General features: G+C 61.3%; 105 protein-coding genes, 1 tRNA gene and 1 pseudogene (1 of these 107 running past the window's edge). 59 read left to right on the top strand and 48 right to left on the bottom strand.

Annotation, left to right across the window (positions count from 1 at the left end):
- Positions 1 to 630 (top strand): annotated as a pseudogene (locus tag QP922_RS07695) (hypothetical protein); the annotation flags it as partial.
- Between the two features lie 211 nt (positions 631 to 841).
- Complete coding sequence (locus tag QP922_RS07690) at positions 842 to 1,780, top strand: class F sortase (protein ID WP_284808714.1); 939 nt, start codon at positions 842 to 844, stop codon at positions 1,778 to 1,780.
- Between the two features lie 30 nt (positions 1,781 to 1,810).
- Here QP922_RS07690 and QP922_RS07685 read toward each other — a convergent pair whose 3' ends face one another.
- Positions 1,811 to 2,638, bottom strand: a complete 828-nt coding sequence (locus tag QP922_RS07685) for a PRD domain-containing protein (protein WP_284808713.1) — start codon at positions 2,636 to 2,638, stop codon at positions 1,811 to 1,813.
- 127 nt (positions 2,639 to 2,765) lie between these two features.
- Positions 2,766 to 4,895: a glucose PTS transporter subunit IIA gene (locus tag QP922_RS07680; RefSeq protein WP_284808712.1), complete on the bottom strand. Its 2,130-nt coding sequence runs from the start codon at positions 4,893 to 4,895 to the stop codon at positions 2,766 to 2,768.
- A 338-nt stretch (positions 4,896 to 5,233) separates the two neighbouring features.
- Between QP922_RS07680 and pta the strand changes: the two genes are divergently transcribed.
- Both pta and QP922_RS07670 read left to right on the top strand, forming a co-directional pair.
- Complete coding sequence (gene pta, locus QP922_RS07675; protein ID WP_284808711.1) at positions 5,234 to 6,598, top strand: phosphate acetyltransferase; 1,365 nt, start codon at positions 5,234 to 5,236, stop codon at positions 6,596 to 6,598.
- A complete protein-coding gene (locus QP922_RS07670) occupies positions 6,599 to 7,819 on the top strand; it encodes an acetate kinase (protein WP_284808710.1) in 1,221 nt (406 codons plus the stop codon). It abuts the gene before it with no gap.
- A 32-nt stretch (positions 7,820 to 7,851) separates the two neighbouring features.
- On the opposite strand, the gene QP922_RS07665 is transcribed toward QP922_RS07670, so the two are convergent.
- From QP922_RS07665 to QP922_RS07655, 3 genes are read right to left on the bottom strand one after another with little or no spacing between them, the layout of a single operon-like run.
- Entirely contained in the window at positions 7,852 to 10,485 is a 2,634-nt protein-coding gene (locus tag QP922_RS07665) for a serine/threonine protein kinase (RefSeq protein ID WP_284808709.1), read from the bottom strand.
- Positions 10,482 to 11,564 carry a glutamate ABC transporter substrate-binding protein gene (locus QP922_RS07660; protein ID WP_284808708.1) on the bottom strand — a complete coding sequence of 361 codons (1,083 nt, stop codon included), beginning with the start codon at positions 11,562 to 11,564 and terminating at the stop codon, positions 10,482 to 10,484. The genes QP922_RS07665 and QP922_RS07660 overlap by 4 nt, the downstream gene beginning before the upstream one ends.
- Positions 11,564 to 12,988, bottom strand: coding sequence for a GlnX family signal transduction membrane protein (locus tag QP922_RS07655; protein ID WP_070670437.1), 1,425 nt, complete (start codon positions 12,986 to 12,988; stop codon positions 11,564 to 11,566). Before QP922_RS07655 ends, QP922_RS07660 begins: the two co-directional genes overlap by 1 nt.
- Before the next feature lie 48 nt (positions 12,989 to 13,036).
- Between QP922_RS07655 and QP922_RS07650 the strand changes: the two genes are divergently transcribed.
- The 6 genes from QP922_RS07650 (at position 13,037) to QP922_RS07625 (ending at position 18,355) form a co-directional block, all read left to right on the top strand.
- Positions 13,037 to 13,525 carry an NUDIX domain-containing protein gene (locus tag QP922_RS07650; RefSeq protein WP_284808707.1) on the top strand — a complete coding sequence of 163 codons (489 nt, stop codon included), beginning with the start codon at positions 13,037 to 13,039 and terminating at the stop codon, positions 13,523 to 13,525.
- Positions 13,526 to 13,564: 39 nt separating this feature from the next.
- Positions 13,565 to 14,503, top strand: coding sequence for an ABC transporter ATP-binding protein (locus QP922_RS07645; protein ID WP_284808706.1), 939 nt, complete (start codon positions 13,565 to 13,567; stop codon positions 14,501 to 14,503).
- On the top strand, positions 14,493 to 15,257 hold the full coding sequence (locus tag QP922_RS07640) for an ABC transporter permease (protein WP_070670444.1): 765 nt from the start codon (positions 14,493 to 14,495) through the stop codon (positions 15,255 to 15,257). Before QP922_RS07645 ends, QP922_RS07640 begins: the two co-directional genes overlap by 11 nt.
- On the top strand, positions 15,254 to 16,435 hold the full coding sequence (locus QP922_RS07635) for a multidrug effflux MFS transporter (RefSeq protein WP_284808703.1): 1,182 nt from the start codon (positions 15,254 to 15,256) through the stop codon (positions 16,433 to 16,435). The genes QP922_RS07640 and QP922_RS07635 overlap by 4 nt, the downstream gene beginning before the upstream one ends.
- A 109-nt stretch (positions 16,436 to 16,544) precedes the next feature.
- Positions 16,545 to 17,894: an AAA family ATPase gene (locus QP922_RS07630; RefSeq protein ID WP_070670613.1), complete on the top strand. Its 1,350-nt coding sequence runs from the start codon at positions 16,545 to 16,547 to the stop codon at positions 17,892 to 17,894.
- 77 nt (positions 17,895 to 17,971) lie between these two features.
- The gene (locus QP922_RS07625; protein ID WP_284808702.1) at positions 17,972 to 18,355 is read left to right on the top strand and encodes a hypothetical protein; all 384 of its coding nucleotides are present in this window, start codon (positions 17,972 to 17,974) and stop codon (positions 18,353 to 18,355) included.
- A gap of 35 nt (positions 18,356 to 18,390) precedes the next feature.
- Here the strand turns inward: QP922_RS07625 and cls are convergent, their stop codons facing one another.
- From cls to QP922_RS07605, 4 genes are read right to left on the bottom strand one after another with little or no spacing between them, the layout of a single operon-like run.
- Positions 18,391 to 19,854, bottom strand: a complete 1,464-nt coding sequence (cls, locus tag QP922_RS07620) for a cardiolipin synthase (protein WP_284808701.1) — start codon at positions 19,852 to 19,854, stop codon at positions 18,391 to 18,393.
- Between the two features lie 15 nt (positions 19,855 to 19,869).
- Positions 19,870 to 20,679 (bottom strand): exodeoxyribonuclease III, encoded by an 810-nt coding sequence (locus QP922_RS07615; RefSeq protein ID WP_284808700.1) that lies wholly within the window; start codon positions 20,677 to 20,679, stop codon positions 19,870 to 19,872.
- A 5-nt stretch (positions 20,680 to 20,684) separates the two neighbouring features.
- On the bottom strand, positions 20,685 to 21,683 hold the full coding sequence (locus QP922_RS07610) for an N-acetylglutamate synthase, CG3035 family (protein ID WP_284808698.1): 999 nt from the start codon (positions 21,681 to 21,683) through the stop codon (positions 20,685 to 20,687).
- Positions 21,683 to 22,297, bottom strand: a complete 615-nt coding sequence (locus QP922_RS07605) for a peptide deformylase (protein WP_284808696.1) — start codon at positions 22,295 to 22,297, stop codon at positions 21,683 to 21,685. The genes QP922_RS07610 and QP922_RS07605 overlap by 1 nt, the downstream gene beginning before the upstream one ends.
- Before the next feature lie 16 nt (positions 22,298 to 22,313).
- On the opposite strand from QP922_RS07605, the gene QP922_RS07600 reads away from it, so the two are divergent.
- The 3 genes from QP922_RS07600 to QP922_RS07590 are packed head-to-tail and all read left to right on the top strand — an operon-like array spanning position 22,314 to position 24,572.
- On the top strand, positions 22,314 to 22,565 hold the full coding sequence (locus QP922_RS07600; protein ID WP_070670460.1) for a DUF3263 domain-containing protein: 252 nt from the start codon (positions 22,314 to 22,316) through the stop codon (positions 22,563 to 22,565).
- A gap of 57 nt (positions 22,566 to 22,622) precedes the next feature.
- Positions 22,623 to 23,378: a LytR C-terminal domain-containing protein gene (locus QP922_RS07595; protein ID WP_141754566.1), complete on the top strand. Its 756-nt coding sequence runs from the start codon at positions 22,623 to 22,625 to the stop codon at positions 23,376 to 23,378.
- Between the two features lie 48 nt (positions 23,379 to 23,426).
- Complete coding sequence (locus QP922_RS07590) at positions 23,427 to 24,572, top strand: glutamate--cysteine ligase (protein WP_284808694.1); 1,146 nt, start codon at positions 23,427 to 23,429, stop codon at positions 24,570 to 24,572.
- Here QP922_RS07590 and QP922_RS07585 read toward each other — a convergent pair.
- From QP922_RS07585 to QP922_RS07550, 8 genes are all read right to left on the bottom strand, one after another.
- The gene (locus QP922_RS07585) at positions 24,569 to 25,807 is read right to left on the bottom strand and encodes a glycosyltransferase 87 family protein (protein WP_284808693.1); all 1,239 of its coding nucleotides are present in this window, start codon (positions 25,805 to 25,807) and stop codon (positions 24,569 to 24,571) included. The two genes, QP922_RS07590 and QP922_RS07585, sit on opposite strands and share 4 nt — an antisense overlap.
- A gap of 83 nt (positions 25,808 to 25,890) precedes the next feature.
- The gene (locus tag QP922_RS07580) at positions 25,891 to 26,271 is read right to left on the bottom strand and encodes a monovalent cation/H(+) antiporter subunit G (RefSeq protein ID WP_284808692.1); all 381 of its coding nucleotides are present in this window, start codon (positions 26,269 to 26,271) and stop codon (positions 25,891 to 25,893) included.
- Complete coding sequence (locus QP922_RS07575; protein ID WP_039676832.1) at positions 26,268 to 26,540, bottom strand: monovalent cation/H+ antiporter complex subunit F; 273 nt, start codon at positions 26,538 to 26,540, stop codon at positions 26,268 to 26,270. Before QP922_RS07575 ends, QP922_RS07580 begins: the two co-directional genes overlap by 4 nt.
- A complete protein-coding gene (locus tag QP922_RS07570) occupies positions 26,540 to 27,058 on the bottom strand; it encodes a Na+/H+ antiporter subunit E (RefSeq protein WP_070670473.1) in 519 nt (172 codons plus the stop codon). Before QP922_RS07570 ends, QP922_RS07575 begins: the two co-directional genes overlap by 1 nt.
- On the bottom strand, positions 27,055 to 28,851 hold the full coding sequence (locus QP922_RS07565; RefSeq protein WP_070670476.1) for a Na+/H+ antiporter subunit D: 1,797 nt from the start codon (positions 28,849 to 28,851) through the stop codon (positions 27,055 to 27,057). The genes QP922_RS07570 and QP922_RS07565 overlap by 4 nt, the downstream gene beginning before the upstream one ends.
- On the bottom strand, positions 28,844 to 29,344 hold the full coding sequence (locus QP922_RS07560) for a Na(+)/H(+) antiporter subunit C (RefSeq protein WP_070670479.1): 501 nt from the start codon (positions 29,342 to 29,344) through the stop codon (positions 28,844 to 28,846). The genes QP922_RS07565 and QP922_RS07560 overlap by 8 nt, the downstream gene beginning before the upstream one ends.
- Entirely contained in the window at positions 29,344 to 32,241 is a 2,898-nt protein-coding gene (locus QP922_RS07555; protein ID WP_070670482.1) for a Na+/H+ antiporter subunit A, read from the bottom strand. Before QP922_RS07555 ends, QP922_RS07560 begins: the two co-directional genes overlap by 1 nt.
- Before the next feature lie 166 nt (positions 32,242 to 32,407).
- Complete coding sequence (locus QP922_RS07550) at positions 32,408 to 33,775, bottom strand: dipeptidase (protein ID WP_070670485.1); 1,368 nt, start codon at positions 33,773 to 33,775, stop codon at positions 32,408 to 32,410.
- Positions 33,776 to 33,871: 96 nt separating this feature from the next.
- Here QP922_RS07550 and QP922_RS07545 point away from each other — a divergent pair, with 96 nt between their 5' ends.
- From QP922_RS07545 to QP922_RS07520, 6 genes are all read left to right on the top strand, one after another.
- Positions 33,872 to 35,842 carry an OPT family oligopeptide transporter gene (locus QP922_RS07545; protein WP_284808691.1) on the top strand — a complete coding sequence of 657 codons (1,971 nt, stop codon included), beginning with the start codon at positions 33,872 to 33,874 and terminating at the stop codon, positions 35,840 to 35,842.
- 257 nt (positions 35,843 to 36,099) lie between these two features.
- The gene (groL, locus tag QP922_RS07540) at positions 36,100 to 37,746 is read left to right on the top strand and encodes a chaperonin GroEL (RefSeq protein WP_039676846.1); all 1,647 of its coding nucleotides are present in this window, start codon (positions 36,100 to 36,102) and stop codon (positions 37,744 to 37,746) included.
- A gap of 494 nt (positions 37,747 to 38,240) precedes the next feature.
- The gene (locus tag QP922_RS07535; RefSeq protein WP_204099495.1) at positions 38,241 to 38,420 is read left to right on the top strand and encodes a PorH family porin; all 180 of its coding nucleotides are present in this window, start codon (positions 38,241 to 38,243) and stop codon (positions 38,418 to 38,420) included.
- 59 nt (positions 38,421 to 38,479) lie between these two features.
- Positions 38,480 to 38,584, top strand: coding sequence for a porin (locus QP922_RS07530; protein ID WP_204099496.1), 105 nt, complete (start codon positions 38,480 to 38,482; stop codon positions 38,582 to 38,584).
- A gap of 375 nt (positions 38,585 to 38,959) precedes the next feature.
- Positions 38,960 to 39,859 (top strand): polyphosphate kinase 2, encoded by a 900-nt coding sequence (gene ppk2, locus QP922_RS07525; protein WP_115023687.1) that lies wholly within the window; start codon positions 38,960 to 38,962, stop codon positions 39,857 to 39,859.
- A gap of 171 nt (positions 39,860 to 40,030) precedes the next feature.
- Complete coding sequence (locus QP922_RS07520; protein WP_284808687.1) at positions 40,031 to 41,689, top strand: metallophosphoesterase family protein; 1,659 nt, start codon at positions 40,031 to 40,033, stop codon at positions 41,687 to 41,689.
- 7 nt (positions 41,690 to 41,696) lie between these two features.
- On the opposite strand, the gene QP922_RS07515 is transcribed toward QP922_RS07520, so the two are convergent.
- From QP922_RS07515 to QP922_RS07505, 3 genes are read right to left on the bottom strand one after another with little or no spacing between them, the layout of a single operon-like run.
- A complete protein-coding gene (locus QP922_RS07515) occupies positions 41,697 to 45,632 on the bottom strand; it encodes a Pls/PosA family non-ribosomal peptide synthetase (protein WP_284808686.1) in 3,936 nt (1,311 codons plus the stop codon).
- Complete coding sequence (locus QP922_RS07510; protein WP_070670503.1) at positions 45,633 to 46,109, bottom strand: MarR family winged helix-turn-helix transcriptional regulator; 477 nt, start codon at positions 46,107 to 46,109, stop codon at positions 45,633 to 45,635. It lies immediately after the preceding gene.
- A 55-nt stretch (positions 46,110 to 46,164) separates the two neighbouring features.
- Positions 46,165 to 46,464: a rhodanese-like domain-containing protein gene (locus QP922_RS07505; protein WP_284808684.1), complete on the bottom strand. Its 300-nt coding sequence runs from the start codon at positions 46,462 to 46,464 to the stop codon at positions 46,165 to 46,167.
- A 93-nt stretch (positions 46,465 to 46,557) separates the two neighbouring features.
- Between QP922_RS07505 and QP922_RS07500 the strand changes: the two genes are divergently transcribed.
- Positions 46,558 to 47,370: an endonuclease domain-containing protein gene (locus tag QP922_RS07500; protein WP_070670513.1), complete on the top strand. Its 813-nt coding sequence runs from the start codon at positions 46,558 to 46,560 to the stop codon at positions 47,368 to 47,370.
- Positions 47,371 to 47,526: 156 nt separating this feature from the next.
- On the opposite strand, the gene QP922_RS07495 is transcribed toward QP922_RS07500, so the two are convergent.
- Positions 47,527 to 48,183, bottom strand: a complete 657-nt coding sequence (locus tag QP922_RS07495; protein WP_284808683.1) for a LuxR C-terminal-related transcriptional regulator — start codon at positions 48,181 to 48,183, stop codon at positions 47,527 to 47,529.
- A gap of 3 nt (positions 48,184 to 48,186) precedes the next feature.
- Complete coding sequence (locus QP922_RS07490; RefSeq protein WP_284808682.1) at positions 48,187 to 48,879, bottom strand: sensor histidine kinase; 693 nt, start codon at positions 48,877 to 48,879, stop codon at positions 48,187 to 48,189.
- Positions 48,880 to 48,988: 109 nt separating this feature from the next.
- Here QP922_RS07490 and QP922_RS07485 point away from each other — a divergent pair, with 109 nt between their 5' ends.
- Genes QP922_RS07485 through QP922_RS07475 form a run of 3 tightly spaced genes read left to right on the top strand, consistent with a single transcriptional unit; the run spans position 48,989 to position 52,001 of the window.
- Entirely contained in the window at positions 48,989 to 49,675 is a 687-nt protein-coding gene (locus QP922_RS07485) for an ABC transporter ATP-binding protein (protein ID WP_284808680.1), read from the top strand.
- Entirely contained in the window at positions 49,672 to 51,072 is a 1,401-nt protein-coding gene (locus tag QP922_RS07480) for an FtsX-like permease family protein (protein WP_042532379.1), read from the top strand. The genes QP922_RS07485 and QP922_RS07480 overlap by 4 nt, the downstream gene beginning before the upstream one ends.
- Entirely contained in the window at positions 51,069 to 52,001 is a 933-nt protein-coding gene (locus QP922_RS07475) for a S41 family peptidase (RefSeq protein WP_284808678.1), read from the top strand. The genes QP922_RS07480 and QP922_RS07475 overlap by 4 nt, the downstream gene beginning before the upstream one ends.
- A gap of 15 nt (positions 52,002 to 52,016) precedes the next feature.
- Here the strand turns inward: QP922_RS07475 and QP922_RS07470 are convergent, their stop codons facing one another.
- Together QP922_RS07470 and QP922_RS07465 are read right to left on the bottom strand one after the other, a co-directional pair.
- Positions 52,017 to 52,850 carry an endonuclease domain-containing protein gene (locus tag QP922_RS07470; RefSeq protein WP_070670519.1) on the bottom strand — a complete coding sequence of 278 codons (834 nt, stop codon included), beginning with the start codon at positions 52,848 to 52,850 and terminating at the stop codon, positions 52,017 to 52,019.
- A gap of 195 nt (positions 52,851 to 53,045) precedes the next feature.
- Entirely contained in the window at positions 53,046 to 53,519 is a 474-nt protein-coding gene (locus QP922_RS07465; RefSeq protein ID WP_284808675.1) for an inorganic diphosphatase, read from the bottom strand.
- 69 nt (positions 53,520 to 53,588) lie between these two features.
- Between QP922_RS07465 and dacB the strand changes: the two genes are divergently transcribed.
- From dacB to QP922_RS07400, 13 genes are read left to right on the top strand one after another with little or no spacing between them, the layout of a single operon-like run.
- Positions 53,589 to 54,875 (top strand): D-alanyl-D-alanine carboxypeptidase/D-alanyl-D-alanine endopeptidase, encoded by a 1,287-nt coding sequence (dacB, locus tag QP922_RS07460; RefSeq protein ID WP_284808674.1) that lies wholly within the window; start codon positions 53,589 to 53,591, stop codon positions 54,873 to 54,875.
- On the top strand, positions 54,865 to 55,824 hold the full coding sequence (gene tilS, locus QP922_RS07455; RefSeq protein ID WP_284808673.1) for a tRNA lysidine(34) synthetase TilS: 960 nt from the start codon (positions 54,865 to 54,867) through the stop codon (positions 55,822 to 55,824). Before dacB ends, tilS begins: the two co-directional genes overlap by 11 nt.
- Positions 55,808 to 56,395: a hypoxanthine phosphoribosyltransferase gene (gene hpt, locus QP922_RS07450; RefSeq protein WP_039676638.1), complete on the top strand. Its 588-nt coding sequence runs from the start codon at positions 55,808 to 55,810 to the stop codon at positions 56,393 to 56,395. Before tilS ends, hpt begins: the two co-directional genes overlap by 17 nt.
- 48 nt (positions 56,396 to 56,443) lie before the next feature.
- Positions 56,444 to 58,858 carry an ATP-dependent zinc metalloprotease FtsH gene (gene ftsH / locus QP922_RS07445; RefSeq protein WP_070670527.1) on the top strand — a complete coding sequence of 805 codons (2,415 nt, stop codon included), beginning with the start codon at positions 56,444 to 56,446 and terminating at the stop codon, positions 58,856 to 58,858.
- Positions 58,848 to 59,438 carry a GTP cyclohydrolase I FolE gene (gene folE, locus QP922_RS07440; protein WP_039676634.1) on the top strand — a complete coding sequence of 197 codons (591 nt, stop codon included), beginning with the start codon at positions 58,848 to 58,850 and terminating at the stop codon, positions 59,436 to 59,438. The genes ftsH and folE overlap by 11 nt, the downstream gene beginning before the upstream one ends.
- A gap of 5 nt (positions 59,439 to 59,443) precedes the next feature.
- Positions 59,444 to 60,373, top strand: a complete 930-nt coding sequence (folP, locus tag QP922_RS07435) for a dihydropteroate synthase (protein WP_284808672.1) — start codon at positions 59,444 to 59,446, stop codon at positions 60,371 to 60,373.
- 3 nt (positions 60,374 to 60,376) lie between these two features.
- Positions 60,377 to 60,748, top strand: coding sequence for a dihydroneopterin aldolase (folB, locus tag QP922_RS07430; RefSeq protein WP_284808671.1), 372 nt, complete (start codon positions 60,377 to 60,379; stop codon positions 60,746 to 60,748).
- Complete coding sequence (gene folK, locus QP922_RS07425) at positions 60,748 to 61,221, top strand: 2-amino-4-hydroxy-6-hydroxymethyldihydropteridine diphosphokinase (RefSeq protein WP_115023645.1); 474 nt, start codon at positions 60,748 to 60,750, stop codon at positions 61,219 to 61,221. The genes folB and folK overlap by 1 nt, the downstream gene beginning before the upstream one ends.
- Complete coding sequence (locus tag QP922_RS07420; RefSeq protein WP_284808669.1) at positions 61,221 to 61,694, top strand: DUF3180 domain-containing protein; 474 nt, start codon at positions 61,221 to 61,223, stop codon at positions 61,692 to 61,694. The genes folK and QP922_RS07420 overlap by 1 nt, the downstream gene beginning before the upstream one ends.
- A gap of 5 nt (positions 61,695 to 61,699) precedes the next feature.
- Positions 61,700 to 62,959 (top strand): DUF6779 domain-containing protein, encoded by a 1,260-nt coding sequence (locus tag QP922_RS07415; RefSeq protein WP_284808668.1) that lies wholly within the window; start codon positions 61,700 to 61,702, stop codon positions 62,957 to 62,959.
- The gene (locus QP922_RS07410) at positions 62,960 to 63,637 is read left to right on the top strand and encodes a Rossmann-fold NAD(P)-binding domain-containing protein (RefSeq protein ID WP_284808666.1); all 678 of its coding nucleotides are present in this window, start codon (positions 62,960 to 62,962) and stop codon (positions 63,635 to 63,637) included.
- A 23-nt stretch (positions 63,638 to 63,660) separates the two neighbouring features.
- Complete coding sequence (locus QP922_RS07405) at positions 63,661 to 64,392, top strand: pantoate--beta-alanine ligase (protein WP_284808719.1); 732 nt, start codon at positions 63,661 to 63,663, stop codon at positions 64,390 to 64,392.
- A gap of 39 nt (positions 64,393 to 64,431) precedes the next feature.
- The gene (locus QP922_RS07400; protein ID WP_284808665.1) at positions 64,432 to 65,379 is read left to right on the top strand and encodes a 2-dehydropantoate 2-reductase; all 948 of its coding nucleotides are present in this window, start codon (positions 64,432 to 64,434) and stop codon (positions 65,377 to 65,379) included.
- A 59-nt stretch (positions 65,380 to 65,438) separates the two neighbouring features.
- Here QP922_RS07400 and QP922_RS07395 read toward each other — a convergent pair whose 3' ends face one another.
- Positions 65,439 to 67,538 (bottom strand): PhoX family protein, encoded by a 2,100-nt coding sequence (locus QP922_RS07395; RefSeq protein WP_284808664.1) that lies wholly within the window; start codon positions 67,536 to 67,538, stop codon positions 65,439 to 65,441.
- A gap of 169 nt (positions 67,539 to 67,707) precedes the next feature.
- On the opposite strand from QP922_RS07395, the gene lysS reads away from it, so the two are divergent.
- A complete protein-coding gene (lysS, locus tag QP922_RS07390; RefSeq protein WP_284808663.1) occupies positions 67,708 to 69,282 on the top strand; it encodes a lysine--tRNA ligase in 1,575 nt (524 codons plus the stop codon).
- Positions 69,283 to 69,501: 219 nt separating this feature from the next.
- Entirely contained in the window at positions 69,502 to 70,437 is a 936-nt protein-coding gene (locus QP922_RS07385) for a hypothetical protein (protein WP_284808662.1), read from the top strand.
- Between the two features lie 32 nt (positions 70,438 to 70,469).
- Here the strand turns inward: QP922_RS07385 and QP922_RS07380 are convergent, their stop codons facing one another.
- Positions 70,470 to 70,811: a hypothetical protein gene (locus tag QP922_RS07380; protein ID WP_284808661.1), complete on the bottom strand. Its 342-nt coding sequence runs from the start codon at positions 70,809 to 70,811 to the stop codon at positions 70,470 to 70,472.
- A gap of 204 nt (positions 70,812 to 71,015) precedes the next feature.
- Here QP922_RS07380 and QP922_RS07375 point away from each other — a divergent pair, with 204 nt between their 5' ends.
- The gene (locus tag QP922_RS07375; protein ID WP_284808718.1) at positions 71,016 to 72,416 is read left to right on the top strand and encodes an MDR family MFS transporter; all 1,401 of its coding nucleotides are present in this window, start codon (positions 71,016 to 71,018) and stop codon (positions 72,414 to 72,416) included.
- A gap of 9 nt (positions 72,417 to 72,425) precedes the next feature.
- Here the strand turns inward: QP922_RS07375 and QP922_RS07370 are convergent, their stop codons facing one another.
- The 4 genes from QP922_RS07370 to QP922_RS07355 form a co-directional block, all read right to left on the bottom strand.
- Complete coding sequence (locus QP922_RS07370; RefSeq protein WP_284808660.1) at positions 72,426 to 73,619, bottom strand: serine/threonine-protein kinase; 1,194 nt, start codon at positions 73,617 to 73,619, stop codon at positions 72,426 to 72,428.
- A 96-nt stretch (positions 73,620 to 73,715) separates the two neighbouring features.
- The gene (locus QP922_RS07365) at positions 73,716 to 75,218 is read right to left on the bottom strand and encodes a serine/threonine-protein kinase (protein WP_284808659.1); all 1,503 of its coding nucleotides are present in this window, start codon (positions 75,216 to 75,218) and stop codon (positions 73,716 to 73,718) included.
- Positions 75,219 to 75,220: 2 nt separating this feature from the next.
- A complete protein-coding gene (locus QP922_RS07360) occupies positions 75,221 to 75,880 on the bottom strand; it encodes a hypothetical protein (RefSeq protein ID WP_284808658.1) in 660 nt (219 codons plus the stop codon).
- A gap of 104 nt (positions 75,881 to 75,984) precedes the next feature.
- Positions 75,985 to 76,671, bottom strand: coding sequence for a hypothetical protein (locus QP922_RS07355; protein ID WP_284808657.1), 687 nt, complete (start codon positions 76,669 to 76,671; stop codon positions 75,985 to 75,987).
- 519 nt (positions 76,672 to 77,190) lie between these two features.
- Between QP922_RS07355 and QP922_RS07350 the strand changes: the two genes are divergently transcribed.
- Positions 77,191 to 79,971, top strand: coding sequence for an ATP-dependent Clp protease ATP-binding subunit (locus QP922_RS07350; RefSeq protein WP_284808656.1), 2,781 nt, complete (start codon positions 77,191 to 77,193; stop codon positions 79,969 to 79,971).
- Positions 79,972 to 80,105: 134 nt separating this feature from the next.
- On the opposite strand, the gene QP922_RS07345 is transcribed toward QP922_RS07350, so the two are convergent.
- The 3 genes from QP922_RS07345 to QP922_RS07335 form a co-directional block, all read right to left on the bottom strand.
- Entirely contained in the window at positions 80,106 to 80,996 is an 891-nt protein-coding gene (locus QP922_RS07345) for a cation diffusion facilitator family transporter (RefSeq protein WP_284808654.1), read from the bottom strand.
- Between the two features lie 80 nt (positions 80,997 to 81,076).
- The gene (locus QP922_RS07340; protein ID WP_284808653.1) at positions 81,077 to 81,940 is read right to left on the bottom strand and encodes a hypothetical protein; all 864 of its coding nucleotides are present in this window, start codon (positions 81,938 to 81,940) and stop codon (positions 81,077 to 81,079) included.
- On the bottom strand, positions 81,940 to 82,500 hold the full coding sequence (locus QP922_RS07335) for a hypothetical protein (protein WP_284808652.1): 561 nt from the start codon (positions 82,498 to 82,500) through the stop codon (positions 81,940 to 81,942). Before QP922_RS07335 ends, QP922_RS07340 begins: the two co-directional genes overlap by 1 nt.
- Before the next feature lie 133 nt (positions 82,501 to 82,633).
- Here QP922_RS07335 and QP922_RS07330 point away from each other — a divergent pair, with 133 nt between their 5' ends.
- The gene (locus QP922_RS07330) at positions 82,634 to 83,467 is read left to right on the top strand and encodes a DUF1266 domain-containing protein (protein ID WP_284808651.1); all 834 of its coding nucleotides are present in this window, start codon (positions 82,634 to 82,636) and stop codon (positions 83,465 to 83,467) included.
- Positions 83,468 to 83,580: 113 nt separating this feature from the next.
- Here QP922_RS07330 and QP922_RS07325 read toward each other — a convergent pair whose 3' ends face one another.
- Positions 83,581 to 84,777, bottom strand: coding sequence for a lipase family protein (locus tag QP922_RS07325; RefSeq protein WP_284808649.1), 1,197 nt, complete (start codon positions 84,775 to 84,777; stop codon positions 83,581 to 83,583).
- A 55-nt stretch (positions 84,778 to 84,832) separates the two neighbouring features.
- On the opposite strand from QP922_RS07325, the gene QP922_RS07320 reads away from it, so the two are divergent.
- On the top strand, positions 84,833 to 85,003 hold the full coding sequence (locus QP922_RS07320) for a DUF4236 domain-containing protein (protein ID WP_080975064.1): 171 nt from the start codon (positions 84,833 to 84,835) through the stop codon (positions 85,001 to 85,003).
- Complete coding sequence (locus QP922_RS07315; protein WP_284808648.1) at positions 85,003 to 86,328, top strand: threonine/serine exporter family protein; 1,326 nt, start codon at positions 85,003 to 85,005, stop codon at positions 86,326 to 86,328. The genes QP922_RS07320 and QP922_RS07315 overlap by 1 nt, the downstream gene beginning before the upstream one ends.
- Here QP922_RS07315 and QP922_RS07310 read toward each other — a convergent pair.
- The gene (locus QP922_RS07310) at positions 86,285 to 87,145 is read right to left on the bottom strand and encodes an HhH-GPD family protein (RefSeq protein ID WP_284808647.1); all 861 of its coding nucleotides are present in this window, start codon (positions 87,143 to 87,145) and stop codon (positions 86,285 to 86,287) included. The two genes, QP922_RS07315 and QP922_RS07310, sit on opposite strands and share 44 nt — an antisense overlap.
- A 41-nt stretch (positions 87,146 to 87,186) precedes the next feature.
- On the opposite strand from QP922_RS07310, the gene QP922_RS07305 reads away from it, so the two are divergent.
- Both QP922_RS07305 and QP922_RS07300 read left to right on the top strand, forming a co-directional pair.
- A complete protein-coding gene (locus QP922_RS07305; RefSeq protein WP_284808645.1) occupies positions 87,187 to 87,810 on the top strand; it encodes a carbonic anhydrase in 624 nt (207 codons plus the stop codon).
- 91 nt (positions 87,811 to 87,901) lie between these two features.
- Positions 87,902 to 88,636, top strand: a complete 735-nt coding sequence (locus QP922_RS07300; RefSeq protein ID WP_284808643.1) for a hypothetical protein — start codon at positions 87,902 to 87,904, stop codon at positions 88,634 to 88,636.
- 32 nt (positions 88,637 to 88,668) lie between these two features.
- Here QP922_RS07300 and radA read toward each other — a convergent pair whose 3' ends face one another.
- Entirely contained in the window at positions 88,669 to 90,042 is a 1,374-nt protein-coding gene (radA, locus tag QP922_RS07295) for a DNA repair protein RadA (protein ID WP_284808642.1), read from the bottom strand.
- A gap of 215 nt (positions 90,043 to 90,257) precedes the next feature.
- On the opposite strand from radA, the gene QP922_RS07290 reads away from it, so the two are divergent.
- A complete protein-coding gene (locus QP922_RS07290) occupies positions 90,258 to 90,464 on the top strand; it encodes a hypothetical protein (RefSeq protein ID WP_070670593.1) in 207 nt (68 codons plus the stop codon).
- A gap of 45 nt (positions 90,465 to 90,509) precedes the next feature.
- A complete protein-coding gene (locus QP922_RS07285; protein WP_284808641.1) occupies positions 90,510 to 90,737 on the top strand; it encodes a hypothetical protein in 228 nt (75 codons plus the stop codon).
- A gap of 153 nt (positions 90,738 to 90,890) precedes the next feature.
- Here the strand turns inward: QP922_RS07285 and QP922_RS07280 are convergent, their stop codons facing one another.
- On the bottom strand, positions 90,891 to 91,466 hold the full coding sequence (locus QP922_RS07280) for a hypothetical protein (protein WP_284808640.1): 576 nt from the start codon (positions 91,464 to 91,466) through the stop codon (positions 90,891 to 90,893).
- Between the two features lie 281 nt (positions 91,467 to 91,747).
- Between QP922_RS07280 and QP922_RS07275 the strand changes: the two genes are divergently transcribed.
- The 10 genes from QP922_RS07275 (at position 91,748) to QP922_RS07230 (ending at position 100,064) form a co-directional block, all read left to right on the top strand.
- Positions 91,748 to 92,332, top strand: coding sequence for a CarD family transcriptional regulator (locus QP922_RS07275; protein WP_284808638.1), 585 nt, complete (start codon positions 91,748 to 91,750; stop codon positions 92,330 to 92,332).
- The gene (gene ispD / locus QP922_RS07270; protein WP_284808636.1) at positions 92,304 to 93,053 is read left to right on the top strand and encodes a 2-C-methyl-D-erythritol 4-phosphate cytidylyltransferase; all 750 of its coding nucleotides are present in this window, start codon (positions 92,304 to 92,306) and stop codon (positions 93,051 to 93,053) included. Before QP922_RS07275 ends, ispD begins: the two co-directional genes overlap by 29 nt.
- Positions 93,046 to 93,537: a 2-C-methyl-D-erythritol 2,4-cyclodiphosphate synthase gene (gene ispF / locus QP922_RS07265; protein ID WP_070670600.1), complete on the top strand. Its 492-nt coding sequence runs from the start codon at positions 93,046 to 93,048 to the stop codon at positions 93,535 to 93,537. The genes ispD and ispF overlap by 8 nt, the downstream gene beginning before the upstream one ends.
- 27 nt (positions 93,538 to 93,564) lie before the next feature.
- On the top strand, positions 93,565 to 93,765 hold the full coding sequence (locus tag QP922_RS07260) for a hypothetical protein (protein WP_141754567.1): 201 nt from the start codon (positions 93,565 to 93,567) through the stop codon (positions 93,763 to 93,765).
- 43 nt (positions 93,766 to 93,808) lie between these two features.
- Entirely contained in the window at positions 93,809 to 95,230 is a 1,422-nt protein-coding gene (gene cysS, locus QP922_RS07255; protein WP_284808634.1) for a cysteine--tRNA ligase, read from the top strand.
- Between the two features lie 41 nt (positions 95,231 to 95,271).
- A complete protein-coding gene (rlmB, locus tag QP922_RS07250) occupies positions 95,272 to 96,219 on the top strand; it encodes a 23S rRNA (guanosine(2251)-2'-O)-methyltransferase RlmB (protein WP_284808632.1) in 948 nt (315 codons plus the stop codon).
- A 303-nt stretch (positions 96,220 to 96,522) separates the two neighbouring features.
- Positions 96,523 to 96,822 carry a lactococcin 972 family bacteriocin gene (locus tag QP922_RS07245; RefSeq protein WP_309473134.1) on the top strand — a complete coding sequence of 100 codons (300 nt, stop codon included), beginning with the start codon at positions 96,523 to 96,525 and terminating at the stop codon, positions 96,820 to 96,822.
- 6 nt (positions 96,823 to 96,828) lie between these two features.
- On the top strand, positions 96,829 to 98,814 hold the full coding sequence (locus QP922_RS07240) for a bacteriocin-associated integral membrane family protein (RefSeq protein WP_070670606.1): 1,986 nt from the start codon (positions 96,829 to 96,831) through the stop codon (positions 98,812 to 98,814).
- A 3-nt stretch (positions 98,815 to 98,817) separates the two neighbouring features.
- Entirely contained in the window at positions 98,818 to 99,444 is a 627-nt protein-coding gene (gene ccmA / locus QP922_RS07235) for a heme ABC exporter ATP-binding protein CcmA (protein ID WP_042532294.1), read from the top strand.
- Positions 99,445 to 99,587: 143 nt separating this feature from the next.
- On the top strand, positions 99,588 to 100,064 hold the full coding sequence (locus QP922_RS07230; RefSeq protein WP_284808629.1) for a helix-turn-helix domain-containing protein: 477 nt from the start codon (positions 99,588 to 99,590) through the stop codon (positions 100,062 to 100,064).
- A gap of 142 nt (positions 100,065 to 100,206) precedes the next feature.
- On the opposite strand, the gene QP922_RS07225 is transcribed toward QP922_RS07230, so the two are convergent.
- Genes QP922_RS07225 through QP922_RS07210 form a run of 4 tightly spaced genes read right to left on the bottom strand, consistent with a single transcriptional unit; the run spans position 100,207 to position 103,758 of the window.
- Positions 100,207 to 101,007: a CE1 family esterase gene (locus QP922_RS07225; RefSeq protein WP_284808628.1), complete on the bottom strand. Its 801-nt coding sequence runs from the start codon at positions 101,005 to 101,007 to the stop codon at positions 100,207 to 100,209.
- A gap of 11 nt (positions 101,008 to 101,018) precedes the next feature.
- A complete protein-coding gene (locus tag QP922_RS07220; RefSeq protein ID WP_284808626.1) occupies positions 101,019 to 101,972 on the bottom strand; it encodes a metal ABC transporter permease in 954 nt (317 codons plus the stop codon).
- The gene (locus QP922_RS07215; RefSeq protein ID WP_284808624.1) at positions 101,950 to 102,651 is read right to left on the bottom strand and encodes a metal ABC transporter ATP-binding protein; all 702 of its coding nucleotides are present in this window, start codon (positions 102,649 to 102,651) and stop codon (positions 101,950 to 101,952) included. Before QP922_RS07215 ends, QP922_RS07220 begins: the two co-directional genes overlap by 23 nt.
- Complete coding sequence (locus QP922_RS07210; protein WP_284808622.1) at positions 102,652 to 103,758, bottom strand: metal ABC transporter solute-binding protein, Zn/Mn family; 1,107 nt, start codon at positions 103,756 to 103,758, stop codon at positions 102,652 to 102,654.
- Positions 103,759 to 103,831: 73 nt separating this feature from the next.
- Here QP922_RS07210 and QP922_RS07205 point away from each other — a divergent pair, with 73 nt between their 5' ends.
- Entirely contained in the window at positions 103,832 to 104,926 is a 1,095-nt protein-coding gene (locus QP922_RS07205) for a LacI family DNA-binding transcriptional regulator (RefSeq protein WP_284808621.1), read from the top strand.
- 53 nt (positions 104,927 to 104,979) lie between these two features.
- On the opposite strand, the gene otsB is transcribed toward QP922_RS07205, so the two are convergent.
- From otsB to thrE, 5 genes are read right to left on the bottom strand one after another with little or no spacing between them, the layout of a single operon-like run.
- The gene (otsB, locus tag QP922_RS07200) at positions 104,980 to 105,726 is read right to left on the bottom strand and encodes a trehalose-phosphatase (protein WP_284808619.1); all 747 of its coding nucleotides are present in this window, start codon (positions 105,724 to 105,726) and stop codon (positions 104,980 to 104,982) included.
- Positions 105,727 to 105,742: 16 nt separating this feature from the next.
- On the bottom strand, positions 105,743 to 106,246 hold the full coding sequence (locus tag QP922_RS07195) for a hypothetical protein (protein WP_284808617.1): 504 nt from the start codon (positions 106,244 to 106,246) through the stop codon (positions 105,743 to 105,745).
- The gene (locus tag QP922_RS07190; RefSeq protein WP_284808615.1) at positions 106,246 to 107,670 is read right to left on the bottom strand and encodes an alpha,alpha-trehalose-phosphate synthase (UDP-forming); all 1,425 of its coding nucleotides are present in this window, start codon (positions 107,668 to 107,670) and stop codon (positions 106,246 to 106,248) included. The genes QP922_RS07195 and QP922_RS07190 overlap by 1 nt, the downstream gene beginning before the upstream one ends.
- Before the next feature lie 2 nt (positions 107,671 to 107,672).
- A complete protein-coding gene (locus tag QP922_RS07185) occupies positions 107,673 to 108,020 on the bottom strand; it encodes a hypothetical protein (protein ID WP_284808614.1) in 348 nt (115 codons plus the stop codon).
- 50 nt (positions 108,021 to 108,070) lie between these two features.
- Positions 108,071 to 109,747 carry a threonine/serine exporter ThrE gene (thrE, locus tag QP922_RS07180; RefSeq protein ID WP_284808612.1) on the bottom strand — a complete coding sequence of 559 codons (1,677 nt, stop codon included), beginning with the start codon at positions 109,745 to 109,747 and terminating at the stop codon, positions 108,071 to 108,073.
- Positions 109,748 to 109,934: 187 nt separating this feature from the next.
- Between thrE and QP922_RS07175 the strand changes: the two genes are divergently transcribed.
- Positions 109,935 to 110,007 (top strand) — tRNA-Thr (locus QP922_RS07175).
- Positions 110,008 to 110,026: 19 nt separating this feature from the next.
- Here QP922_RS07175 and QP922_RS07170 read toward each other — a convergent pair.
- Positions 110,027 to 110,554, bottom strand: coding sequence for a TetR/AcrR family transcriptional regulator (locus tag QP922_RS07170; protein ID WP_284808610.1), 528 nt, complete (start codon positions 110,552 to 110,554; stop codon positions 110,027 to 110,029).
- Positions 110,538 to 111,828 carry the 3' portion of an MFS transporter gene (locus QP922_RS07165; protein ID WP_284808609.1) on the bottom strand. 212 nt of this gene lie beyond the right edge of the window, so 1,291 of the gene's 1,503 nt are visible here — the last part of the coding sequence; the start codon falls outside the window, past its right edge; it ends in the stop codon at positions 110,538 to 110,540. Before QP922_RS07165 ends, QP922_RS07170 begins: the two co-directional genes overlap by 17 nt.

Raw genomic sequence — 111,828 nt, 5'->3', positions numbered from 1 at the left:
CCGAATAAGCCGGGTGAGGAGACGACCCCGAATAAGCCGGGTGAGGAGACCACTCCGAATAAGCCGGGTGAGGAGACCACTCCGAATAAGCCGGGTGAGGAGACGACCCCGAATAAGCCGGGTGAGGAGACCACTCCGAACCAGCCGGGCGACGAGCCGTCTGAGCCCACGACTGATGTTCCGGATGAGGGCCATGGTCGCGGCCAGGGCGACGATGAAGATGGCAAGGACAAGTCTGACCTGCCGTGGTGGCTGCTGCTCATCCCGGGTCTGGGCCTTATCAAGCTCATCATCGATGGTGGCAGCGGTGGCAATGGTGGCGACCACGATGGTGGTAAGGACACCCCGGAGGTCACCGAGGGCAACGGCCGTGGTGGTGACCATGGTGAGTCCACTGGTGACAACACCGGTCGCGATGACCGCGAGATCACGGTTCTGGACGCTACCCCGCCGGAGGACGCTGGCATGCCGCTGCCGTCCAACGATGACCGCGAGATCACGGTTCTGGACGCTACCCCGCCGGAGGACGCTGGCATGCCGCTGCCGTCCAACGCTGAGCGTGTCGAGATCAAGCACGTACCGTCTGGTGCGACCAAGCTTGAGCCTGGCATGAAGGACTTCATCAAGTAGTCCGCCTCATCCGCCAGTCCCTAGCCCATATGGGCAGGGATTGGTAGGGGCAGAACTTGTGTAGGGCAGTCCCCTCCAGGGTTCATGGTGAACGCTGGAGGGGATTTGTCATCTATTGTTTAATTAGAAAATTTAATGCTTAAGAACGTTAGAAATCCGCGGTCAGCTGCACAGTGTGGCGGGCTGCTAGCGCTTAGAGGAGTAAGAAGTTATGGCCGATCCAGAAGAGAACAACGGTATCCCGGAGTACCCGTCGCAGGACTCCAATAGTGATTCGAACGCTGATACAGGCACTGGTACAGAATCTGCGTCCGTACCGGCATCGGCGGGAGGAAGTAGTGGTGGCGCTCATTGGAAGCCGGAGGATGGTGAGAAGAAGGGCGGCAAGAAAGCACTCATCGCTCTCCTAGCGCTCATCGCCATCATCCTGGTAGTTGTCCAGCTGGTAGTGTACTTCGGCCGTGGTGGCGACGATGATGATGCTGGCGATTCGGCGGCGTCGTCCACGGTGGCTGAGCAGTCAGACGAAGCCGCACCAACCACGAATAGTGATCCTTTCGTGGATGATTCCGGTGAACAGGACCAGGAAATTGATGCTGCGCCAGGTGAGTTCCGCGACTTCGGGGCGATGTCCTTGGGCATCAATGAAGATTTTGCAGCGGTCGATCCGATTCAGGTCACTGATACCGGAATGCTCATTCCGCCGCGTGATGTGTCGAGACTGGGCTGGTACTCGGCCTCGGCAGTACCGGGTGAGCCTGGCCCGGTGGGATCCAGCGTGATTACCGGCCACATTAACTACCAAGGCCAGGGAACTGGCTTCGCAGAGAAGTTCACCACCCTAGAGCAGGGCCAGGAATTTGCCGTCTACATCGACGGTGAAGAGCGCAAGTTCCGCGTAACTGAGGCTCCGTATCGTTTGCCTAAGGGCTCTGGTTTCCCGGACGTCATCAATGACACGGATGGCGAGAACCGTCTGGTGCTGATCACCTGTGGCGGCAAGTTTGTTGGTGGTCAGTTGGGCTACGAGGACAACATCATTACTGTTGCAGAGCCCGTAGCAGCGCCTGCCGAAGAGGGCGCTGAAGCACCGGCCGAGGCGCCGGTTGAAGCACCAGCTGAGGCACCCGCTGAAGTGCCGGCGGCTTAGCTGTCGTAGCCGTCTAAGCCGGTGAATGGCTTAGACGGAGGCCTCCTTCAAGCGCGCAATGTGCAGTGCCAAATAGGAGACCTCATCGGGGGTTAGGGTGTCGTCGAGGCGGAGCTCAATGAGGTTGGAGACAATCTGGGCGGTCTCGCCGGCATCGGGGTACCGGGCGGAAATGGCGGTGGCGACTTGGCGGTCGTCGGAATCGAGCTGTTTGTGCTCGGCCATGCGCACGAAGAGGTAGCGCAGGTGCGTGATGAAGCGCGCGACGGAGATGTCCTCGCTGTTGAGCTCAGTGCCGTTGTGGGAGCCAATGACAGCCAGGATCTGCTGAATAAGGCCCGTCATGCGGTACGTTCCCGACAAGTCGCCGACGGCGAAACCGGCGTTAACCAGATGGAGAGTAATCGCCACGGCTTCGTCGTGGTCTAGTGGCTTCTGGAGGCCATCGTTAATGGCGGATAGAAGCTGTTGCGCGAGGGTGAAGTCCTCAGCGTAGAGGTGGCGGACTTCTGCCTCTAAGGGGTAGGAAACGGTATGACCACGGGAGACTGCGCCGTGGATGTGATCCGCTAGTGCAACGACGAGTGTGAGCTTGCTGCGCAGTGCTTCCGGCATGTCGACTGAATGCATAGCGTCAATGACGAGTTGCACGTATTCGCCGGGAATACCGGCAATCATCGCGGCGAGGTGGTCCGGGTCGCGGCCAGAATCCGGAACAAAGACCTTGACCACCTTGTCCGGATCCACAGGAGTGCCGGGCTGGGCTTGGAAGCCAATGCCGCGGCCGGTGACGATGACCTCCTCCTCGCCGCGACGTGCGAGCACGACGTTGTTGTTGAACACGCGCAACAGTTGCACAAGGCACCTTTCTGGTTGAGGCCTCACCGATATCGAGTTGGGGCCACAACGACTTTTAAAACGACGAAAGCTGGCCACGATGGTGATACATCGAGCCAGCTTAGTCAGTGGGTATGCGTGGGGTGCCTTAGCGGGTGGTGGTGATGACCGTATCGCCCGCAGAGGCGTGCTTGAGACCCGCTGGGGTGACCGCAGACAGGGTCTTGGTGTTGGTTACGGCGAGGACAACGGTGGTGTCGTAGCCGGCCTCACGGATTTTGTCGAAGTCAACAGTAGCCAGCAGCTCACCCTTCTGGATGGTGTCGCCCTTCTTGACAGCTGGGGTGAAACCGTCGCCCTTCATCTTCACGGTGTTGATGCCGATGTGGACGAGGACCTCTACGCCGTCTTCGGTCTTAATGCCGTAGGCGTGGCCGGACTTCATGGCGCTCATGACGGTGCCGCTCACAGGGGAGTACACGTCGTTGTTTTCGGGGACGATGCCGACGCCATCGCCAAGGGTGCCAGCCGAGAAGACCGGGTCATCGATTTCGGCCATCGGGACAACCTCACCAGTGGACGGGGAAGCAATGTCGGTCGTGGTGCCAGCAGCAGGCTCAGCAGCTTCGGCCGGGGTGTCTGCCTTTGTGGCAGTTGCGGTGGCAGCACCTGCAGCACCAGCACCAGCACCGGCGCCGGCAGCGTGTGCGCTAGTGGTGCTTGGGGAGGCGTCGCCAAGCGCGGCGTCATCAGCGGTGTTGGCGTTGGTCTCACCGCGCTCGGCAGCCTCGCGTGCGGCCTTGGCCTCAGCGCGCTCTTCCGGGGTGCGGTAGTCGGTGAAGAAGATGAGCAGGAAGGCCACGATGAAGGCCACGGCGATGGAGATGGCGTACTTGGCCATCGGGGTAAAGACCGGGATGGTCAGGATGGAGGTGAAGACGAAGGCATCGGTAGTAATGCCGTTCGTGCCCAGGGTCAGCAGAGCCACGGTGAGACCACCGGCGAAGCAGCCTACGAGCATGCGCGGGTAAATCCGCTTGTAACGCAGGTGGATACCGTAGAGGGAAGGCTCAGACACACCGCCGAGCAGGCCGGCCAGGAGGGCTGAGCCAGAGGTCTGGCGCATCACGGTGTCGTGGTCACGGATAGATAGAGCCAGAACACCAGCGGTGGCACCGAAGCAGGCGAAGTTCCACGCGCCCATCGGGCCCTGGATGAAGTCGTAGCCCAAGGTCTGGATGTTGACCAACATGAGAGCGTTGAGAGGCCAGTGCAAACCCAGAGGGACGAGGAACGGGTAGAGCATCGGGATGGCCAGGGCGAAGACGAACGGGACGTGGTCGTTCATCCAGGACAGGCCCGCGCCAATGCCGTTACCAGCCCACACGCCGAATGGGCCGATGATGAAGGCCGTTAGCGGGATGACGAAGAGCAAGGTGAGGAAGGGGACGAAGACCATATGGACCGCGGACGGGATGATCTTCTGGAAGCCCTTGTAGAACAGTGCCGCGACGGCCGCCATGATGAGTGGCACGAAGACGTTTCCGCCGTAGTCTTGCAGCTGCAGTGGCAGGCCGAAGATATCGATGGAGCACTGCTCAGCGGACAGGGTTTCATTGGTCACACACTGTACAGCTGGGTTGTCGGTCAGGCCGGTGAACTCCGGGGTGAACATCGCCAACATGATTGCAGCCGGAACCCAGGGATCGATGCGCAGCTTCTTGCCGGCGTTGTAGGCCACCATTACCGGCAGGAAGAAGAAGACGGAGCGCCACATGGCGTCGACAAAAATCCACGAGGCGGGCTTATCCTCAGCGCGGAAGTCAACGACGCCGATGGCATCCAGCACTGCGGCGAAGGCAATAACCAGGGATGCACCCAGCAGTACGCCCAGAATCGGGCGGAAGGAATCCGAGAGGTACTCGAAGAAGGTGTCCATCCATGGCAGCTTGCCCTTGGACTTGGCACGGGCGGCGGCTTTGACATCATCGTTGGACTGGCCGCTGGACTGGCTACGGTTCTTCATTTGGGGAAGAGCCTTGATCTGGTCGTAGACCGTGGCTACGTCGCCACCAATGACCACCTGGTAATTGCGGCCACCCTGCGGCACGGCACCCATAACCTTGGGGATGGCCTCGAGTGCTTCCTTATCTGCCTTGGAGGCATCAGCCAGCTCAAAGCGCAGGCGCGTGGCGCAGTGCGTAAGAGAGGTGATGTTCTCCGCTCCGCCGATGCCATCCAGGATGGCCTCGGCTGCCGAGCGAGTTTGGGTCGACATGAGAATCCTTTCGCAAGTTAAGGGCCTGTGAAAACCACAAAAGACCTAGGCCACAATGGTTCATAGCGAACCATCCCCACGCGGCTACGAGTGGGGAGCCTAGGTCTTGCCCGAAGTAACAATCCTGTCTAGGAGACTACTCCGAGCACCTCACGGGGGACAAGTCTTTGTGTAATAGCACACTTTTTGCTAATGGGTGTGCTGTTGTACAGGGTAGATGCGTTGTGGGCGTTGGCAGGGTGCGGCGAGGATGGTCATGTTCCCGTACTGTGAAGGTGTCACTGTGTGCCCTGTGTGTGAGCGGGGGTACACGCCTTCCCTGTAGAGAAAGGTTTCATATGCCCATCACGTCCTCACGTAAATCCGCATTCATCAGCGTCATCGGGCGCGGCTTCGATGGCTTGGGCGTTGAGGCTGTGGCGCAGGAACTCGGCGCCACCTTCGCCAAAGTCGATGACTTGGGTACAGAGCTCAGCCAAGTCCTAGAAAACGCCCCGGAGGGCGACGTGGTCCTCCAGGGCACTGGCGTCATGGATTTCGACGCCAAGGCTGCTGCTGCCCTGGGCCTGCCGTTCGTACTCATTTCCGATGCCCCTGCCCGTACCGCTGAGCTGGCGCTTGATCACGCGCGCTCTGTCGGTGCGACTGTCGTGGGCGCGCTGACTGATGTGTCCTCCGTTCCTGGTGCGATTTCTTCCCTGGAAGAAATCGAGCCCTACATGTGTGCGGAGCTTTTCCAGAAACAGCTCCTGGACCAAGCCCGTGAGGTTGGCGCCCACATCGTCCTGCCGGAAGGTGAGGATGACCGCATTCTGGAAGCCGCTGGTGAGCTCATCAAGGGCAAGGTGGCGAAGCTGACGATTTTGGGTGATGGGAACGTCGAGAAGCGCGCCCAGGAACTCGGGATCGACCTGTCCGGCGTGGACATCATCAACCACCTGGAGTCCCCGCTGGCAGAGGAATTCGCCGCGGACTTTGCGGAGCTGCGTAAGAAGAAGGGCGTGACGCTGGAGCAGGCACGCGAGACCATGAAGGACGTGTCCTACTTCGCCACGATGATGGTGCACAAGGGCCTGGCTGACGGCATGGTCTCCGGTGCTGCGCACACCACCGCACACACCATCAAGCCTTCCTTCCAGATCATTAAGACCAAGCCAGAGGCCTCTGTAGTTTCCTCCATCTTCCTCATGGTCATGCCGGGACGCCTGTGGGCCTTCGGCGACTGCGCCGTGAACCCGAACCCGACGCCAGAACAGCTCGGTGAGATCGCCATCGTGTCCGCGCAGACCGCTGCGCAGTTCGGTCTTGATCCGCGCGTGGCGCTGCTGTCCTACTCCACCGGTACTTCTGGTGCTGGCCCGGACGTGGAAAAGGTGGTGCAGGCAGTCGAGGTGGCCAAGGGTATTGATTCCTCCGTGGCCGTGGACGGTCCGCTGCAGTTCGACGCTGCGTGTGACCCGGGCGTGGCTGCCAAGAAGGCACCGGAGTCCCCGGTGGCTGGTCAGGCTACGGTCTTTGTCTTCCCGGACCTGGAGGCCGGCAACATTGGTTACAAGACCGCGCAGCGCACCGGTGGTGCCCTGGCTGTGGGCCCGATTCTGCAGGGCCTCAACAAGCCGGTCAACGACCTCTCCCGTGGTGCGACCGTTCCGGACATCATCAACACGGTAGCGATCACCGCTATCCAGGCAGGGGTGAAGTAAATGGCGTACGTACTCGTTCTGAACTCCGGTTCCTCCTCCGTTAAATTCCAGTTGGTGGATCCGAATAGCTCGGCTACCGATACTCCGCTGGTCTCCGGCCTGGTTGAGCAGGTTGGTGAGCCGCAGGGAGCCGTCACCGTGAAGACCGGTGGCGAGGAGTACAAGGAAGAGCTGGAGATTCCTACCCACTCCTTCGGCCTCGACCGTGCTTTCAGCATCATGCATGAGCACGGCGTGGGCCCGACGGACGTGGAGGTCATTGCAGTTGGCCACCGTGTTGTGCACGGCGGCCGCCTGTTTAGCGAACCGCAGCTCATCGTGGACCAGATCGAGTCCATGATTGAGGACCTCATTCCGCTCGCTCCGCTGCACAACCCAGCCAACCTGGACGGCATCCGTGTGGCCCGTCAGCTGCTGCCAGATATCCCGCACGTGGCGGTCTTCGATACGGCCTTCTTCAACGGCATGCCGCCCGCGGCGGCGCTGTACGCCATCAATAATGAGGTGGCCTCGCAGTACGACATTCGCCGCTACGGCTTCCACGGCACCTCCCACGAGTTCGTGTCACAGCAGGTGCCGAAGCTGCTGGGCCGCGACCCGGAGCATACCCACCAGATCACGCTGCACTTGGGCAATGGTGCATCTGCCGCAGCTATCCGCAACGGCCGCCCGATTGATACCTCGATGGGTCTGACCCCGCTGGCTGGTTTGGCCATGGGTACCCGTTCTGGTGATATTGACCCGGGTATTATCTTCCACCTTTCGCGTCAGGCGGGTATGTCCATCGATGAGATTGACAACCTGCTCAACAAGCAGTCCGGTGTGAAGGGTATTGCGGGTGTTAATGACTTCCGCGTGCTGCGCGAGCGTATCAACAACGAGGACCAGGATGCGTGGCTGGCTTACAACATCTACATCCACCAGCTGCGCCGCTTCATCGGTTCCTACATGATTGCGCTCGGCCGCGTAGATGCTATTACCTTCACCGCTGGTGTGGGTGAGAACGACACTGAGGTCCGCCAGGATTCGCTGTACAACCTTGATATGTACGGCATTGACTTCGATAAGGAAGCCAACCTGGTGCGCTCGAAGGAGCCGCGCATGATTTCGACTGCTGAGTCGCAGGTCAAGGTTTTCGTTGTTCCAACCAACGAGGAGCTGGCGATTGCCCAGAAATCCGCGGTTATTGCGGACATGGCACGCGAGGCGGGCCTGTACTAGGCCGTATGGCAAGCGCGTAGTGGTCCTGGCCGCTAGAACATCGTGACTGGGCGGACCTTGTTGGCGAGGTCCACCAGCGCGTAGCGGTGGCGCGAGAAGGGGGCCTGACGGGCTAGGGCGCGCAGGGTGTCGGCGAGGCCATAGCGCAGGCCACGTTGAGTAAAAGGGAACTCGAAGAGATCGTTGGGGGAAGCTGCGGCATCAAGGTCGGCGTCACGCAGGAAGGTGAGGGCGGCCGAGATGACGGCGATCTTGATTTGCAGGAAGCGGGGCTCGTTCTGCGGAATCTCCTCCAAGCGGCGGGCAGCGCGGCGGATGCGAGACTCGGACAAGTCGTGGACGATGAGCTGCAAAATCGTGGTCAGGCGCGCCATGCGGTGGTGGCGAGAGGCGTTCGGCACTTTATCCAACGTGGCTACGGCCAGCTCCACTTGGTGCTCGGCGCGCAGCTGGCGGGCTAGGCCGAAGGCGGAGGAGACCGTGGTGGGGTTTGTGGCCCACACGATGCCGTAGAGGCGCATTGAGTTGAAGCGCAGGTGGGCGGGATCGTCGGTGACATGGTCCCAGATGCCGGGTTGGTCCTCAAAAGCCTCATTTGGCAGATCCGCCAACGAAGTGGTGAGGTTGGCGCAGGCGCGGGCCACGGAGGCATCGATAAGCGCTGCTTCTGAATACCCCAACTGTTGGAGAATCAGTTCATTGACTGCACCAATGGCCAACTTAGGTGCGGCTTCACCAGGCAAGATGTCGAGGACGTGAGCGAAATGAGCCTGGGCATCGCGGTACTTATCCAGCAGCAGCTCCGCCACGCCGGAGTACCAATGGAAGCGCCAATCGTTGTCGAGGCGGTCCTTGATGGAGGCCAGCCACTCGCGGGCCTGTCCGATGTAGCCTAGGTCAATCATGGCACGCACCACACCGAGGGGGATTTCCGCGGACTCCTCGTACTCGGGGGTCTGCATGGCCTGGCGGAGGGTTTCCAGGGCTTCCTGAGGCTCGGTGTAGGAAGAACCCTGGAGTAGGGAGGCGCCGACGTCGGAGCGGATGATGAGCGGGGCAGGCAGCGCAGAGACGACCTCGGGGGCGGTGATGCGGACGGTGCGATCGATGCCGTCGATAAGCTGGTCCGTGCGGAAGACCAAGTGCTTGGTGCCGAAAGTGGTACGTTGCGGGGAAAAGACCGAGTGCTGGGCCGGGTGCTGGATGCCATCGCGGAGAGCAATGACTTCACGCAGCACACCGAAGAGCTGATCACGCAGCTCAGATACGGAACGGAAACGCTTGTCCGGATCTGGGTCCGTGGCGCGCAGGAGCAGGCGATAGAAGGAAAGGTAGCGGCGCAGCAGCGGCTCCTCGGTGGGGGAGGGAAGGCCCGGTTTGTACACGCCATCCTCCACCGGCAGCTTGAGCACCAAGCAGGCGAGAGTGCGGCCGATGGTGTAAATATCGCTGGCCACGGACGGGCCTTTGGTGGCAATCTCAGGGGCCTGGAAACCTTGTGTGCCGTAGATGTGACCGAAGGCGCCGATGCCGGAGACGGCGCCCAGGTCAATGAGTTTGACTTGGTCCTCGGTGACGATGATGTTGGAAGGCTTGAGGTCGTTGTAGACCACGCCGCGGGCGTGCAGGTAATCCAGGGCGGGGAGGATTTCTAGGATGTAGGCAATCGCCGTGTCGACCGGGAAGACGCCATCCTCTTGGTGGTTGCGGCGGTTCTTGAGGGACGGGCCACCGACGTATTCCATGACGATGAAGCCGCCGGGCACGCGGGCATCATCGATGAAGTTAAAAATCTTGACGATATTCGGGTGCGTAATATCCGCGAGGAACTCGCGCTCCGATTCCGCAGTGGCGGTCTGCTCGGCGGAATTTTCTGCCTGCATGCCCTTGAGCACGACGATGCGTCCGGAGACAAAGTGGTCGTTGGCCAGGTAAATCCAGCCCAGGCCGCCGTGCGCGAGGACGCCGAGGATTTCGTACTGCTCAGCCACCATGTCCCCGGGCTTCAGTTGCGGCGGAGCAATGCGCGGCGAGTCTTCGGGGTTAATGAGGGCATCCTGCGGGTTGCCGGGCACCACGAAGGGCAGCGTGGCCATGCCATCGGCTACCTCGCGGTCGGTGCGCTTGGTGGTGCGGCGCTGGCGGAAAGTGTCAATAGCGCGCCGGCGCGATACATGCGAGGGATCCTCGTTCTTGCGGCGGTCACGCAGCTGGCCAAGTTCCTCGATGAGGGCGGCGATGTTATCGGAATCGACGAATTCGCCGTCGCCTGGTGTGGTCTTGCCTTGTTTGGGGTCGCTCGGTGTGGCGCCGCGGGATACCTGGCCTGTCGGAGTGCCGTCCGCGCCGGAGTGAGAAGGCGTGGCGAGGACAAAGTTGCTGTCATCGTCCTCGTCTTCGTCGTCAGCGAAGGGATCGTAGGGTACGGCGGCGGTGGCATCGTGAGCGTCGGTGAGGGTGCTCTGAGGGCTTGTAGTGTCGTTGACGGTGCTGAAGGCTGGGGTGTCTTTGGCGTCGTCTTCGTCTTCGTCGTCGGCGAAGGGATCGTAGGGCACGGCCTCCGTCGCGTCGTTGATGTCGCTGTGGGCAGCCTCGGGTTGAGGGTCCGGCTCGTGGTCCTCAGGGGTGAGGTGGTCGAGCTCATCCTCAGTGAAGCGGTGGCTCATGGGCGTGCCTCCTTTGCGGACGTGGACTCGTTCTCGGTCGCGGTCGTGGATGTGGATTTATCCTCGGTCGCGGGTGGGGCCTCGTTGAGGTACTTCGGCTCGGGGAGGGTTGGGCGCTCCATGTAGTTGCCCAACCAGGTATTGAAGAGTTTGAGCCACGTGCCGTCGGAGCGGATGCGCTCCAGCGTGGAATTGACCTGCCGGATGAGTGGGCGGGAATCATAGGAAGCATCGGGCTTGCGCACGGCCACGCCATAGCTTTGGGTCTCTAGGGCATCGCCGACGATTTCGGTGTAGGAGTCTTGGGCCAACATGCCGGAGAGTAGGGCGTCATCGACCACGATGCCGTCGGTCTGACCAAGCTGCAGGGACATGAGGCAATCGCCCCAGGCGCGGGTCTCCAAGATGTCGGCCGCTGGTGCGTGCTTGCGAATGGCGTTGACCATGGTCGAGCCCTTCGCCGCGCAGAGAGTAAGACCGGCGGTATCCGCCACGGAATGAATGCCGGATTTCTTCAGCACGAGCAAGCGGGCATCCGTCTTCATATAGGGGATGGAGAAGGCCACTTCGCGTTGGCGCTGCGGGCTAATCGTCATCGTGCGGATGACCATGTCCACCTGGCGGTCATTGAGGGCTTTAGCGCGGTCGGAGGCTTCCACGAAGCGGAAATCCACCTTGGAAGGATCCCCAAAAATATCGCGGGCGATTTCGCGCGCAATGTCTACTTCAAAGCCGCGGACCTCACCAGTAGCGGTGTCGCGGTAACTCAGCAGGTTATTTGAGCGGTCCACGCCCACGATGAGGCGGCCACGTTTGATGATGTCCGGCACGCGCTCCTCAGGAGTCTTGTCGTCCGGGTGGTAGGAGCCGTAGGGTTCGACCTCGCTCTCCGCGGCAGCTTCGCCCGCGCCGGCGGGTTCGATGATTGCATCCTCCGGCAGCGGTGGGCCGGGCGTGGAATGGACATTGGCGCTTGTGGACAGAACAGGTGCGGGAGCTGTGGTGTGGGTCGATTCGCAGGCGCTGAGGCTGAGGGCAAGGGCGGCCAACGGGATCGTCGTCAAGCACAGGCGTCTCATTAGAGGTACTCCTGCAGACGCGGACGAATGCCCAACCACACCGCGATGATGGCGCCGAACGTGGCCAGGGAGACGCCCGTGGACACCAAGGTCATGGCGTTCAGGCCCTGCATGAGGTACTCGCGCATGGACTCACGGGCTTCGTCGATAAGCTGGGCCAGCGAATTATCCACAGCGTTGAAGGCACTCGCGGCGGTCGGCTCACCATCTGGATCGATAGCTGTGGCCTGGTACACCGCGGCGTCGTAGTTGCCCGTGGAGAGGCTGTCCATGAAGGCCTCGTGGGTGACGGCCCAGTCTTCCACTGCGCGCTGCGCTTGCGGGATAAGGGCGGGGTTGGAATCTTCACCCAACGCTTGCTCATAATCCCGCAATGCATGGTTGACGGAATAGACCGTGGAGTTAAAGTGCACGGACATATCTTCCTGGGAGGAACGCAGGACCAGCGCGAGGGTCTCCGAGGTGCGCATCTGCTGGGCTTCAATCCGGGAGGCGGTGAGGGAATCCCAGGGGCGCGAGACCGTCTCGAACCCCTGGTGGCCCGAGGCCCACGTGGCAAAGTTGGCCGCGGAAGCCCACACGAGGGCGATGAAGAGCAGAGCGGTGGCCAGCACGAAGCCGCGGTTCAGTCGGCGACGGGTAAGCCGCCACAGCCACCATTGCGCCAAGCCCAAAAAGATGAGCGCGGCCACGAGGCCGGAGAGCGGTACCCACTGCGGGCGGGTGAGGCGCTGTTGCTGTTGGGTGACCTTTTCAGAGGTCAGGGTGAACAGCTCCGCCGCGGCGGGCAGAATACGGGTACGCATGAGCGCCGAGGCATTCGACATGTAGGAATTCGCCACCGCGTTGCCCGCGCGGTGGTTGACGCGAGCCTTCTCCACGAGGGCGGTGTAGACAGGCAGCTCACGCTGGATGAAGGTGACGAGCTCGCGCACACGTTCATCATCGGAGGAGGAGCCCACCACGGATTGAGTCGCGGCTACCGCGGCGGCGTCGATGGCCTCGTTATAGCGCTCGCGGTTGCCTACTGGTTCCACGCCGGCCTGGACGAAGCCAGTGGTGGCCACCGTATCCGCGAGGGACAGGTTGGTGTAGAGGTGGTGCGCCGCATTCGACATCGGCTCCGTGGAGGTCAGCAGGGCATCCAAGTCATCGTGGCGCGCGGCCGAGGAGGAAGACATGGAAAAACCCGCTGCGGCCAAGGCCACGGTGAGGATGAGCGTGACGCTAAACAGCTTGCCCGGGGTCGTGGCGGCGAAGCTGTAGAGACGCCGGACCAGGCGCGCCGGGCCGGCAAAAGAGCTCATGGCCAGCTGGGTGGGGCGGCTAAACGCGGGCGCGGCAGGTTCGGTGACATCATCGAGCCAATGATCGCCCCATGATTCGGGGGAGTGCTCGCGCAGTTCGGTGGCCGGGCCGGTCATTCCCTTAGGATAGCGCCCTTGTCCCGAAAGTGGGTATAGATTGGAGGCATGTGTACACACGTAAACCCAGAAATTTCCGGTGACGGATGGGCCGAAGGCCCGGGCGGGGTTCCCGTGTGGGGCAAATTCGGGGCGGCGGGACTCTTCCTGGTGGCGGGCAACGAGGTGCTGCTGCAGCATCGCGCCACGTGGACCAACAATGGCGGGACGTGGGGAATCCCGGGCGGGGCGCGCGATAAGCCGGAAACACCCGAGCAGGCAGCGCTGCGTGAGACCGAGGAAGAAACCGGTGTGGCCGCAGCGGACGTGGAGGTCCTCGAATCCATTGTCACCGCCGGGCCTTTCGCTGGTGGGTGGACCTACACCACGGTCCTGGCGCGCACAGTGACGGGCGAGCGCTTGCCGACGACTGCCAATGAAGAATCCGCCGAGCTGCGCTGGGTGCCGTTTGACCAGGTAGAATCGTTGGAACTGATTCCGCCTTTCCGGGAGGCACTACCACAGTTGGTGGCGCGCTACGGGGAATTGAGTAGCTAATTCAAGCATGTGGCAGGAAGCTGTGGCACGCTGTAGGTCATGATTGAAGTAGCCGGACTGACAAAGCAGTATAAGTCTGTCCGCGCCGTGGATGACCTCACCTTTCAAGTACAGCCGGGCCAGGTAACCGGCTTCTTGGGGCCAAACGGTGCCGGAAAGTCAACGACCATGCGGATGATCCTGGGCCTTGACCGCCCCACGGCGGGCACGGCCCTGGTGCACGGCAAGCCCTACCGTGAACTCAAGCACCCGTTGCGGGAGGTGGGCGCGCTTCTCGACGCTAAAGCGGTCCACGCCAACCGCTCTGCCGCCAATCACCTGAAGTGGATGGCGCAGTCCAACGGTATCCCGACTTCCCGTGTTGAAGAGGTGCTGGGACTCGTGGGACTTTCCGATGTCGCCGGTAAGAAAGCCGGCGGCTTTTCCCTCGGCATGGGCCAGCGCCTGGGCTTGGCTGCGGCGCTGTTGGGCGACCCAGGAGTGTTGATCCTGGATGAGCCGGTCAACGGCTTGGACCCGGAAGGTATTCGCTGGGTGCGCTCCCTCGTCCGCGCGCTTGCTGCGGAAGGCCGCACGGTGCTCATTTCTTCCCACCTTCTTTCGGAGATGGCGCAGACTGCTGACCACCTCGTGGTCATTGGGCGTGGCCGGTTGATGGCGAACCAGCGCACCTATGACTTTGTCAAGGAAAACTCGTCTGCCTCCGTCATCGTGCGCTCGGAACACCTGCGTGAATTCGGCTCCGCCTTGAAGGAGGCAGGGGTGTCGTTCTCCACGTCTATTGATGAGGAGCAGCGCCCGACGCTGGTTATCCCTAACCAGACCACTGACTTCGTGGGCCAGCTGGCCTACTCCACTGGAGTGCCGCTGACCGAGCTTACGTTGCACCGCGCGTCCCTTGAGGAAGCCTTTATGAAGATGACGACGGATGCGGTGCAGTATCAGGCCCAGAAGGAGGTCACCACCAATGTTTCTTAACACGCTGCATGCGGAGTGGACCAAGCTGCGCACAACGAAGTCCTTCTGGTGGACTTCGGGAATAATCTTCTTCATTATTACGGGCTGGACGTTGCTCAACTCGCTCAATGCGGGCGAGGCTGTGCTGGGCATTAGCCCGCTGCAGCCCAATGCTCTGGCGGCGATTCTCCTGGTGCTGATCGTGCCCATTCTCATGATTCAGGGCGCGATGGTGATTACCACTGAGTACCGTCACAAGACCCAAACCGTGACGTTCATGGCCAATCCGAATCGCTGGACGGTGGCGCTGGCGAAGCTGCTGCTTTATGGCGTGATTGCTGCCCTCATCTTGTTCTTGGGCGCGGTCTACATCTTTGTCCTGGCGGATATGACCACCAACGAATCTGCTGCGGAGGCTTTCCAGCCTTTCTCGGATGAACGCGCTCAGCGCTTGCTGTGGGCTTTGCCCGTCGCGGGCTTTGGCGCGGTCATGTTCGTTCAAGGGTTGGGGTGGTTGCTGCGCCATACTGCGGGTACCGTGGCGATTTCGCTCATCCTCTACATGGGCATTGAGAACACCGTGCGCTTCCTGCCGGTAGTGGGTGACAAGATGATTCACTTCATGCCGTTTACTGCGTTTACCAACTGGACCATGGACGTGGTGGAGGATTCCGCGCCCTGGGATAGCGTTGGCATGAGCGCGGTCATCTTCTTCGGTTGGGCCTTGGCCCTTTGGCTTCTTGGCATTCTGGCGTTGGAGCGCCGCGACGCGTGATCCCCTTTTCCCTCCTTGCAACCTTGGCGCTGTTGTCCGCAACAGCGCCTTTTGCGACGGACATGTACCTGCCGGTTATGCCGGCAATTGTGGCTGACCTCGGCACGACTCGTTCCATGGTGCAGCTGACCATTTCGGGCTTCTTCATCGGAATGGGTATCGGCCAGCTGCTCATGGGGCCACTGTCTGATGCCATCGGGCGCAAACCGCTGTTGCTGAGTGGTGCAGCGTTGGCCCTAGCTGCTTCGGTACTGGCAGCACTTGCTCCCAGCGCCATCATCCTTGTGGTCGCTCGCGTGCTCCAGGGCCTCGGTGGCGGTGCCTGCGTGGTGCTCGCGCGTGCCGTTGTTCCCGACCTTGTCCACGGCGCTGCTGCGGCGAAGGCTTACTCGCTGCTCATGGCCTTGCAAGGAATTGCCCCGGCGGTGGCCCCAGTCCTGGGCGGTGTGCTGGCGGAGCCGCTGGGCTGGCGCGGCATCTTCTGGGTTCTTGCTGGCCTTCATGCGCTGCAGCTGATTCTGGCTTGGGCAATTGTCCCTGAGACTGTACGTGGCCAGCTTCGTTCGGGCGCGGCTCGTTCAAGCCTGGCGCGCACGGTTGCCGGTAACTACTGGGCAGTGATCACCAACGTCCGGGTTTGGGCCTACCTCGTCACCATGGCCTTCGGCTTCTGCTCGATGTTCTGCTACATCTCCGCCTCGGCCTTTGTCCTCCAGGACCAATGGGGCTTTACGCCCCTTACGTATTCGCTGATTTTCGGTGTAAATGCCGTGGGGCTCTTTGCCGCCACGCTGGTGAATTCGCGCGCTATGGACTCCGTCTCCCCGGCCTTCATGCTGCGCATTGGTGTCGGCGGCATCGTGGTGTGCGCGCTGCTGTTGCTGCTCACAGTAATGGTGGGCGCGCCAGTGTGGCTGTCCCTCATCGTGCTCTTCGCCTGCATTGCGCCGACGGGTTTCATCATGGGCAACGCCACCGCATTGGCCACCGGTCTGATGCGCTCCCGCGCTGGCAGCGTGTCCGCCATTATGGGCTTTGGCCAATCCCTGCTGGCCAGCGTGGTCAGCCCCCTTATGGGTTTGGGATCTAATCCGGCGCAGACTATGGCGCTGGGCATGGTGGTGTGCAGCGTTGTCGCTTTGTGTGGGCTGCTTGCGTCCTCTCGTCTAGCTGGTTGACTTCTGGCGTGGCGAGACTGATTTTGGTGGCGGAAAGTGTCCGCGCTCCGCATTACGAGAGTCACCTTGAGGACCATGATTGCCAGCGCAAATGTGTATCATGAGCGGCATGTCCACTCCCCGCCTTGCCGAGCTGCGACTGCGCAGGTTTAAATCGTTTCACGATGCCGTACTCACACTACATCCGGTGACTTTTCTTACAGGTCTAAACAGCTCCGGCAAGTCGAACGCCTTAGATGGGCTTGAGGTTTTGTCGCGGTTATCGTCGGGCTCGGAGCTCGGCGATGCTCTTGATGGACGTATGACGCACGCAGGGCCAATCAGAGGAGGCTCCCGTGGTTGTGCACCACACGGCGAAGATAGTTTTGAACTGGGCTGCACTGTCGAAGCTGGACAAGATATCTTTCGCTATGACGTAGAAATACAGGTGCTTCCGGAACTGCGAGTGCTTAAGGAAAGCCTGGTGGGGCCAGGGTACTCCGTAAAAAATGGGGTCAGAACTGAAGAAGCAGAACTTTTTAAGACGCAACCTGCGGCAGATAAGCTCGCTGGGATTTATACGGAGATTTTCAATGGAAAGCGTGGCGCAAATCCAGCAACACTTATGCGGGACTCCCGTCTAATTCTTGGGCAGGTAAAGGCAGTTCTTGCAGGGAAAAACCGTGCGGAGAATTCGGTGCTGAAGGGCGCATCGATTGTGAGTACTGCACTTCGATCAGTGTTTCACCTCGACCCGGTGCCAAGTCTTATGCGCAACTACGTTGCGAAGAAGAACGCTCAGCTCAAACGCAGCGGCGAAAACCTGTCGGCGGTACTTTGGCAATTACGAAAGGATTCGCCTGAAACCTTCCGCGATTTAGGGCAGTTGGCTGCTCACGTTACCGGAGTGGACTCTACTTTGGATTTTATTGACACTCAGCTGGACGAAGTGATGCTTACTCTTGTCGAGCACTTTGCGGATGGAAGGCATGAAAGCACACCCGCACGTGAAATGAGCGATGGGCTTCTTCGTTTCCTGGCGATCGCGACAGCTTTAAAAACAGCTCCCAGGGATTTGGATATCGAGCAGCCTCTTTCACGCGGGGATGATGTGGAAAGCGCCGTAGCGCAAATCGTCGTCGAGGAAATGGAAAACGGTCTCCACCCGTCACAGGCGCAAAGAGTTATGCACATGCTTAACGAATCAGCACACAAGCATGACTCTCAAGTTCTTGTAACAACTCATAGCCCCGCGATTTTGGATCAGATTTCTGGTGAAACTAACGGTCAGGTTGCGGTTTGTTACCGAGATGAGAAAACCGGGAATAGTGAACTTTCACCATTGGTGGAACTACCGGATTTCGTGGACTCTATTTCGAAACACAGTCTGGGAGCTGCTGTAACTGCCGGCGAATTGGTCGATGACACCGATACGAAGGCTAGCTTTGACAACCTGAATAAGCTTTTTGGGATTGGCTGACGCGCGTTTACTTCATTGACACTTCGGTTCTGGATAATCTGCTTGAGATTCCGAAAAAGAGCCAGGATCGAGAACAAGTGAAAAACGACTTTTCGAAGCGTCAGTCCGAAAACTCTAGGTTTATCTTGCCTATCACTGCTGTCATTGAAACTGGAAATCATATTGCGCAGCTTTCGGATGGTCAGGTAAGGCGCGCTATTGCGGAAAAGTTTTCGCAGATGCTCGAGTTGACCGCGCAACGGCAAGCCCCGTGGATACTGCATGACTTTCAGTGGAACAAGGAATTTATAACTGAGTTAATTTCCCAACAACGAGCTGGCCAAACGATGGTGGAATTGATGATGCAGCAGGTCGGTGGTGGGGACCTTTGCATTTTGACAGAAAGGGAGCTGTACAGGCGCGCTACCGGAATAACCGCAGAGGTGTGGACGTATGACACCATGCTCGCCAGTAGTACCTAAGGCGAGTGTGTGAGCACTGGGCACGTGATCGCACGCTATTGTAGCGCCGAGGTCAGGCGCATGACGTTGTCGACGTAGCGGCGCAGCAGCCCGCGCTTATTCCATTCTTCGAGGGTCAGCTCGTGGCAGACCTTCTTGTAGTTGGTGGCCAACTGTGTGAAGTCATCGATGAGATCGCCCTTGGCCACGAGCATGGTGGATTCATAGTTCAGGCCAAAGGAGCGCATGTCCATGTTGGAGGAGCCGAACATACACAGCGGATCGCGCCCCGGGAGGTTGGGGTCAGCCAAGATGAATTTGGAGTGCAGCACGAAAGGTTCAGGGAATTGGAAAATCCGCACGCCTGCCTCGAGGAGGGCTTGGTAGTAGGAGGACTGTGCATGGTTGACCATGAACTGGTCGGCCTTTGCTGAAACGAGGAGCTCGACCTCCACATCGCGGTAACAGGCGGTGGTCACGGCTTCGAGCAGGGACTCATCCGGGATGAAATACGGCGAGCACAAAATCAGCTTGTCCTTGGCGTGGTGCACCACCGAGTTGAACATGCGCAGGTTGGGTTCCGTCGTGTAGCCAGGGCCCGAGGGAACAAGCTGGAGGTGGTTGGAGTCATCCGTCATGGCGTCGTCATAAGGCTGCATGTCGAGGGAGAGCTGTTCCTCAGACTCCAGATACCAGTCCACCGCAAACACTGCGGCCAGCGAGGTCACGACCGGCCCGGTGAGCTCCACCATGTAATCGATCCACGCGCGGTCTTTGGTCTTGTACTGGCGCTTAATGATGTTCATCGAGCCCAAGAATCCCGTATGGCCATCGATGACCACGATTTTGCGGTGATTGCGCAGATCGGGGCGGCGGAAGCGGCCCTTGTGCAGCTGTAGCGGCAGCATGAGGCGCCAATCCACGTCAATGGCGGTGAGGCGTTTGCCCAGCGTGCGGTAGCCCTTGTACTTGTAGCTGCCAATCTGGTCCAGCAGCAGCTTGACCTCCACGCCGCGCTCGCGGGCACGTTTCAGCGACTGGAAGAAGACGTCGGTGACCTCATCCCAGGACTGGATATAAATCTCAATGAGCACGTATTTTTCCGCACGGTCGATGGCCCGGGCCATGGCCATGATGGCCTCATCATAGGAGGCGTGGAGCCCCTTGTTGTGGCCGATGAGCGCCGGGTGGCCGGTGAGGTTGCGGTTGAGCTGAATGAGCGATTCGATTTCGGGGGACAGCCTGCCCTCCGGGTGATTGGGGGTGGAGGCGGTGACGTCACTGATGAGCTCGTTGGCCTCTTGCTGGATGCGGTGGCGCCGCCGGTTGATGTACGGCGAGCCCATAAGCAAGAAGAGCGGCAGGCCCACGAGGGGCAGCACGAGAATAGCCAGCAGCCAGGCAGTGGAGCTCGATGGGCGGCGCCCTTCAGGCACGACGCCGATGGCGATGATTTTGATGCCGTAGTCAAGGATCAGCAGCGCCAGCTGCCAGGCGGAGAGATCGATATTGAGGCTCATGAGTGTTGAGAGCGCCTAGCGCACTGAGGCGAAATCGGGGACGTCGAAGTCTGCGATGAGCGGTACGTGGTCTGAGGTCTTATCGCCAGCGCGCTCTACTAGGTCCACCTGGGCGCCCTGTACGAGGCGAGCAAGTGGCTCGCTGGCCAGCTGGAAGTCGATGCGCATACCTTCGTTCTTCTGGAAACGCAGCGACTTGTAATCAAAGTACGTCCAGCGCTCCTTCGCCGTAAAACGGCGCGTGACTTCCTCCAGGCCAGCTTCCTCGAGCATCTGGAAAGCTGCGCGTTCCGGTTCGGTGACGTGCGTCTTGCCGCGGAAGAGGCTGATGTCCCACACGTCTTCATCGCGCGGAGCGATGTTGAAGTCACCGGTGAGCAAGAGCTTCGACTGCGCGCGGGATTCCACGTATCGCGCCAGCGCATAGAGGAATTGCAGCTTGTAGTCGTAATGCGGGTCCGTAATCTCGCGCCCGTTGGGGATGTACAGCGACCAGATTTCCACTCCGCGGATGCGTGCAGACACCGCCCGAGCCTCACGTTTTTGTTCCTTCGCCGGATCCTTGTGGAACCCTGGCTGCCCGGGGAAGAAGGTCTGGACCTCTTCTGGCTCGTCCTTAGACACAATGGCCACGCCGTTCCACTGGTTTAGCCCGTGGCACGTGACGTGATAGCCGGCTTCTTCGAAAGACTCGCGCGGGAACTTCTCATCCGTCACCTTGGTCTCCTGCAAGCAGAGCACGTCAATGTCGTGCTTGGCCAGCAGGTCCACCGCGCGGTGCGCGCGGGTGCGGACGGAGTTGATGTTCCACGTAGCGATACGCATGTGATTTAGGGTACTAGAAGCTCGCGGCAGGCGTAACGGTGGCGATGCTGCTCAATAAAGCCAAGCTTTTCGTACAGTCTGATACCCGCGGTATTGTTCGCTATCACCTGCAAGTATGCCTTCTGCGCGCCGTTGTCTTTGCCCCAGGCGAGCATGTGTGCGCCCAAGGCAGTGCCCAGGCCCTTGCGCCGCCAGCCCTCAGCCACTTCGACGGCGGAATAGCCCAGCCACACCGTGTCATCGCCGGATTCGGTGAGCGTGCCGCGCGTAATCGCAATTGTCTCGCCCGTATCAGAAAGCAGCCGGCCAAAGCCCATCGTGCCCTCAATGTGGCTGCGCAGATACTCCAGCGCTAGCGGCGGGAGCTCCTGGCCGCGGAAATGGTACAGGTCGAGCCAGGCATCATCGGGCTGCTCATCGATGACAAAGTGGACGTCGGAAAGCTCCGGCAGGTCCTCGAGGTTTCTGACCATGACGAGGATCTCTGATTCCAAGGACCATCTATCCGGCTCAGCGGCAACGAGCTTCTCGGCGGACTTCCCGATGCGCTCCGGGATGGCCAAGCGCGTCGGCAGCCCGTGGCGGTCGTAGAAAGCATCGATTTCCTCGATGGGGATGGGGAGGAAACCTGCAGACGGGCCCAGTGGCACTGCCGAGTTGGAACGGCCCGTCACACCATCACCTGCGCGCATGAGCCACTGCCCATCAGAGGTCCACGCATGTTCCTTGCCAGGAAAGGCGGCTGCGGTGGCGACCTCAACGGCGCGGATATCGGAGTTGCGCACCGTGCGCGGCGAGAGGCGCTTAATAATCTTCAGCTGCTCCGGCGGAATCTCCACGGCGTCGAGCGACGAGGGGTAGCCGCCCACCTCCTGCGGGCGGATGACCAGCGGATCAAGGCTTAATACGTGGCCAATCACGTCACTGTGCACGCCGCCGAAATCGCGCCGGGCCACGACGCGCTCGCCCACGGAGACCTCATCGGAGCGGAAGATGCGAGACATTAGTCGTCGTGTCCGAAGGGATCTTCGTCTTCGCCCGGCAACCAGGTGAGGCCGGCTTCGGTCCAGCCGTTGCGCTTAATGGCTTTCTTGGCCTGGCGCTTGTAGCGGCCGGTGAGCACGTCGGTATAGACAAAACCGTCGAGGTGGCCGGTTTCGTGCTGTAGCATGCGCGCGAAGAAACCGTAGCCCTCGATGGAGATGTCCTCGCCTTTTTCGTTCTTGCCGGTCACGCGCGCCCAGTCAGCGCGGCCGGTGGGGAAGCCCTCGCCTGGAACGGAGAGGCAGCCTTCGTCGTCGGAGCCGTCATCGGCGGGCATGGTCTCCGGAATCTCGGAGGTTTCCAGTACCGGGTTGATGACGCAGCCGCGGCGCATGCCGCCCTCAGGCAGCTCGGTGCCATCAGGCCCGTCAGTGTCGGGGCAGTGGTAGACAAAGAGGCGCTTGTTCACGCCGACCTGGTTGGCGGCCAGGCCTACGCCGTGGGCGGCATCCATGGTCTCGTGCATGTCCGCGATGAGCTCCTGCAGCTCGGGGGAATCGATGGCTTCGGTCACCGGCTCGGTCGGATTGTGAAGGACCGGGTCGCCGTGGATAACGATGGGACGAATAGTCATGACATACAGTTTAAGCATGCAGTCCCTGTCAGACCTAGACGCCGCCATTTTGGAGTTCGAGTCCCACGCCCCGCGTGATATCGGCGCCAAGGAGGAGGCTATCCGCACGCAGCTGGACATCTCGCCAGTGCGCTATCACCAGCGCCTTAACGTGCTTCTCGACGTCCCCGCGGCCCACTCTTCCTACCCCCTCCTCGTTGCTCGCCTGCGCCGGCTTCGCGACGCCCGCGAGGACGTCCGCCGTGCTGCGCGCTCCACGGGCGACTAGGCGCGCCGCGCGTGGCAATGCGCCGCGCTACCACTTTTGGCTACTAGAGTTTCCTGTGTGACTAATGTGAATCCGGAAAACTCTGCTTCGCCCGCTTCCTCCGCTGCGCCTGCCTCCGCTGCGCCCGCTTCCACCGCTGCGTCTGCACCCAAGCTGCCCGTGCGCGGCCTCGCCATGGTGCTCATCGCCGTGGCCGTTATGCTCGGCATGTGGGGGCTCTACGCCATGACCTCCGATAAGTCTGAAAATGTCGCCTCCGAGGGTACTAACGACGCCGCAGTTGCCGGCCCCGCTAACGGTGGTGCCGAAGGCGAGAACCAGGGCGGCGCGGCCAGTGGCCAGCAGGATGCAGCCGAGGGCGGCAGCACCGCCGGCGGTGCTGAGGGCACGGATGGCGCCGAAGGCGCAGATAAGGCTGCGGATAATGCCAACGCAGGTAAGGACGCTGAAGCCGGCGACCGCTCCGAGGGAGGTGCCGCCGCTGACCGCCAGCAGGCAGACATCCCGGTCAACGTCTACAACAACTCCGGCCGCGCTAACTACGCCGCCGACGAGGCCGAGCGCCTCAAATCCGAGAAGTTCAACGTCTCCGAGGTGGGCAACTTGAGCGGTGACGTTCTCGTCGCACCGCAGACCACCATCTACTTCCCGGAGGGCGACGCCGCAGCGGAGAACTTGGCCAAGGAACTGGCAGCCCAATACTACGGCGGCAACGTTCCGGGCGGTGCCATCGCGCCGTACCCGGCCGAGCTGACCGGCGACTACACCAAGGGCGACGCTGTCGTCGTGGTCCTCGCAGTTCCGCAGGCCTAAGGAATAAAAACTTATTAGATTCATCCACCTGACAGATACGATAGACAGGTGAATATTCCGGAAGAGAAGTTCGCCCGCTCCCCTGAGCCCACGCTCGGTGTCGAGTGGGAGGTTGCACTCGTTGACCCAGTGACCTGGGATCTCGTACCGCGTGGTGCCGAGCTTATTGATGCCGTCCGTGCCTCCCACCCCAACGTGCATCTGGAGAAGGAATTCCTCCAGAACACCGTGGAGCTCGTCACCGGGGTATGCGCAACGGTCCCGGAGGCCATGGGGGACTTGGAGACGTCGCTTAGCGCAGTGCGTGACGCGGCCGACGCCATGGACGTGCGCCTCTGGGCTTCCGGCGGGCACCCCTTTACGGACTTCCGGAAGAACCCGGTGTCCGATAAGCCCGCTTATTCCGAAATCATCAACCGAACCCAGTATTGGGGGCAGCAGATGCTGCTGTGGGGCACGCACGTGCACGTGGGCATTTGCCACGAGGACCGCGTGTGGCCCATCATCAACGCCCTGATGACGAAGTACCCGCACTTGTTGGCGATTTCTGCCTGCTCACCGGCATGGGAAGGGCTCGACACTGGCTACGCCTCCAACCGCACCATGCTGTACCAGCAGCTACCCACCGCGGGCATGCCCTATCAGTTTGAGGACTGGGCGCAGTGGCAGTCCTACATGCGGGACCAGGCCATTTCGGGAGTCATCAACCACACCGGCTCCATGCACTTTGATATCCGCCCGGCCTCCAAGTGGGGCACGGTGGAGGTACGCATTTCCGACGCCACCTCCAACCTCCGCGAGCTCTCCGCCATCGTGGCGCTCACGCACTGTCTCGTCGTCTACTACGACCGCCTGCTTGACGCCGGTGAGCAGCTGCCGACCCTTCAGCCGTGGCACGTGGCGGAGAACAAGTGGCGCGGGGCGCGCTATGGCATGGACGCGCTGGTCATCACCTCACGTGCGACGGATGAGCGCTGGGTCAAAGACGAGCTAGCGGATCTGCTGGTGGAGCTGGCCCCGCTTTCTGAAGAGCTCGGCTGCGCCAAGGAGCTGCAGCTGGTGCAGGAAATCATCGACGGCGGGGCGGGCTATGAGCGCCAGCGCCGCCTGTATCAGGAGACCGGAAGCTGGCAGAAGGTAGTTAAGGCGACCGCGGACGAGATGGAGCAGCTGCTGCCGCTGGCTGAGGACTAAGCCTTCGACGCCGGAACCGCCGTGCCGGCCTTCGGGCGCGGGGCGATGAAGCCCCACAGGGCGTAGCCGGCAATGAAGAGGATGCAGGACAGCGTCCACAGGGACGTGGCCCACGGCTGGAAGGACGTCATCGAGTCGAGGTTGGCCGAGGACATGGAGAACCACACCGGCACCGACATGAAGGGCAGAGACACCACGAAGAGCGCAGCCAGCGCCGCAAGGGCGGCGAGCTGCTCGCCGAACTTACCGCTAACGCGCTTGCCCACCGCTTGGTTGACGGCCACGAAGACCATGATCACCAAGGGCAAGGTCCACACGAAGTGGTGGTACCAGGAGAAGGGCGAGACCAAGCAGGTGCTAATACCCGTCAGCGCGAAGGCGGCAGTACGGTTGCCGCGCTTGTAGGCAGTGCGCAGCGCCAGGCACGTGAGCACGAAGATGATCAAGACTGCCAGCAGCCACAGGATTCCGCCGTCGATGCCCCACAGGCGGAACATGAGCGAGCGTAGCGACTTTGCCCCGGGGTTGGCATGTTCGCCAACGCGCGAGGAATTGAACATCGCGTCGGTCCAGAAATTCATGGCATCCGGCACAAAGATGAAGCCGAGCACCACGGTGACCAGGAAGGTCACGACGGAGCCCACAGCGGCCCACCAGCGCTTCTCAAAGAGGAGGGCTAGCCCCATGTAGGCCGGCGTGAGCTTGATACCCGCTGCCAGGCCGATGCCAATTCCGGGCAGGCGGCGCTTCATCGGCAAGAAATCTAGAGCCACGAGGAACATGAGGAAGACATTGACCTGCCCGTAGTACAGGGAGCCATGCATCGTCTCATTTGCCGGCGTCAGCGCGGTGAGCAACACCGCGACGAGGATGGCCGCAGGAGTGAGTTTGACGCCGCGTTCGCGGAAAATCATCACCACAATGGCCAGCATCGCCAGGAACATCAACGCCGGCCAAAGGATGGTGAGAGTATCTTTGCTGAAGAACGGCAGGACCTGGAAGAGAATTCCCGCAAACGGCGGGTAGGTAAAGGGGAACTCGTAGATATAGGGGGCGTCGTACAGCAGCCCGCCCGCGTTGAGGTCCTCGCCCGCCATGCGGTAAATAGCCAGGTCGAAGGGGAGGATGAATGTGAATGCCTTGTGGCCGTCGAACTGGATGATACGGTAGACCATCACTGCGATCCCCAGCGCGAGGACAGCGCAGATCGTCGGGATGCCCTGCAGCTTCTTCACGGAAATTCTCCTCAGATGATGAAATGTGTCCTTAGGAGAATATACGAGCAGCGCATCCTTAAAGGTGAGCGAACCACCGTTAACTATTTTCGGCGCATAGAACGCGTCGCCGGATGCTCATTGCGCGTCATCGATTCGGCCGTGCCGTAGAGGCCCTCGCGGCGGGCAATACGGGTAGTTCGCTGCGCGGTGACAGGGCTGGTGATCATGGCAAAAAGCACGAGCAAGATAAGGATGCCCAGGTCCCCGCGTTCCGCCACGCTGAAGTCCTCCGAGCCCGTCACCTTGATGAGTGCGCCCAGAATGGTGAAGATAAGCCCGGTGGTTTGTGGCTTGGAAATGGCATGCACGCGCGCCATGGTGTCACTAAATCGTGCAACGCCAATGGCAGCGGCCAGAATGAGGATAGAGCCGACCAGGATGAGGATGATCGAGAGGACATCGGAAATCAGGGCGTAACTCATGAGTCCCTCTTCCTAAATCGGGTGACAGACACCGTGGAGATAAAGCCCAGCAGTGCGACGACGAGCATGGCGTTGGATACCGTCGTGTCCAGTGTCCAGCAGATATAGGTGGCCATGGCGCATTGGAACATGGCCACGAATCCGTCCATGGCAACGAGCCGGTCGAGCGAATTGGGGCCGACGACGATGCGCCACGTTGTGATGAGGAAGGCCACCACGAGGAAGCCGGCAGCCACCGTGAGCAGGATTTCATAAAGTCCCGTATCCATTAGGCGTGGCTCCTTTCAAAGATGGCTATCATGTCCGCCTCCAACTTGCGCACCGCGGCGATTTCGCGTTCGAGGTGGCCTTCGGAGTCGGCGTTGAGCAGGTGGATGGTGAGCATACGGTTGGCAATGTCGATATCAGAGACCGTTCCGCCCGGCTGCAGGTTGTACAGGCTCACGGCCAGCGAAAGTACAAACTCATTCTCCACGCGCATGGGCACTTTCACAATGGCGGTCTTGGGTACAGGCTGCGGGCGCACAGCCAGCCAGCCCACCTTGATGGAGGCCTCGAGCAGATCGACGAACCAGCCGGCGGCAAAGACAAAGAGCTTGCCCCAGCTCACCGAAATGCCCTCCACGGGCATGGCTGGCAGCGGTAGCGCCAGGAAGATGAACAGGCCCACCAGCAGGCCGCCAACGAGGTTGGCCACGGTTACCTCACCCATCAGCAGGCACCACATGACCACAATCCACACCACGAACCAGGGCCGGAAGCGGTGCTTGAAACCGGAGAGTTTCATCGTGCGACCTCCTCTTCAGCAGTGCCTACGGAGGTAGGCAGGGGAGCCGTCGCGCTTGCCGACGTCTCCCGTGTCGGCTCCGCCGGCATTCGCTCCGGCAGGGGCTCGCTGCGGTTCTGCAACGAGTCCGCGCCGCTGTCGTAGCGGTCCTTCGGATCGAGGTGGCGGGTGGGGTTCTCAAAGGAATCACCCAGTACCGCATAGCGGTAGATGGAATCATCCTGAGCCGACGTGGCTGCGCGGGTAGTCACGCCCGAAATGGGGCCTGCCAGGAAGGTCATGGACACCGAGGCGATAACCAGCAGGCTGGTGGAGGCCAGCATGCCGAAGGGCACGCGGCCGACGTCATCGCGTTCCTTCACATCGACGTACTCGGTAACCTCGCCCAGTGGGGAGGGGCGCACCATCGCCAGGTGGCCTTCCGGAGCATCAGCACGGTCACGCAGGAAGCCCTTGGCCCAGACCAGCACCATGACGTAGAGGGTCAGCAGCGACGTCAGAATCGCTCCGCCAATAAGCACCCAGGACAGCCAAGAGCCCTCGTTCGCGCCGGCCTCCAAGAGCATGATCTTGCCCAGGAAGCCGGAGAACGGCGGAATACCGCCGAGGTTGATCGCCGGAATGAAGTACAAAATGGCGATAAGCGGTGCGCTGTAGATGAGTGATCCCAATCGGCGCAGTGAGGAGGTTCCGGCCTGGCGCTCGATAAGGCCGACGACGAGGAAGAGCGTGGTTTGCACCAGAATGTGGTGCACGGCGTAGAAGATGGCGCCGGACAAGCCTTGTGCGGTGCCGAGGGCCACGCCGAAGACCATGTAGCCGATGTGGCTGACCAAGGTAAAGGACAACAAACGCTTGATATCGGATTGGGCAATGGCGCCCAAGATACCGACGAGCATGGTAGCCAGCGCGACCCACATGAGCAGGGTATCGAGCCCACCATTGGTAAAGATGGAGGTACGAGCGCGGATGATGGAGTAGACACCGACCTTGGTGAGCAGGCCCGCAAACACCGCGGTGACCAGTGAGGGCGCGGTGGGGTAGGAGTCCGGCAGCCACGCATCCAGCGGGAAGATAGCCGCTTTAATGCCGAAGGCGATGAGCAGTACCGAGAACACCGCGGTGCGCGTTCCCTCGGGGATGTCCTCCATGCGGATGCCGATCTGCGCCATGTTCATCGTTCCCACCGTGGCGTAGACATAGGCCAGGGCCAGCACGAAGATGAGCGAGGAGGCCATCGACACCATGACGTATCCCACGCCGGCGCGCACACGAGCCGCCGTTGCGCCCAGCGTGAGCAGTACATAGGAGGCCACGAGGAAAATCTCGAAGCCCACGTAGAGGTTGAACAGGTCGCCCGCCAGGAAAGACACGTTCACGCCCATGGTGAGCAGCATGTACGTCGGCAGGAAGACTGCCACCGGCTCGTCCTTCGTGCCATCGCGCACTCCCTGTGAAATGGCGTACCACATCACGGAGAAGAGCACGACGGAGGAGGTGAACAACATGACCGTGGACAAACGGTCTGCCACCAGCGTGATACCCACTGGGGCATCCCAGCCGCCCACCTGCAAGGTCTGGATACCGGCCGTATCCGCGATGAAAATCAACATGGCATTGACCGCAGCCAAGGTGAGCAGGGAGAAGAACGCAACGCGGCGTTGAGCGTTTACGCTGCGGGAGCACAAGATGGCGAGGACGGCCGCGAACGCCGGAATGATAATCGGCAGCGGAATGAGGTAGCTGACATAGGGCAGCAGTGCATGCACAGCGGAGGCGATGGACTCAGTCATCATTGGCCTCCTTTACCGGTTCCTCAAAGACCTGCGGACCAAACTTGTCGCCTTCCTTGGTGGCGCGGCCCGTGGCCGGGTCATTGGAGGCATCATGGTCCGGCGCTGCGGACGCATTGCCTGGGCGTGAGGCCATTGCCGCAATAGCGGTGTCCTCGGTGTCATCCTCAATAACGTCCGCACTGCGGTAACGGTATTGGCGGTAGGCCAAGGTCAGGATGAAACCGGTCAGCGCCATGGAAATGACGATGGCGGTGAGGATCATGCCTTGCGCCAGTGGGTCGGCGATCTGTTCGCCGTAGGGCCGGGAGGTGCGGCCGTCGATTGGCGGCGAGCCTGCCTGGCCACCGGCCATGAGCATGAAGAGGTTGGCGCCGTTGCCCAGCAACAAAATGCCGAGCAGCATCTTGGTCATCGCGCGGTCCAGCAAGAGGTAGACCCCGGCCCCGCAGAGCACGCCTGCAGCCAGCAGAAGCATCAAATTGGCATCCATTAGGCGTGTCCTTTCTCTTTCTCCTTTGAGCGGCGGGCCAAGGATCGAGCGCGGTCGCGGGCTCGCTGCTTACGCATCTCCTCTTCCTCATCGAGCTTCGCGCCTAGCGACGTCAACGTGCAGAGCGCGAGGCCCACGACGATGAGGTAGACGCCGGCGTCGAAAATCAGCGCCGAGGGTAGAGACACATCCCCAATCAGCGGGATGGGCAACTTCGTATAGGCCGTGGTCAGTGGCGGATAGCCGAAGAACATCGGGGTGACCACCGCACCGAGGGAAAGGAGCAGACCTACCGCCATGGTGCGGCCGCCGTCGAGCGGCAGCGCTTCCTCGAGCTCTGCGCGGCCACCCGCCAAGTAGCGCAGGATCAGCGCAAGTGCTGCGACAAGGCCACCGGCAAATCCACCGCCCGGGGCGTTGTGGCCGCTGAAGAAGAAGTAAAGAGACAGCACCATCATGGACGGGAAGAGCAGACGAGTGCTGACATCCACCATGAGGGAACGGTTGAGAGCTTTCTCCGATTCCACGCCCGCGGCCAGCCAGCGGCGGCCCGTAACCCGGAGGGTGGGGCGGCGGGAAGCACGCGCAAAGCTTTGAGTGCGGAAGACGAGCGAGGAAATGCCCGTCGTGGCGATGATGAGCACGGTGATTTCGCCGAAGGTATCCCACGCACGCAGGTCCACGAGCAATACGTTGACGGTATTAGCGCCGTGGCCAATCTCCTTGGCCAACTCCGGCATGTATTGCGAGATGGGTTCCTCGCGGCGCGCGTTGACAGCGAACATACCCACGACGGTCACCGTGAGACCCACGCCGACGGCGAGCCAGGCGCGCAGGCGACCAATCTTGGGGTCCTGCTTCCATTCGGTATTGGAGGGCATGCGGCGCAGAACCAGCATGAAGAGCACCATGATGATGGTCTCCACCAGCAGCTGCGTCAGCGCTAGGTCCGGTGCACCATGGAGGGCAAAAATGAAGGACAGCGCGTAGCCGGTCACGCCGACAACAATGACGCCAGAGAGGCGGTTATCCAGCACCGTTGCGCCCACCGCGGCGATGATAATGATGGCCGCGGCGATAGCCTGCCAGGGGTTTTCCGCCACGATCATGTGGACGTTGGTGAGGTCACCGCGGATCAACATAATGATGGGCAGCACCATGAGCGTGGCAAAGATGACCGTCAGGTTGAACTGCAGCGAACCGCGCTGCGTCGAGGCAGTGGTACGCAGCGAGAGCTGGCGCAGGGAGTTGATGACGGTGTCGTAGGCCTTGTCCGCCGAGCCCAGCGCCGGGTAGGTGAACTGTGCCTTGGCGAGCGCTCGGCGCTGCCAGTGCAGCACCACACCGGCGACAATGATGACCGCCGACAGCAGCAACGGGATGGTCCAGCCATGCCACAGTGCGAGGTGGGAGGCTTCGTCCGCGCCATAGGTGTTGTTGAGGTGCTGCGTGATGCCGTGGGAAAGCGGCGTGGGCGAAAGGCCAAAGAAGATGGTGAGCAGCGTCAGCGCGGCCGGCGGGATCCACAGGAAAGGACCCACCGGGTGCATGGCGGCAACGGCCTCAGAAGGCTCCTCCTGCCCCTTGGCGGCGAAGGCGCCCCAGAGGAAGCGCAGCGCATAGGCCATGGTTAGTGCGGAACCCGCGACGACGGCCACGAGGAGCATATTGCGTGGCATGCCGACGAGCAGGTCCTCACCCATAATCGCTTCGAGCGTGGCCTCCTTGGACACGAAGCCCAACAGGGGTGGGACACCCGCCATGGACATAGCGGGGATGATGGCGAGGATGTACAGGAATGGTTTCTTCTTGCCCAGCCCTGCAAGCTTGTCGATGTCCCTCGTTCCCGACGCATGGTCGATCGCACCAACAATCATGAAGAGCGCGGCCTTAAACAGAGAGTGCGCAAAGGTCAGCGCAAGGCCTGCCTGCATGGCTTCGCGGGAGCCGATGGCAATGATGGTGGTGATAAACCCCAGCTGGGAGACCGTACCGTAGGCCAAGATGAGCTTGAGATCGCGCTGCTTGAGCGCCATCCAGCCGCCGAGCAGCATGGTGAAAGCACCCAAGGGCAGCACCACGAGGTGCCACGTGGAAATGTCGTGCACCCAGGGAGCCAAGCGTGCCACAAGGTAGATACCGGCCTTAACCATGGCAGCGGAGTGCAGGTAGGCCGAGACCGGAGTCGGGGCGGCCATAGCGCCCGGCAGCCAGAAATGGGCCGGGGCGATAGCGGATTTCGACAGCGCGCCGCACAGAATAAGCACGATGGCCACGGTGAGGTACGGCGTGTTTGCCAGCTGTTCGGTGGATGCAATGGCGGTGAAGGACCATGCGCCAGTCTGCCGGCCCAGCAGAATAATGCCCACGAGCATGGTGAGGCCGCCGAGGGCGGTGACCATGAGGGCCTGCTGCGCGGCACGGCGCGAGGAGGCGCGCTCGCCGTAGTAGCTCACCAGGAGGAAGGAGAGCAGGGAGGTGATTTCCCAGAAGACGTAGAGCAACAGGAAGTTATCGGAAATCACCAGGCCATACATGGCCGTGGCGAAGCCCACCATTTGCCCACCGAAGAGCGCTAGCCGGCGACGCGAATGGTCGAAATACCCCCAACAATAGATGAGTACTAAGGCGCCCACGCCAAGGACGATAAGGCTGAACAGTGCGGAGAGCGCGTCCATGCGGAAGCTGATATCGAGGTGCGCGGCGGGCATCCACTCAGCGTCGAAGGCGAGCTGATGGCCGTCTCGCAACGTACCTTCGGTGAGTTGATGTAGCACCCAAAAGAACCCGACGGCGGGCACAATCGCGAGAAGACCGAAGGCTCGCCGGCCGAGGTAGAAGATGAGAAAAGGAGCGGCGATGGTGGTGAGAACCAGGGCGCTGAAGAGAGTGAGCACGGTTGTTGCGGGGGCGTCCTTTCCAGGTTTGGGACGGGGCTAAACCCACCGCAATGGCAGGCATTGACTAGTGCTCATCCTACAGATTGGGGCTTAAATTTTCACACTTTTCTTTTCACACAGTTATATAGGGGCACCCTGCAGGCAGAGGCCCCCTTACCGCGCCTTAGGCGAAGCGCTGCAGGAACAGTGCTTCGGCGATGGCAATCTTCTCAATCTCAGTCGGGTCAACCGATTCGTTGGCGGAGTGGATGGTGCACTGCGGCTCCTCGACGCCAAAGAGAGCAATCTCCGCGTTCGGGTGCTTGTCCTGCAGTTCCACGGTTAGCGGGATGGAGCCACCCATGCCCTGGGTGATGGTCTCCGCCCCGTAGGCCTCGCCGAGGCACTCGCCGAGCAGCGCGACGGCGGGCTTGGCCGGGTCGGTTTCAAAGCCCAGGTTGGCCTCGAGAATGGTGACCTCAATGTGCGCGCCCCAGGGCACGTGTTTCTTCAGGTGCTCGGCCACGGCTTCCGCGGTGGCGCGGGGATCCATGGTGGCGGGGGTGCGCAGGTTGATGTTGGCCTCTGCGGTGGCCGGCACGGCGTTGACGGCCTCGGCCACCGGGGTTGAGGTAAAGCCGGTGATGGTCACTGCTGGGCGGGCCCAAATCATGTCCGCGATGGCGGTGGCGCCGGCTGGGTCTTTCGCGCCCATGACCTCGGTACCGTCGAGCATCTGGGCATCAGCGCGGAAGTTCTCCTCGCTGTAGGCGGTGTCCTGGCCCTCGGCCAGCGGCCAGGTGCCTTCACAATCGACGCCGTCGATAGTCGTGCGGCCATACTCATCCGTGAGGGAATCCAGCGTGCGCATAAGCGCCTTGACGGCGTCGGGAGCCGCGCCGCCGAACTGGCCGGAGTGCACAGCCGAGTGGAGGGTGGAAACCTTGACGTTGATCTGGGAACCGCCGCGCAGGGAGGTCGTCAGCGTCGGCACGCCGACCTTGGCGTTGCCGGCATCAGCGATGAGGATAGCGTCGGCAGCAAAAAGCTCCGGGCGTTCCTCGATGAGTGCAGACAGGCCCTCGCCGCCGCGCTCCTCTGAGCCCTCGATGAGGACGGTGAGGTTGAGGTCCGTCCCGCCGACAGCATCCAGAGCGCGCAGGGCTGCCAGATGCATGGCAACGTTGCCCTTGCAGTCGGCAGCACCACGGCCGTACCAGCGACCATCGTGCTCAGTCAGGGTGAAAGGATCGGAGTCCCAGGCTTCCGGGTTGCCGGCAGGCACGACGTCATAGTGCGAGTACAGCAAAACGGTCTTTGCGCCGTCCTTGCCCTTGCGCTTGGCGACGATTGCCGTGGAACCATCAGCAGTGGTGATGGCTTCGGGGGTGAAGTCGACGTCGGCAAGCGCGGCGTGAACCCACTCCGCCGCCTTCGCGGTCTGGTCCTCCAGGCCTGGTTCATTGTGGACGGAATTAAAGGAGACGAGCTCGCTGAGCTGACGGAAGATGGTGTCGCGGTCAGTGGTCACAAAATCAGAAATAGTGGTCATGCTCTACAACCTACTCGCATCCCGGAATCGGTCTATCGACAAGTAGGGAGTAATATATTCCAGGTTCTAGTAACTATTCCTTAGAAAGGACCTGACATGGCGACGACCACCGCCGAAGGTTCCCAGTCCACGCTCCGCGAGCTGACACTTCGCGGCATCGTTATCGGTGGACTCATCACTCTGATTTTTACCGCCGCCAACGTGTACCTCGGTCTCAAAGTGGGTCTGACGTTCGCCACGTCTATTCCTGCCGCCGTCATTTCCATGGCGGTTCTACGCCGCTTTGCCGGGCACAATGTCAAAGAGAACAACATTGTGCAGACCATCGCCTCGGCGGCCGGTACGCTTTCTGCCATCATCTTCGTCCTGCCTGGTCTGGTCATGGTGGGCTACTGGCAGGGCTTTTCCTTCGTCGATACCGCCGCGGTCTGTGCCATCGGCGGTGTCCTCGGTGTCATGTATTCCATTCCGCTGCGCCGCGCGCTGGTGACTGGTTCCGACCTGCCGTATCCGGAAGGCGTGGCCGCGGCTGAGGTCCTCAAGGTGGGCGATAGTACCGGTGCCGAAGGTGAGGCCGCCCACGAGGAAAACACCAAAGGCCTGCACGTCATCGTCTTCGGTGGCATCCTCTCCGCTGTTATGGCGCTCCTTGCCGCAATGAAGGCCGCAGCGTCTGAGGTGACTGCTTACTTCAAGCTGGGTTCCGGTGCCACGATGTTTGGCTCCTCCCTGTCCCTCGCACTCATTGGTGTGGGCCACCTCGTGGGCCTTGCCGTGGGTATCGCCATGCTCGTTGGCGTGGTGATCTCCTATATCTTCCTGCTACCCATCTTCACCGGTGGTGAGGCACTAGGGGACCCGGCTGCCCTCATGGAGACCGTCAGCACGGTCTTCTCCGGCAAGATTCGCTTCGTTGGTGTGGGCACCATGGCCATTGCCGCTATCTGGACGCTCATTAAGATTGCTGGGCCAATTGCCAAGGGCATGGCTGAGTCTTTCGCTTCCTCCCGCAACCGCAAGGAAGGCCAGCAGGTGGCCGTGGAGGAGCAGGATATTCCGGCTCCGTATGTCGTTGGCACCATTCTTATCCTCATGGTTCCGATTGGCCTGCTGCTGTGGAACTTCGTTCGCGGTACCGATATTCATGACCACATGGGTGTCCTCATTACGGTCTCGGTTCTCTTCACCTTGCTCGTGGGCCTCATCATCGCTTCTGTCTGTGGCTACATGGCAGGCCTTATCGGTGCGTCGAACTCGCCGATTTCCTCCATCGGCATCATTGCGGTCATCGTCGCCGCCCTCATCATTGCGGCCGTGACCCGCGGAACGGATGCCCAGCCGCTCTCACTCGTGGCCTATACGTTGTTCACGGCGGCCATTGTCTTCGGTATCGCCACCATTTCGAATGACAACCTCCAGGACCTCAAGACCGGTCAGCTCGTCGGCGCTACTCCATGGAAGCAGCAGGTAGCGCTCATTATCGGTGTTCTCTTTGGTTCTTTGGTGATTCCGCCGATTCTGCAGATTATGCTTACCGGCTTCGGTTTCCAAGGCATGGAAGGTGCTGGCGAAGATGCCTTGGCTGCACCGCAGGCAGCGCTCATGTCCTCGGTGGCTTCCGGTATCTTCGATAACTCCTTGCCGTGGAATCTCATCGGGTTGGGCGCCGCTATTGGTGCGGTCGTCATCGTGATTGATGAGTGTCTGCGCCACTTCACCGACAAGTACTCGCTATCCCCGCTGGCCGTGGGTATGGGCATGTACCTGCCGGCCGCCATCACCATTGTGGTGCCGAGTGGTGCTTTCCTGGGCTTCTTCTACAACCGCTGGGCAGCGCGCCAGGCCAGCCCGGACTTTGCCAAGCGCATGGGAACCCTCCTGGCTACCGGCCTCATCGTCGGCGAGTCCCTGTTCGGCGTGGTCAACGCGGGTCTCATTGCGGCGTCGGCCGGCGAGTCCCCGCTTGAGATCTTCTCCGGCGGCACGGCCTCCAAGATCATCGGCGTCATCCTCTTTATTGGTGCTATTACGGCGGCATATAAGTGGACAGCGAAGAAGGCTTCTTAAGCTAACGGGCGATACGGAACGTCATGGGCGGTGCGACAGCACCGCCCGTTCGCTTATAGCGTTCGTGTTGAACCTTGCAGTCGATGGGGGAGAGTGCCAGAATGGTCGCTAGCACTTCCACTTCGCAAGTGCCAGAAATAAACCGAGTCATCTATGTGGTTGGGGCTGGAGAACACTCGCCAGCCGTGCCGTCGCGGGCGTCCGTCATAGATCAGACGTGAGTGTCGTCCTCAACAAAGCTTAAGGAGCACAAACACATGGCAAAGATCATTGCCTTCGATGAAGAGGCACGTCGCGGCCTCGAGCGTGGTCTCAACACGCTTGCCGACGCCGTCAAGGTCACCCTCGGCCCGAAGGGCCGCAACGTCGTCCTGGAGAAGTCCTGGGGCGCCCCGACCATTACTAACGACGGTGTCTCCATCGCGCGCGAGATCGAGCTCGAGGACCCCTACGAGAAGATCGGTGCTGAGCTGGTCAAGGAAGTAGCCAAGAAGACTGATGACGTGGCCGGTGACGGTACCACCACCGCTACCGTTCTGGCCCAGGCACTCGTCCGCGAGGGCCTGCGCAACGTGGCCGCTGGTTCCAACCCGATGGGTATCAAGCGCGGTATCGAGACCGCTACCAAGAAGGTTGTGGACTCCCTGCTGGCTTCCGCCAAGGAAGTAGAGACCCAGGAAGAGATCGCTACCACCGCTGGCATTTCCGCTGCAGACCCGGCTATCGGCGAGAAGATCGCTGAAGCCATGTACACCGTGGGCAACGGTTCCGTGAACAAGGATTCCGTTATCACCGTTGAGGAGTCCAACACCTTCGGCGTTGACCTTGAGGTCACCGAAGGTATGCGCTTCGACAAGGGCTACATCTCCGGCTACTTCGCTACCGATATGGAGCGCCAGGAGGCAGTCCTGGAAGACCCGTACATCCTGCTGGTCTCCTCCAAGATCTCCAACATCAAGGACCTCGTCCCGCTGCTGGAGAAGGTCATGCAGACCGGCAAGCCGCTGCTCATCATCGCCGAAGATGTTGAGGGCGAGGCTCTGTCCACCCTCGTGGTCAACAAGATTCGTGGCACCTTCAAGTCCGTTGCCGTGAAGGCTCCGGGCTTCGGTGACCGCCGCAAGGCCACCCTGCAGGACATGGCCATCCTTACCGGCGGCCAGGTCATCTCCGAAGAGGTCGGCCTCTCCCTCGAGACCGCTGAGATCGAGTACCTGGGTCAGGCCCGCAAGGTCGTTGTGACCAAGGATGAGACCACCATCGTTCAGGGCGCTGGTTCCCAGGAGCAGATCGACGGCCGCATCAAGCAGATCCGCGCCGAGATCGAGAACTCCGACTCCGATTACGACCGTGAGAAGCTGCAGGAGCGCCTGGCCAAGCTGGCCGGCGGCGTGGCAGTTCTCAAGGTCGGCGCTGCTACCGAGGTGGAGCTCAAGGAACGCAAGCACCGCATCGAGGATGCTGTGCGTAACGCTAAGGCTGCTGTGGAGGAGGGCATCGTTGCCGGCGGTGGCGTGGCTCTGCTGCAGGCAGCCGAGGTTCTGGATTCCCTCTCCGACCTCACCGGTGACGAGGCCACCGGCGTCAAGATCGTCCGCGAGGCACTGTCTGCTCCGCTGAAGCAGATTGCTCAGAACGCTGGCCTGGAGCCGGGCGTTGTCGCCGACAAGGTTGCGTCCCTGCCGGCAGGTCAGGGCCTCAACGCCGCTACTGGCGAGTACGTAGACCTTATGGCCGCTGGCATCAATGACCCGGTCAAGGTTACCCGCTCTGCTCTGCAGAATGCTGCGTCCATCGCTGCACTGTTCCTGACCACCGAGGCGGTTGTGGCTGATAAGCCGGAGCCGGCTGGTGCAGGCGCTGGCATGCCGGACGCTGACGCAATGGGTGGCATGGGCTTCTAAGCTATCGCTCCCCGAGTCGAGGCGCTTTGCGGCCTCGGTTAATAACAAAAAGAACGCTCCCCGCGCTTCTGCGTGGGGAGCGTTCTCTGCGTTGAGACCGTATCGTGTCCTTAGCTAACCCCGTTTAGGGGTATATTTGCTTTGTCAGATGAAAAATTTTCCGGTCAATTTCAAGGCTTCTGGCACCTATGAATCGCTCTCTGTGGAGTTGTTGTTACATGTCCGAGCAAACTTTTATCTCGGTGGACTTTAAAGAGCTGCGTTTCCGCAGCTGGTGGGGTTTGTGCAGGCAAAGTGAACAAAAGGTTAATAAATAACATTTGGCGAATGTTTGTTTGGGGCATCGATTCAGTGAGGAAAGTAACGACGTCATCCATTTGCATTGCGGGGGAGGTGTGCCAAAATAGTTTCCTGTGACGCCCGCTGAGGGTGTCTGCAAACCGCAAACCCCTCCGGGCACATTCTCTACCCGGACTTCACAAGAGGAGACCATAATGGATCTTTCTTTCATCGCTGACCAGCTCGGCCACTTCGCTGATTTCGCTGAGGGCATCAAGAAGCTCTTCGGCGGCTTCGCTAAGGTCTTTGACACCATTTCCGGTGCAGTATCTCAGGGCAGCGACTACACCATCGAGCCGGACACCTCCGCTCTCGAGGGCCTGTCCTCCAAGTAAGCTTGCTCCCCTAATGGGGCAGCACTAAACACACACTTTCAATCCCAAGGAGATTTACAATGGGTACCCTTTCTTCCACCGGCATCATCGGCGATATCCTCACCATCCTCTACAACCTGGGTGACATGGCTTCCGGCGCCAAGAAGCTGATCGGCCTGCTCTAAGCAGCACGCTGTTCACGCAGAACTAAGCGTTAAACCCCGCTCCCCACGATGGGCGAGCGGGGTTACTCATGTTTTAACCGCCGGGTACTAGAACGACGCGGTACGTTTTCGTAAATAGTGGCCCAAAATCTCGAAAATTTAGTGCTTCGGCGCGAAAACGTACCGTGTGGGGTGGCAGCTGAGTACGGATCGATCAATTAAGGCCCTGCACATTCGAGTTTCCGGGGCACTATTTGTCAGAAGCGTACTTGTTGCGGTGGGATACGCCGGGCGAGGCGAAGCTGATGGCGCTGTTGTTTCGGGAGTGGGGGTAAATGGGGTCGCCGGGAAAGGTTTACTCAGCCAGATGTCTGGTTCATAGATAGAATTATGGGCATGGCTGACATTAAAGACGACGAACTCCCCGAGATCGACCTCGCACAGACCGACGGCTACGTCGTTGATGACTCTGATGAAGACGATCCTGCGCTGATCATGCCGGATGGCTCGCCTGTTGAGACCTGGCGTGAGAACTACCCGTACGAGGAGCGCATGACGCGCGACGAGTATGAGACGATTAAGCGCGCCCTGCAGATCGAGCTGCTGAAGTGGCAGAACTGGACCAAGGAAACTGGTCAGCGCCACATCATTATCTTTGAGGGTCGCGACGCTGCCGGTAAGGGCGGCACCATCAAGCGCTTCAACGAGCACCTTAATCCGCGTGGTGCCCGCACCGTAGCACTGGAGAAGCCCTCCCCGCGTGAGTCCACCTCGTGGTACTTCCAGCGCTACATTCAGCACTTCCCGTCCGGCGGCGAAATCGTCTTCTTCGACCGCTCCTGGTACAACCGCTCCGGCGTTGAGCGCGTCATGGGCTTCTGCACCGAGTCCCAGCACGCAGAGTTCCTCCGCGAAGTTCCAATGCTGGAGAACATGCTTCTTGGTTCCGGCATCTCCTTGACCAAGCTGTGGTTCTCTGTAACCCGCAAGGAGCAGCGCACCCGTTTCGCTATTCGTCAGATTGACCCGGTACGCCAGTGGAAGCTGTCCCCAATGGACCTTGCCTCCCTAGACAAGTGGGATGACTACACCCGCGCGAAGGAAGAGCAGTTCCGCTACACGGATACTGATGAGTCCCCGTGGATCACCATCAAGTCGAATGACAAGAAGCGCGCCCGCATCAACGCTATGCGCTACGTGCTCTCCAAGTTCGAGTACACCAACAAGGATCACGAGCTGGTGGGTCAAGTCGATGACAAGATTGTGAAGCGCGGCCGCGACCAGATTGGTGACTAGTCACCGCGTATTGACCGCTCAGTAGCGCGAGTCAGGAATGAAAGAGAGGCGGCAGGAATACCTGCCGCCTCTTTGTCGATCTCGGCAGAGAAATGAGTAGGTGTGAGAATAGCTTAAAAAATTCATGTCAGTGTTACCCTGCCGTTGCTCAGGCAAGATATTCATTTCATTATGAAATATCACCTTCTTGCACCTGCTGCGCTCGCCGTCGCAGGCCTGTGCACAGTATCGCCGGTAGCGTCCGCCCAGTCATCCTTTAGCCCCCTGTCCTCGTCATCTAGCTTTTCGTCCTCACTCTTTAACTGGAATTCCTCGAGCAGCTCCAAGAAGCCGGAAGATGTCACTCCAGGGGGCTCGGAGGAGACTGAGACTCCTCTGACACCAGCGGACAACCGGGTCATCTGGCACGAGAGCTTTGATGATCTGGATAATCCCGCCCACTTTACGCACCGCATGCCGGAGGGATGGACGACTTCTGTCGACGGTGTGAACTCTGGCGAAGCTCGGTGGAAGGGATGGACTGCGTCAACGATGAGGGACTGGACGTGGGCTGCTGGGACCGACATGCGCCATTGGTTTACCCAAGCCCACGACAATCTAGTCATCATCGATAGCAAGCAGCAGCGCCTTAATGACACAGATGCCATGACCGCGCAGTTGGTCTCCCCAAGCATTCCTGTGGCGGGTCAAGGTGATATCAACCTCGAGTTTGACCATCATTACCGCCAAGGAAAAGAGGGGCAGAACGCCACAGTGCAGGTGTCCTTCGATGGAGCCGCACCGCAGACTATCGCAACGTTTGACCACGATGTCTTTTCCAAGCATGAGTCGCTGCCTATTGAGGTCCCAGCGGGCGCGCAGTCCATGCAGGTCACGTTTACCTATGCCAACGGCAACGATGATTGGTGGTGGGCGGTGGATAATGTGGGCGTCGCCAAGCGCTTGCCTGAAGTTTCCGGCAAGCCGCAGGCCGTCGTCGATGTGCTGTCCGATGTCCAAGGGGATCCTGAAGACTACAAGGACGCCATTGGGCAGCTCAACGCTATGGAAGATAAAGCCGGGGCGTTGGTCATCAACGGTGACCTTGTGGATGACGGTTCCCAAGAGCAGTGGGACACGTTCTTGCAGGCACAGAAGGAAGCGCCGCATGCTGCGGGAACGCAGCTGTGGACTATTGGCAACCACGAGATGTACGGTCCGGAAGGCTCAGAAACGTATCTGAAGCGCTTCCTTACCTATGCAGGCCAGGACAAGCCGTGGAACGAGATTGTGGTCGACGGCGTTCCACTCATTTCTGTCAACACGGAATACTATTCCGACGTTGACCGCGGCGGAAAAGAACCGTTCCAGCGGCTGGGCCAGGAACAGTTGGATTGGCTCGATGAGCGTTTGAACTATTGGGATGCGAAGGGAACTCCGGCGCTCGTCTTTAGCCACCCGCTGTTGCCTGAGACGGTGTCGATGTCCCATTCGGCGTGGTACCAGAATGACTTTGAGGACCTTGAAGCCCTGTCCAACGTAGTCAACAAGCACACCAACATCGTGTGGTTCAGCAGCCACAGCCATTCTTCCCTTCGCCAGAACAACTGGTGGGGTACGCGCCGCTACGATGGCACCGGCGAGGCCGGGCGCACCGGATTCCCTGTGGTCAACACCGGCGCAATCCTCAATGAGTACCTGCCGGATGGCGATCATGACGAAAAGATTGTCAAAGAAAAGGAAGAGGCCTCCAGCGGACTGCGGGTCAAGGTGTTCTCTGACCGCGTCCGCGTGGAGGCCTGGGATTTCAAAGCCAATGAGATTATTGATGTCGTTGACTTTGCTCGTTAACTAATCCTTATTTCTTCCACGGTTCAATCGGGTTGCCCTGCCACTCGGAGTTGCGCGGGACTTGGTCGCCGCGCATAACGAGGGAGCCAGGGCCCACCGTGGCGGTGGAGCCAATGACGGACGCCGGCAACGCCACCGAGTGGGAGGCCAACGTTGCGCCATCGCTGATGGTCACGGTATCGAGGCTCATGACGCGGTCCTGGAACAGGTGCGTCTGCACCACGGTGCCAGGGCCCACAGAGGCGCCGGTGCCGACGGAGCACAGGTCGGTCTCCGGGAACCAGTAGGAATCAATCCACGCGCCGTGGCCAATCTTGACGCCTAGGGCGCGCAAGCCCTGATTGATTTCGCCCGCACCATAAGTGTGCGTGAAGAACCATGGCGCCGCGACGGCCTCCACGAAGGTGTCCTGCAGCTCGTTGAGCCACACGAAGGCGGACCACAACGGATGATCGCCCGGGGCCTGCGTGCCCACGCAGATCCACTTCACGGCCACGGTAATCGTCATCGCGATGGCACCGGCCACCATGAGGACGAGTCCGCTAGCTGCCCAGGCGGCGGCGATTCCGAAGGTGTCGGCAAGCGCGTAGAGAGCAGACAGCGTGCCAGCCAGCAGCATGGCCGAGGTCATCGGCGCAAGCAGGCGCATCGTCTCAATCGCACCACGGGCGGCCTTGACACCGAAGCCCGGGTTGTAGGTGAGGGATTCGCCCTCCACACCGTCCACGTGGGCTTCGACGCGGCGCATACGCTCCGGCGGGGAGCCCCACCAGTTGGCACCAGATTTGGTCTTCTTCGGCGTCGAGGAGAGCACCGCAACCAGCGAATTCTTCGACAGCTTGCGGCCCGGACCCGTAATACCAGAGTTGCCCACAAAGGAGCGCTTGCCCACCTTGGTTTCACCCGTGAGCATCCAGCCGCCGCCGAGCTCGTAGCCACCAATCATGGTGTCATCCGCCAAGAACGCGCCGTCCTTGACCTCAGTGAGCTTAGGGACCATGACAGCCGTGGAAATCTCCACATCCTTGCCAATCGTGGCACCCAGGGAGCGCAGCCAGGCCGGGGTGAGCTGGGAGGCATAGATGGGGAAGAGCTGTGTGCGAGCCTCATCCATGAGACGCTCGATGGCCCACAGACGCCAGCCCTTGAAGGAACGCACTGGTGCCACACCTGGCTTGAGGCCAAGTGATAGCACGCGCACACCGAGCCAGGTTTGAAGCATGTAGGTGGCAAACGCAGCGAGGGCGCCGAGCGGTGCGAAGAAGAGGGAACCGATGAAGGGGGAGCCGTCGGTAAGCGCAATGAGGCCAACGACGACCGCCGCGCCTACGGCCAGCGCCACAATGGGCTGAAGGGCTAGCAGGATGGAGGTCGCGCCATAGATGGCGACCCACCACGGGCGGCGCTTCGGGGCATGGGACGGGAAGCGGTGCTTGGTTCGCCCCACCTTCTTGGCAGGCGAGCCGGACCAGCGCTGGCCGTCCTTGATCTTCTTGCGTCCCGTCACGGTGGAGCCAGCCTCCACGTGCGCATCCTTGCCCACGACGGTGCCCGGAAGCAGCGTCGAGCGTGCGCCCACACGAGCGCCTTCCTTCACTTCAATCGCGCCGACGCGCAGGATATCGCCGTCCAGCCAGTAGCCGGACAGATCGACCTCCGGCTCGATGGCGGCATGCTTGCCCAAGGTAAGCAAGCCCGTGACCGGCGGCAGGGAGTGCAGGTCCACGCCGCGACCAATCTTGACGCCAAGCGCGCGGGCATAGTTGTTGACCCAGGTCGCGCCCGCAATGGAACGCGAGCCGGAGGCGTTTGCCCATCGCTCCGCCGCCCAAATCCGCAGGTGTGTCGAGCCGCCGCGCGGATACTCGCCGGGCTTGATACCGGCGGTGATAAGCCGTGCACCAAAGCCGCCGATGGGGATGCGGCCCACCGGGGTGACGAAGACCACGAGGAGTACGGCAACCAGCCACCATGGCGTGGTCATGGCCCACTCCACGCCGAGCAGGTTCGCCACGTTGGAGCCCAACAGCAGCCAGGCCAGCCACGTCGTGGCAGCCAGCGTCATGACGGGGATCTGGATGAGTGTTTGCGCAATGCGCGTGCCCGCGCCCACGGGCTTGACTTCGCGGGCAGGCCCGGCGTCCTCGACGGACTCGGCACCAGCCAGCTGCTCTGCGAGCGAACCCAGACGCGGGTGGTCGTAGAGGTCGCGTACGGCCACGGTGGGGAAGCGCTCGCGAATGCGGCCCACCAGCGTGGCGGCGGCCAAAGAGGTGCCACCCAGGGAGAAGAAGTCGGCGTTGACGTCTTCCACAGATACGCCCAGGGTGTCCACCCACAGCTCCGCCAGCCACTGCTCGGTCGGGTTAAGGCCGTCAGCCTCCACGCCCACTCCCGGCAGCGGCCACGGCAGCGCCTTCTTGTCCACCTTGCCGGAGGTACGAATAGGCAGCTCATCCATGACACAAATGCGCGGGACGAGTGCTGCAGGCATGGATTCCGCCAGGCGGGCATGTGCTGCCTCGTGGTCGAAACCGGCATCTGGGTTATCCAATGAGACGTAGCCAACGAGCACCGACTCGCCGCCCGGAGTCTTCTGCACGGCCACGGCAGAGTTATACACGTTTGGCAGCGCCGCCACGTTGGCCTCGACCTCACCAAGTTCGATGCGGCGGCCACCAATCTTGACCTGGTCATCGACGCGGCCCACAAAGTACAGACCGTCCTCTTCCAGGCGCACGTGGTCACCAGTGCGGTAGGCGCGCTCCCAACCCATGGACTCCAGCGGCGCGTACTTCTCCGCGTCCTTCACCGGGTCCAGGTAGGCAGCCAGGCCCACACCACCAATGACGAGTTCACCCACCTCGCCGATGGCGACGGGGTCGCCCTGCTTATCGACGACCACCAGGTCCCAACCATTCAGTGGCAAACCAATCGATACCGGTTTGCCCGGCTGCATGTGCTGCGCGCAGGCCACGACGGTGGCCTCGGTAGGGCCGTAGGTGTTCCACATCTCGCGGTCTTCGGTGGCCAGGCGGTCTGTGAGCTCCTGGGAGCAGGCTTCGCCGCCGACGATGAGGAGGCGGATATTATCCAGGGCCTCGGCAGGCCAGAGGCCGGCCAAGGTCGGCACGGTGGACACCACCGTGATGTCGCGGCGAATGAGCCAGGGGCCCAAGTCCATACCGGAGCGCACGAGGGAACGCGGTGCCGGGACTAGGCAGGCACCATGTCCCCAGGCTAGCCACATTTCTTCACAGGAGGCGTCGAAGGCCACAGACAAACCAGCCAGCACGCGGTCATCCGGGCCGAGCGGGCCATGCGGGCTATCGGCCAAGAAGAGGGCAGCCTCAGCATCAACGAAGGCGGCCGCGGAGCGGTGGCTGACGGCTACGCCCTTCGGTTTGCCCGTCGAGCCGGAGGTAAAGATGATCCACGCGGTGTCCTCCGGGCGCGGCTCCTCGAACGGCGTACCATTTTCATCGCCGCTGCGGGAAGCATCAACCTCCCGCAGCATGCGGAAGCCCTCGTCGCTGAAGACACCGTCGATGTCGGCCTCGCCGAAGACCATCTCGGCGCGCTCGTCCGGGTCGTCGGCGTCGACTGGAACATACGCGGCACCGGCGGCCAAGGTGGCCAGGATGGCGAGGTAGAGCTCGCGCTTGCCGGAGGTCATACGGATACCGATGCGGTCGCCGCGGCGCACGCCGTTAGCGTGGAGCTCGGAGGCCCATGCGGAGACGTCGGCAAGCAGCTCGGCGTAGGTGAGGATCTCACCATCGTCGAGGGCCGCAGCATCCGGGTACTGCTCCGCAGTGGTGCGCACGATGTCCCACAAGGTGCGCTCAGGCGGGGCTAGGGAGCCCAGGAGATACTGTTCGGGGACCTTCGCGGTTTCGGTCTTGAGCGCGTGGCGACCGTGATTAGTGTCAGAGTCTGTCATTTAAGCATCACCACCTTCGGCGTCGTTGGACGCATCCGCAGCAATGATGGCCGTGGCCAGCTTGCGCAGGTGCTTGAGCTGCTTGTTGGTGGATTCGTCCAAGGCAGCGTCCTCCGCCTGGGCGACGAGCACCGCGAGCTCCTTGTGGGCCTTCGTGCCCTTCTTGGTGGAGGCAATGATCTGGCGGCGGCGGTCCTTGGCGTCGCGCTCGCGCTTGACCCAATTGCGAGACTCTAGCGAATCGAGCAGGCGCACCATATCGGAGGCATCGATAGCCAGGGTTTCCGACAGCGCGGACTGGGAAGACGCGGCCTCTTCTACGAGGCAGGTAAGAACCCAGTACTCGCGCAGGGTGGTCTGCTGAGTCTGCAGTGCAGCCTCGACGCCTTCGCGGGTGCGGCGGCGGAGGCGCTCCAGCTGGAAGGAGGGGGACTCCAGCAGCGCGGTGGGAATCGATACAGAATTTGATGAAGACATGCCGATGATTCTAGCGTGCCTACCGTAGCAAACCTAAATCATGGGTCGCGTCCCACTAGTTCGGGTAAACCATCGGGCAGCCTTGAGCTTTCCACGCGTCCGTGCCGCCGTCGACGTTGATGACATCCCAGCCCTTTGCATGTTCGAGGTACTGGCAGACTTGCATGCTGCGCCCGCCTGCATGGCAGATGACGTAGATATCGCGGTCGGGGTCAATCTCGTCGAGTCGTTCCACGAGCTCGCCCATGGGGATGTGAGTCGCACCTTGGGCGTGCTCGGTGTTCCACTCAAAGTCCTCGCGGACGTCGATAAGCTGGGCGTTGTCGGGTACTTCGGTCGGTTGTACGTTCTGCATGCGCCCCAGCTTACGTGGGTGCGGTTGCGGGGCTGGTGGGGGCACTTTACTGTGAGCAGTATGGGGGTGGGGCTTCCAATCGGAGGGGATTATATGGAGGAGATTGTCGGCCGTGCTGGCTCGGCGGCAGCGGCAAAAGGTGAGGCGATCAAAATAACGCGGGGGCTATATCTGCCACGTGAACCAACCGCATATGAGCTAGCGCAAGTGCTCAGCCGGCATTGGCCAGACAGTGCGTTGGACGGATATTCCGCGGCGATGGTGCTTCTTGAGCGGAAACCTGGGTTTCCGCTGCAGCTCATACGCGAAAAAGGCCTGGAAGACACCCGCTTTTATGTCTGTCGCCGCGCCCGCCCCAAGGGTGTATTCCCCTATGACGGGATAAACGTCTGCAATCCACTGCAGGCGGTGGAAGCCATGGAAGAACGACATGCGGTGATGTTCCTTGAAAAGTTCCTTGCGGGCAGGGACGCCGAAGGGCGGTTGAAGTTGCTCTCGATGGATTTTCGGCGGTTCTCGCAGCACACTCGGCGCGTGTTGGAGAAAGCGGTGATCGGTGCGGATAGCGTGCCTGAGCGGGCACTCACCCGTGCCTTGGAGCCCTACTTTAGGGTGCGCAACAACGCCAAAATTGGGCCCTATCGGTGGGATCTCCTTTTAGAGGAGTACAAGATTGCCATCGAAGTCGACGGCTACGCCTATCACCGAGGGGAGAACCGCCGCCAATTCGAGCTTGACCGCCAGAAGCTGAATGACGCCGTACATCGCGGTTACACGCCGCTCCACTTCACCGCGACCACGATTGAGCATCACCTAGACAAGGTGGTGGAGCAGGTGCGTGGGGTGGCACAAGGGACAAAGCGGTATTTGGACCCGCCGTGGATGTGGCACCGGTTCTTTGTGTGAGGTGTCTTGCGGCAGTTTGATGTCGTTCACGGTAGATAAGGGCGAAAAATTGCGAAAATTTGGGCCTTATTTGCCGTGAGCGTATGCAGGGCGGAGTTTTGCCATGGGCGTAGGCAGGGTGGAGTGCGCGACGGGGTGAAAGTATGCAGGCGGGCTTTAGCGGTGCGCTGAGAGGTACTCCAAAATCGCTTTGACGCGGCGGTTGTCTTCGCTGGGGTCCAAACGCAGCTTGGTGAAGATATTGGAGACGTGCTTGGCCACCGCGGCGGAAGAAAGAACCAGATCAGCGGCGATGTCCTTGTTGGATTTGCCGCGGGACATCAACTCGAGGACCTCGCGCTCGCGCGGGGTGAGCTCGCCCAGACCGCTGCGCCCGGAGCTCATTAACGCCTGCGCCACGGTGGGGTCGATGACGGTGCCGCCCTGGGCCACCACGTCCAGGCTGGAGAGGAAGTCCCGTACCTCGGAGACGCGGTCCTTCAGAAGATAGCCGGTGCCGGCATCGGGGGAGTCGAAGAGCTCCACCGCATATGCGGGGGCCACATACTGGGAGAGCACCATGACGGGTAAGCCCGGATATGCATTTCTCAAGTTCACGGCGGCTTTCAAACCATCATCGCCCATACCTGGCGGCATGCGCACGTCCGTGATGACGATGTCCGGAAGCTCATCGCGCAGCTTATCCACCACGGCCTCCAAAGCTGGAGCAGAATCCGCCTGGCCCACAATTGAATGCCCGCGGCGCTCCAGAAGGCCGGCGAGGCCCTCGCGCAGAATGGCGGAGTCATCCGCCACCACGATTCTCAAACTCATTTCTTAAACTCCTGACTGTCCGCGATCGAGAAGAAGTGGAATCGAGCATGCCAGCCTCGTGGGCCCGCCCGGGGGAGAGCTCAGCGTCATCTCCCCGCCAAAGGCGGCGAGGCGCTCGGCCATCCCCGCCAAGCCGTGACCTTGTACAACCCGCGCGCCACCCGGGCCCTCATCCACCACGGTGATCTTTAAGGAGGCATCCGCGGTCACTAAGACGGAGACTGGCGCGCCGGGCGCGTGCTTGGCCGCGTTGGTCAAAGCCTCCGTGCCGAAGAAGTAGCCGCAGGCCAGCACGGAGGCGGAAAGCTTGGGCAAAGGATGCGGGGCGAAGACGCTGACGTGGGGGCCGTGGGAGGAGGAGACGTCGGCAAGCGCGGCCACCAAACCGTGATCCTGCAGCACCTGCGGGTGGATGCCGTGCACCGTGGCGCGCAAGGACTTGAGGCCGCGGTCCACGTCCTGTTTGGCGGCGGTAAGCAGCTCGGCGAGGTCGGAAGGGGCGTCGAGAAGAGCCTCCCCCAACTTCATGCTCGCGGCGACGAGGTATTGCTGCGCGCCGTCGTGCAGGTCGCGCTCGATGCGGGCGCGCTCCACCTCATAGGCGTCCGCGATGGCGCGGCGCGAGGCCGTAAGCTGCGCAATCTTCTGCGCCTGCTGCTGCTCATGGTTGGTGGGCTGGGGCTTTCTTCGGAACACAGGCCCAGCATAGTGGCCCGCCCCTGCGGCAGGGGTAGTGCTGGCACTACCTTAAAGAGCAACGCTAGGACTGTTCTTTATGAGGGCCCGAGACGGTGAAATGAGAGACATGGCACAGACACTTTCCCTGACAGACATCACCAAGGATTTCGGCGGCGGTCCGGTGCTCGCCGGAATCTCCCTCGACATTGAACCGGGCGAGCTCGTGGCGGTCATGGGGCCGTCTGGCTCCGGCAAGTCCACGCTGCTGCACTGCATGTCCGGCGTGCTCACCCCCACGCACGGTAGCGTGCGCTACGGGGACGAGGAGCTCTCCGCGCTTGGCGACGCCCCCCGCTCCCGCACCCGCCTGCGCAACTTCGGCTTCGTCTTCCAGGATGGTCAGCTCCTGCCGGAGCTGAGCAACGTCGACAACGTGGCGCTGCCCGCAATGCTCAACGGTATGGGGCGGAGTGCCGCCCGCAAGCGAGCACTGGAGCTGTTGGACCAGCTGGGCCTGGGCGGACTGGCGGAGCGCCGCCCGGCACAGGTTTCCGGCGGCCAGGCGCAGCGCGTGACCATTGCGCGTGCGCTGGTGGCCAATCCGGGCGTGGTCTTTGCCGATGAGCCCACCGGTGCGCTGGATCAGTCCACCGGCCATGAGGTCATGCAGATGCTCACCACCATCGTGCGCCAGTCGGGTGCGAGCCTGGTCATGGTCACGCACGACCCGAAGGTGGCCGACTGGATGCAGCGCCGCGTGGAGATTCGCGATGGCATCATCCACGACGACCGCCGCCTTGGGGTGATTCGATGAACACCGCAACCTTGGTCTTTGACCTGCAGCGCGAATCGATACGCGCGCGCTCCGGTACTGGAATTGTCTCGGTGCTGGCGATTGTGAGCCTGACCATTGGTTCCGCCATCGCCTTCCTGGTTGCGGGTGGCACCTGGATGTTCTGGGAACGCGCCCAGCACGTCGAGGACGCCGCCCCGGCTCTCAAGGAGCCCTTCGGCAACGAGATTGAGTTCTTCCTGTATTCGTGGTTTGCTCTGGCCCTGTTGGCCTGCGCCTTCATTCTTCCGGCGCTGTTTAACCTCACAGCCCAAGCCGCTGTCCTCGGCGCCTCAGGCAGGGAGCAGCGCCTGGCCACCCTGCGCCTGTTGGGATTGAGCTCCCGCCAGGTGGAGCGCATGGCCATCGTGGAGACGGGCCTGCAAGCCATCATTGGCATCGTGCTCGGCGGGCTGATCAGCCAGCTCATCGCGCCGGTCTTCACCCAGCTGGACTTCCAGATGCGCTCCATTTCTTTGCCTGAGATTCTGCTGCCCTGGTGGGGTTATCTGGCCGTGGCCGGCGTGCTCTTTCTGCTGGCCATCGGTGCAGCACTCGTCGGCATGCGCCGGGTGCGGGTGAGCCCGCTGGGCGTGGCTAAGCGTCAGATGCCCGCGGCTTACCGCTGGTGGCGCGCCATCGTCTTCCTTGTCATCGTGGCGGTCGGCGGGGCTTTCCTCTTCGGCAAGGCGGGCCCGCCCACCGCTATGGTCATCGTGGTTATGTTCGGCATGCTGATGAGCATCAACCTCATCGCTCCCTTCATCCTGCAGCTCGGCGCGCACATCTTGTCCCTCTTCCCGGGTACCGCGCACTTCGTGGCCTGCCAGCGCGTGGCGGGTAATGCGCGCCCCGCGTGGAGGCGGAGTGCTGCCATCGGCTTCTTCGGCTACTTGGCGGGATTCCTCGTTACCGCGCCCTTGGGCTCCGATGCCCTGGCTCTGTCGCTCAAGGAAGACCCCGGAACGAACGTGGTGTTCAAAGACATCTCCACCGGTGTCGTGTTGACCCTCATCTTTGGCTTCACGCTGACCACCATGTCCATCATCCTGGGGCAGGTCTCCGGCATTTTTGAGGACAAGGAGCTCATCCGCTCCCTGGATCTCATGGGCGTGCCGCGTGGCTTCCAGTTCCGGTCCGGCGCGCTTGCGGTCATGGGGCCCGTCGTGGGATTGAGTTTCTTCGGCTTCCTCTTTGGCGGCGGGATTGCCTCGCTGATGTTCTTCTCCAGCGTCGAGTCAAGCGACGTCAATGTACTCGCCCGCCTGCTCATGGCCTTCGGCTTCTTGGCAGTGGGCTGGCTGGTTACGCTCCTTGCCATCGTGATTGTGGAGCCTCTCCGCGGTTACGTGTTGCGCACGGGACGGCGAAAAGAATGAAAACGGTACTGAAAATCTTCGGTGGCCTGTTCGTCGTTGCTCTCATCGCCGTGGTCGCGGCCGTGTACTTCTTCGGCCCCTCCTATGGCGGGGCGTTTGCGGGCAAACCCGTATTCCTCTTCAACGCCAGCGAAAAGCGCATCAACACCGCGATGGTGGATACCGCGGCGCTTACCGGCATCTACGGCGACAGCGATAAATTCCAGCGCGCCCGTGAGGCCTTTGAGGAGGATCCGACCAACGCGGGGCTCCTCGATGCCGCCATCGACGCCGCCGGCGGTAAGCATTCCAAGGTCTTTAGTACGGAGTCGGAGAAGGAGATTGAGAAGACCGCCCCCGTCGTCAACTACGACGACGGTGTCCTGCGCGCCACCGTCCCGTCCATCGGCCGCCACGATGACGGCCAGGCCTACGCGGACACCCTGGCAACGGGGTTGACCGCCCACCCGGAGGCCTGTGCCGCAGTGGTCGATCTACGCGGCAATGACGGTGGTGACATGGGGCCCATGTACGCGGGGCTCAGCCCGTTGCTGCCGGATGGCCCCGCGCTCTCCTTCGTCAGCCGCATGGGGACCACGGACGTTGTCATAGACGGCAACTCCGTCACCGGCGGTGGCACCCCCACCACCACGTCCGGCGGCAAGCTGAACATTCCCGTCGCCGTGCTTACTGACGACAACACCGCCTCCTCCGCCGAAGCCACCCTCCTGGCTTTCCGTGGCCTCGACAACGTGCGCACCTTCGGCGAGCCGACCGCCGGCTACGCCTCCGCCAACATGGTCATTGACTACCCGGATGGCCGCTCCCTCATGCTCACCACCGCCAAGGATAAGGCCCGCACCGGTGAGGAATTCGCCGAAGACCCCATCGCTCCCGATGCCCCGGAATCCGAGCTCGACTCTTGGCTCGCTTCCCGCTGTGGCTCCTAAGCACGCTGCGGTTTCCTAGCCGCATCGCTCGCGCTCCCAGCGCCAATAGTGGTGCCATGTCCACGGCGGGGCCACGAAACTGCCCCGCCCTTTTATTACCGCGAGAACCTGCTGGACGGCCACGTCGAGATGGTGCTCAATCGTGGCGGCGGTGAAGTGAAGGGGCTGGTAGCCGCGCTGGACGGCGTCGTTAAGCTTCTGGCGGTCGATTTCGAAGCGCTGCCGGTTCTCGCCTTTGTGATAGGCGTAACCGTCCACCTCGATGGCCACCTTGTGCTCCTCCAGCACTAGGTCCCAGCGGTAGGGGCCAATCTTTAGGTTGTTGCGCACCTTAACGTGCGGCTCAAGACCGCGCGTCAGGTCGCGCTCCGGCTTACTGTCCGCTCCCACGATGGCCTTCTCCAGCACCTCACGCGTGTGCTTGGAAAGTCGGCGAAAATCCAACTGCTCGGTCTCGATGCGCGCAGGCCCATGTGCCCCGGCGAAGAAAGCCTCGATGAAAGCCACAGCGTCTTCGTGTGCCATGGACTCAATGCACTGCAACGGACTGCATACGTTTACCCCGTTCATGCTGCCCAAGGCTTTGGGCCGCGCCCGCCGGCTACGAAAATACGTGCTTGATGCCATCGTTCCTGCGCGCAGGAACTGAAGCGGAAAAGTCAGTTCTTGGCCAAGATACTGCTGGGCGGCGGAGTAGCCGTCCAAGGCTGAGTCTGGCCAACGCCGCGAGACGACTTCAGCGAGTTGGCGCGGCGTTGGCACCGCAGACAAATACAGACCGTGACAGATCTTGATGGCTTGCCCCTTAGCCGCGCGGCGAGTGCCCCCGCGTCCCTCGAAAATCTCCATGTGCCCCCGATGAGTACGTTTCTAACAATTAAGCCCCCAGAAACCGCTGTTTTCGGCCCCCTATTTGATCGAATCGTACGTCACGAACGAGGAGTTGTCGCGGCGACAAAGAAAAAGGACGTTTCGATCAACTAAGGCCTCTCAAACCCCCGGATTTTGGGCCCTATTTGATCGAAACGTCCCCAGAAACGCGGCTTACTTGAAGCGGGCGATAGCCTCTTCGAGAATCTTCTCTGCCTCAGCCTTGTCGCCCCAGCCGGAGCCGGTAACTTCCTTGTTCGGCTCCAGGTCCTTGTAGTGGACGAAGAAGTGCTCGATCTCGTCCTTGATGTGCTGTTCCACATCGTTGATGTCCTGGTAACGCTCCCAGCGCGGGTCATCGATGACAGCGAGCAGCTTGTCGTCGCCGCCGGCCTCATCGGTCATCTTGAACACACCGAGGATGCGAGCTTCCACGACAACGCCCGGGAAGACCGGCTCCGGGAGGATGACGAGTGCGTCGAGCGGGTCGCCGTCCTCGCCGAGGGTGTGGTCGATGAAGCCGTAGTCAGCCGGGTAAGCCATCGGGGTGAACAGGTAGCGGTCCAGGTAAACCTTGCCGGACTCGTGGTCCACCTCGTACTTGTTGCGGGAGCCCTTCGGGATCTCGATGGTTACTTCAACGCTCACAGCTGATTCCTCCATAACTAATAGGTTGGCATGTGCTCCGCTTAGTCTACCGCGCTACTCTAAAGGGCGATGAAAGCGAAGCATGTCTGGTGGAGTACTGCGGCCCTCGTCACTGCGGGAGCCGTGGCGGCGACGGCCGCGTTGGGTGTAAAGATCCAGCGCACCTACGATCATCTGGACCACGGCGAGCCGTATGCGCAGGCCGCGCCCGCGACCTTAGTCCAGCCTGTTGAGCCCGGCGATATCGACGCCGCAGCACTGAAGACTAGGTTGGACGAACTGGGCAAGGACAAGGCCCTCGGAACATTTGGCGCGCAGGTCATCGATACCACGACGCACGAGGTGCTGTGGGAGCGAGAGCCAGCCAAGCCGCTGACGCCGGCCTCAGCAACCAAAGTACTGACGGTTGCGGCGGCTATCCTCGCCTTGGATGAAAATGCGCGCCTTAGCACCGAGGTCGTCCGAGGGGCACAGGACGGCGAGGTAGTCATCAAAGCCGCGGGCGACGTCTGGCTTAACGACGAGCGCCTCGATGAGCTGGCGGAACAAGTTAAGGAGCACGTGAGCACCGTCACGCGCGTAGCCATCGATACCTCAGTTTGGCAAGGCCCTGACCAAGCCCCCGGTTGGGATGATGACAACATTGATGGCGGCTTCGTCGCGCCCATTCAGCCAGCCATGCTTTATGGCGGCCGCTTGGGGGAGAAGACGGGCGATGTCCCTCGCTCCCACGAGCCGGCGCTCGACGTTGCCCGCGCACTCGCACAGCGCCTGGGCACGGACAAAGCCGACATGGCCGCCGCGCCCGAGGACGCCGAGGTCATCGCCAGCAGCGAGTCCGAGCCACTGGCCCTGCGCGCCCAGCAGGCAGTGAAGGACTCCGACAATGTCATGGCAGAAGCCATCGCCCGCGAACTCGCCGTCCATCACAATGCCGAGGCCAGCTTCGAGGGAGCGGCGGACGCAACGCTCGACGTCTTGGCAAACAACGGCATCGACGTCAACGGTGTCACCCTCAAGGACGGTTCTGGCCTATCCCGCGATAACCGCATCCCTGCCGGTGTACTTGCCCACATCTTGGACACAGCAGTCGCCAGCGAGGACCTCCGCCCGCTTCTGGGCTACCTCCCGCTCGCCGGCGGCGAAGGTACCCTCTACCAGCGCTACCCAGAGTCCCCGGCCCGCGGCTTCGTCCGCGCCAAGACCGGGACCCTGACCGAAACCTCCGCTCTCGCCGGCACCGCGCAGGGAACGTCCGGTCGGGTCTACGCCTTCGCTTTTCTGGTCAATGACGGCGAGGTCATGTCCGCCCGCAAAGCCCAAGACGCCCTGGCCGCCGCACTCCATGACTTCTAAGAAGCCCTTCTGGCCGCGGCACAGCCCCAACTTCCTGGCCTGCCGCGTGGCCGCCCGCGCCGTGGTGGGGGACACGCCGCGCGCCATCGCGGTGGGGCTGTCCGGCGGCGCGGATTCCCTCGCGCTGACGGCAGCGCTCGTCGCCGAAGGACACGACGTCACCGCCCTGTGTATCGATCATGGCTTGCAGGAGGGATCGGCCGACCAGGCGCGCCGGGCAGCCGACCAAGCTCGGGCGTGGGGAGCGGGGGCGGAGGTGATTCAGGTGGACGTCGGCAAGCAGGGCTCTGTTGAGGCCGAAGCCCGCACCGCGCGCTACCGTGCCTTCGCACCCTGGGGTGAGGTGGCCGTGGCGCATACCGCCGATGACCAGGCCGAGACACTGCTGCTGGGCGCCCTGCGCGGGAAAATCTCTGGCATGCTCGAGCGCGCCGAGGTGGAGGGCGCCCGCGTGGTGCGCCCGCTGCTGAGCGTGCGCCGTACCCAGACCGAGGCCGCCTGCGCGGAGCTGGGCGTCGACGCCTGGCACGACCCCCACAACGCTGACACCACCTTCCGCCGCGTGGCCCTGCGTCGCGACATCCTCCCGCGCCTGGCGTACATCGTGGGCGGTGACCCCGTCCCGGCCCTGGCCCAGGCAGCCCACGACGCCGCGCTTGACGACGCCTCCCTCCTCACCCCACCCACCGCCGACTGCGCCGAGCTAGCCGCGCTCCCGGAACCGAAGCGCCGCCGCGCCCTAGCCGCCTGGCTGCGCGAGCAGGGAGTGGAGGTCACGCGGGAAGCTATTCGTGGCGTGGATAAGCTGTGCACACAGTGGCACGGTCAAGGAGGTGTCGCGGTGAGGGGCGAAAAGGTGGGCACAAGGTTGGAAGTCTTGAGGGTTGGTGGCACACTGTCACTATTGCCTCGGTCAGCAAAGGAGCGCTCACGTGCACGACAATCATGATTCAGACGTCCCCGCCCACCCTTACGGCACAGACATCCAAGCCGTCCTCGTCGCCGAAGATGCCCTCCAGGAGCGCATCCAGGAGATGGCGGATCGCGTCTCGGAGAAATACCGCAACGCAGAAGACGACCTCATCCTCGTGTGCGTGCTTAAAGGTGCGGTGTTCTTCCTCACCGATTTTGCCCGCAAGCTGACTATTCCTTCCCAGCTGGAGTTCATGGCCGTGTCCTCGTATGGAAACTCCGCTTCCTCCTCGGGTGTGGTGCGCATTCTTAAGGACTTGGACCGCGACATTGAGGGCCGCGATGTGGTCATCGTGGAGGACATCATTGATTCCGGCCTGACCCTGTCGTGGCTTATCCGTAACCTGCAGGGCCGCCAGCCACGATCCCTCGAGGTAGTTACCCTGTTGCGCAAGCCAGAGGTGGTCAAGGCAGAGCTTGACCTGTTCGATGTAGGCTTCGATATTCCTAACGAGTTTGTTGTGGGCTATGGCCTGGACTTTGCCGAGCGCTACCGTGACCTGCCCTACGTAGGCACGCTGCATCCGGCGGTCTACAGCAACGATTAATCTTTATTCTTGTCCGGCGCTTCAAGCCGCAATTGTGCAAGGTAGTTAATGAAAAACAAGAACATCATCCGCTACGGCTCCATCGCGGGCCTGGTCCTCATCCTGCTGTACGCATTCACGTTCTTTACCAACGATGCCCGCAGCTTCAAGCAGGTGGACACCTCGGTGGCCATGGAGCAGCTGACCTCCAAGAACGTCGAGGAAGCGCAAATCGACGACCGTGAGCAGCAACTGCGTCTCAAGCTCAAGAAGCCAGTGACGGTGGAAGAGCAGGAGGGCATCGAGGAGGTCATTGCCAAGTACCCGGCGCGCGCCTCCGAGCAGGTCTTTAACGCGGTTAAGGACTCTGGTGCTGAGAAGTACCAGACGAAGGTCACGCAGGATTCCTTCATCGGCTCGATGATTAGCTTCCTGCTGCCGATGCTGCTGCTCTTCGCGCTGTTGTTCTGGATGATGTCGCGCATGCAGCAGGGTGCTGGCGGCATGTTTGGCATTGGCGGCTCCAAGGCCAAGGAGCTGACCAAGGATATGCCGACCAACACCTTCGCGGATGTGGCCGGTGCGGACGAGGCAGTGGATGAGCTGCAGGAAATCAAGGACTTCCTCGATGATCCGGAGCGCTACCATGCCCTCGGCGCGAAGATTCCGCGCGGCGTGCTGCTCTACGGCCCGCCGGGTACCGGTAAGACTCTTTTGGCCCGCGCGGTCGCGGGCGAGGCCGGTGTGCCCTTCTACTCCATTTCTGGCTCCGACTTCGTGGAGATGTTCGTCGGCGTTGGTGCCTCCCGCGTGCGCGACCTGTTCAAGCAGGCCAAGGAAAATAGCCCGTGCATCATCTTCGTTGATGAGATTGATGCCGTGGGCCGCCAGCGCGGCTCCGGTACCGGCGGTGGCCACGATGAGCGCGAGCAGACCCTCAACCAGCTCCTCGTGGAGATGGACGGCTTCGGTGACCGCGAGGGCGTTATCCTCATCGCCGCGACCAACCGTCCCGACATCCTGGACCCGGCGCTGCTACGCCCGGGCCGCTTCGACCGTCAAATCCCGGTCACCAACCCGGACCTGGCCGGCCGCGAGCAGATTCTGCGCGTGCATGCCAAGGACAAGCCGCTGGCCAAGGAAGTGGATGTGGCACAGCTGGCCAAGCGCACCGCCGGCATGTCCGGCGCCGACCTGGCCAACGTGCTCAACGAGGCCGCCCTGCTCACCGCCCGCATCGGCGGCAACGTCATTACCTATGACGCACTGGAAGAGGCCACTGACCGCGTCGTCGGCGGCCCGCGCCGCCAAGGCAAGATCATTTCCGAGCATGAAAAGAAGGTCACCGCCTACCACGAGGGCGGCCACACGCTGGCCGCGTGGGCGCTCAAGGACATTGAGCGCGTCTACAAGGTCACCATCCTGGCCCGCGGCCGTACCGGCGGCCACGCCATGACCGCGCAGGAAGACGACAAGGGCATGTATACCCGCGATGAACTCTTCGCACGCCTCGTCTTTGCCATGGGCGGCCGTGCCGCTGAGGAGCTGGTCTTCGGTGCACCGACCACCGGTGCGTCCTCCGATATCGAGCATGCCACCAAGATCGCGCGGTCCATGCTTACCGAGTACGGCTTCTCCCCGGATTTGGGCACCGTCAAGTACGGCAAGGAGCAGGGCGATCCCTTCAGCCAGATGGGTGGCGGCGGGAGCATCGAGTACTCCGATGCCATTGCCGCCAAGATTGATGAGCAGATGGCCTACCTCCTTAACAGCGCGCACCAGCAGGCTTATGACATCTTGTCTGAGCACCGCGATTACCTCGACACCCTGGCGGAGATGCTCCTGGAGAAGGAGACCCTGCGCCGCCCGGACCTCGAGGGCATCTTCGAGGGCATCGAGCCGCGCGAGGCCTTCGATGTTTTCCCGAATGAGGACGACCGCTTCCCACGCCAAGCCGACCGCGAGCCGGTGAAGACCCCGGTAGAACTGGCCAAGGAGCGCGGTGAGGAGCTGCCGAAGCGCATGACGCTTCTCGACGCCTCCCGGGCCGCCCGCGAGCGCCGCCTCGCCGCCCAGGAAAAGGGGCAGGCCGAGCCCACCGCTACTGAGCAAGAAATCGGCTTCAGCTTTGGACAGCATGCCGGTGACGTGGTGGACCCTGACCAGGGTAATACCTTCTTCGGTGAGTCTGAAGCTAAGCCCGTCACCGATGCGACCGGCCACGAGCAGGAGGTGCCGGAACAGGAACTGCGCAACGCCCAGGGAGACCTCAGCCACGATGAGACCCAGGAAATCCCGCGCGTAACGGATGCCCCGGATCCGCAGCGTAAGGCAGAGCGCCGTGGACGCCACGCCAAGCCGGACAGCCATGACAGTCACAGCAGTCATGACGGTCATGGAAACCACGGCTGGGGCGCACCCGGCTGGGGCGAGCAGGACCACCGCAACAACCCGTACAAGGACGGCCAAAACAATGAGCGATAACATCCCGGCGCAGCGCGAATTCGATCATGAGCGCGCAGAAGCCGCCGTGCGCGAGCTGCTCATCGCCGTGGGCGAGGACCCCGACCGCGAGGGCCTGCGCGAGACCCCAGCGCGCGTGGCTCGTGCCTATGCGGAGGTCTTCGCCGGGCTGCACGAAGACCCCACGGAGGTCCTCCACAAAACCTTCGCCGAGGAGCACCAAGAGCTCGTCCTCGTGCGCGATATCCCCATTTACTCCACGTGCGAGCACCACCTCGTGCCCTTCTATGGCACGGCGCACATCGGCTACATCCCGGGCCCTGATGGACACGTCACCGGCTTGTCCAAGCTGGCACGCCTGGCGGATATGTACGCCAAGCGTCCGCAGGTGCAGGAACGCCTGACCAGCCAGATCGCCGATGCGCTGGTGGAGGTTCTCCACGCCCAGTCCGTCATCGTGGTCATCGAGTGCGAGCACCTGTGCATGGCCATGCGCGGCATCCGCAAACCGGGCGCGACTACGACGACGTCCGCGGTGCGCGGCGGTTTCAAGAAGAACGCGGCCTCCCGTGCGGAGGTCATGAGCCTGATTAGGAGCTAACCCCTATGGCAGTCAGCAACCTCACCGTCCCCGGCCGCACGTTGGTCATGGGAATCCTCAATGTCACGGAGGATTCCTTCTCCGACGGAGGGCGCTGGATCAAGGTAGATGATGCCCTTGCACACGCCCACCACCTCGTGGACGCGGGCGCGGACATGATTGACGTCGGCGGCGAGTCCACCCGCCCCGGTGCGGTGCGCGTGGCTGCCGAGGAGGAAGAGAGCCGCGTCGTGCCCGTCATCAAGGCGCTGCACGAGGAGGGGATTAAGACCTCGGTGGATACGATGCGGGCGTCGGTAGCCGCAGCGGCAGCCGAAGCCGGCGTGGACATGATTAATGACGTTTCCGGTGGCGCTGCCGACCCGGACATGTATCGCACCATGGCTGCCACGGGGCTTCCGGTGTGCCTTATGCACTGGCGCACCGTTCAGTTCGGCAGCGCGGCCGGTGTGGCGGACCACGGCGGCGATGTAGTGCGCGATGTCCACGAGTCTCTCGCCGCGCTTGTTGACGCCGCCCTCACCGCCGGCGTCAGCCACGACAACATCGTGGTCGACCCCGGCCTAGGCTTTGCTAAGTCCCCGCAGGATAACTGGGCGCTTCTCAAGGCCCTGCCGGAGTTCCTCCAGGGCGAATTCCCACTGCTCGTGGGGGCCTCCCGCAAGCGCTTCCTCGCGGCTATTCGGGAGGACCGCGGGGCCGAGTCCAGCCCGCTGCTCGCGGATCCGGCCACCGCGGCCGTCACGGCAATCTCCGCACAGATGGGCGCGTGGGGCGTGCGCGTGCACGAAGTGGACGTCTCGCGCGATGCCGTGGATGTTGCCGCCGCTTGGAATTCAGGCGCGGCGTATACGGGCGGCGCGCATGCCTCCGGAAGTTACGCCAACGGTGCCGATGGTGGCACGGTGGTCTCGACGTCTTTGGGAAGGGCCTAAGACATGGCGGATCGTATCGAACTTACTGGCCTGGAATGCTTCGGCTACCACGGTGTCTTCGAGGAAGAGAAGAAGACGGGGCAGCCCTTCATCGTGGATGTCACCTGTTGGCTAGACACCGCGGGAATCGAGGATGACTTAAGCCGTACGGTGAATTACGCCGAGCTTGCCGACGTCACCGCAGACATCGTCGAAGGCCCGTCCCGCGATCTCATCGAGACAGTGGCCGCGGAGGTCGCCGAGACTGCAATGGAGCGCTTCGAGATTCTTCACGCCATCGAGGTGACCATCCACAAGCCGAAGGCACCCATCCCACGCACCTTCGCCGACGTGGCCGTGGTGGCTCGCCGCTCTCGGAAGAGGATGGCAGGCTAATGCGCGCAGTCCTGTCCATCGGCTCCAATATGGAAGACCGCCGCGCGCTCCTCCAGACCGTCTTCGACGAGTTTGCCGATGAGACCATCGCCGCCTCTCCGGTCTATGCCACCCCACCGTGGGGAGTGACAGACCAGGGAGATTTCCTCAATGCGGTGCTCATCGTGGACGTGGACTGCACTCCGCTGGAGCTGCTGCGCCGCGGGCAAAAGCTAGAGGAGGCTGCCGAGCGTGTCCGCGTGCGGCACTGGGGCCCGCGCACTTTGGACGTGGACATCGTGCAGATAGACGGCGTGACCTCCGATGATCCGGAGCTCACCCTCCCGCACCCTTATGCCCACCAGCGCGCCTTCGTGCTCGTGCCGTGGTTGGCCGCGGACCCAGATGCTGAGCTCAACGGCACCTCAGTGCGCGAGCTCATCGCCGGCCTCGACGAGGAGGAGGTTGCGGCGGTAAAGGAAGTGAATGAGTAATGACGAGGACGTCGATAAGCGCGCTCGTCGCAACGGCCCTGTTTGTGGCCGCCGCGGCTGCTATCCTCACCACCCGCTTTTATGGCTCGATGCTGGCTATCCCAGCAACGGTATCGATTTCCCTGTGGGCCATGGCGGTGGTGTGCGGCGTCCTTACCCTCAAGGTGCGCAGTGCTAAGGAAGATGAGCACGGAATCGGTTTGGACAACTCGCAGCTCAACCCCATGACCATCGCGCAGTTCCTGCTCGTCGGCAAAGCCTCAGCATGGACCGGCGCCATCGTGGGCGGGGCCTACGCCGGCATCGCCGTGTACGTCGTGCCGCGCGTCGGCGAGCTCGTGGCCGCCTCCGGGGACCTCGCCGGAGTGCTTGCTTCCACCCTGGGTGGGGCAGCGATGTGTGTAGCCGGCGTGGTGTTGGAGCGACACTGCGAGGTTCCACCTCCAACAGATGGGGCACAAGCGGTAAGTTAGTGGTCATGACGAGCCCGCACAATGCCCCCGAGTCCCCGCACGAGCCGGCACCTTCACAGGCCACGCCGCCGACTTCTGAGCCTGAGAGCCGGTCCGAGTCGAAGACGGACGCCGGTTCCATCGGTCTCATTATCTTGGTCATTCTGGCCGTGATTGCCAGCCTGGTCATGCTCATTTGGGGCTCGGTCAATGCGCTCAAGATTGCGCTGCTTGCCGCACTGTGGGCAGCAGTTCTCGGCTTCTTCCTCGTGGTGCGCTACCGCCGCCAGGCGCAGGAGGCCAAGGAGCTACTTGCGGTGGAGCGCGCTCATGCTGCGTCCGCGCTGACCGCCTCCGGCGCATCCACAGCGGATAACAGCGAGGTGCTCGCAGAAATCCGCTCTGAGCTGGAAGCCATCCGCTCCCAGATTGAGGAAATCTCGGGCCGCGAGTGGGTCTATGAACCCGCAGCCCTGTATGCGGAGGCTCGCCGCATTCAGGAGCTCGAGCGCAAGGCCGGCAGCGCAGGCGTGGATGAGCGCGGCGATGCCAACTCCGTGAACTTCACCCAGAAGTCTGGCGGTGCCCCGACTGCCGACGCCGTCGCGGGCCGCCTTGGCTCCCAGCCCACCCATCCCGTGAGCAACCCGCTGGATAACCTGATTGCGGAGAAGCCCGCGGCCAAGCCTGCCGGTAAGCCACAGCCGCAGCCGGCGGAGCAGCCAACTGGTCAGCAACAGCCGCAGCGCTCGCAGGAGCAGGGAACACGACCGGCACCGTTTGGCGAGCCGCGCTCCTCGCAGGGCCAGGCCCCGGCATTCCGCCCGATGGGCGAGCCGCGCCGAGAGGACCAGCCCGCGCAGCCGACGCAGACGCCGCAACCGACGCGATCTGCACAGACGCCGAAGCCAGTGCAAGCGGACCACGTCACGCAGACGCCGAAGCCTGCGCAGTCTGCTCAATCGGTTAAGCGCGCAGCAGATGGTCCGTCGTCTGAGACGACGGCGCAGCAGCAGCCGGAGTTCAAGACCGATAGCTTCCAAGCCGTGCAGTGGAACCAGGGTGCTGCAGGTGCGCAGCACGTCAAGGAGGATGCTGGCTCCGCGCAGCCGCACCACCGTCACCGCAAGCCGGAGGCAGACAGCGCGCAGCAGGCAGCGCGGGCAGAGGACACTCGCGGCCGCCGCCGCAGTGATGAGAAGCGCGAGGGCGCGGTCTCCGTGGCTGAGCTCATGGCGCGCAGCAAGCGCGGGAAGGAACAGCGGAACAAGGACGACAAGAAGTAGATGCAGGCACCACGCATGCGGGTGGCGGTGTGGGGTAACTCCCGAGCCGGCATTCACTTCGCCCTCCGTCTGGAGATGGCTGGCCACACCATTGAGAAGCTTGAGGACCCCGCCCAGCTGGACCGCTTCGATGCGCTGATTCTCGCCGCGACGGCGAGGGAGCTGGAGGCAGCTGTGGGGGATGTGGCCCCGCACGTGCGCCCGAGACAGATCGTCATCCACACCTCGTTGTTGGCCGGTGTGGAAGCGCTCGATGAGCTGGAGACGCAGGGCTGCGTGACGATTGCCGCAGCGCCAATGGGTGACTCCTACGCGGTGAGCTCACCCGATGAGGTAGCGGAGACCGTCATTAGTCTGTTGCTTTCAGAGATTCACCAGACCGCAGAAACGGTGCCTGAGGCACAACGTGCCGATCGAGCCGCGCGGCTGTTCTACGCGGAAATGCTCGCTGCACTCACCGCGTGGGCGTCGATAAAGGCGGGGATTATCGAAGATTTTATGGGCAGCTCCTTCGACCTCGACGCCGATGACATCATCGCGGCCTATCCCGCCGCGGTGGAGCTCGGCATGGCGCGCAACTACCGCGATGTTGCCCGGATGGTGGGCGAGCAGGAGAAGATTGAAGAACTGGAACTGTGGGCAGTTAGAAAGGAAGCGCCGTGGCAGAGCAACTCCTAGTGGAGGACTTCGAGCGCATCCGCATGGTCGGCAGTGCCTACCGCAAGACAGGCAAGCGCGTAGTGCTGGTGCCACTCGGCCGCGATATTCACGCCGGGCACCTGACACTCGTGCAGGCGGCACAGCGCGTGCGTGGAGGCGTGGTTGTCGTCGCCGTTGACGACGACGCTGACATCACCGCCCTCGACGGCGTCGACGTGGTGTGGCGCTATGGCACGCAGAGCCAGCGCACGCGGATCCTCGCGCCCGATCACGGCATGGAAGACGTGAGCGCGGAGTTGACCCACATTGTGGCGCTGACCTGTGCTTTGGGTCCCAGCGATGTGTTCATGGGGGAGAAGGACTACGAGCTGCTCGTGGCTACCCAACAAGCTTTTACGGACCTTCACATCGGGGTGCGTGTGCAGGGCGTGCCCTCGGTGCGCATGCCGGATGGGGTGGTGATGAGCCTACGCAACGCTGACGTGGCACCCGAAGCACGCGAGCAAGCCAGCGCCTTGTCAGCGGCACTCACCGCCGGTGCGTACGCGGCGGAATCCGGGGCTGAAGAGGTCGTCCGCGTGGCACGTGAGGTTCTCACTGCCGCAGGCGTCGAGCCGGAATACGTCGAGCTGCGCGGGCGCGACCTGGGTGAGGCCCCCGCAGAGGGTGATGCCCGCCTCTTTATCGCGGCCACCATTGGTGGCGTGCGGCTCATCGACAACGCAGGCGTGCCGTTGGGCATTGGCTTCCGCAATCTGGAGCAGCGTGGATAAAAGCCTGTGGCATGCGTTACAACCGGCTAGGTTGGAGGCATGAAGATTGGCATTTTGGGAGCCGGCGCGATCGGCGGATACTTTGGCGGAAAACTGAAAGCAGCGGGCCACGACGTCGCCTTCGTCGCTCGTGGTGAGACCTTGCGGGTGCTGGGGGAGACGGGCGTGACGCTGATCGACGCCCACGCAGAGCCCACCACCACCGAGGTCATTAAGGTCCCGGCTGCGCGTACCTTTGCCCAGGTCAAGGAGCTCCTGGGCGGGCTGGACGTGGCGATTATTGCGTCGAAGGTGCTGCCGGGAAACGAGACCTTTGGCAGCGCTGCAGACCGCGAGGCTTTGCAGGGCATCCCGGTGGTGACCACCCACAACTCAGTAGAGTTTCCGTACTTAGCGGCCGAGGAATTCGGGGAGGAAAACATCCTCGCTGGTGTTGCTCGCGTCTATGCCACCCGTCTGGGGCCGGCTCAGATCAAGCGCAATCCGGGGCCCTTATCCCTGGCTTTCGGTCCGCTGAGTGCCGATGCACCGGAGTCACTGTGTCGCACAGGCAGGGAGCTGGTGGTCGCGCTCAAGGAGGCGGGTGCCTCCAGCAAATTCCACGACGCCGCGCTTGTCGACGTCTGGTCGAAAGCCATGTTTGTTACCGCCACCGGTGCCTTAGGCGCCTTGGTGGACAAACCAATTGGTTACCTCTGCCAGGAGATTCCTGGCCAGCTACAGGCCTTCATGCAGGAAGTCGAAGCGGCTGGGCGCGGCATGGGCGTGGACCTGCCTGACAATGTGGTGGAACAGACCATGGGGTTTGCTCGCCAGCAGCACCCGGACAACACGTCCTCCATGCAGCGCGACATCAAAGAAGGTCTACCAAACGAACTTGACGCCCAGGTCGGAGCAATCCGACGCATGGGCGCCAAGGCTGGGGTCAAGACCCCATTGTGGGACTTCGCGCAGGAGGTGCTCGAAGCCCAGCTGCGCTCGTCCTAAAGCGAACGCAACAGGTGGTGGTGAGTAGCTCGGGGTGAGCTACTCACCGAGGAGGTTCTTTACTTAGAACCGATCTTGCCGTCCTTCTTCCAGACCACAACCACGGCCGGACGCGGGGTGGAGTTGCCACCGTCAGGCCAGTGGGAGGTAGCGTTCTCGAAGGTGGCGTCATCGGCCTCACCCGGGTGCTGAACGTTGACCATCACGCGGTCATCATCAACAATCGGGCCACAGGTCTCAGCGCCAGCCGGGACGGTGAGGAAGCACTTGAGCTCGCCGCGGGTTTCACCATCAACGGTCACGGCGTACAGACCGTCGTTGGAATCCAGGGCGTTGCCGTCGGTGGAAATCCACAGGTTGCCGTGGCTATCGAAGGCCAGGTTGTCCGGGCAGGAAATCGGGGAGACCTTCTCCTTGTCGAAGCCACCGAAGTAGGTGTTGGCTTCCTTCGGGTCACCACAGACCAGCAGAAGGTTCCAGGTGAACTTCTCACCAGCGTGGTCGTCCTCGATCTCCATGACGAGGCCGTTCTTGTTTTCCTTGACCGGAGCGTACTCCATCGGGTCTTCCTGGTTCTTCTTGGCGTTTTCGCCAGTAGCACCGCGGTACTTGTTGTTGGTCAGAGCAACGTAGACCTTGTCGTTGGCCGGGCTGATCTCCACGTCCTCCGGGCGGTCCATCTTGGTAGCGCCGACCTTGTCGGCAGCCTCACGGGTGAAGATGGCAACTTCCTCAGCGGACATGCCATCAACGTGGGACTCGTACTTATCGTTCTCGGTGTCAGAGGTCAGCAGCTTGACCCACTCGCCGGAACCGTCGAAAGCGCCGTCCTCCGGCAGGACACCGGAACCGTCGATTTCCTTCTCTGGGGAGTTACCTTCCATCTTGGCCACGTAGAGGGTGCCGTGGTCCAGAATGGACATGTTGTGCTTGAGGTCGCCTTCCTTGTACTTCTTGGAGGAGACGAACTTGTAGATGTACTCGAAGCGAGAGTCATCACCGGAGTAGCACACCACGGTGCCGTCCTTGGTGATGTGGATGTTGCCGGCCTCGTGCTTGTAGCGGCCCACTGCGGTGTGCTTAACCGGGGTGGATTCCGGATCGAGCGGGTTGATTTCTACGAGCCAGCCGAAGCGGTTCGGCTCGTTCGGCTCCTTGGTGACGTCGAAGCGGTCATCGTACTTCTCCCACTTACGATCGGACGGGCCCTCTTTGATGCCGAAACGCTTGAGGGACTCGGCAGCCTTCTCATCCTTGACGTCGCCACCAGCGAAGTACTGGTCGAAGTTCTCCTCGCCGGACAGCATGGTGTTCCACGGGGTCACGCCACCGGAGCAGTTGTTGAGGGTACCGAGGACCTTCTCGCCCTTCTGGTCAGCAGAAGTCTTGACAAAGTCAGAGCCCTTTGCCGGACCAACCAGGGTGAACGGGGTGGTGGCGGTGATACGGCGGTTGAGCGGACCGAACTCGCGCTTGAGCTCACCGGTGTCGCCCACCTTGGAGACCTCGAGGATGGTGTGGCCGTGGCCAGCCCAACCAATCTTGACCTGCTCTTCGGTCGGGTTCTCCGGATCGTAGTCCGGGAACATCATCGGCTCGGTGGTGTACTCGTGGGAGCACATGTAGATGAGGCGGTTCTTGTCATCCGGGTGCTCGATGAGGCCAGCGAAGTCATTGTTGAAGCCGAACTGCTTCTCAGCAGCCTCGGCAGTCTGGTTGTTGACGTCGAACTCTGGAGCGCCTTCGATGACCGGGTCGCCCCAGGCGATAAGAACGGACTGCTCGTAGCCCTTCGGGATAACAACTTCATCCTTGGTGTTCGGCTCGACCTTCTCGAAGTGCATGCCCTCAGCGGAGGTCAGCTCAATTTCCGATTCCTTGACTTCGGAGGTCTTGCCGGCGGCGCTGCTGCCAGCAGCAGAGTCTTCCTCACCCGGAGCGGCACACGCAGCCAGGGCGGAGGAGCCACCGACGGCGACTACAGCCAAGCCGCCGGCGCGCAGAGCGGTACGACGGGAGAACTGGTCACCGAAGTACGGGTTATCAGAGGTGTTCTCGCATTCGCCGAAGCAGGCGTTACCGCACTTGTAGGTGCAGGTAAGGGAGGAACGAGAAGAAGTGAACATGTTAGTCAAGAGGTTGCGGCCGTGAAGTGCCATGGGAGTGCTCCTGAGATCGTAGTAATTGAGAATCGCAGAGATGTCGTATCGGACCCTCTGAGTTAATCCTGTTAAGGTGACCAGCCGCTTGATCTCTCATATCTTTGAGGTGAACACTCTGTGAATCGGGATCGCGCCCGCGCATAGGGATCGACTACCCTAGACAACCGTGAGCGAGAAGAAGAATACTGAAGTTAACGACGTCCCTGAGCAGCTGCGCATTCGCCGCGAGAAGCGCGCACGTCTGCTGGAATCCGGCACCGATCCTTACCCGGTGACTGTTGAGCGCACGATCTCCATGAAGGATCTGCGCCAGAAGTACCAGGTGCTGGCTGAAGGCGAAGAGCCTAGTGGTGATGAGGGAGTTACCTACCTTAACGCCGGCGAGGAGACCGACGTTGAGGTTGCTATCGCTGGCCGCCTTATCTTTATGCGCAATACCGGCAAGCTGTGCTTCGCCACCTTGCAGGACGGCGACGGCACCCAGGTACAGGCCATGCTCTCCCTGGCTGAGGTCGGCGAAGAGCGCCTTGCGGCCTGGAAGTCTGACGTCGACTTGGGTGACTTCATCTCCGTGCGTGGCCGCGTTATTGCTTCGCGCCGCGGGGAGCTGTCCGTCATGGCTTCCGCATGGACCATGGCTGCTAAGTCCCTGCGCCCGCTGCCGGTCTCCTTCGCTGACATGAATGAGGAGACCCGCGTTCGCCAGCGCTACAATGACCTCATTGTGCGCGAGGAGGCTCGTAAGAACGCCATGACCCGCGTGAAGGTCATGCGTGCGCTGCGCAATTACCTGGAGGGTGAGGGCTTCGTGGAGATCGAAACCCCGATGCTCCAGACCCTGCATGGCGGTGCGGCTGCCCGCCCCTTCGTGACCCACTCCAATGCGCTGGATATCGACCTTTACCTGCGCATCGCTCCGGAGCTGTTCCTGAAGAGGGCCGTCGTTGGCGGCATTGACCGTGTCTTTGAGATCAACCGTAACTTCCGTAATGAAGGCGTGGACCGCTCTCACTCCCCAGAGTTCGCCATGCTGGAGACCTATGCCGCATGGGGCGACTACGACGACTGCGCTCGCACCACCCGTGAGTCCATCCAGGCGGTGGCCCGCGCCGTCTTCGGCTCCACCACCGTGACGTTGGCTGACGGCACGGAGTATGACTTCGGCGGCGAGGAGTGGCCGGAGATTGAGATGTACCCCTCCCTGAATGAGGCTCTGCAGCGCAAGTTCCCGGGCCAGCCGGAGGTCACCATCGATACCGACGTGGAAACACTGAAAGGCATTGCAGACGTCATTGGTCTTGATGTGCCGAAGAACGGCGGCTGGGGCCACGGCAAGCTGGTCGAGGAAATCTGGGAGGTGCTCTGTGAGGACCAGTTGGAAGGTCCGATCTTTGTAAAGAACTTCCCGGTGGAAACCTCCCCGCTAACCCGTCAGCACCGCTCCAAGCCGGGCGTCACCGAAAAGTGGGACCTCTACGTCCGCGGCTTCGAGCTTGCTACTGGCTACTCCGAGTTGGTGGACCCGGTCATCCAGCGCGAGCGCTTCGAGGACCAGGCTCGCTTGGCCGCCGGTGGCGATGAGGAAGCCATGGTGTTGGATGAGGACTTCCTGGCAGCCATGGAGCAGGGTATGCCGCCGACAGCCGGCACCGGTATGGGCGTTGACCGTCTGCTCATGGCCCTGACCGGCCTGGGTATCCGTGAGACCGTTCTCTTCCCGATTGTGAAGCCAGAAGCCTAACTCTTCACGCTTCCGCTCTGCCCGCGCACGCCATCGCCTCGGCTGCGCGGGCTTTGTCATGTCTATAACACCGTCGCAGTACATATCGATCAACGAAGCCCAAAAACAGTCACGATTTCAGGCACTATTTGTGAGATCCGTACATGTAGTCAAACTTTGTTATGGAAAAGTTTCTTCTGCGTTCCCCGCGAGCTGCCAACTCGTGGAACGATGCAAGATATGAAGAAACTTGCCCCTATCCTTTCCGTCACGCTGCTCGCCTGCGCTGCGTCCTCGTGTTCATCTAGCAATGACACCGCCAGCGACGAGCCAGAGCTCCAGCAATCCTCCGCCGCCGAAACGTCCCCCGAAGGCGCTGAGTCATCCGAAGAAAGTCCGGCGCCGATAACCTCTGGAGAAAAAGAAGAAGACGACTCTGGAATGCAGCAGAAAGACAAAGAGGCTTTTATTGCAACCAACGCACCTAGCCACGCAACTTCCACCGTGTATGGAGTGAGCAGCCCAGATGACCGCGTGGCCTGCACCGTCACAGAGGACAAAGGGTTACTCGGATGCAACGTTAACTTTGCAGACCCGCCCCTGTACCCAGCAACCGGCCTGCCAACCTGGCTGTCCAATTCCGTCAATTTTGACCAGGACAAGGGCTTCTATCCCAACCTGAAGTTGGGCGGTGAAAGCGCTCCTCCCACCACGCTTGAGGCGGGAAGCACCGTTTCCATGGCCGGAGTGACCTTCGAGGCCGCAAGCGAGGATGAGTTCACGGTGACGATTGATGGGCACCACTTCACGGTCAAGGACCAGGGCCAGTACTTCTCGGATACCTTCCCGCCGAAGCCGGATGCAGAAGGACATGCCATGATCGGTACCGTCTGTGGGGACGCGGGCAATGGCGAGTACGTCTACGCCAAGTCAAACGATACGAATTGTGCGCGGGCGATGGAAGTTATTGACTACTACAAGAATTACGACTTCGCACCGATGGAGGGCGGCAACCGTGGCTACCTCATGGAGGACGATTTCAGCTGCTCCTATAACGCTGATGCCGGCTGGCCGGACCAGCCAGAGTATCGCTGGCTGGGATGCAGCATCGAAGGTGCTGGTGAAGTCGTTGTTCTCGACTCGAATGCCCGCGCCCTCATTTCAGCGCAAGGCTAGACGATAAGGCTAAGCGAAAAAGCCTTCAGTGATTAGGGCTGGCTGCGCGTTACGGTGAGTTCGTAGGATCCGCTGGGCGTTGTAAAGCACAGCATCGAGGTCCCCTCCGGGATGGCCGCGGTGCTCTGTGGAACGAGGCGGATGGGGCCGTTGGTGCGGATACGTGGGGAGGAAAGCTCGGCGGCGAGGAAGCTGCCCACATTGCTCACCATCCAATTGTCTTCCTGCTGCCAAAAGCGGAGGAAGTGGCGGTGCATGGAGGCATCATCGGGGGCGAGGGGAAAGTCGCCGTCACGGCCCGCCACCAGCTGCTGCCCGGGACGCACGATGATGCTGTTCCCGGCAGGGCTGATGAGGTGGAGCTCCCGCTGCATCCGATGGGGCCTTTCTCTAGCGGGCATGTTGGTGTTTACCCTGCCATCTCAACCGCCCCGCCCGCTGAAGTTTTGGGGAGTGTCACCCAGGCCACAGTTTCTGCGCCTTGTGTGGCGTCCGTGCCCAGTGAGTAGTACTCTATGCCCTTTGCACTTCGCCACCGTGGCGAGGCAGTGTGGTTGTGGAAAGGTGTTGCTGGCTGCATGTCCGCTGAGATCCCCGCGAAGGTCGTTATCAACCTCAGCATCCTGGTGCTGGGGGCCATGGTCATGATCCTCAATGAGACGTCGCTGTCGGTGGCGTTGCCGACGATCATGGCGGACTTCGGCATCCCAGCAACCAGCGCGCAGTGGCTGCTTACCGGCTTTATGCTCACCATGGCTGTGGTGATTCCGACGACGGGTTTCCTCATTGAAAGGCTCACCACTCGCCAGATTTTCCTCGCGTCGACTGGCCTGTTTCTTGTCGGCACGGTGGTGGCAGCACTTGCGCCGAGCTTCGTCGTTCTTCTCCTCGGCCGCGTGCTGCAGGCAGGTGGCACAGCACTGATGATTCCGACGCTCATGACCGTGGCCATGACCCTGGTCCCGCCGCAACGCCGAGGAACCGTGATGGGCATTATCTCCGTCGTGATTTCGGTGGCGCCAGCCTTGGGTCCGACGGTTGGTGGTGCAATTCTTAACCGCTTTACCTGGCACATCATTTTCTGGGCCATGGTTCCCCTCATGGCACTTATCTTGGTCGCGGGCCTGTGGCGCTTGAGCAACGTGGGCGAGAGCCGCGAAGTGCCGCTGGATGGCCTCTCGGTGGTCCTGTCTGCCGTTGCTTTTGGTGGATTGGTCTACGGACTGTCGTCGATTGAGAAGATGCTTAGCGGTGGTGCCTGGGTAGAGATGGCCGTGAGCATCATCGGAGCTATCGGGCTCATCGTCTTCATACGCCGTCAGCGGCGCTTAGCCCTGGATGATCGCGCACTGATGGACTTGCGCCCTTTCCGCGTTCGCAACTTCACGTTGGCGGTCATTATTCTGCTCGTGTCCTTCGGCCTCATGCTCGGCATGGTGACCGTTCTGCCGATTTACCTTCAGACCACCCTGGGGGCAACGGCATTCGCCACCGGCCTGGCAGTCATGCCGGGCGGCATTCTGCAGGCTTTCCTCTCACCTTTTGTGGGCCGTATCTTTGACTCCTTGGGCCCGCGCCCGCTCATGATTCCGGGATCGCTGTTCATGGTGGTGAGCCTCTGGCTTATGGCCACGTTGGGGGAATCTTCCACGTTGTGGATGGTCGTGGGCATGCACGTGCTGTTCTCTTTGGGCATGTGCCTCATGATGACCCCACTGATGACCACCGCGCTGTCCTCGCTGCCGGAGAAGCTTTACTCGCATGGCTCTGCCATCATGAACACGTTCCAGCAGTTGGCGGGCGCGATGGGCACGGCCTTCCTCGTAGTTTTCCTGACCCGCGGCACGAGTGCGGGTACCGAGGCAGGTTTGAGCGCCGCCGCCGCCACGGCGCAGGGAACGCACTGGGCCTTCCTCTTTGCGGGCATTGCCGGTATCGCCATCGCGGTGCTGGCACCGCTGCTCAAGCGCGTGAATTAACCGCGTGGACTAGCACAATGGCAGGCGCAGGCGTGTTTCTTCGGCGCCTTCGCCCCACACCAGCACGGCACTGTCTGAGTCCTCCGCAGCCATGTAGTACAACGGCTCCGCATCGGATAAGTCGTAGCTATGCACGGAGCACTGCCCGTTGGAAAGTTCCTGACCGCCTTGGGCAGGGCCGGCCGCTTCGCGCTTCTCGACGTCCCCATAACCCGCCACCGAATATGTCACCCCATCACCGATACAGGTGATCTTGGCTTCCTGGCCTTCCTCCGGCTCGCGGGATTCGCACGTCGCTCCCTCAAATCCCTCGCCGCCGGGGCGGGAGCTGAGGAGGCCCGGGTGGGCGTCGACAAGCGCTTGCTCCTGCTCGGACCACGAGGCGCGGCCAGTAAAGAACCACAGCAGACCAGCGATGAGCAGCAGGGCCACAGCACCGGTACCGAGCCCTAGCAGGAGTTTCGCGGAAGACTTCTTCTTGGGTTGCTTAGTCTGCTCAGGCTGCGCTGGCTGTTGGAAAGGCTGCTGCTGGGCTGGTTGGACTGCTGGCTGCGGCGCAGTCTGGGGTGCCTGGTGGTAGGAACCCTGCGCGCGTAGAGCCTCGAGGACGGCTGCGGCGGAAGGGTAGGCCGCATCCGCGCGGAACGCCGGATAGGCAGCCGACAATAGGTGCGCGAGGCGCCCGATGACCTCCTGCGCGGAGGCGCGGGACGGGGTAAAGGCCGCATCGGGGCCTACCGTGGCGAGGAACGCCGTCGAGCGATTGCTGGTTAAGATGATGCGCCGCGGATTCAACGCACGCAGGGCATAACCGGCGCGGTCTCGCTGCAGCAGGAAGTCCACGGCGTCGGCCAGCGGGGCAAAGGTGGCCAGAGCTTCCTCGCGGGAGAGATGCCGCGCGCCGACCCCGGAGCTGGTGTAGTCCGAAAGCTGTTCACCCGGAAAGCAGCGGCGCACAAAGAACTCTTGACCACTTGTTGTCGTGCCAGTGCCCACGATGGGGGCGATGGCGCTGTGCTGAAGCTGCCCAGCTACGCCAGCTTCTCGCAGCACGCCGCGGTGCTCGGCGGAAAACAACTCCACGAGCAGCTGATTCTGAGCTGGGTCCTCAACCAGGAACAACGTGGAACCGGCACCTTGGTCGAGGACGGCAAGTTCGCGCAGCTGGTGCTGGGAAGTGAAGAATTCAGGAAGCGTAGTCACGATGAGAGGGGATCCTTATGTGGTCGATTCGGAATGCCCTTCAGTGTAAGGGACAACACGTCGTGCCACGAGGCAACGCTAGGACCAAGCACAGCGCTAGCACACGGGTAGGTTCAGGCGGTCCTCGTCGGCGTTGGGACCTGCGAGTACGAAGGCAAAACGAGCGGATACTCCGGTGGGGTAGATTCCCCATGTGCCGGGCTGGTCGGGGATTTCCGCGGAGGTGATGGTGCAGGCATCACTACTAAGCTCCTCGACGGTGGCCGGCACGATCGCGTCGCGGTTGTCCTCGGTACCAAAGTCGGCGCCGACGAAGGTGAGGTCATCGCTTTCGCAAATGATACGGGCGCGTTGGCCTGCCTCCGGTTCCGCGGAGCGGCAGTTCATGTGCTTCCACGGCGCCCGGCCAGGGCGTTTGGGGAAGAGTAGTGGGAACTCTTGGGCGAGGGCCTTCTCCTCGGCGTCCCAGCCGGACCCACGCAGGACCAGGCCACCGGCGATACTGGTCACAAGAAGTACGCCTGCTAAAACTGCGGCGAGCAGGACGTTACGGCGACGACGCGAGCGGGCGGGCTCTGCATCATCGCTTGTTGAAGCTGTTGCGCGTGCCGGGACGGCGTTGGCGGGCGTGGCGGATGGTACTGCGCTCCGCGCGGCAGTGCGCGGGGCCTCGACAGGGCCCTCCGTTTCCGCTGCAGCGGCCAATGCCTCCATCATCTCGGTAGACGTGGCAAAGCGCTGGTGCGGATCCGGGTGAAGTGCGGTGGCGAAGAAAGCGTTGAGGGAGGGGGCCGAGGGGCCGTCGGCAAGCGCCAGGTTTTGCGGGGTCAGCTCCGGGATGACACGGCTGTGCGCCCACTGCTGTGGGCTCGTAGCGCGACGTAAATTGACCAAGGTAAGCATTTCCAGCGCGATGAGCGCCAGCGAGTAGCGATCACTGGCCGCCGTGGGCTGCGGTGGGGCCTGCGCTAGCTGGGTAGGGTAGAGCTCCGGGGCCATGTAGGCATCGGTGCCAACGCGCAGGCCCTCCCGAGTCATTCGGGTCGTGTCCTCATTGATGGCGATGCCAAAATCCGCGAGCATGACGGTGCAATCCTCGTCTCTCGCGTCATCATCCGCAATGATGTTCGCGGGTTTTACATCGCGATGAATCACCGGGGAGGGCAGCGCCGCCAAATAATCCAGTGCCTGCGCGATGGGCGTCAGCAGCTGCACGGTCTGTTCCACCGTGAACTTGGAATTCTCCAGAATCCGGCGGTTGATGTGTGCTTCCAAACTGGGACCACGCAGGAACTTCATGACGAAATACGGCACGCCGCCAGGGGTAATGTCTCCGTCATAGATGGGCACGATAGCGGGGTGATCCAGCGCTGCCACCGTGCGCATCTCCGCCATGAATCGGCTGACTTCTTCATCGTCCCCAGCCGCATGCTGGGCAATGACTTTGATGGCCACTTCGCGGTCGAGGCTTTCCTTGCGGGCAAAGACGATGATGCCCATGCCACCGGCGCCGATTTGGTGGAATTGCGAATAGCCCTTGGCAATGAGCTCAGGCTCAAGATCCAAAGGCAGACCGGAGGCGGTGGGGTGCGCGTTCATTGCTAGGCCGCCACGATGATGGGCTGACGGATGAGGAAAGGCTCATAGCCCGCCTGACGGATGGTGATCTCGGCGGTGAAGCTGCCGGGCTCCTGCAGAACCGCGGCCAAAGTACAGACGCCGAAATTACAGCTCACAGCGCTCTGCGTGGCTTCATCGAGGTGATTGTTTCCTTCGGCGTCTAACAGAGCAACGCGCCATTCGGCGTTGTTCTCCAAATCTGCTTCATCGCCGCTGAGGTTCATGGCCTGGGCATTGAGCACGAACACGCCGCCGACGGCCCACTGCAACACACCGGTGGGCGCCGAGCCGCTTACGGAGCCGTCATAGCCGGAGTTGTCCACCACCGCGCGCAGCGTTCCGAAACCGTATTCTTCCAGTTCAGAGTAATTAGCAGTGATTTCATCGACCGGTCCCGGGCCAGGGGTTTTGGTAGTGATAAGGAATGAGCCATCTTCTTGGTGCAGGTGTACTCCGGTAGGCTCTGCGCTTTCCGACGTCCCCTCCGCCACCGTCAGCGCTGCCTCCGACCGCGATGTGGTGCCATTAACCGTGAACTTCGGCGCATCCTCAGCGGTGTCTTTGTCCGTTGCACACGCCGAAAGCGTGACCAGTGCTAGACCGAGAGCGGCCAGCGTGCGCAGTGAGAACGAGGCGAGCATGAGAGTGGACAGGTCCTTGCAGAGTAAAGAAAAACAGAGTCAGACAAAGACTATCAGCACTGCGCAGAACACTAAGCGTTAATCAAGAAGAGATGACTGAATTGTTATGAAAGGTGTGCATAGTATTGAGGGTGGGCTGCGGCGAACTGCGCCAGAACGATGCGCCACGAAATCTTTTGCCCCGGCTGGAATTGGGGGACGCCGAGCTTCTGCAAGGTTTCCGCCAGAGTTTGGATCTTGCGCTCGACTTTCTTTTCCGTCCACTCCAAGGCCTCGGCGAGCTCGCGCTGGGTCCCCACGACCACGCGTGGCTCGGCCGCTGGATTATCGATGAGCGGCTGGGCCAAGGCCTTGAGCAGGAGGCACTGTTCCTCATTGGGTTCGAAGACATGGGTTGTGAATGGGCCATCGGGCGGCAGGCTCGGCTCTGGGCTGCGCAGCGGCTGCATGACGGTGAGCTCGCATTCATAGTTCATCGTGGCGGTGGAGAAATAGAGCGTTGAGGTACCGGGATGCAGCACTTCGATGCTGCCAGGGCTCAGCACTGTGCGGCCATAGCCGCAGGCAGCTGGTGGTTGGATGGTGGCGGCGATGAAGCTGCCAATGTTTTTGAGGAACCACTGCGCGCCGTTGGACCATACCTGTAGAAATGTGCGGTGCATGGCTGGGTCGTCGGCGGCTAGGAGGATGTCGCCTTGGCGGCCCAATGTGGCGGACTCGGTAACGCTCAGAAGCTGCGAGTGGCCAATAAGATCGTCGACAAGCAAGGCGCCCTGCTGCGGCTGCGACATGGTGACTAGCTCCTCCCTCAACGTGTAAACGGTGCTAACTAGGAGGTTAGTTTACTTCATGACCTGCGCTGGGAGGTTCATAGAGGGCCAGAGCACTTCGCGAATAGGGGGAGTGCGTTGAGGAGGCGGGGCGAGTGGGGTTGCAGAGAAATCAACTCGCTGACCACGAGAGTTCCTTATGAGAAGAGAGAGACTAACGGAGTGGAACCCTCGGTGTAGGGAATAAGGGGCGACGCCGTGAGTGATAAGGAAAGGAACGGGAATCGAGCTCCAAGCTCCGTTCCCCGAACCAGCACCGATTTTTCTAACAAGCTCCGTGGGCCCCAACCTAGCGGCGGGGAGATTTCCCCAGGGGCGGCAGGCGAATGGCGCGGCTATTCGGGCCTGTTCGCTACCGGCGTACAGTGCTGTGAGCTGGGGAAACGGGCGTGTGGTGGCGATGGAAAGAAAAATCGTGAATGGAGTGTCGGCCCCGCGCGTTAGAGTGGATGACACATTAACAGCGAAAGGTAAGAGGTCATGTTCGAGAGGTTTACAGACCGTGCTCGCCGCGTCATCGTTTTGGCGCAGGAAGAAGCACGCATGCTCAACCACAATTACATCGGCACCGAGCACATCCTCCTGGGTCTCATTCACGAGGGTGAAGGCGTTGCCGCCAAGGCCCTGGAATCCATGGGCATCTCGCTGGAGGACGTCCGCCGTGAGGTGGAGGAGATTATTGGTCAGGGCTCCCAGCCACACACTGGCCACATTCCGTTTACCCCGCGCGCCAAGAAGGTCCTTGAGCTTTCCCTGCGCGAGGGCCTGCAAATGGGCCACAAGTACATTGGCACCGAGTTCCTGCTCCTCGGCCTCATTCGTGAAGGCGATGGCGTGGCAGCCCAGGTGCTGACCAAGCTGGGCGCGGACTTGCCGCGCGTGCGCCAGCAGGTTATCCAGCTGCTCTCCGGTTATGAGGGCGGCGAAGGCGATGGCGGCGGCACGTCCCAGGGCGGTCCTGGTCCGGTGGGCGCTGGGGCCGGCGCTGGCCAGGGTGGTCGTGGCGGTTCCGGCGGCGCCGGTGAGCGTTCCAACTCCCTGGTGCTTGACCAGTTTGGCCGCAACCTCACCCAGGCTGCTAAGGACGGCAAGCTGGATCCCGTGGTGGGCCGTGAGTCTGAGGTGGAGCGCATCATGCAGGTGCTCTCCCGCCGTACCAAGAACAACCCGGTGCTCATCGGTGAGCCCGGTGTGGGTAAGACCGCCGTGGTCGAGGGCTTGGCCCTCGACATTGTCAACGGCAAAGTCCCGGAGACTCTCAAGGATAAGCAGCTGTACTCGCTGGACCTGGGCTCCCTGGTGGCGGGTTCCCGCTACCGCGGTGACTTTGAGGAACGCCTGAAGAAGGTCCTCAAGGAAATTAACCAGCGCGGTGACATCATCCTTTTCATCGATGAGATCCACACCCTGGTGGGCGCTGGTGCCGCCGAGGGCGCCATCGATGCTGCCTCCTTGCTGAAGCCGAAGTTGGCTCGTGGTGAGCTCCAGACCATTGGTGCAACCACCCTGGATGAGTACCGCAAGCACATTGAGAAGGACGCTGCTCTCGAGCGCCGCTTCCAGCCGGTCAAGGTCGAAGAACCGTCCCTCGATGACACCATTCTGATTCTTAAGGGCCTGCGCGATAAGTACGAGGCGCACCACCGCGTGTCCTACACCGATGAGGCCCTCAAGGCAGCGGCCTCCTTGTCAGACCGCTACATCAATGACCGCTTCCTGCCGGATAAGGCCGTTGACCTTCTCGATGAGGCCGGCGCTCGCATGCGTATCAAGCGCATGACCGCTCCGGAGGGCCTGCGTGAGGTCGATGACCGCATTGCTGAGGTCCGCAAGGAAAAGGAAGCCGCGATTGATGCGCAGGACTTCGAGAAGGCTGCAGGTCTGCGCGATCAGGAGCGCAAGCTCGGTGAAGAGCGCGCGGAGAAGGAAAAGCAGTGGCGCTCCGGTGACCTTGAGGAAATCGCCGAGGTAGGCGAGGAGCAGATTGCTGAGGTCCTCGCACACTGGACCGGCATCCCGGTTCTCAAGCTCACGGAGAAGGAATCCAACCGCCTCCTCAATATGGAGGAGGAGCTGCACAAGCGCATCATTGGTCAGGACGAGGCCGTCAAGGCTGTCTCCCGTGCCATTCGCCGTACCCGTGCAGGTCTAAAGGATCCACGTCGTCCGTCCGGTTCCTTCATCTTCGCTGGTCCGTCCGGTGTGGGTAAGACGGAGCTATCGAAGTCCCTGGCTAACTTCCTCTTCGGTTCGGATGATGACCTCATCCAGATCGATATGGGTGAGTTCCATGACCGCTTCACCGCCTCCCGTCTCTTCGGTGCTCCTCCGGGATACGTGGGCTACGAAGAAGGCGGCCAGCTGACCGAGAAGGTTCGCCGTAAGCCGTTCTCCGTCGTCCTGTTCGACGAGATTGAGAAGGCCCACAAGGAGATTTACAACACCCTCCTGCAGGTGCTTGAGGATGGCCGCCTGACCGATGGCCAGGGCCGCAACGTGGACTTCAAGAACACGGTGCTCATCTTCACCTCGAACCTGGGCACCCAGGACATCTCCAAGGCTGTGGGCTTGGGCTTCACCGGCTCTTCTGAGACCGATTCGGATGCGCAGTACGAGCGCATGAAGAATAAGGTTAACGATGAGCTGAAGAAGCACTTCCGCCCGGAGTTCCTCAACCGTATCGACGAGATTGTGGTCTTCCATCAGCTCACCCAGGAGCAGATTGTGGAGATGGTAGAGCTGCTCATTGGCCGCGTGGAAAAGCAGCTGTCCGAGCGCGATATGGGCATCGAGCTCACGCAGAAGGCCAAGGACTTGCTGGCCAAGCGTGGCTTCGACCCCGTTCTTGGCGCTCGTCCGTTGCGTCGTACCATTCAGCGTGAGATTGAGGACCAGCTCTCCGAGAAGATTCTCTTCGGTGAAATCGGTGCCGGTGAAATCATCACCGTGGACGTTGAGGGCTGGGACGGTGAGTCCAAGGACAACTCCTCGGCCACCTTCACCTTCACCCCGCGTCCGCGCCCGCTGCCGGAGGGAACTTTCGAGGACGACCTCGAAGAGACCGCCGTGCGTGAGGCTGACGAGGAGCTTGCTGCCGAGATTGATGACGATGCCAACGGTCCAATCTCGGATGGTCCGGACACCATTAGCCCGGATGTGCTTGATGAGTCCGGCAGCGATTCCGCAGCTGACTCCCACAATGACGATGGCGATGACGGCAACCCGCCGCCGGCAGGTGCCGGCGCTGGCCAGCCGTTCTAAGCGCTAACTCGGGTCGGCCCAGGACCCATAAGAAATAGCCCCGAACCGCATTCGTGTGACACCGCGTGCGGTTCGGGGCTTTCTTCGTGCGATTTTCACCGTCGGTGGGCAGGATGCTCACCGCCAGAAGGGAATCAGCACACCGTCTCGTGGGATTCGTGCTCTGGGTGCTCGATTTGGATGGTGGAGTGCTCGATACCGTGTTTGCGCAGGGTGCGCTGGACAGCATCCAACAGCGGGCCGGCGTCGACGGTGCCGTCGCGCACGATGTGCACGGTCGTGAGTACGCTCACGCCGTCCAGGCTCCATAGGTGCAGGTCGTGGATGTCGGCAACGCCTTCGACCTGCCGCAGCGCAGGCTCGATCACACTGGCGTCGAAGCCTGCCGGAACCTGCTCGAGTAGCACGCCCGCCGACAGCCGCATGAGTTGCCACGCGCGCGGCAGCACCATCGCCGCGATCACCAGGGAGGCGATCACGTCCGCCGCCGCAAAACCTGTGGTCAGCACCACGGTGCCTGCCACGATCACCGCGACCGAGCCGAGCATATCCACCAGCACGTGCAAGAACGCGCCCTCCACATTGATTGAGGATTTGCGATGCCGGTGCAGCACCCACGCCGATAGCGCATTCGCCACCAGGCCAATCACCGCAATGATCAGCATCGTTTCACCCCGTACCTCGGCAGGGCTTTGCAGTCGGCGCACTGCCTCGGCGACAATCCACACCGAGATCGCCAGCACCGTCACTGCGTTCGCCAGCGCTGCAAGTACTTCCACTCGCCGATAGCCGTACGTGGCCTGGGCTGATGCTTGCCGCCGCCCAACCAACACAGCGATTACCGCAATGATGAGCCCCGCAGCGTCGGAAAGCATGTGCATTGCATCCGCCAAAAGCGCCATCGAACCCGCCAACCAGCCGCCGATCAGCTCCGCGAAGAAGACGGTGCCGGTAATGCTGAGCGCAATCAGAAGTGCGCGCAGAGGCGTGCTGGAGTGATCATGGTCGTGGTGCTCGTGTGCCATGTACTCAGCCTATCACCACCGACGCTTATTGACAATAAAATGAAAACGGGTGATAGGGGGTAAAAGTGCGCGTTCTAGCTCTACTTGGCCACGCCGAGGTCTACCAGAGCTTTCTTTGCTACCTCAGGGTCATCATTTTTGATCATGTACTCAACGATTCCCTTATCCTCTGGGAGGATTTCCTGAACCGTGATGAGGGATTCCACTCGCTGTGCCTTGAATGTGGAGCCGCGCGTTGATTCTGCTGGAATCTCAACGGCATCCAAGACGGGCTTGCCGTCACGAACGGCGGCGGTGGCAGCAGGATCTTCGGTGAAAACTACGTAGCCAACGTCAGGTGCCTTCGTAGTATCTACGGAACAGTTCGTGCCCATTGCTTCTGGGGCAGGGGAGTCATCCGCGCCGTAGTAGCTGAACACCACTTCATAATCCGTGCAAGCTTCCACGAAGTCAGCAATCGGCTCAGGTGCTTGGTCTGCAGGGCTGAGGCCGCTATGAGCGTCATTAGTAGTATCCCCACCGGTCGCACCGGTCGAGCCACTGTCGGTAGCGCCGGAATCGACAGGTGCTTCAGCGGCCGGTTGTTCAGGAGCAGCCGAATCCTCTGATTTATCACCAAAGAGCGCGTCTTTAAGTGCAACGTAGCCAATCGCCACCACCACGATGACCGCGATTATTAGTGGGAGGAGCAACAGCTGCTTTTTAACGCTGAGGCCTTGTTTCGTGCCATTGGTGTGGGCACCTGTCGCGCCCGCGTTGGGGTTCGACGAGGGGGAGGCGGTGCCCGATGCATTCTGCGAAGACGTGCCTGCGTCTAGTAGTGAGCCATGCTTGATGTAATGGCGATAGGCACCTTCCGCAATTGGCAGGTTTCGTTCAATATGTGATGTGTCTTCTGCCCCATTAAAGCGTTCGGGTGAACCCGGGTATGCAAGTCGGCTCATTATTCAGTCCACCACCGTGAATCAATGTCGGAATACAGGGAGCGCATCGACTCAACGTGCTCTTCCAAGCTGTTGCGATTGAGTCGGTGCTTGTTTTCTTTCCACCGCTTAAAAAGCTCTGTCGCCGAGACCGCACGCGAGGCTTCGGTCCGTGCCTCTCTGCCTGCGGTCAGGGCCCACTGGGCAGCAAACTGCACACGTTCCGCAGCCTTTTCTGTGAAACCGGCCCACACTTTGTACGTGCTGTAGAGCTGGGCCACGACAGCCCAGCCGCCCTTGTAAGGCAAAACGATGACGTTGGCGAGGTTGTCGAGCTCGAGATACTCAAACTGAGACGGATCCTTCTTGTTTCCGGTCACGAGGATCCTGCGGTTGGTGATAAACGCGGCGCCATCCACCCCACTGGCTTTCGTAGCGGCTGCTTCCAGCACGATCTCGTCGACACTGAGGCCTTTTACAACGGCCGCGGCGGCAGCATGCAAGATCTCGGAATCACCAGCACGTTTAAGTGCGGCACCGAGATCTGGCCGGTCTGTCAATGCATTCTGGGGTCCTGTCATGCACACGAGACTAACAACACATCAAAAATTGTGACTGGGATGCAACACTATGGCGTACATCACCCCCCCAGCATAGGGGTGATGGATGGGGCGCTACGGATCCACGTTAGGAACCTCGGTATTTTGTGAGGGTATGAGTCCTACGTTCACGCCAGCAAAGTTTGATGATTCTTCGCTCTACCGATTTGCCAAGTTCCCGTGGTCGGAACCGGCGCCGAGCAGAGACGAGGTACGTCGTCACTCCTGGGGAATGCTTTACAAGAGCAACAAGGCGTTTGCGTCTCCGCTAGGGGGTGAAGACATTAACGGACGGTCAGCCAAGCAGTACAAAGCATTTCTCGAGCAAAGCTACGGCGTCACCGGTGCCCAGGAAGCGCATCAGGCTATTGATGCTCTGCTCGAGGGCGACCAGCACCTGGAAAATGACCTGCTGTTACCTCTTGCCTACGCGGTGAAGGACATCCCAGAGCATGAGCTCGAGGCGGAAGTGGAGGAAAGGGTCGAGTTTCTCAAAGACTTCTTTGTTGCCCAAGGCGTGGATCCGCGTCGTGCGGAATATAAGTTTCGTTACCTCGTACGGATGTTGCGCTCGGAGAACTTTGTCAAAGCAGCGGTCCCGGCGTTGCCCACCACTACTCGCGCATGGGACATAATCCGAGTTCATAACGTCGGCGGTCCAGCAACGGAGCTGGGATGGATTTCACCAGAAGAGTTCCTTGAGATTTCAGATAAGGCCGTGGCGGCGCTGCAACGCTACTTCGTGTCGTGGGCTGACGTAGCCGCAAGCTACTGGTGGGGCCGAATGATCTGGGCAAGCGACGGTGAGCCCGACGTTGTCGCAGCGATGAAGGACCAATCGCAACGTCTCACCGAGTTACTTGCTCATAGTGATTCCCCTTGGGTGCGCGTGCCCTTGCATGACATCGTGGCTGAAGAGCCATTCTCATCCTTGGACAGCCTGCACTAGCCAACTGCTGTCGTTGTTCGAGCCGCTTTCGGAAGCTGCGGGAGAGTGGCGCGAGTGGGCATTCACGTTGTGAAACCTGATGTGATTGAAATGTACTACTAAAGAACTCGGACTTAGGAAGCCTGGCAATTAGTTGGCGCAGGGACGTCCTTAAAGCGGTCGATGAGGTAGTTGGTGCCGCGGAGAATCGCGCGGACGGTCGGGGCTGCATGGTTGGTGCCGGAGCCGGGACGGATGTTGACGGCTCGGGCGTCTTCAAACTGGACGGTGCCGCCGGCTGCACAGAAGTCACGGGCCATGGTGCGCGCCTGCTGGTAAGGGATGATGTCATCGGTGGGGGAATTCATCACCAGCATCGGGGCGTTAAGTGCGTGTTGGCCCAGACGCTGCTCGTGCAGCATGCGGGAGGCTACCGGCTTGCGGCGCAGAAGCTCGGCAAAGGATTCACCGCTGTTCGTCAACTCCTTTGTCCGCACATTTCCCCACGTAGACATGGATTCCCGTAGGCAGAACGTGCTGGCGTCGGTGAGGAATTCACGGCCGCGTGGGTTCAGCTCATCGACGATTTCGTGGGAGAACTCGGGGCTGCGCTCGGCAAAACCGTTGATGGCATAGCCCAGAACATGGACGAGGGCGGAGCCGTCGACTGCATTCATTACCTCAAAGAGATCTGCCGGAGGGGCACCAGCAAACGTTCCTTTGACGTTGAGTTCCGGGGCATAGGTGGCGGCGTATTCGCCCGCGGCAGCAGCGGCGCCGCCGCCTTGGGAATAGCCGGCGAAGCCCACTGGCGCGTGTGCAGGGGCGCCGGCGAGCTTGAGGGCGGCCCGGGCAGCGTCGATAACTGCGTGGGCCTCCTCGATATTGTTGACGTACGTATGGTGGCCCGGTGTGCCGAGGCCAATGTAGTCCGTGACTGCGACGCGCACGCCCTGCGCTACAGCGTATTCGTACATACGGATCGACGCTGCATCATAGCGCTGGTCAACGGGGTTATCGGTGGGAGCGACGAGCGCGCGTGATGGCGCACACTGGTCGCCAGCGCCGCGCGTACCCGGAGCGTAGACAATGGTCGGCCGCTCACCAGGCCCGTTCCACGGGACCTTGGGTTCAAAGACCATGCCGGTGACGGTCGTAGGCGCACCATTCATGAGCGTGGAGGAGTAGGAGAACGTCGTTATGGCGACGTTGGATCTATCCGTCGTCGTGGCGGACTGCACGCTACCGGGAGGCGCCGCCTGGGCCACGGGGGCGGCAATAGTGAAGGCCGCAGTAGTTGCCAGCGCAACAATCAGGGACTTGATTCGCACAAGGCTAAGGCTAGCCCAGTACACCCCGGTGCGCATCCGCGCTAAGCTTACTCGCATGGGCATTTACTACCGTAAGCGTAAAAAGACCGGTAAGAACAGCTGGATTAACCTCTCCGGCTCCGGTGCGTCGATGTCGACGAAGGTCGGCCCCGTGACCTTTAATTCCCGCGGTGGTATGTGGGTTAATCTGCCTGGTGGTCTGAACTTCCGGGGGCGCTGGCGCTAATGAGTTCTCACCCCAGTGCCGATTACGTCCGGATGGGGTACGAGGCTGATGTGGTGCTGCGCCTCGGCATGATGCTGATGGGTGCGGGCACCTCGGGCTACCGTGTGTTGCGCGGCATGAAACGTGCAGCACGTGCGCTGGGCTTTGATGGGCTTGACGCCAATGTCGGGGTTACCCAAATTACCTGTACTTTCCATCGTGCTGGCGAGTTTCGGACCGTGGTGGCCCAGCAGCATTCACCGGCCGTCGACGCCTCTCGCATCGAAGCACTCGAGGACCTTACCCATAATCACCTGTATGCGGGGATTACCGCAGAGGAACTCGGCTCGAAGCTGGACGACATCGAAGCTCACGTCATTAAACGCTGGAATCGCTGGCTTTTAGCCAGCGCAGCAGCTATCGCGTGTGCTTCTTTCGCAGTACTCAATTACTTCACCGTGTATGCAGTTCTACTCGTGGCCCTTGCCGCTTTCTTCGGTCAGCTCACCCGCGCTACCTTGCACAGCAAACACGTGCACCAGCTGGGCTGCATCGTGGCGGGCGGAACCGTGGCCAGTCTGCTGTACTTCTTCACCACGGAAGCATTAGCAGCCACAGGAATTGCGGAGTCCGCCGAGTTTTCTTCCGGATACGTTGCCGCGGTGCTCTTTTTGATTCCCGGTTTCCCATTGTTCTCTGCGCTCATTGACTTAGCCCGCTTTGATTTCGAAGCTGGCTTTTCGCGCTTGCTTTATGCCTTGACCGTCATTACTGCGGCAACCTTTACGGTGGCGCTGGTTAGCTGGACCACGGCACTGAGTCCAGAGCCAGCGGTTCCTGACCTGCACGCCGGGTGGTATGCCGCTGCCGCGGTTGCTAGCTTCTTAGGGATTTCTGGATTCGCGTTCCTGTTTAATTCTTCGCGGCGAATGGTCTTGGTGGCAGCCTCAGTGGGAACGGTGGCCAATGTGGTGCGTTTGTTGCTTATTGCCGCGGGTGCAACCAGCTACGTGGGCGCTTTTATTGGCGGGCTGATCGTGGGACTTTTGGGCGCGGTGGCCTCGAGGACGGCTCGGTTGCCGCGCATCACCACGACGGTCCCAGCTTCGGTGATCTTGATTCCCGGTACGGCCATGTTCCGCACGGTGTATCACATCAACGTCGGCAACATGGACCAAGCGGTCAGTAATTTTGCCACCGCCTCCATGGCAGTCACGGCCATCGGCTGCGGCCTTGTGCTGGCCCGAATGCTCACTGACCGCAATTGGACTATGGGAAACCTCATTGATTTCTCCCACGTGCCTAGTGCGGCAGATGGAACAACCCCTCCTCGTTCTGCTCCATAAGGCCATCGTCGAGCAGTGAAGCGAGTGCGCGAGCGCGCTGCGGAGCGTCTTCCCACACAGCATCCAGTTCGGACTGGGCAACGGGGTGGGGTGAGGCGCGGAGGACGTCGAGAAGCAGCCCACGTACTTGGCGGTCCGTGCCGGTGAACTTCTGCACGCGCTTCTTCGCCCGCGCAGTTTCCTCCGCACTAGGCTCCGGACATCCGGCCAACTGCCAGGCACACGTGGTTTTAATGGGGCAGGCCGCGCAGTCCGGATTCTTCGCCGTGCATACGAGCGCTCCCAGTTCCATCAGTGCCGCCGAAAAACGCGGCCCATTTACCTCCGGAAGAAGTGCGTCAACCTGCGCTAATTCCCGCTTCGACGGCGTTGGCGCCAGGAACCGGCCTTCCTCAGCGCGGGCATAGACGCGGCGCACATTGGTGTCGACCACCGGCACGTTGTGCCCAAAATGAAACGCCGCCACCGCCCGCGCGGTGTACTCACCGATGCCAGGCAGGGCCAAGAGCTTATCGACGTCCCCCGGAACCGCACCTTCCCCAATCTCCTTCGCGCACTCCCACAACCGCAACGCGCGCCGTGGATAGCCGAGCTTGCCCCAGGCACGCAGCACATCGGCTTTTGAGGCCGCCGCAAGATCCTGGGGCGTGGGCCAGCGCTGCATCCACTCTTCCCACTGCGGGGCCACGCGCGCGACGGGAGTCTGCTGACTCATGACCTCGCTGAGCAGCACACCCCACGCCGAGGTCCCCGGGGCACGCCAGGGCAACGGGCGCTCGTTAACGTCGAACCACTCCATGACAGCTTGGGTATCCATAAGCACCTCAGTGTAGGGGCGGTGGGACTAGAGTGTGAATCATGCCTCTAGTACATGTACCGCACCGTCCGCAGGAAGTTTGGGAAGCCCTTCAGGCCGGTAACCGTCGCCTCGTGAGCGGAAACCTCATTGCCGTCAACCAAGACGCCAAGCTGCGCGCCGGGCTGACCCAGGGCCAAGACCCGCGCGTTATTGTGCTGGCCTGCTCGGATTCCCGCGCGCCGATTGAGCACGTGTTCAACATTGGTTTCGGTGATGCCTTCGTCATCCGTACAGCGGGACACATCCTGGACAGCGCGGTGATGGCGTCGCTGGACTATGCCCTAGAGAATCTCAACGCTAACCTGCTCGTTGTCATGGGACACCAGTCCTGTGGCGCAGTGAGCGCGGCTTCTGAGTTCCTTGAGGGCGGCGAGCTTCCGACGGGGCTGCAACGCCCCATCATTGAGCAGGTCGCGGTGGCGTCGATGGTGGCCAAGCGCGATGGCCGCGAGGACCGCGCTGATTTTGAGCGCGAGAACACCGCGCAGACGGTTTCGCAGATCATTTCGGACATCCCGGCAGCACGCGCGCTTCTCGACGCTGGAACGCTCGGCATCGTCGGCCTGCGCTACCTCCTTGAGGACTCCAGCGTGGAGACCGTTGTTCTCCATGGCGTGAAGTAGCGTGAAAACTATGCCGCGTGGTGGGGAAATAACAAGACACGCGGCCTAACGCTGGCCCGGGTTGGTGCTCAGTCCCCTTAAACTAAACGTTGTGACTGAGCCAACCCGTACCCCGAAGCCGCTGCCGCGCGAGATTTATGTTCGCCGCCGCCTTGCCGCGCTTGTGGCGATTCTGGTGCTCGTGGTGATCCTCATTTGGGCAGCCACTGCGCTTTTCGGTGGGTCATCTGAGGATAAGGAGTCGCAGCCGGCAGCGGCATCCAGCAGCTTGGTTCAGCCATCGGAGCAGCCGACTACCTCGCAGCCAGAGGAGACTGAGTCTGAGGCCCCAGCATCCGAATCCGACGAGGAGCAGCCATCGGAAGAAGGCGCAGAGGATGCCGAGAAGAGCGAAGAATCCCAGCCCACCGAGCTGGCCGTAGATCCCTCGAAAACGGAATGCTCCCTGGAGGACCTTAAGGTCATGGCCAAGACCAATGAGGACAGCGTTCCGGGCGGTAAGATGCCGACCTTCTACATGGAAGTCTTCAACCCCACCACGAAGGATTGTTCCATCGACTTGGACGAGCAGCAGCTGCGCTTTGAGGTCTACAAGATGGGCTCCAACGAGCGCGTGTGGTCTGATACCGATTGCTATGCCTCCGTGGAGACCGGCAAGCAGACCTTTAAGTCTGGCGAGACCCGCTTCTTCCAAGCCGACTGGTCCCGCAAGCGCTCTGAGCCGGGTCAGTGCACTGACCGCCCAGAGGCCGATTCCGGTGCATACTTCCTGCACACCGTCATCGGCGACAACTACTCGGCAGCCTTGCCCTTCAACCTGCTCTAAACGCTAGCTTTCGTGGCAGTACTAGGGCAGTGCTAGCTCAGCGCAGAAATTGCCTCACTCAACGTGGATGCTTGATGCACGCGAATGCCGGTGACCTCCACCTCGCCCGGCGGCACGATGGCCTGGCGGTAGCCCAAGCGCGCCGCCTCGGCCAGTCGCCGATCCAGGTTGGGCACGCGGCGTACCTCGCCGGCTAGGCCGACTTCCCCAATAACCACGGTCTTCGGTGGCAGCGGCCGCTCATGGAGTGAGGACCACGTGGCTAGGGCTACCGCGAGGTCGGTTGCCGGTTCCTGAATCTTCATGCCACCCACGGTGGCGACGTAGGCGTCTTTGTCGTTCGTGCGCTCACCCGCCCGAGCCTGCAAGACAGCAAGCACCATGGGGACGCGGTTGGCATCCAAACCTGTCACGACGCGGCGAGGATTCTTGGCCACCGGATCAACCGTGAGCGCTTGTACCTCCGCGAGAATGGGGCGCACACCATCCATGGCCACTGTGACCGCGGAGCCGTCCGGTGTGCTGCCGCGGTGGGAAAGGAACAACCCGGACGGATCCGCAACCTCGCGGATGCCGGCGGCGGTTTGCTCAAAGCAGCCCATCTCATCGGTAGCGCCGAAGCGGTTCTTGAGCCCGCGCAACAGCCGCAGGGAGGACTGGCGGTCACCTTCAAAGTTCAACACCACATCGACGAGGTGCTCCAGCACGCGCGGACCGGCCACGTTGCCATCCTTGGTGACGTGACCAACGAGAAGGATCGGGATTCCCGTGGTCTTAGCCAATGTGGTCAACGCAGCTGTGACCGCGCGGGATTGCGCCACACCTCCCGCCACGCCTTCGACGCCCGCTGCATGCATGGTCTGCACCGAGTCCACAATGATGAGACTGGGCTTGAGCTGTTCGACGTGTCCGAAGACAACATCCAAATTCGACTCGGCAGCCAGATAGAGTGTCTCGTGCAATGCACCGGTGCGCTCGGCGCGGGCACGGACCTGCCCGGCAGATTCTTCTGCAGTGGCGTACAACGCCGTGCGGCCCAGTTGCGCCCAGCGCGACGCGACCTCAAGAAGCAGCGTGGATTTGCCCACCCCCGGCTCGCCTGCCATGAGCACGACGGAGCCGGGCACGATACCGCGACCAAGGACGCGGTCGAGCTCCCCAATCCCGGTGTTAAGTGCCTTGGTCTGCGCCGCCCCCACCTTGGTGATGGGGACAGCCGGGCTCGTTGGCGTGAGGCCCGTCGGCCGACGTCCACTCATCGCTGCCTGCGCGGCACTGCTTTCCTGCGCGGCAGCAGTTTCCTGCAGCGTTCCCCACGACCCGCACTCAGGGCAGCGGCCCAACCACTTGGGGGAGACGAAGCCACACTCGGTGCACGTGTGAACGGGACGAACCTTTTTAGCCATGCCTCTTACTGTAGTAAGCGGCCCGGACATCGAGGATTCTGTTTACTCATCATCAAGAAATCTTTATTACCCCCATATGGAAATATTCCCCACGAACCTAGGCATCATCATCACTAAGGCCCTACAGTGTTAGTCAGGTTACGGGCAAAACTTTAATAAGTGATGCGTGAAACCGTCCCCCCATGCACAACTCTCACAACCCCTAAGGTGATTTTATGAAGATCCGTCGTACCCTCGTCGCCGCCGGTGCTGCTGTTGCTATCGCCCTGGCTGGTACCCCTGCTGCCTCCGCCGCTCAGGCACCGCAGCCGCTCGCAGATGTCCTGACGCAGATTACCAACGTTGCTGGCTATGATGCTCAGAACGTCATCCTCGTACCGGCAGCCCTGTCCTCCTTGGGCTTCATTTTGAACGTTCTGTAATAACCCCGTAACTATCCCCCTCAAAGAATCATTCAAGGAGACACAATGAAGAAGATCCGCCGTTCCCTCGCTGCAATCGCTGCTGCATCCGCCGTCGCTGTGGCTGGCACCCCGGCCGCTTCCGCTGCTTCCTACCCGGAGCCACTGAACCAGGTCATGGACACGATGATTAAGTACGGTGGCCCGCAGGCACCGAACCTCTTGCTCGTTCCGGCTACTCTGTCCGCACTTGGCTGGGCCCAGTCAATCCTCGCTAGCTCCTCCATGCGCTAGAAGCTTGTAGAACCCTCCACTCTGTCGCCGCCGTGCACTTTCTGTGTACGGCGGCGTTGGTGCGTTTAAGGAAGGGGAAAGTCCGAAAATGCGAAACCGCCCTAGCTGCACTCTGTGCTAGCTAGGGCGGCGTGAAGCCTCGTGGGAGAAGCTTTACTTAGCCTCGGTGTAGCCCTCTTCGGACTCCGGGTCGCGGTCAAACTTGCCCGCCTCCAGCGGGGAGGCGGACACGGTGGCGTCGACCTCAATGGTGCCGGTGTTGAAGGTGAAGGTCACCGGGCGGGAGCCGCCGAAGGCGAAGCCATCGTTCTCCAGGGAGGTGGTCACGTAGGTGACGTTGTTGTCCTTCTCATCCTTCGGAAGGTTCTCCAGATTGGTGGCGGAATCGCCGTACAGTGCCTGATCGCGGGCAATCGGGGTAGCACCCTCGATGGCGACATCTTGGCCATCAACGCTGATGGATTCCAAGGTGACCTCATCGACCTTGTAGCCCTGGTTCACGGCGATGAACTTCAGGGAGGTTTCACCGGAGTCCGGCTCAACCTGAATGGTGACGTCACGTACGGACACCTTGCCATCTTCGGTGCTGGCGGCTGCGCCATCGACAGCTGCCACCTTCTCCGCGGTCTGCGCAACATGACCGGCCGAGCAGGAAGCCAGCGCCAGCGCGGAAAGGGCGGTAACTGACATGATGGCACCGCAGCGAGCGGCGGACTTCAGGGACTGCACTGTGAGTGTCCTCCATAGAATTGCGATCACAAAGCTTATCAACGCTTTAGCCTAGTCCCTCTCCGCGAAAAGCACACAGTTTCCGGCAAACCCCTTGGGTAAACCGGGGGTAGCCATGCTTCACCGCATACACGTCGTGGTGTATAGCCTCCCCGCGATGCCTCAGCGGGCGGGGGTGAAATCCTGCGTGCTAGAATCGATTCCCTGTATATGCGGCCCATCGAGAGCAGAGCGAGCATACTCGATGAGCATCGTCTTCAAAGGCTTCACAAGGAGTGGCAATGGAATTTAAGGTCGGAGAGGTCGTCGTCTACCCGCACCACGGCGCCGCCAAAATCACGGCGATTGAAACGCGCGAGATGGGTGGCGAGACCCTCGAGTACCTCGTCCTCCAAATTAACCAGTCCGACCTGGTCGTCCGTGTGCCTTCCAAGAACGTCGAAATGGTCGGCGTCCGTGACGTCGTGGGCAAGGAAGGTCTGGAAAAGGTCTTCTCCGTGTTGCGCGAAGTGGACGTCGAAGAAGCCGGCAACTGGTCCCGCCGTTACAAGGCCAACCAGGAGCGCCTCGCCTCCGGCGACATCAACAAGGTTGCTGAAGTCGTTCGTGACCTGTGGCGCCGCGACCAGGACCGTGGCCTGTCTGCTGGTGAGAAGCGCATGCTGGCCAAGGCGCGCCAGATTCTCGTGGGTGAGCTCTCCCTGGCTAAGCCGGTCGATGAAAAGAAGGCCGACACCATGATGGAGGAAATCGACGCCACCATCGAGCGCCATCGTGCCGCAGGTTTGGTGGACGATAAGTCCATCACCACCGACGTTGATAGCGACATCGATCTCGATGACCTCTCCTTCGACGACGAAGACTAAACCTCGCGTCATCGCGCTCGTTGCGGCGGCAGGCAAGGGCACGCGCCTCGGCGCCGAGGTGCCCAAAGCCTATGTCGAGCTGCGCGGGCGCACTCTTTTAGAGCGCTCCGTTAAAGCGATGGTTACCTCCGGCATCGTCGATGAGGTCATCGTGCTCATCAGCCCCACCATGGAAAGCTACGCCGAGCGCATCCTAGCTCGCGTCGAAGCTGACATTCCTCTCCGCCTTGTCCACGGCGGCGGCGAGCGCGCCGATTCCGTGTGGGCGGGCTTGCAGGCCATCCCGGACGAGGACGCCGTGGTGCTCATCCACGATGCGGCCCGAGCGTTAACGCCTCCGGGGATGATCGCGCGCGTCGCCAAGCGCGTGCTCGACGGTGCCACCGCAGTTGTCCCTGTTCTGCCCGTCGCGGACACCATCAAGGAAGTGGAGGGCGAGGCCGTCCTTGCTACGCCAGACCGCTCCCGCCTGCGTGCCGTGCAGACGCCACAAGGCTTTTCCCTGGCCGCGCTGCGTCACGCCAACGTGGACTATTGGGAGCAGAACCCGGATTTCACAGCGACGGATGATGCAAGTCTTATGGAATGGCATGGCGCGCGCGTGGAGACCGTCCAGGGTGATACCTTCGCCTTTAAAATCACCACTCCCATCGACCTCGTCCTGGCTAAGGCCGTGACGGACGAGGCCGAACCGACCATCTTTGAGGTGCCTAGTGACTAACCCCATCATCCCCCGCGTTGGCATCGCCACCGACGCCCACCAGATCGAGCCCGGAAAAGAATGCTGGATCGCCGGGCTTCTCTTCGAGGACGCCGACGGCTGCGAGGGCCACTCCGATGGGGACGTGGTAAGCCACGCGCTTGTCGACGCTCTACTGTCAGCCTCCCACCTCGGCGACCTCGGCTCCTTCGTCGGAGTGGGCCGCCCTGAATATGACGGTGTGTCCGGTGCGAAGCTGCTGCGCGAATGCCGCGAGCTGCTGGAGAAGGAAGGTTTCACCATCGGCAACGCCTCCGCCCAGCTCATCGGCCAAACCCCTAAGATGGGGCCGCGCCGCGAGGAGGCTGAGTCTGTGTTGAGTGAGATTCTTGGTGCGCCGGTCTCCATTTCTGCGACCACGACTGACCGTCTCGGCTTCACCGGGCGCGAGGAGGGCCGCGCCGCCGTGGCCACCGCCGTGGTCTGGCGCGCCCCCAATTCCTAACGTAAAGTCGAGGGAGAGGAGGCTGCCGTGGCATTGACAATGCGAATTATAAATACCGAGGCCCTGCGGGCTCGGTATGGGGAACTCCTGCATGCCTTAGAAGTAGCCATTGGGGCGAACCTTAGTTCTGAAGATCTGCGCATGCTCGCAGAATCCGGCCGTTTTTCCACGGAAGAGCGCGACCTTTATGACGAACTCCGTCGCGTAGAGCTCATGCTCGAAACCTAAGTCGTGGTGAATTCCTAACTCAGGGTCAATTAGACTAGTCCGCGTGAGTACTTTGCGCATTTTTGATACCGCTACCCGCAGCCAACGTGACTTCGAGCCGGTTCGCCCCGGCCACGCGTCGATTTATCTGTGTGGTGCCACCCCGCAATCCCAGCCGCACATTGGCCACCTGCGCTCCGGCGTGGCCTTTGACATCCTGCGTCGCTGGCTTATTGCGCAGGGCTATGACGTAGCACTGGTGCGCAACGTCACCGACATCGATGACAAGATTCTCACCAAGGCTGCGGAGAATAACCGCCCTTGGTGGGAGTGGGTATCCACCTACGAGCGCGAGTTCACCAAGGCGTACAACACCTTGGGCGTGCTGCCACCCTCCGTGGAGCCGCGCGCGACGGGGTTTGTCACGCAAATGGTGGAGTACATGCAAAGGCTTATCGACGCCGGCTTTGCCTACGCCGTACCTGGTGGCCCAGCGGGGGAGGACGATGAGGCTGGCTCCGTTTACTTCGACGTTGCCGCGTGGAATGCCACGGAAGGATCGGATTACGGCGCGCTGTCCGGTAATCGCGTCGAGGATATGGAGCAGGGCGAGTCGGAAACCGAAGGTAAGCGCAGCCCGCAGGATTTCGCGCTGTGGAAGGCTGCCAAGCCGGGTGAGCCGGCTTGGCCGACGCCATGGGGTAGGGGCCGCCCCGGCTGGCACCTGGAGTGCTCCGCTATGTCCACCTACTATCTGGGCAGCGAGTTCGACATTCACTGTGGTGGTCTGGACCTGCAGTTCCCGCACCACGAGAACGAGATTGCGCAGTCCCATGCGGCGGGCGATAAGTTCGCCAACTACTGGATGCACAATCACTGGGTGACCATGTCTGGTGAGAAGATGTCCAAGTCCCTGGGCAACGTGCTCTCCATCGCCAACATGCTGGAGATTGTCCGCCCGGTGGAGCTGCGCTACTACTTGGGCTCCGCGCACTACCGTTCCGTGCTCGAGTACTCCGAGGCCGCGCTTACGGAGGCTGCTGCGGGCTACCGCCGCATCGAGGACTTCGTGGGCAAGTTCGAGGGCGTCGAGAAGGGCGAGTGGACCCCAGCCTTCGCAGAGGCCATGAATGATGACATCGCCGTGCCGAAGGCGTTGGCGGAAGTCCACACCACGGTGCGTGCAGGAAATAAGGCCCTTGCTGAAGGCCGCCGGGAAGAGGCCGAGCGCCTCGCCGGAGCAGTGCGCGCCATGGCTGCGGTTCTTGGCTTTGATCCGTGCGATGAACAGTGGAAAGATGGTGGCGAAACAAGCGGCGCTGTCGCGGCACTGGACGTTCTTGTCCAGGCTGAGCTTGAGCGCCGTACGACCGCCCGCGCAGAGAAGGACTGGGCTACTGCGGACGCTGTGCGCGACCGCCTGACCGCCGCGGGTATTACTATCACTGACACCGCCGACGGTCCCACCTGGTCCCTGGCGGACTAACCGTCCTTGGGCTAGGCCAAGGACAACAAAGGAGAAGAACCATGGCACGCACCCACGGCCGCGGCGGCGCGGGCGCCCGCAAGTCCAACAAGAAGGGCGCTACGAAGGGCTCGGGCGGTCAGCGCCGCAAGGGCCTGGCTGGAAAGGGCCCCACGCCCAAGGCGGAGGACCGTATTTACCACGCCAAGCACAAGGCAAAACTGGAGCGCGAGCGCCGTAACTCGGGCCGCCACCAGAAGGAGACCGCGGAGATGGTTGTGGGCCGCAACCCGGTCATCGAGTGCCTGCACGCTAAGGTGCCGGCCACCTCGCTCTACATCGTGCAGGGCACGCGCAACGACGCCCGCCTGTCAGAGGCCGTGGCCATGTGCAATACTCGCAACATCCCTATCCTTGAGGTGCAGCGCCACGAGATGGATCGCATGACCGGCAACGGCATGCACCAGGGCATTGGCCTGCAGATTCCGCCGTACAAGTACGCCGAGGTGCACGACCTCATGGATCGCGCGCGCGACGCTCAGGAACCGGGCATGTTCGTCATCCTCGACAACATCACGGATCCCCGCAACCTCGGCGCCGTCATTCGCTCTGTCGCGGCCTTTGGCGGCCACGGCGTCATCATCCCGGAGCGCCGCTCCGCCTCCGTGACGGCGGTGGCATGGCGCACCTCGGCCGGTACTGCGGCTCGTTTGCCGGTGGCTCGCGTGACCAACGTGACCCGCACGGTGCAGGATTTCCAGAAGGCCGGTTACCAGGTCGTGGGCCTCGACGCGGGCGGCGAGCACACTCTTGATACCTACACCGGTGGCACGGACCCCGTCGTCATCGTTATTGGCTCTGAGGGCAAGGGCATCTCCCGCTTGGTCCGCGAGAACTGTGACGTCATCATGTCCATCCCGATGACCGCGTGGGTCGAATCCTTAAACGCATCCGTTGCTGCGGGTGCAGTGCTTTCGGAGTTTGCTCGGCAGCGTCGCGCTGCGAAGTAACAAGTAATTTGGAAGGCGTCGCGTTGTGTGGCGCCTTTTTGTTTGCCTCCAATGTGTCTGCTGGGCAGCTCCCGCCGTCCTGGTCGCAAATGTCCAGGGCTGGAAACCCAGACCACCTGTTCGCATTTTCACGCGCTTGCCGACGCCCTGCAATCCACCAGAGAGCTGCGGATTGAGGCCTGGATATTTGCGCGGAGTTGATGAATCTGCGAAAGGTAACTTTTGGCACTTGAATGCGGTTTAGGGGCAGCGTATATCTTTCAGTAGCGCGCGCTATAAGTTCGGATTCTTCTCGAGAAAGGAATGCTTATGAAAGTGAGCATGTCTAAGCGAGCAGTTTCAGTAACTCTCGCAGGTTTGTTGGCGTTGGGTGGTACAGGTGTTGCTGGGGCCACGATTGTAAATATCGATGGCGGCACGTGGGACTACGGTACGGGTAGTGGCCAAGTTTGGTCGCACTACTTTCACAATGGGGTGCGGCACGGTTCAACTGCTGTTGGTACCTTCAAGTCGGATAGCGGTTGCGTCAACAAAAACACTTGGTCACGAGCAACAGCTCCCAAGAAGCCCTCTGGAAATAAGTCCTATTACCGACACTGCTAAGGCTCGATGAAAACTTCAGTCAGACTACTAACCGTAGGGATTTTGCTCTCTACGGTTATTAGCGCATTCATTGCCTTTGTCGGAGCCAGCCTCTTATCGACTCTGGATTATCGGCTTGGCAACGAGTTTGTCCAGATCGAAGACTTCAAACCTGACAGTCACACAGAAACACTGTTTCCTGAGCTTTCTGAATTTGCAGGGGACTCAGGATTTGACGTATCGATTTATTACTCCTCGCTAGCTGATTCGGATGGTGAGCTGCGAATCTACTCCTCGGCTCTGCCTTCAGGTGTAGCTAACTTTGAGTCTCAAAAGTTTCAGAGAGGCGAAAAGCTTGTTTGGTATCCATTGTCGGAAATTCCGACTAAGGAACCGCGCCAAGTTTTTAACATTAAAGGATCGGAAAACGACGCTCGAGACCTAACGACATGGTTGGAGGAGCGCGGGTATTCCGTGATAGGGCTCCAGAACTTGACTTGGAGTTTCGTCATGACTTCGTCGCTGCCTTTGTTGGTCGCGGCTGCTTTTCTACTCGCGCTCGTGTTGGGTGGCGGGCACTGCCTAGTGCGGGCTCGCGAAATCGGCATTCACAGACTTTTGGGGCTAAAGCTATCGCAGACGCTAAGGCTTGATGTAACGCGGCTTGCCAAGCAAACATGGCTACCATTTTTTCTTGCGATCATTTTTATTGCGGCGGCATTGTATCTTTACAACGACTGGGCAGAAGCGACGTTGTTTTGGGCCTTTTTCGGCGTTTCTGTGTTGCTCCAATGGGTCGGTTTGGCGCTGGGCTATGTGCTCGGGCAGTTATTGGTTCGAAATATTTCGATCCCGCAGGCCATCAAAGGCAAGGTTCGGGCGCGTCCAATTACCTACGCACTGTATGCTGTCCGGCTATTGGCACTCTTGACGAGCCTGACGGCACTTTCGCAGATGGTTGATACCGGTGCTGAGGTGTCCGCGCGAGAGGAATTGCAACCGTATTGGAGCGGACATGCCAATGAGCAAGAGTTTGCCCTGAGCTCGAATATCACTCCGGATGAAAAAGAACAGGCTGCAGCTGCAGCGCCCTTGCGTCAGGCGGACCGCGAAGGAAAGCTACTCTTAGCGGATCCTTTTTGGCTTACCTGGCCGACTCAACTGGAAGCCCCGGTTATTCTCAGCAACCATCGGTTCGCCGTTCAAGCTGGTGTTTCCCCTTCTGAAGAAGACGTAACCGTTTGTGCTCCCGTTGCCCTCAGTGAAGAATCCAAACAGACGATTATTGACTCCGTTGCATTTGAAGCCGAACTCGCGAAGAAGAAAGTTCCAGATTTTAACTGGAAAGAGGATTGTTCGCTTGGGCAAGTCTTTTCCTATGACGTTGAGCTGCGGCCAGTAATTAATGACCCCATTGTGGTCTCGTTACCAGTGGGGCTTGAAGCTATCGGTGACCGGAATTTACTCGCGAAAGCCTCGCAGAAAGTCCTCCTTGCCATCGAGCCAACTGTCGTTGGTGAGCTGAAAGATGGGACGGTGGGCAAGGTGCTTGCCACGGCACAACCGCATGCTGATTCCTGGCGATCGTCCCTTGAGGAAGCCAAAGATCAATTCAGCCTTTGGTCGTTAAATACGGTCGTAGCGATATTACTGGTTTCCTTGTTAATCGTCGCGGGGCTTTTCAGTTTCCAGGTGGCGTTCCGGCGAGAGCTCTATGTTTCCTTCATTTGTGGGCGCAGCCCGTGGAAGATGTGCAGGAAGATTCTGCTGGCCGAGCTATTCTTTTTCGTTACCACCATCGGCTGGGTTTTGTATCGTTTGCGCGAGCATAAGGAACAACTGGAATCGCACTATCCATCAACGTGGTCGATGGGGTTTGAAAACAGGTGGTCCACGGCAACCGTTCTTGCTGTCGTCGCATTTTCGATCGTGTGGATGTGTATTTCAATCGGTTTGACCTGGTGGATTAGTGCGCGAAATCAAATGCGCTGGACAGACAGCGAGGGAAATTAGGATATGGAAATTCAGGTTGAAGACCTTCACTACAGTGTGAAGGGAAAAATGATTCTTTCCGGCCTTACGCGGTCTTTTGCGGCTGGCCGGGTGACTGCATTAACCGGTGTCTCCGGAAGTGGGAAAACCACCCTGTTGAACCTCTTGGGCGGTCTGATCTCGCCGGACAAAGGCTCAATCATGTGGGATGGAAACAACATTGCATCGCTATCGGCAGGTCGACTGCGCAAGTATCGACGCGAATGCGTTGGGTATCTTTTTCAAGATTACGGCTTGGTTCCTGACCTCACCGTTGTCGACAACGTGAAGCTCGCAGCCAGTAACGTTTCGCGCCGTGCTTTCGACGAGGCGCTAGACAGCGCTTTGGCGCAGGTTGGTTTACGCGGCTATGAAAAGCGTGTGGTCAGCGGCTTGTCGGGCGGCGAACAACAACGAGTAGCCTTGGCGAGGATCCTCGTTTCCAAGCCCAAAATCGTATTGGCGGACGAGCCAACCGGTGCGCTTGACGAGGACAATGCTCAGCTGGTTGTTGAACACCTTCGTGCTTTCGCTGACCAAGGCGCCGTTGTCGTCGTCGCGACGCATTCCAAGCATGTAGCCGACCAAGCAGACTGCGAGGTAACGCTTTAGTGTGGCGATTGAAATACTCGGATATGCCGTGTCTGCTCGCTGGCATCTGAGACGATGAGCAACCGATACTCGATGAGCTAAGACGCTACTTCCTCTGGCCCCAGGTTGAATGTGCGTCCACTCAAAGGGAGCTGCTGAATGCATTGTCTCGCTCACAGGAGCAATTGCTGGTGTTGTGCGAGCGCAAAGACTCGGCGACCTGGGTATGGGATATACAAGAGTTAAAGAGCAGCGATTTCATTTACTTGGTGGATTATTCACAGCATTCGCGTGAGAAGCTTCAAAAGGCAATCAATTTGGGCGCGTCTGCATATTGTGTGGTTACCCGGGAAGCTCGCTCCGGCCATGGGGGCCTTAAATTAAGTTGTTGCTTCGATATAAACGGCGTAGCTGTTGGGACAATGCCTGAACCAGATATGCAGCGAAACCTCGAGCGACTATCCGCAATTCAGCTTCGAATTCTAAACGGAATTGTATGTGGGCACTCAAATAATGGCATCGCGGAAGAAACACATCTTTCTGTGCCGATGATCAAGAAAATAGTTTCCCAGCTGCTTGACATCTTTGCTGCAGAGAACAGAGTCCAGTTAGCCATCAAAACCTTACCCGCTATGGGTTGAGCTGCCAATCCTGTTGCAAATTCCCAGGGCAGGAAAACCAGACCTCCTGTTCGCATTTTCACGCGCTTGCCGACGCCCTGCAATCCACCAGAGAGCTGCATTTCCAGGGCTGGGTAGGTGGTGGGGGAGGCGAGCCGCGGGGCTAAAAGCTGAAGAAGTCCTCCACCACCTGGGCTGCGATGAAGCTATCGGTATTCGGGCCCAAGCGCGCGTCGAGCCCGTTGCCCGAGGGGATGACGTGGCCCACGCCTTCCATGGTCCACAGTTCGACGGGGTTGTCACCTTCCCAGGAGTGCAAAGACACATCAGAAAACGGGCGGGTTACCTTGGCCTTAGAGCAACCGTTCATCGTGGCGAAGCGCTGCGCAGTCCACAACGCGGAAGTAACCTCGCCGCGGGAGCTATTCGCGAGGCCAGCTTGGCCGCCTTCATAAGGCGCTAGCGGGTCCGCAGTGCCGTGCATCATGAGAATTGGGGTGGGCTTATAGCCCTCGGGATTAGACGGCGCATGGTTAGCGCCGCTGCCCATCGTCGAGGCGAAGATGCAGGCGCCGTCGAGGAAGCCGGGGGCGTCGAAAAGCAGGCGTATTACCATCTGCCCACCGTTGGAATAACCGCAGGCGTAGGTGCGCTGCGTGCCGTATTCCTCCTGCACGGTGGCGGCGACCTGCTGGAGAAAGGTGACGTCGTCAATGCCAAGCTCACGGGCCTTGACCGGCAGTACCCCGCGGGCGTCGTTGAAGTGCCTATCCACACCGTCGGGGTAGACAACCACCGTGCCCGTGCGGGCGGCGAGCTCATCAAAAGTGCCGTTTGTAAAGCGCCGCATCACGCTGCCATTTTGCAGCGAACCGTGGAGGAAAAGCAGCTGGTTCGGGCCGGGATCTTCCGGCGCGACGACGGTGTATTTACGCTTGAATCCCTGAAATTCCACGATGGTCATGGAACAAAAGTTTAGTCGGGGTGGGCGCAGTGCTCGTCGTGGGTGCTGGTGTGGTGCTTTTCCGAATCGCTGCGGCCCTCGAAGTGAGCTTTGGTGACGCGGGCGGCGGCGATGTCGTCGCGAACCGCGCGGCGGTTGCGTAGCCAGCCGATTAGACGGCAAACCAGGTAAATGACAAAAGAAATAGTGGTCACGAAGACCGACACCGGCAGGCCCGGCGCTAGCGACAGAATAAACCCTCCCACGGCGGAGACCTCCGCGAAGATGGTTGCCCACACCACCGCGCGCAGCGGGGAGGAGGTAATCTGCACTGCCGCCGCGCCCGGCGTGATGAGCAAAGCCATGACGAGCAGCGAGCCGACGATCTGCACCGACTGCGCGGCGGTCAAACCGACGAGAACTGCGAAGACCACGGAGAGGGCTTTCACCGGCACGCCCGCTGCCTGCGCCATGACAGGGTCCGCGGAGGCAAAAAGAAGCGGGCGCCACAAAATAGTAACGGCTGCGACAATGATGACGGTCGTCGCCGCCAGCAGCCACACGGACGCCGAAGATACACCGACGATTTGTCCGGTCAGCAGCGTCATAGCGGTGTTGGCGTTGCCAGGGTAGAGGTGCAGGAATAACACCGACAAGCCTAGGCCAAAGCTCATGACCACGCCGATGGCGCTGTCCTGTTGGCCTTTGAGGCCGAGCACCGCCAGAATGATGGCGGCGACGATGGCGCCGGCAATCGCGCCGAAGCCGATGTTCAGTCCGAACAACAGCGCTGCGGCCGCACCCATGAGCGCGAGCTCCGAGGTGGCGTGCACGGAAAAAGACATCTGGCGCAGCACGATGAGCGAGGTCATCACTCCGGACAGGATGCCCAGCAGCGCACAAGCAACCAGTGCATCCTGTACGAAATCGACGCCCAGCAGGTACTGGGTGTCCTCGAGGAACTTAGACAACGATGAGCCTCCCATCGACGTTGAGGACCTTCACGGACGAGCCGTACAGCTCCGAGAGCACCTCCGAGCGCATGACTTCATCTACTGGGCCAAAAGTGTGACCGTTGGGCGCGAGGTAGAGCACCTTGTCCACCACACCCAGCACGGGATTGATGCCGTGGGTGACGAAGAGGATGGAGGTGCCGCGTTCGTGACGCCACGCATTGAGCTTCTCGACGGTCGCCTGCTGCCTTCCCGGGTCCAGCGACAGCAGCGGCTCATCGGCAAGGATGAGTTCTGGGTCGTTGGCGAGGGCTTGCGCCTGGCGGATGAGCTGCTGCTGGCCGCCGGAGAGCTGGCCCACGCGCCGATCCGCTATGCCCGTGGCGCCGACTTCCTCCAGCAGTGCGTCGACGCGGTGGTGGGGTGGGCGGCGGCGTCGGAAAGCGCCGTGCGCCAGCGACAGGGACACGAGGTCGCGGGCGCGTAATGGGAGGTCAGCAGGGAACATGCGCTGCTGGGGGATGAAGCCGACGCGACAATCGACGTCCACCGTGCCCGCCGTAAGCGCACGCGTGCCCAGAATGGTGCCCAGCAGCGTGGATTTGCCCACGCCGTTGGGCCCCAAAACGGCGATGAACTCGCCGCGGTCCACGGCGAGGTTCAGGTCCGACCACAGCGGTTCCACTGCGGCATTGTGAAAGGAAACGAGCACTTATGCAGCCTCGAGTGCGCTGACGGCTTCCTCGTAGTAGTCGAGGAAGTCGGTGTTCTCCGGCGGGGTTTCGCCGATTTCGACGACCGGGATGTCCTTGTCCTCAGCGGCGGAGCGGATGCGCTTGGTCATGTCCGTCTCCGTCTGCGGGTTGAAGATGAGCAGGTCGACCTCGCCCTGGTTAATCGCCTCGAGGAAGCGCGCAAGGTCCGCAGCGCTCGGCTCGCCCTCGGCGACGGTGGCCTTGCGGTAGCCCTCCGGGGTGACGTCGGTGCTGTCGGAGTACTTCATGATGTAATCCGCGATGGGTTCGGTCTGCGCGTAATTTTGTGCCGGCAGCTTTTCGACGCGCTCCTTGATCTTCTCCACGCGCTGAACCAGCGGATCCGCGGTGGCCTTGGCTTCCGGGTTGGTCTTGTTCACGAGTGTGGCTACCTCATTGGCTACCTTCTCGATGGCTGCGGCGTCGTACCAGACGTGCTCGTTGCCTTCGATGTTAGTGATCGTCTCTGGGTGCTCAGCGGCAATCTTCTTGGCCTCGTCCATGCTGACGGTTTCGACGTCATGCGCGTGGTCGTGAGCGTGCTCATGCGCGTGGTCGTGGCCGTCTTCATGCGCATGTTCGTCATGCGCGTGCTCATGCTCGTCGTGTGCGTGGTCATGGTCGCCATGATCGTGCGCATGGTCATGGGAATGCTCGGTGAGGGGCAGGGCGTGGATGATGGCGTCTTGGTTCTTGACGGCCTGGTAGAGCCAGGCGTCGTAGCCGCCGCCACCGGCGATGATGACATCGGCCTCGTTAGCCCGGGCGATGTCGGCCGCGGTGGGCTCGAAGTGGTGCGGGTCCACGCCGTTGCCGGTGACAATGGCCCGGACGTTGATGTTGACGTCGGTCTGTGCTGTGTCGACCACCGCCTGCGCCACGTCGGCCCAGATGGACGTCGAGGCGACGACGTGGATGGTCTCTTTATCGCTTCCGGCCCCCGCATCGCCGTCAGAGTTGTCACCGCTGGAGGAGCAAGCAGTCAGCGATGCAGCGCCGAGGGTAGCGGCGAAAAGGAGAGCGGTGGGGCGGCGCCAAGATTGGCGTGAGAGCGATGTAGTCATGGCGTCTATTCTAACGTCCTAGTGAAAATTGTTGTCAAATGATGATGAGTTGAAAACGGGTAAGGTAACCAGCATGTCCACTCGCAGCACCACGCTGGCCTCCCTCGCCGCTGAACTCGGGGTTTCCCGCACCACGGTGTCCAACGCGTATAACCGCCCTGACCAGCTGGCTCCTGCCACCCGCGAACGCATCCTGGCCGCAGCCGCCGCCCGCGGTTACGTCGGCCCAGACCCCACCGCGCGCAGCCTGCGCACGCGCCGCCAAGGCTCGGTGGGGGTGCTGCTCACCGAGCACCTGTCCTATGCCTTCGAGGACATGGCATCCGTTGACTTCCTTGCGGGCATGGCGGAGGCCTCTGCGGGCGCGAGCACAACTCTGACCCTCATACCGGCGGGCCCCGATACGGTAGGCGCGTCCGATGACGCTCACGCGGGCCAACTCGTCGGCTCCGCAGCGGTGGATGGTTTCGTGGTGTACTCCGTAGCTGCGGGCGATGCTTACCTCGAGGCCGTACGGCGGCGTGGGCTGCCGGTCGTGGTCTGTGACCAGCCCACGGATTCTGGGCTGCCCTTCGTGGGGATCGATGACAGGGCTGCGATTGCCCCAGCAGCGCGCGCGCTTATCGACGCCTCCCATACCCGCATCGGCATCCTCACCATCCGCCTGCACCGCGAGCGTCTCGACGGTTTCGTTTCTCCCGAGCAGCTGGCGGCCGCCGATATGCACGTGCAGCGATCCCGTGTTCTGGGAGCACTGGACGTCTTTCAGGAAGCTGGTCTGTCTCCGGAGTCGATTCCCGTGGTCACCCGGCACATTAATGATTCCCGCACGGCGTACGCTGCCGCGGAGGAGTTGCTCACCGCGCATCCGGAGCTTACTGCGGTGCTGTGTACGACGGATTCCATGGCGCTGGGCGTGCTGGCCTATGCGCGCGACCACGGCATCGCCGTGCCTTCGCAGCTGTCTGTTACCGGCTTCGATGGCATCGCCCCAGCCTTAGCCGTGGGTCTGAGCACCGTCGTGCAGCCCAACAAAGCGAAAGGAGCGGCCGCCGGGCATATGCTCGCGGACCTCATCAGCCGCGGGAGTGCTCAGCCGCAGGAGCCGCCGCGCAAGGTGTTAACTACTACTTTCCACGCCGGTCGCACCGTCGCGCCCCCAGCGTAGAAAGCTCGGGGCACAGGCACGGGCACGGAGCGGGCGCGGGCGCGGGGCGGGCGCTAGCGTTGAAAATGTGCTGCGCGTGCGGCCGCGAGCTCGTCAAGAAAATCCGACACCGCCGCCACATCCGCGACTCGATGCGTGGCCAAGGTATCTCCCTCGCCCACCTTCACGCCGAGGTCTGGCGGCTGGTTGAGCACTGCGAAACCGTCCTCGTCGGTCGTGTCATCACCTAGAAAGACCATGGCCGTAGCGCCGACGCGCTCGCGCAAGGTCTTAATCCACGTGCCTTTTGTTGCCTGCGTGGCGGAAAACTCCACAACGCACTTGCCGGCCGTCTTGGGGAATCCATCCGCGCTTAAGGCCAAGCCCTCCTCATACGCCGCGGCGGCAGCAGCGGGGTCCTGCAACTCTAGAGCGCGCAAGTGCAGCACACGCTGGAAAGGTTTGACCTCCAGCTCCGCGCCGGGATGGCGGGCGATGATCTCCTTAATCTCCGCTTCCTTCTTGGCCAGATGCGCCTTCATTTCCGGGGTCAGCGGGGATTCTTCCCACGAGGATTCCGCACCATGTGAGCCACCCATGAGCACCGGCTCACGCAACGTGCACACGCGCTTGAGCCCGTCGAGGTGGCGTCCCGAGAGTACCGCCACCGTGGTGTTGGGAAGCTGCGCAAGCGACGCAAGCGCGTCGAGGGAGCGCTTCTCGGGCTGGACTGCGTCTGGGCGCGTGGCGAAACCGGCGAGCGTGCCGTCGAAATCGGACACCACCGCAAGGTGTGAGGCTGAGGCAAGAGCATCCATCATGGTGCCCACCCTAGTCCTATAGCGAGGCCATCCGAATAATGGGGGAATCCACCTTGTCCGTGCGTAGCGTCAACACTAGTTGGTTATTGTGGTTCAGCGCGAAATCAAAGTCATGGCCCTGCGCGATGAGGGTACGCAAAAGCTTGTCCGCCCACAGCGCTGAGCCAGTGCAGTCCTCATTCGACGGTGCCGATTCGTAGTCAACCTTGTCCACGTGCATGCCATCGGCCTCCCAAATCGTGGAGTCCTTATCCCCCTCGGTAAAAGACACCTCGGCGGTAAACGGCACGCATCCCGTCGAGCCCACCACCGTGTGCTCACCGAAGCTCATGTGCGGAACCTGCGCCGTATCCGGCGGGATAGCCGAAGGTGCCTCCGGAGTGGTGTACAGGTTCGTGACCTGCCATTGCTTGCCAACGACCCTCTCATCACCCCGCGGAGCAGGTTCCTCCTCAGCGGACCCGCAGGCAGGAAGCGCGACTAGGCACAGCGCCACGAGCGCCATAGAAAACCTGCGCATCATGCCTCCTTCAGTGCCTTCAGTGCGCCGAGGAAGGACTCCGACCACAGCGCAATGTCATGCTCACGGACCTGGCGGTTCATTGTCAGCATGTGCTCGCGCATGAGTTCCGGGGACTCATCAAGGGCCTTGACCGCCGAAAGCAGCGCACGCTTAATGGATTCGATATCGAAGGGGTTGCACAGGTTGGCCTGCGTCAACTCCGCCGCGGCACCAGCAAACTCAGAAAGCACGAGTGCGCCCGAACCATCGCCATGAGAGGCCACGTATTCCTTGGCCACGAGGTTCATGCCGTCTTTAAACGGCGTGACCAGCATGATATCCGCCAAACGGTAGTAGCTGCGCAGTACATCCTTGGGCACGGAGCGGTGTTGATAGTGCACCACCGGCCGGCCGAGCTGGCTAAAGCGCCCGTTGATGCGGCCCACGGCTTCCTCCACTTTGGAGCGCGTGGCACGGTAGTGGTCAATACGCTCCCGCGACGGAGTGGCCAGCTGCACCAGGGTCACCTCCGCCGGGTCCAGCGCGCCGGTCTCGAGCAGCTCCTCAAACGCGGTGAGTCGCTGCAGAATACCCTTCGTATAATCCAGGCGGTCCACGCCCAAAATGATGCGCTTCGGATCCCCCAATTCGGCGCGGAGCTTAGCGACGTCCCCCTCATCGCCCCCACGTCCAAACTCACCCGCCGCAATGGAAATCGGGAAGGCAGCCACGCCCACGGAATGCCCACTATTCGAGGTGATATGGGCGGTAACACGGCGGGTGCTTACCTCGCCTTCGACCTCAAGACCTTGAGTGCGGGCGAGTTCGAGGAAGTTGCGGGCGTTGGATTCGAGGTGGAAGCCGATCAAGGAGGCGTCGAGAAGCCCGCGCACCAATTCCTCACGCCACGGTAACTGACGGAAGAGATCGGGGGAGGGGAATGGAATGTGCAGGAAGAAACCAACGGTGAGGTCCGGGCGCAGCTGGCGCAGAATCCCCGGCACGAGCTGCAACTGATAGTCCTGCACCCACACCGTGGCGTTCTCTGCGGCCACGGCAGCGACTTCGTTGGCAAAGCGCAGATTGACCTCGCGGTAGGCGTCCCACCAGTCGCGGTTATAGATGGGTGTCACGATGAGATCGTGATACAAGGGCCACAGCGTGGCATTGGAAAAGCCCTCGTAGAAGGCTTCAAAATCGTCCTGGGTCAGGCGCACCGGGTGGAGTAATACCCCATTGTCCGTGGTGAAGGGCTCCGGGGCTTCATCGGCCACGCCCGGCCAGCCCACCCAGCAGCCGTGGTGTTTCTCCAAGACCGGGGAGAGCGCGGTGACGAGCCCGCCCGGGGAGGCCTTCCACGTGCGGGTGCCATCGGGGCTGGTCTCGAGGTCTACCGGCAGGCGGTTGGCCACGACGACGAAGCTATTGGAGCGCCCGGGCATACCTAGGCCTTCTTAGTGGTCTTCTTGGTGGCCTTTTTCGTTGCCTTCTTGGTCGCCTTCTTAGTGGTTTTCTTGGTGGCCTTCTTTGTTGACTTCTTAGTCGCCTTCTTCGAGGCCTTTTTGGACGCCTTCTTCGTGGATTTCTTCGGCGCAGCATCTTCGTGCTCTGCCAGTACCTTGCGGTGAACCAAGCCCTCTGGCTCAACGCCCAGCATCGACATGAGCGTCACACCGTCCAGGAAATCCTCGGCGTAGGTAGCAACGACGCGGCGCGCGGCGCGGGCGGTCTCTTCCTCGACGGCATGGGTCTGATCAGCGGCAGGCTGAGTGTCTGTGACCTTGGGTGGCACGGAGTCCTCCTGGAATGAAGTGTGAAAGCTTTCAGACCGGCCATTCTACGCTATTGCTTGGCCGGCGGGGTGGTGGGGTCGTCTTTGCCCGGCACCGTGTACGTGGGGCGCTGCGCAGGGAATTGGGTGGTGGCAGGCCACATATCGGTGACCGCATCGCCCTGCTGGAAGCGGGCCTGCTGCGCCGGGGTAGGCGGCTTCGGGCCATACTGTGGTGGCGGGGCTGGCAGGTTGTGACGTGGGGCGAAGGGAGACATAGGCACGCGCGGGATGCGGGCGCGCTGCGCCAAGCGCGTAGCACGGGCGAAGGAGAAGGTACCCAGACGTTTGAAGGCGGTGTAGGGCCGGAAGTACTTCGGGCGGCGCAGGCGACGGGCTACGCGCTCACCAAAGACCACGCCGGCTGCCAGCGCGCCGGCGATGGCCAAGGCGCTGGCGAGGTTGGTCAGACCGGTGATGATTTGCTCGTTCAGCGTGGCATACATGCCGCGGTACAACGTGAGGCCGGGAAGCATGGGCGTATAGCCCACAATCATCGTGATGAGCGGCGGCATCATGTAGCGGCGGGAGAGCAAACCACCGGCCAGGCCCACGGCTACCGCCGAAATACCCGAGGCCACCACCGGACCAACGCCAAACGGCACGACGATGGAATAGTAAAAAACCATACCGGCTGCGGCCGTTAGTCCGGAGATGGCGACCTCCGACCACAAAGCGCCTAACGCTAGCGCAAAACCCGCCGAGCCGATTCCACCGCACACCACGAGTAGTGGAATCTGGTGGTAGACGGGCGGTGCCAATGTAGCCAATGGAGGCAGGCTAAAACCCAACCACCCGGCCACCTGGATGCCCAAGCCCACACCGGCGATGATGGCGCCGGTGGACATGAGGGCCTCAAAGAACTTCGCTGAGGACGTCACTGGCGCGCGCGTGATTCCATCCACCAAACACTGCACCAGCGTCAGGCCAGCCACGAGGACGATAATCCCTGAACCAATGATCTGCGAGGGCAGCATCTGGATGCCGAACTGCGCAAACACGTTGTACAAGATCGCTGCCGGAACAACCGCCAAGAGGCCGCCCACGAGGTTCTGATAAAAGGGCGGCAGGCGGTACTGAGCCAAGAACATGTTCGTGCCCATAATGAGCGCCGAAATGAGGAACGTGACCACGCCGACGAGCAGGTCACCGCCCAGCATCACGGCAATAAAACCACCCATAGCGCCCCAGGCGCTCACGATGGTCTTCTTCGAGTACGGATTCTTCATTGCATCGATATCATCGAGAATCTTCTCCGCCATCGACGGCGGAGTGGCACCCGAGTGGATGGAGCGAATGAGGCGGTCCACCGCGGACAACTTGGTGAAGTCCACCGCAATACTCGGCGCGACGCGGAATACGTGCAGGTTGCGGCGGTTGGCGCCGGTACCAATCGCGGTGTGAATCGTGATGGTGTTGAGCAGAATCGACACGTGGCAGTAGTGCAGGCCATAGGAGGAGGCCACGAGGTGAATCTGTGCCTGGGCGTCCGTATTCGCCGTGCCCGCCGCGATGAGGATTTCACCGACGCGCGCGGCAATCTCCATAACACCCGTGACCTGCGCTGGGTCGGTCAGATCGACCGGGGCAAGCGGGGAGGGCGGCGGAGCAGCTTTAGCGGCGTCGATGGTGGCGACGTGCGCCGAGCCATCGCGCAGGCGCTGGCGAAGCGAAGAAAGAACAGACACGGAAAAAGAAAGACCTCAACAACAGTTCTGGGTTCGGTAAATCAGCACTTTAGTAACTGTCGCCGATTTATGCACCTGCCAGTGCTTTTAGTGTGGCGCGGCGCACGCTTTTGTGCAGCACACAGACCCCGGCTTTCCTTCCTTGGGGTGGACTCGGGTACGATTCCCCTAGCGGATTAACCGCGGTGCTGGAGTGGCGCAATTGGTAGCGCAACGCACTTGTAATGCGTAGGTTGCGAGTTCAAGTCTCGTCTCCAGCTCAAACTACTCGGCCTCACATTATTTGGAGAGGTGGCTGAGTGCGGCGTCGATAAGCGCGCGGCGCCGGCGCGGCGGCAGGGCGCGCTCGGTGAGGTGATCGTGCACCCAAAGCCCGTGCGCAATGACCGACGCCAACAGTACGGACTCGTCGGCCGTGGCGGGGTCAGGGAGCCAGCGCTTATCGACGTCCCTCCATACCTCCTGAAAGTCCGGATGCGACTGCGCGTGGATGGACATGAGTAGCTCAATGAGCGGGTCATTCTTGCCCATTGATTCGATGGCCGCGCGGTAGCGTTGACGTTCCGTGAGTTGGTCTGCGGTTTTGCCGCCGGAGAGGTGGATAAGTTCCTCTTCCCAGCGCTCCGCGCACAGCGTATGGCAGTCAATGAGCAGTTGATGCCGGGTAGGGAAGTGGTAGATGAGTCCGGACTTGCTGATGCCGGTAGCCGTGGCGAGGGAATCGTAGGTCAGCGCATGCATGCCGTCCTTCTCGATGATGATGAGCGCCATTTCTAGCGCTTCGATCTTTTTACTGATGCGCGGCATTGGCACCTCCAGACTTTGGGTTGTTGCGGAAACACCAGCCGGTCACCGCGGCGAAGAGGAGCATCACCACGGCGAGCCCGGCGGCGGTGCTGAGGTAGGCGTGGGTATAAGCGCCGGAGGATAACTCGACCAGCTCCGGTGTGTATAGCGCCTCCATGCCGAGCTCCTGGATGTCTTCAGGCAGGCCGCGCGTGAACAGCAACGGCACGAGCGAGCCCGTTACCGCGATGGAGAGCAGCGTGCCGAATTCATAGGAGACCTCTTCTACGCCTGCGGCCATGCCGGAGCGCGATGCTGGTGCCGCGCCGATGATGGCGGTGGAGGATACCGACATGACAAGGCCCGCGCCGATGCCGGTGAGGAAGAGCCCCGCCATATAGGCCGGGAAAAGTTCGCGGTGCCCGCCCCATACCGCGCAGCTGATGCCCCCGGCCATGAAGAGGAAGCCGCCGGCAATAATCGGCAGGAACCCCCAGCGGTGCAGGTTCGCGCCACCCAGTGCCGACATGGGCAGTGCAGCGAGCGCGATGATGGAGATGATGAGCCCGGCATGCAACGGTGAGTACAGGTCTACGAGCTGAAGTTTTTGGGTTGTGGTCATCTCCAAGCCCGCCATGCCGAACATGGCGCCTGCCGCTGCCAGTACGCCTCCCGTGAAGATGGGGGAGCGGAAGATGTCGAAGGTGAGGAGGGGATCCTCCAGTGTGTCTTGGCGGCGCGTGAACAAAACGGTGCCCACAAGGCAGGCAGCAAGCGCCCCGCCGATGAGCATGGCGTTGAGGTGGGAGCTCGCCACAGACTTGATAACGAGCACGAGGGACGCCAACGTCACCAGCGCATACAGCGAGGACAGGGCATCCCAGTGCTTGGCTGGATTCGCCACGTTCGGCGGGGCCAGAAACGCAGTGAGCACGAGCGCGATGATGACGATGGGCACGTTGACCAAGAAGACCGAGCCCCACCAGAAGTGCTCCAGCAGGAAACCGCCCACGGTAGGACCAGCCGCTGCACCAACGACGGCAATCGAGCCCCAAATACCAATCGCAGTGTTGCGCTCAACCTCATCCTCGAAGGTCAGGCGGATAAGCGCCAGAGTGGCCGGCATCATGACGGAAGCGCCGAGCCCCAGAAAGGCGCGGGCAGCGACGAGCTCCCACGCGCCGGGAGCGAGGGCTGCCGTCAACGAAGCAACACCAAAGATCCACAGACCAAGGACAAACATTCGGCGATGCCCAATTTTGTCACCCAACGTGCCGGTACCTAGCAGCAGGCCG

The organism is Corynebacterium sp. MSK218 (assembly GCF_030232655.1).
In the GTDB taxonomy this organism is placed as follows: Bacteria; Actinomycetota; Actinomycetes; order Mycobacteriales; family Mycobacteriaceae; genus Corynebacterium.
The sequence above is the reverse complement of the archived record's forward strand: the minus strand, read 5'-3'. Positions and strand labels throughout refer to the sequence as shown.

Coding starts and splice junctions, on each gene's coding strand:
- QP922_RS07610 (WP_284808698.1), bottom strand. CDS start 21,683: ATGTCTCGCATCTTCCGCTCCGATGAGGTCTCCGTGGGCGAGCGCGTC.
- QP922_RS07495 (WP_284808683.1), bottom strand. CDS start 48,183: ATGAGTTTGAGAATCGTGGTGGCGGATGACTCCGCCATTCTGCGCGAG.
- radA (WP_284808642.1), bottom strand. CDS start 90,042: ATGGCTAAAAAGGTTCGTCCCGTTCACACGTGCACCGAGTGTGGCTTC.
- QP922_RS07475 (WP_284808678.1), top strand. CDS start 51,069: ATGAAAACGGTACTGAAAATCTTCGGTGGCCTGTTCGTCGTTGCTCTC.
- QP922_RS07690 (WP_284808714.1), top strand. CDS start 842: ATGGCCGATCCAGAAGAGAACAACGGTATCCCGGAGTACCCGTCGCAG.
- groL (WP_039676846.1), top strand. CDS start 36,100: ATGGCAAAGATCATTGCCTTCGATGAAGAGGCACGTCGCGGCCTCGAG.
- QP922_RS07515 (WP_284808686.1), bottom strand. CDS start 45,632: ATGACAGACTCTGACACTAATCACGGTCGCCACGCGCTCAAGACCGAA.
- QP922_RS07600 (WP_070670460.1), top strand. CDS start 22,314: ATGCAGTCCCTGTCAGACCTAGACGCCGCCATTTTGGAGTTCGAGTCC.
- QP922_RS07310 (WP_284808647.1), bottom strand. CDS start 87,145: ATGGATACCCAAGCTGTCATGGAGTGGTTCGACGTTAACGAGCGCCCG.
- QP922_RS07545 (WP_284808691.1), top strand. CDS start 33,872: ATGGCGACGACCACCGCCGAAGGTTCCCAGTCCACGCTCCGCGAGCTG.
- ppk2 (WP_115023687.1), top strand. CDS start 38,960: ATGGCTGACATTAAAGACGACGAACTCCCCGAGATCGACCTCGCACAG.
- QP922_RS07360 (WP_284808658.1), bottom strand. CDS start 75,880: ATGCTCGCCTCGTTCTCACTGCGCACGCTGGCCGCTCTCGGTCTAGCA.
- QP922_RS07670 (WP_284808710.1), top strand. CDS start 6,599: ATGGCGTACGTACTCGTTCTGAACTCCGGTTCCTCCTCCGTTAAATTC.
- QP922_RS07485 (WP_284808680.1), top strand. CDS start 48,989: ATGGCACAGACACTTTCCCTGACAGACATCACCAAGGATTTCGGCGGC.
- cls (WP_284808701.1), bottom strand. CDS start 19,854: ATGAGCCTCAATATCGATCTCTCCGCCTGGCAGCTGGCGCTGCTGATC.
- QP922_RS07640 (WP_070670444.1), top strand. CDS start 14,493: ATGTTTCTTAACACGCTGCATGCGGAGTGGACCAAGCTGCGCACAACG.
- QP922_RS07530 (WP_204099496.1), top strand. CDS start 38,480: ATGGGTACCCTTTCTTCCACCGGCATCATCGGCGATATCCTCACCATC.
- QP922_RS07395 (WP_284808664.1), bottom strand. CDS start 67,538: ATGGCACTTCACGGCCGCAACCTCTTGACTAACATGTTCACTTCTTCT.
- QP922_RS07500 (WP_070670513.1), top strand. CDS start 46,558: ATGGAGGAGATTGTCGGCCGTGCTGGCTCGGCGGCAGCGGCAAAAGGT.
- QP922_RS07410 (WP_284808666.1), top strand. CDS start 62,960: ATGCAGGCACCACGCATGCGGGTGGCGGTGTGGGGTAACTCCCGAGCC.
- folB (WP_284808671.1), top strand. CDS start 60,377: ATGGCGGATCGTATCGAACTTACTGGCCTGGAATGCTTCGGCTACCAC.
- ccmA (WP_042532294.1), top strand. CDS start 98,818: ATGGAAATTCAGGTTGAAGACCTTCACTACAGTGTGAAGGGAAAAATG.
- QP922_RS07225 (WP_284808628.1), bottom strand. CDS start 101,007: ATGACCATCGTGGAATTTCAGGGATTCAAGCGTAAATACACCGTCGTC.
- QP922_RS07470 (WP_070670519.1), bottom strand. CDS start 52,850: ATGGAGATTTTCGAGGGACGCGGGGGCACTCGCCGCGCGGCTAAGGGG.
- QP922_RS07205 (WP_284808621.1), top strand. CDS start 103,832: ATGTCCACTCGCAGCACCACGCTGGCCTCCCTCGCCGCTGAACTCGGG.
- QP922_RS07605 (WP_284808696.1), bottom strand. CDS start 22,297: ATGACTATTCGTCCCATCGTTATCCACGGCGACCCGGTCCTTCACAAT.
- QP922_RS07210 (WP_284808622.1), bottom strand. CDS start 103,758: ATGACTACATCGCTCTCACGCCAATCTTGGCGCCGCCCCACCGCTCTC.
- QP922_RS07330 (WP_284808651.1), top strand. CDS start 82,634: ATGAGTCCTACGTTCACGCCAGCAAAGTTTGATGATTCTTCGCTCTAC.
- QP922_RS07345 (WP_284808654.1), bottom strand. CDS start 80,996: ATGGCACACGAGCACCACGACCATGATCACTCCAGCACGCCTCTGCGC.
- QP922_RS07560 (WP_070670479.1), bottom strand. CDS start 29,344: ATGGATGCCAATTTGATGCTTCTGCTGGCTGCAGGCGTGCTCTGCGGG.
- QP922_RS07655 (WP_070670437.1), bottom strand. CDS start 12,988: ATGACCGGCCCGGCCACCGAACTGCGCGAGCACTCCCCCGAATCATGG.
- QP922_RS07275 (WP_284808638.1), top strand. CDS start 91,748: ATGGAATTTAAGGTCGGAGAGGTCGTCGTCTACCCGCACCACGGCGCC.
- folE (WP_039676634.1), top strand. CDS start 58,848: ATGAGCGATAACATCCCGGCGCAGCGCGAATTCGATCATGAGCGCGCA.
- QP922_RS07570 (WP_070670473.1), bottom strand. CDS start 27,058: ATGAAACTCTCCGGTTTCAAGCACCGCTTCCGGCCCTGGTTCGTGGTG.
- QP922_RS07680 (WP_284808712.1), bottom strand. CDS start 4,895: ATGTCGACCCAAACTCGCTCGGCAGCCGAGGCCATCCTGGATGGCATC.
- QP922_RS07350 (WP_284808656.1), top strand. CDS start 77,191: ATGTTCGAGAGGTTTACAGACCGTGCTCGCCGCGTCATCGTTTTGGCG.
- QP922_RS07575 (WP_039676832.1), bottom strand. CDS start 26,540: ATGGATACGGGACTTTATGAAATCCTGCTCACGGTGGCTGCCGGCTTC.
- QP922_RS07660 (WP_284808708.1), bottom strand. CDS start 11,564: ATGAGACGCCTGTGCTTGACGACGATCCCGTTGGCCGCCCTTGCCCTC.
- QP922_RS07170 (WP_284808610.1), bottom strand. CDS start 110,554: ATGCCGCGCATCAGTAAAAAGATCGAAGCGCTAGAAATGGCGCTCATC.
- QP922_RS07375 (WP_284808718.1), top strand. CDS start 71,016: ATGTCCGCTGAGATCCCCGCGAAGGTCGTTATCAACCTCAGCATCCTG.
- dacB (WP_284808674.1), top strand. CDS start 53,589: ATGAAAGCGAAGCATGTCTGGTGGAGTACTGCGGCCCTCGTCACTGCG.
- ispD (WP_284808636.1), top strand. CDS start 92,304: ATGACCTCTCCTTCGACGACGAAGACTAAACCTCGCGTCATCGCGCTC.
- QP922_RS07195 (WP_284808617.1), bottom strand. CDS start 106,246: ATGCGCAGGTTTTCTATGGCGCTCGTGGCGCTGTGCCTAGTCGCGCTT.
- pta (WP_284808711.1), top strand. CDS start 5,234: ATGCCCATCACGTCCTCACGTAAATCCGCATTCATCAGCGTCATCGGG.
- folK (WP_115023645.1), top strand. CDS start 60,748: ATGCGCGCAGTCCTGTCCATCGGCTCCAATATGGAAGACCGCCGCGCG.
- folP (WP_284808672.1), top strand. CDS start 59,444: ATGGCAGTCAGCAACCTCACCGTCCCCGGCCGCACGTTGGTCATGGGA.
- QP922_RS07505 (WP_284808684.1), bottom strand. CDS start 46,464: ATGCAGAACGTACAACCGACCGAAGTACCCGACAACGCCCAGCTTATC.
- QP922_RS07335 (WP_284808652.1), bottom strand. CDS start 82,500: ATGACAGGACCCCAGAATGCATTGACAGACCGGCCAGATCTCGGTGCC.
- QP922_RS07320 (WP_080975064.1), top strand. CDS start 84,833: ATGGGCATTTACTACCGTAAGCGTAAAAAGACCGGTAAGAACAGCTGG.
- QP922_RS07535 (WP_204099495.1), top strand. CDS start 38,241: ATGGATCTTTCTTTCATCGCTGACCAGCTCGGCCACTTCGCTGATTTC.
- QP922_RS07365 (WP_284808659.1), bottom strand. CDS start 75,218: ATGAACGCGCACCCCACCGCCTCCGGTCTGCCTTTGGATCTTGAGCCT.
- QP922_RS07665 (WP_284808709.1), bottom strand. CDS start 10,485: ATGAGCCACCGCTTCACTGAGGATGAGCTCGACCACCTCACCCCTGAG.
- QP922_RS07305 (WP_284808645.1), top strand. CDS start 87,187: ATGCCTCTAGTACATGTACCGCACCGTCCGCAGGAAGTTTGGGAAGCC.
- QP922_RS07285 (WP_284808641.1), top strand. CDS start 90,510: ATGAAGAAGATCCGCCGTTCCCTCGCTGCAATCGCTGCTGCATCCGCC.
- otsB (WP_284808619.1), bottom strand. CDS start 105,726: ATGATGGATGCTCTTGCCTCAGCCTCACACCTTGCGGTGGTGTCCGAT.
- QP922_RS07420 (WP_284808669.1), top strand. CDS start 61,221: ATGACGAGGACGTCGATAAGCGCGCTCGTCGCAACGGCCCTGTTTGTG.
- QP922_RS07380 (WP_284808661.1), bottom strand. CDS start 70,811: ATGCAGCGGGAGCTCCACCTCATCAGCCCTGCCGGGAACAGCATCATC.
- QP922_RS07510 (WP_070670503.1), bottom strand. CDS start 46,109: ATGTCTTCATCAAATTCTGTATCGATTCCCACCGCGCTGCTGGAGTCC.
- QP922_RS07630 (WP_070670613.1), top strand. CDS start 16,545: ATGTCCACTCCCCGCCTTGCCGAGCTGCGACTGCGCAGGTTTAAATCG.
- QP922_RS07385 (WP_284808662.1), top strand. CDS start 69,502: ATGAAGAAACTTGCCCCTATCCTTTCCGTCACGCTGCTCGCCTGCGCT.
- QP922_RS07340 (WP_284808653.1), bottom strand. CDS start 81,940: ATGAGCCGACTTGCATACCCGGGTTCACCCGAACGCTTTAATGGGGCA.
- QP922_RS07550 (WP_070670485.1), bottom strand. CDS start 33,775: ATGACCACTATTTCTGATTTTGTGACCACTGACCGCGACACCATCTTC.
- QP922_RS07190 (WP_284808615.1), bottom strand. CDS start 107,670: ATGCCCGGGCGCTCCAATAGCTTCGTCGTCGTGGCCAACCGCCTGCCG.
- QP922_RS07615 (WP_284808700.1), bottom strand. CDS start 20,679: ATGCGTATCGCTACGTGGAACATCAACTCCGTCCGCACCCGCGCGCAC.
- tilS (WP_284808673.1), top strand. CDS start 54,865: ATGACTTCTAAGAAGCCCTTCTGGCCGCGGCACAGCCCCAACTTCCTG.
- QP922_RS07415 (WP_284808668.1), top strand. CDS start 61,700: ATGACGAGCCCGCACAATGCCCCCGAGTCCCCGCACGAGCCGGCACCT.
- rlmB (WP_284808632.1), top strand. CDS start 95,272: ATGGCACGCACCCACGGCCGCGGCGGCGCGGGCGCCCGCAAGTCCAAC.
- QP922_RS07400 (WP_284808665.1), top strand. CDS start 64,432: ATGAAGATTGGCATTTTGGGAGCCGGCGCGATCGGCGGATACTTTGGC.
- QP922_RS07240 (WP_070670606.1), top strand. CDS start 96,829: ATGAAAACTTCAGTCAGACTACTAACCGTAGGGATTTTGCTCTCTACG.
- QP922_RS07650 (WP_284808707.1), top strand. CDS start 13,037: ATGTGTACACACGTAAACCCAGAAATTTCCGGTGACGGATGGGCCGAA.
- QP922_RS07480 (WP_042532379.1), top strand. CDS start 49,672: ATGAACACCGCAACCTTGGTCTTTGACCTGCAGCGCGAATCGATACGC.
- QP922_RS07580 (WP_284808692.1), bottom strand. CDS start 26,271: ATGAGTTACGCCCTGATTTCCGATGTCCTCTCGATCATCCTCATCCTG.
- QP922_RS07645 (WP_284808706.1), top strand. CDS start 13,565: ATGATTGAAGTAGCCGGACTGACAAAGCAGTATAAGTCTGTCCGCGCC.
- QP922_RS07355 (WP_284808657.1), bottom strand. CDS start 76,671: ATGTCGCAGCCGCAGCAGGGCGCCTTGCTTGTCGACGATCTTATTGGC.
- ftsH (WP_070670527.1), top strand. CDS start 56,444: ATGAAAAACAAGAACATCATCCGCTACGGCTCCATCGCGGGCCTGGTC.
- QP922_RS07520 (WP_284808687.1), top strand. CDS start 40,031: ATGAAATATCACCTTCTTGCACCTGCTGCGCTCGCCGTCGCAGGCCTG.
- QP922_RS07245 (WP_309473134.1), top strand. CDS start 96,523: ATGCTTATGAAAGTGAGCATGTCTAAGCGAGCAGTTTCAGTAACTCTC.
- QP922_RS07220 (WP_284808626.1), bottom strand. CDS start 101,972: ATGGGAGGCTCATCGTTGTCTAAGTTCCTCGAGGACACCCAGTACCTG.
- QP922_RS07405 (WP_284808719.1), top strand. CDS start 63,661: ATGGTCGGCAGTGCCTACCGCAAGACAGGCAAGCGCGTAGTGCTGGTG.
- QP922_RS07290 (WP_070670593.1), top strand. CDS start 90,258: ATGAAGATCCGTCGTACCCTCGTCGCCGCCGGTGCTGCTGTTGCTATC.
- QP922_RS07315 (WP_284808648.1), top strand. CDS start 85,003: ATGAGTTCTCACCCCAGTGCCGATTACGTCCGGATGGGGTACGAGGCT.
- QP922_RS07565 (WP_070670476.1), bottom strand. CDS start 28,851: ATGACTGAGTCCATCGCCTCCGCTGTGCATGCACTGCTGCCCTATGTC.